Annotated in this window: 103 protein-coding genes, 2 tRNA genes, 1 other RNA gene, 8 pseudogenes and 1 other annotated feature (2 of these 115 only partly in view); of the genes and pseudogenes, 54 read left to right on the top strand and 60 right to left on the bottom strand. The window is 51.7% G+C overall.

Annotated features, from left to right (window positions below; translation table 11 throughout):
- The 3 genes in view from sapC to sapF are tightly spaced (at most 1 nt apart) and all read left to right on the top strand, a layout consistent with a single transcriptional unit that may run on beyond the window.
- Window positions 1–875 carry the 3' portion of a peptide ABC transporter permease SapC gene (gene sapC / locus HV302_RS11715; protein ID WP_016156640.1) on the top strand. Its footprint begins 16 nt before the window's first position, so the window shows 875 of its 891 coding nt (coding positions 17–891); the start codon falls outside the window, past its left edge; it ends in the stop codon at window positions 873–875.
- The gene (gene sapD / locus HV302_RS11710; RefSeq protein ID WP_016153234.1) at window positions 875–1,867 is read left to right on the top strand and encodes a peptide ABC transporter ATP-binding protein SapD; all 993 of its coding nucleotides are present in this window, start codon (window positions 875–877) and stop codon (window positions 1,865–1,867) included. Before sapC ends, sapD begins: the two co-directional genes overlap by 1 nt.
- 1 nt (window position 1,868) lies before the next feature.
- On the top strand, window positions 1,869–2,675 hold the full coding sequence (sapF, locus tag HV302_RS11705; RefSeq protein WP_016153235.1) for a peptide ABC transporter ATP-binding protein SapF: 807 nt from the start codon (window positions 1,869–1,871) through the stop codon (window positions 2,673–2,675).
- Window positions 2,676–2,713: 38 nt separating this feature from the next.
- Here sapF and HV302_RS11700 read toward each other — a convergent pair whose 3' ends face one another.
- Window positions 2,714–3,403: an EAL domain-containing protein gene (locus HV302_RS11700; RefSeq protein WP_016156641.1), complete on the bottom strand. Its 690-nt coding sequence runs from the start codon at window positions 3,401–3,403 to the stop codon at window positions 2,714–2,716.
- 437 nt (window positions 3,404–3,840) lie between these two features.
- Between HV302_RS11700 and fabI the strand changes: the two genes are divergently transcribed.
- The 7 genes from fabI to osmB all read left to right on the top strand — a co-directional run bounded on the left by fabI (window position 3,841) and on the right by osmB (window position 11,955).
- The gene (fabI, locus tag HV302_RS11695; RefSeq protein ID WP_016156642.1) at window positions 3,841–4,629 is read left to right on the top strand and encodes an enoyl-ACP reductase FabI; all 789 of its coding nucleotides are present in this window, start codon (window positions 3,841–3,843) and stop codon (window positions 4,627–4,629) included.
- A 199-nt stretch (window positions 4,630–4,828) separates the two neighbouring features.
- Complete coding sequence (locus HV302_RS11690; protein WP_181627364.1) at window positions 4,829–5,974, top strand: carboxymuconolactone decarboxylase family protein; 1,146 nt, start codon at window positions 4,829–4,831, stop codon at window positions 5,972–5,974.
- An 89-nt stretch (window positions 5,975–6,063) separates the two neighbouring features.
- Window positions 6,064–7,998: an exoribonuclease II gene (locus tag HV302_RS11685; RefSeq protein WP_181627363.1), complete on the top strand. Its 1,935-nt coding sequence runs from the start codon at window positions 6,064–6,066 to the stop codon at window positions 7,996–7,998.
- A gap of 265 nt (window positions 7,999–8,263) precedes the next feature.
- Window positions 8,264–10,255 (top strand): cyclic di-GMP phosphodiesterase, encoded by a 1,992-nt coding sequence (gene pdeR / locus HV302_RS11680; protein ID WP_181627456.1) that lies wholly within the window; start codon window positions 8,264–8,266, stop codon window positions 10,253–10,255.
- 182 nt (window positions 10,256–10,437) lie between these two features.
- Window positions 10,438–10,620, top strand: coding sequence for a YciZ family protein (locus HV302_RS11675; RefSeq protein WP_181627362.1), 183 nt, complete (start codon window positions 10,438–10,440; stop codon window positions 10,618–10,620).
- A 95-nt stretch (window positions 10,621–10,715) separates the two neighbouring features.
- Window positions 10,716–11,468, top strand: coding sequence for a DNA-binding transcriptional regulator YciT (gene yciT, locus HV302_RS11670; protein WP_016153242.1), 753 nt, complete (start codon window positions 10,716–10,718; stop codon window positions 11,466–11,468).
- 268 nt (window positions 11,469–11,736) lie between these two features.
- Complete coding sequence (gene osmB / locus HV302_RS11665; protein WP_003020583.1) at window positions 11,737–11,955, top strand: osmotically-inducible lipoprotein OsmB; 219 nt, start codon at window positions 11,737–11,739, stop codon at window positions 11,953–11,955.
- 90 nt (window positions 11,956–12,045) lie between these two features.
- Here osmB and yciH read toward each other — a convergent pair whose 3' ends face one another.
- From yciH to pgpB, 5 genes are all read right to left on the bottom strand, one after another.
- On the bottom strand, window positions 12,046–12,372 hold the full coding sequence (gene yciH, locus HV302_RS11660) for a stress response translation initiation inhibitor YciH (protein ID WP_181627361.1): 327 nt from the start codon (window positions 12,370–12,372) through the stop codon (window positions 12,046–12,048).
- On the bottom strand, window positions 12,373–13,110 hold the full coding sequence (pyrF, locus tag HV302_RS11655; RefSeq protein ID WP_181627455.1) for an orotidine-5'-phosphate decarboxylase: 738 nt from the start codon (window positions 13,108–13,110) through the stop codon (window positions 12,373–12,375). It lies immediately after the preceding gene.
- 189 nt (window positions 13,111–13,299) lie between these two features.
- Window positions 13,300–14,469, bottom strand: coding sequence for a lipopolysaccharide assembly protein LapB (gene lapB / locus HV302_RS11650; protein WP_047417273.1), 1,170 nt, complete (start codon window positions 14,467–14,469; stop codon window positions 13,300–13,302).
- Between the two features lie 6 nt (window positions 14,470–14,475).
- Entirely contained in the window at window positions 14,476–14,784 is a 309-nt protein-coding gene (locus HV302_RS11645; protein ID WP_006684318.1) for a LapA family protein, read from the bottom strand.
- A gap of 149 nt (window positions 14,785–14,933) precedes the next feature.
- Window positions 14,934–15,698, bottom strand: a complete 765-nt coding sequence (gene pgpB, locus HV302_RS11640) for a phosphatidylglycerophosphatase B (protein ID WP_019076872.1) — start codon at window positions 15,696–15,698, stop codon at window positions 14,934–14,936.
- A 201-nt stretch (window positions 15,699–15,899) separates the two neighbouring features.
- On the opposite strand from pgpB, the gene ribA reads away from it, so the two are divergent.
- Entirely contained in the window at window positions 15,900–16,490 is a 591-nt protein-coding gene (gene ribA / locus HV302_RS11635; protein WP_016153247.1) for a GTP cyclohydrolase II, read from the top strand.
- Between the two features lie 50 nt (window positions 16,491–16,540).
- Here the strand turns inward: ribA and acnA are convergent, their stop codons facing one another.
- From acnA to topA, 5 genes are all read right to left on the bottom strand, one after another.
- Window positions 16,541–19,216 carry an aconitate hydratase AcnA gene (acnA, locus tag HV302_RS11630; RefSeq protein WP_181627360.1) on the bottom strand — a complete coding sequence of 892 codons (2,676 nt, stop codon included), beginning with the start codon at window positions 19,214–19,216 and terminating at the stop codon, window positions 16,541–16,543.
- Window positions 19,217–19,482: 266 nt separating this feature from the next.
- Window positions 19,483–19,653, bottom strand: a complete 171-nt coding sequence (locus HV302_RS11625) for a hypothetical protein (protein WP_181627359.1) — start codon at window positions 19,651–19,653, stop codon at window positions 19,483–19,485.
- 3 nt (window positions 19,654–19,656) lie between these two features.
- Window positions 19,657–19,797: a YmiA family putative membrane protein gene (locus HV302_RS11620; RefSeq protein WP_213238933.1), complete on the bottom strand. Its 141-nt coding sequence runs from the start codon at window positions 19,795–19,797 to the stop codon at window positions 19,657–19,659.
- Window positions 19,798–20,111: 314 nt separating this feature from the next.
- On the bottom strand, window positions 20,112–21,086 hold the full coding sequence (gene cysB / locus HV302_RS11615) for an HTH-type transcriptional regulator CysB (RefSeq protein WP_016153251.1): 975 nt from the start codon (window positions 21,084–21,086) through the stop codon (window positions 20,112–20,114).
- Window positions 21,087–21,294: 208 nt separating this feature from the next.
- Entirely contained in the window at window positions 21,295–23,892 is a 2,598-nt protein-coding gene (gene topA / locus HV302_RS11610; protein ID WP_016153252.1) for a type I DNA topoisomerase, read from the bottom strand.
- Window positions 23,893–24,289: 397 nt separating this feature from the next.
- Between topA and HV302_RS11605 the strand changes: the two genes are divergently transcribed.
- Window positions 24,290–24,541 (top strand): YciN family protein, encoded by a 252-nt coding sequence (locus HV302_RS11605; RefSeq protein ID WP_003020616.1) that lies wholly within the window; start codon window positions 24,290–24,292, stop codon window positions 24,539–24,541.
- Window positions 24,542–24,594: 53 nt separating this feature from the next.
- Here HV302_RS11605 and sohB read toward each other — a convergent pair whose 3' ends face one another.
- On the bottom strand, window positions 24,595–25,641 hold the full coding sequence (gene sohB, locus HV302_RS11600; RefSeq protein ID WP_181627358.1) for a protease SohB: 1,047 nt from the start codon (window positions 25,639–25,641) through the stop codon (window positions 24,595–24,597).
- Window positions 25,642–25,851: 210 nt separating this feature from the next.
- Between sohB and HV302_RS11595 the strand changes: the two genes are divergently transcribed.
- Together HV302_RS11595 and cobO are read left to right on the top strand one after the other, a co-directional pair.
- Window positions 25,852–26,613, top strand: a complete 762-nt coding sequence (locus HV302_RS11595; protein WP_016156651.1) for a YciK family oxidoreductase — start codon at window positions 25,852–25,854, stop codon at window positions 26,611–26,613.
- Window positions 26,610–27,200 carry a cob(I)yrinic acid a,c-diamide adenosyltransferase gene (cobO, locus tag HV302_RS11590; RefSeq protein WP_016156652.1) on the top strand — a complete coding sequence of 197 codons (591 nt, stop codon included), beginning with the start codon at window positions 26,610–26,612 and terminating at the stop codon, window positions 27,198–27,200. The genes HV302_RS11595 and cobO overlap by 4 nt, the downstream gene beginning before the upstream one ends.
- An 83-nt stretch (window positions 27,201–27,283) precedes the next feature.
- On the opposite strand, the gene rluB is transcribed toward cobO, so the two are convergent.
- The 3 genes from rluB to rnm all read right to left on the bottom strand — a co-directional run bounded on the left by rluB (window position 27,284) and on the right by rnm (window position 29,755).
- A complete protein-coding gene (gene rluB / locus HV302_RS11585) occupies window positions 27,284–28,159 on the bottom strand; it encodes a 23S rRNA pseudouridine(2605) synthase RluB (RefSeq protein ID WP_006684306.1) in 876 nt (291 codons plus the stop codon).
- A 100-nt stretch (window positions 28,160–28,259) separates the two neighbouring features.
- The gene (locus tag HV302_RS11580; protein ID WP_016153256.1) at window positions 28,260–28,880 is read right to left on the bottom strand and encodes an L-threonylcarbamoyladenylate synthase; all 621 of its coding nucleotides are present in this window, start codon (window positions 28,878–28,880) and stop codon (window positions 28,260–28,262) included.
- Window positions 28,877–29,755 carry an RNase RNM gene (rnm, locus tag HV302_RS11575; RefSeq protein WP_029139558.1) on the bottom strand — a complete coding sequence of 293 codons (879 nt, stop codon included), beginning with the start codon at window positions 29,753–29,755 and terminating at the stop codon, window positions 28,877–28,879. Before rnm ends, HV302_RS11580 begins: the two co-directional genes overlap by 4 nt.
- 135 nt (window positions 29,756–29,890) lie before the next feature.
- Between rnm and trpL the strand changes: the two genes are divergently transcribed.
- The 6 genes from trpL (at window position 29,891) to trpA (ending at window position 36,559) form a co-directional block, all read left to right on the top strand.
- Entirely contained in the window at window positions 29,891–29,935 is a 45-nt protein-coding gene (gene trpL / locus HV302_RS11570; protein ID WP_012905981.1) for a trp operon leader peptide, read from the top strand.
- Window positions 29,912–30,006 (top strand) — a sequence feature (Trp leader region). It overlaps the preceding gene by 24 nt.
- Before the next feature lie 23 nt (window positions 30,007–30,029).
- The gene (locus HV302_RS11565) at window positions 30,030–31,592 is read left to right on the top strand and encodes an anthranilate synthase component 1 (RefSeq protein WP_181627357.1); all 1,563 of its coding nucleotides are present in this window, start codon (window positions 30,030–30,032) and stop codon (window positions 31,590–31,592) included.
- The gene (gene trpD, locus HV302_RS11560; protein WP_131379407.1) at window positions 31,592–33,187 is read left to right on the top strand and encodes a bifunctional anthranilate synthase glutamate amidotransferase component TrpG/anthranilate phosphoribosyltransferase TrpD; all 1,596 of its coding nucleotides are present in this window, start codon (window positions 31,592–31,594) and stop codon (window positions 33,185–33,187) included. The genes HV302_RS11565 and trpD overlap by 1 nt, the downstream gene beginning before the upstream one ends.
- Before the next feature lie 3 nt (window positions 33,188–33,190).
- The gene (gene trpCF, locus HV302_RS11555) at window positions 33,191–34,549 is read left to right on the top strand and encodes a bifunctional indole-3-glycerol-phosphate synthase TrpC/phosphoribosylanthranilate isomerase TrpF (RefSeq protein ID WP_181627454.1); all 1,359 of its coding nucleotides are present in this window, start codon (window positions 33,191–33,193) and stop codon (window positions 34,547–34,549) included.
- A gap of 10 nt (window positions 34,550–34,559) precedes the next feature.
- Window positions 34,560–35,753, top strand: a complete 1,194-nt coding sequence (gene trpB, locus HV302_RS11550; protein WP_003020645.1) for a tryptophan synthase subunit beta — start codon at window positions 34,560–34,562, stop codon at window positions 35,751–35,753.
- Complete coding sequence (gene trpA / locus HV302_RS11545; protein WP_016156657.1) at window positions 35,753–36,559, top strand: tryptophan synthase subunit alpha; 807 nt, start codon at window positions 35,753–35,755, stop codon at window positions 36,557–36,559. The genes trpB and trpA overlap by 1 nt, the downstream gene beginning before the upstream one ends.
- A 32-nt stretch (window positions 36,560–36,591) precedes the next feature.
- On the opposite strand, the gene HV302_RS11540 is transcribed toward trpA, so the two are convergent.
- The 3 genes from HV302_RS11540 to ompW form a co-directional block, all read right to left on the bottom strand.
- Window positions 36,592–38,064, bottom strand: coding sequence for a GGDEF domain-containing protein (locus tag HV302_RS11540; protein ID WP_181627356.1), 1,473 nt, complete (start codon window positions 38,062–38,064; stop codon window positions 36,592–36,594).
- Between the two features lie 185 nt (window positions 38,065–38,249).
- Complete coding sequence (locus tag HV302_RS11535) at window positions 38,250–38,525, bottom strand: hypothetical protein (RefSeq protein WP_181627355.1); 276 nt, start codon at window positions 38,523–38,525, stop codon at window positions 38,250–38,252.
- 132 nt (window positions 38,526–38,657) lie between these two features.
- The gene (ompW, locus tag HV302_RS11530) at window positions 38,658–39,296 is read right to left on the bottom strand and encodes an outer membrane protein OmpW (RefSeq protein WP_016153263.1); all 639 of its coding nucleotides are present in this window, start codon (window positions 39,294–39,296) and stop codon (window positions 38,658–38,660) included.
- A gap of 283 nt (window positions 39,297–39,579) precedes the next feature.
- Between ompW and HV302_RS28300 the strand changes: the two are divergent.
- The 4 genes and pseudogenes from HV302_RS28300 to yciA all read left to right on the top strand — a co-directional run.
- Window positions 39,580–39,666: pseudogene (locus HV302_RS28300) on the top strand (YkgJ family cysteine cluster protein); the annotation flags it as partial.
- A gap of 28 nt (window positions 39,667–39,694) precedes the next feature.
- Entirely contained in the window at window positions 39,695–40,438 is a 744-nt protein-coding gene (locus HV302_RS11525) for a YciC family protein (protein WP_181627354.1), read from the top strand.
- Window positions 40,439–40,492: 54 nt separating this feature from the next.
- Window positions 40,493–41,032, top strand: a complete 540-nt coding sequence (locus HV302_RS11520) for a septation protein A (protein ID WP_016153265.1) — start codon at window positions 40,493–40,495, stop codon at window positions 41,030–41,032.
- A gap of 166 nt (window positions 41,033–41,198) precedes the next feature.
- Window positions 41,199–41,600 carry an acyl-CoA thioester hydrolase YciA gene (yciA, locus tag HV302_RS11515; RefSeq protein WP_016153266.1) on the top strand — a complete coding sequence of 134 codons (402 nt, stop codon included), beginning with the start codon at window positions 41,199–41,201 and terminating at the stop codon, window positions 41,598–41,600.
- Between the two features lie 75 nt (window positions 41,601–41,675).
- On the opposite strand, the gene tonB is transcribed toward yciA, so the two are convergent.
- Window positions 41,676–42,392, bottom strand: coding sequence for a TonB system transport protein TonB (tonB, locus tag HV302_RS11510; protein ID WP_094762092.1), 717 nt, complete (start codon window positions 42,390–42,392; stop codon window positions 41,676–41,678).
- A gap of 224 nt (window positions 42,393–42,616) precedes the next feature.
- Between tonB and HV302_RS11505 the strand changes: the two genes are divergently transcribed.
- On the top strand, window positions 42,617–42,913 hold the full coding sequence (locus tag HV302_RS11505; protein WP_181627353.1) for a YciI family protein: 297 nt from the start codon (window positions 42,617–42,619) through the stop codon (window positions 42,911–42,913).
- A gap of 51 nt (window positions 42,914–42,964) precedes the next feature.
- Here the strand turns inward: HV302_RS11505 and HV302_RS11500 are convergent, their stop codons facing one another.
- Complete coding sequence (locus HV302_RS11500; protein WP_016153268.1) at window positions 42,965–43,138, bottom strand: YciY family protein; 174 nt, start codon at window positions 43,136–43,138, stop codon at window positions 42,965–42,967.
- Between the two features lie 142 nt (window positions 43,139–43,280).
- Here HV302_RS11500 and cls point away from each other — a divergent pair, with 142 nt between their 5' ends.
- Window positions 43,281–44,741 (top strand): cardiolipin synthase, encoded by a 1,461-nt coding sequence (cls, locus tag HV302_RS11495; RefSeq protein ID WP_016156727.1) that lies wholly within the window; start codon window positions 43,281–43,283, stop codon window positions 44,739–44,741.
- A gap of 34 nt (window positions 44,742–44,775) precedes the next feature.
- Window positions 44,776–45,105, top strand: a complete 330-nt coding sequence (locus tag HV302_RS11490; protein ID WP_003020691.1) for an HI1450 family dsDNA-mimic protein — start codon at window positions 44,776–44,778, stop codon at window positions 45,103–45,105.
- Between the two features lie 36 nt (window positions 45,106–45,141).
- Here HV302_RS11490 and HV302_RS11485 read toward each other — a convergent pair whose 3' ends face one another.
- The 7 genes from HV302_RS11485 to ychE all read right to left on the bottom strand — a co-directional run bounded on the left by HV302_RS11485 (window position 45,142) and on the right by ychE (window position 53,067).
- Window positions 45,142–45,978, bottom strand: a complete 837-nt coding sequence (locus HV302_RS11485; protein ID WP_016156728.1) for an ion transporter — start codon at window positions 45,976–45,978, stop codon at window positions 45,142–45,144.
- A gap of 46 nt (window positions 45,979–46,024) precedes the next feature.
- The gene (oppF, locus tag HV302_RS11480) at window positions 46,025–47,029 is read right to left on the bottom strand and encodes a murein tripeptide/oligopeptide ABC transporter ATP-binding protein OppF (protein ID WP_016156729.1); all 1,005 of its coding nucleotides are present in this window, start codon (window positions 47,027–47,029) and stop codon (window positions 46,025–46,027) included.
- Window positions 47,026–48,039, bottom strand: coding sequence for a murein tripeptide/oligopeptide ABC transporter ATP-binding protein OppD (oppD, locus tag HV302_RS11475; RefSeq protein WP_003833364.1), 1,014 nt, complete (start codon window positions 48,037–48,039; stop codon window positions 47,026–47,028). Before oppD ends, oppF begins: the two co-directional genes overlap by 4 nt.
- A gap of 11 nt (window positions 48,040–48,050) precedes the next feature.
- Complete coding sequence (oppC, locus tag HV302_RS11470; RefSeq protein WP_003020701.1) at window positions 48,051–48,959, bottom strand: oligopeptide ABC transporter permease OppC; 909 nt, start codon at window positions 48,957–48,959, stop codon at window positions 48,051–48,053.
- 14 nt (window positions 48,960–48,973) lie between these two features.
- Complete coding sequence (gene oppB, locus HV302_RS11465) at window positions 48,974–49,894, bottom strand: oligopeptide ABC transporter permease OppB (RefSeq protein ID WP_003020708.1); 921 nt, start codon at window positions 49,892–49,894, stop codon at window positions 48,974–48,976.
- Between the two features lie 121 nt (window positions 49,895–50,015).
- On the bottom strand, window positions 50,016–51,647 hold the full coding sequence (oppA, locus tag HV302_RS11460) for an oligopeptide ABC transporter substrate-binding protein OppA (RefSeq protein WP_016153271.1): 1,632 nt from the start codon (window positions 51,645–51,647) through the stop codon (window positions 50,016–50,018).
- A gap of 772 nt (window positions 51,648–52,419) precedes the next feature.
- Complete coding sequence (ychE, locus tag HV302_RS11455) at window positions 52,420–53,067, bottom strand: NAAT family transporter YchE (protein WP_003020714.1); 648 nt, start codon at window positions 53,065–53,067, stop codon at window positions 52,420–52,422.
- Window positions 53,068–53,554: 487 nt separating this feature from the next.
- Between ychE and adhE the strand changes: the two genes are divergently transcribed.
- Window positions 53,555–56,233 carry a bifunctional acetaldehyde-CoA/alcohol dehydrogenase gene (adhE, locus tag HV302_RS11450; protein WP_016153272.1) on the top strand — a complete coding sequence of 893 codons (2,679 nt, stop codon included), beginning with the start codon at window positions 53,555–53,557 and terminating at the stop codon, window positions 56,231–56,233.
- A gap of 238 nt (window positions 56,234–56,471) precedes the next feature.
- On the opposite strand, the gene tdk is transcribed toward adhE, so the two are convergent.
- On the bottom strand, window positions 56,472–57,089 hold the full coding sequence (tdk, locus tag HV302_RS11445; RefSeq protein ID WP_019076935.1) for a thymidine kinase: 618 nt from the start codon (window positions 57,087–57,089) through the stop codon (window positions 56,472–56,474).
- 623 nt (window positions 57,090–57,712) lie between these two features.
- Here tdk and hns point away from each other — a divergent pair.
- On the top strand, window positions 57,713–58,126 hold the full coding sequence (gene hns, locus HV302_RS11440; protein ID WP_003020723.1) for a histone-like nucleoid-structuring protein H-NS: 414 nt from the start codon (window positions 57,713–57,715) through the stop codon (window positions 58,124–58,126).
- Window positions 58,127–58,262: 136 nt separating this feature from the next.
- Here the strand turns inward: hns and galU are convergent, their stop codons facing one another.
- From galU to rssA, 3 genes are all read right to left on the bottom strand, one after another.
- Window positions 58,263–59,171 (bottom strand): UTP--glucose-1-phosphate uridylyltransferase GalU, encoded by a 909-nt coding sequence (galU, locus tag HV302_RS11435; protein WP_016153274.1) that lies wholly within the window; start codon window positions 59,169–59,171, stop codon window positions 58,263–58,265.
- 204 nt (window positions 59,172–59,375) lie between these two features.
- The gene (gene rssB, locus HV302_RS11430) at window positions 59,376–60,389 is read right to left on the bottom strand and encodes a two-component system response regulator RssB (protein WP_016153275.1); all 1,014 of its coding nucleotides are present in this window, start codon (window positions 60,387–60,389) and stop codon (window positions 59,376–59,378) included.
- Between the two features lie 90 nt (window positions 60,390–60,479).
- The gene (gene rssA / locus HV302_RS11425; RefSeq protein ID WP_016156731.1) at window positions 60,480–61,391 is read right to left on the bottom strand and encodes a patatin-like phospholipase RssA; all 912 of its coding nucleotides are present in this window, start codon (window positions 61,389–61,391) and stop codon (window positions 60,480–60,482) included.
- Between the two features lie 111 nt (window positions 61,392–61,502).
- Between rssA and HV302_RS11420 the strand changes: the two genes are divergently transcribed.
- From HV302_RS11420 to HV302_RS11400, 5 genes and pseudogenes are all read left to right on the top strand, one after another.
- Window positions 61,503–61,958 carry a YchJ family protein gene (locus HV302_RS11420; RefSeq protein ID WP_131346108.1) on the top strand — a complete coding sequence of 152 codons (456 nt, stop codon included), beginning with the start codon at window positions 61,503–61,505 and terminating at the stop codon, window positions 61,956–61,958.
- A gap of 55 nt (window positions 61,959–62,013) precedes the next feature.
- Window positions 62,014–62,856, top strand: a complete 843-nt coding sequence (purU, locus tag HV302_RS11415) for a formyltetrahydrofolate deformylase (RefSeq protein WP_016153278.1) — start codon at window positions 62,014–62,016, stop codon at window positions 62,854–62,856.
- Between the two features lie 156 nt (window positions 62,857–63,012).
- Window positions 63,013–63,097, top strand: a tRNA-Tyr gene (locus HV302_RS11410).
- A 36-nt stretch (window positions 63,098–63,133) separates the two neighbouring features.
- Window positions 63,134–63,218: transfer RNA gene (locus HV302_RS11405), tRNA-Tyr, on the top strand.
- Between the two features lie 174 nt (window positions 63,219–63,392).
- A pseudogene (locus HV302_RS11400) lies at window positions 63,393–63,650 on the top strand (IS3 family transposase); the annotation flags it as partial.
- A 12-nt stretch (window positions 63,651–63,662) separates the two neighbouring features.
- Here the strand turns inward: HV302_RS11400 and HV302_RS11395 are convergent.
- Both HV302_RS11395 and HV302_RS28295 read right to left on the bottom strand, forming a co-directional pair.
- Window positions 63,663–64,814 (bottom strand): IS30-like element IS30 family transposase, encoded by a 1,152-nt coding sequence (locus HV302_RS11395; protein WP_001254932.1) that lies wholly within the window; start codon window positions 64,812–64,814, stop codon window positions 63,663–63,665.
- Window positions 64,811–64,891 (bottom strand): annotated as a pseudogene (locus HV302_RS28295) (hypothetical protein); the annotation flags it as partial. The pseudogene HV302_RS28295 and the gene HV302_RS11395, both read right to left, overlap by 4 nt.
- 53 nt (window positions 64,892–64,944) lie before the next feature.
- Here HV302_RS28295 and HV302_RS28585 point away from each other — a divergent pair.
- Together HV302_RS28585 and HV302_RS11385 are read left to right on the top strand one after the other, a co-directional pair.
- Window positions 64,945–65,715 (top strand): annotated as a pseudogene (locus HV302_RS28585) (IS3-like element IS911 family transposase); the annotation flags it as partial.
- 20 nt (window positions 65,716–65,735) lie between these two features.
- Window positions 65,736–65,869, top strand: a non-coding RNA gene (locus HV302_RS11385) — RtT sRNA.
- A 166-nt stretch (window positions 65,870–66,035) separates the two neighbouring features.
- Here HV302_RS11385 and narI read toward each other — a convergent pair.
- The 5 genes from narI to HV302_RS11360 all read right to left on the bottom strand — a co-directional run bounded on the left by narI (window position 66,036) and on the right by HV302_RS11360 (window position 74,485).
- Window positions 66,036–66,713 (bottom strand): respiratory nitrate reductase subunit gamma, encoded by a 678-nt coding sequence (gene narI / locus HV302_RS11380; RefSeq protein ID WP_016153281.1) that lies wholly within the window; start codon window positions 66,711–66,713, stop codon window positions 66,036–66,038.
- Window positions 66,713–67,423: a nitrate reductase molybdenum cofactor assembly chaperone gene (narJ, locus tag HV302_RS11375; protein WP_016153282.1), complete on the bottom strand. Its 711-nt coding sequence runs from the start codon at window positions 67,421–67,423 to the stop codon at window positions 66,713–66,715. Before narJ ends, narI begins: the two co-directional genes overlap by 1 nt.
- Window positions 67,420–68,958, bottom strand: a complete 1,539-nt coding sequence (gene narH / locus HV302_RS11370; protein ID WP_181627352.1) for a nitrate reductase subunit beta — start codon at window positions 68,956–68,958, stop codon at window positions 67,420–67,422. Before narH ends, narJ begins: the two co-directional genes overlap by 4 nt.
- Window positions 68,955–72,698, bottom strand: coding sequence for a nitrate reductase subunit alpha (locus HV302_RS11365; RefSeq protein ID WP_047358964.1), 3,744 nt, complete (start codon window positions 72,696–72,698; stop codon window positions 68,955–68,957). Before HV302_RS11365 ends, narH begins: the two co-directional genes overlap by 4 nt.
- 395 nt (window positions 72,699–73,093) lie before the next feature.
- On the bottom strand, window positions 73,094–74,485 hold the full coding sequence (locus HV302_RS11360; RefSeq protein ID WP_181627351.1) for a NarK family nitrate/nitrite MFS transporter: 1,392 nt from the start codon (window positions 74,483–74,485) through the stop codon (window positions 73,094–73,096).
- Window positions 74,486–74,825: 340 nt separating this feature from the next.
- Here HV302_RS11360 and narX point away from each other — a divergent pair, with 340 nt between their 5' ends.
- On the top strand, window positions 74,826–76,622 hold the full coding sequence (gene narX / locus HV302_RS11355) for a nitrate/nitrite two-component system sensor histidine kinase NarX (RefSeq protein WP_181627350.1): 1,797 nt from the start codon (window positions 74,826–74,828) through the stop codon (window positions 76,620–76,622).
- Window positions 76,615–77,265: a two-component system response regulator NarL gene (gene narL / locus HV302_RS11350; protein ID WP_003020756.1), complete on the top strand. Its 651-nt coding sequence runs from the start codon at window positions 76,615–76,617 to the stop codon at window positions 77,263–77,265. Before narX ends, narL begins: the two co-directional genes overlap by 8 nt.
- Before the next feature lie 21 nt (window positions 77,266–77,286).
- Here the strand turns inward: narL and HV302_RS11345 are convergent, their stop codons facing one another.
- On the bottom strand, window positions 77,287–78,672 hold the full coding sequence (locus tag HV302_RS11345; RefSeq protein WP_181627349.1) for a YchO/YchP family invasin: 1,386 nt from the start codon (window positions 78,670–78,672) through the stop codon (window positions 77,287–77,289).
- Between the two features lie 175 nt (window positions 78,673–78,847).
- Between HV302_RS11345 and HV302_RS11340 the strand changes: the two genes are divergently transcribed.
- Both HV302_RS11340 and HV302_RS11335 read left to right on the top strand, forming a co-directional pair.
- Window positions 78,848–79,201, top strand: a complete 354-nt coding sequence (locus HV302_RS11340) for a DsrE/DsrF/TusD sulfur relay family protein (protein WP_016156736.1) — start codon at window positions 78,848–78,850, stop codon at window positions 79,199–79,201.
- A 262-nt stretch (window positions 79,202–79,463) separates the two neighbouring features.
- Window positions 79,464–79,709 (top strand): DUF1883 domain-containing protein, encoded by a 246-nt coding sequence (locus tag HV302_RS11335; protein ID WP_003833405.1) that lies wholly within the window; start codon window positions 79,464–79,466, stop codon window positions 79,707–79,709.
- Window positions 79,710–79,763: 54 nt separating this feature from the next.
- Here HV302_RS11335 and HV302_RS11330 read toward each other — a convergent pair whose 3' ends face one another.
- The gene (locus HV302_RS11330; RefSeq protein WP_016156738.1) at window positions 79,764–80,459 is read right to left on the bottom strand and encodes a gamma-glutamylcyclotransferase; all 696 of its coding nucleotides are present in this window, start codon (window positions 80,457–80,459) and stop codon (window positions 79,764–79,766) included.
- 196 nt (window positions 80,460–80,655) lie between these two features.
- Window positions 80,656–80,886, bottom strand: a complete 231-nt coding sequence (gene chaB / locus HV302_RS11325) for a putative cation transport regulator ChaB (RefSeq protein ID WP_016153288.1) — start codon at window positions 80,884–80,886, stop codon at window positions 80,656–80,658.
- A gap of 275 nt (window positions 80,887–81,161) precedes the next feature.
- On the opposite strand from chaB, the gene chaA reads away from it, so the two are divergent.
- The gene (chaA, locus tag HV302_RS11320) at window positions 81,162–82,262 is read left to right on the top strand and encodes a sodium-potassium/proton antiporter ChaA (protein WP_016153289.1); all 1,101 of its coding nucleotides are present in this window, start codon (window positions 81,162–81,164) and stop codon (window positions 82,260–82,262) included.
- A gap of 152 nt (window positions 82,263–82,414) precedes the next feature.
- Here chaA and kdsA read toward each other — a convergent pair whose 3' ends face one another.
- The 6 genes from kdsA to hemA are packed head-to-tail and all read right to left on the bottom strand — an operon-like array spanning window position 82,415 to window position 87,720.
- Entirely contained in the window at window positions 82,415–83,269 is an 855-nt protein-coding gene (kdsA, locus tag HV302_RS11315; RefSeq protein ID WP_016156739.1) for a 3-deoxy-8-phosphooctulonate synthase, read from the bottom strand.
- Window positions 83,270–83,304: 35 nt separating this feature from the next.
- Window positions 83,305–84,114, bottom strand: a complete 810-nt coding sequence (gene sirB1 / locus HV302_RS11310; protein WP_181627348.1) for an invasion regulator SirB1 — start codon at window positions 84,112–84,114, stop codon at window positions 83,305–83,307.
- 2 nt (window positions 84,115–84,116) lie between these two features.
- Complete coding sequence (gene sirB2, locus HV302_RS11305) at window positions 84,117–84,509, bottom strand: invasion regulator SirB2 (protein ID WP_016153291.1); 393 nt, start codon at window positions 84,507–84,509, stop codon at window positions 84,117–84,119.
- The gene (gene prmC / locus HV302_RS11300) at window positions 84,506–85,339 is read right to left on the bottom strand and encodes a peptide chain release factor N(5)-glutamine methyltransferase (protein ID WP_075848720.1); all 834 of its coding nucleotides are present in this window, start codon (window positions 85,337–85,339) and stop codon (window positions 84,506–84,508) included. The genes sirB2 and prmC overlap by 4 nt, the downstream gene beginning before the upstream one ends.
- Window positions 85,339–86,421 carry a peptide chain release factor 1 gene (gene prfA / locus HV302_RS11295; protein WP_016153293.1) on the bottom strand — a complete coding sequence of 361 codons (1,083 nt, stop codon included), beginning with the start codon at window positions 86,419–86,421 and terminating at the stop codon, window positions 85,339–85,341. Before prfA ends, prmC begins: the two co-directional genes overlap by 1 nt.
- Before the next feature lie 42 nt (window positions 86,422–86,463).
- Window positions 86,464–87,720, bottom strand: a complete 1,257-nt coding sequence (gene hemA, locus HV302_RS11290) for a glutamyl-tRNA reductase (RefSeq protein WP_181627347.1) — start codon at window positions 87,718–87,720, stop codon at window positions 86,464–86,466.
- Window positions 87,721–87,931: 211 nt separating this feature from the next.
- Here hemA and lolB point away from each other — a divergent pair, with 211 nt between their 5' ends.
- The 4 genes from lolB to dauA all read left to right on the top strand — a co-directional run bounded on the left by lolB (window position 87,932) and on the right by dauA (window position 92,375).
- A complete protein-coding gene (lolB, locus tag HV302_RS11285; RefSeq protein WP_053389608.1) occupies window positions 87,932–88,555 on the top strand; it encodes a lipoprotein insertase outer membrane protein LolB in 624 nt (207 codons plus the stop codon).
- The gene (gene ispE, locus HV302_RS11280; RefSeq protein WP_047498056.1) at window positions 88,552–89,403 is read left to right on the top strand and encodes a 4-(cytidine 5'-diphospho)-2-C-methyl-D-erythritol kinase; all 852 of its coding nucleotides are present in this window, start codon (window positions 88,552–88,554) and stop codon (window positions 89,401–89,403) included. Before lolB ends, ispE begins: the two co-directional genes overlap by 4 nt.
- A 217-nt stretch (window positions 89,404–89,620) precedes the next feature.
- A complete protein-coding gene (prs, locus tag HV302_RS11275; RefSeq protein ID WP_001518537.1) occupies window positions 89,621–90,568 on the top strand; it encodes a ribose-phosphate diphosphokinase in 948 nt (315 codons plus the stop codon).
- Between the two features lie 151 nt (window positions 90,569–90,719).
- Window positions 90,720–92,375, top strand: a complete 1,656-nt coding sequence (gene dauA / locus HV302_RS11270) for a C4-dicarboxylic acid transporter DauA (protein ID WP_016153297.1) — start codon at window positions 90,720–90,722, stop codon at window positions 92,373–92,375.
- 97 nt (window positions 92,376–92,472) lie between these two features.
- On the opposite strand, the gene HV302_RS11265 is transcribed toward dauA, so the two are convergent.
- Both HV302_RS11265 and HV302_RS11260 read right to left on the bottom strand, forming a co-directional pair.
- A complete protein-coding gene (locus HV302_RS11265; RefSeq protein WP_181627346.1) occupies window positions 92,473–93,936 on the bottom strand; it encodes a pyridoxal phosphate-dependent decarboxylase family protein in 1,464 nt (487 codons plus the stop codon).
- A gap of 15 nt (window positions 93,937–93,951) precedes the next feature.
- Window positions 93,952–95,115, bottom strand: a pseudogene (locus HV302_RS11260) (diaminobutyrate--2-oxoglutarate transaminase); the annotation flags it as partial.
- 54 nt (window positions 95,116–95,169) lie between these two features.
- Between HV302_RS11260 and HV302_RS11255 the strand changes: the two are divergent.
- Window positions 95,170–95,867 (top strand): IS1 family transposase gene (locus HV302_RS11255; protein ID WP_223429336.1). Its coding sequence is split into 2 segments (ribosomal slippage): window positions 95,170–95,419 and window positions 95,419–95,867, totalling 699 coding nucleotides; the frame shifts between segments, so codons are not numbered across the junction.
- Here HV302_RS11255 and HV302_RS11250 read toward each other — a convergent pair.
- From HV302_RS11250 to HV302_RS11220, 7 genes are all read right to left on the bottom strand, one after another.
- On the bottom strand, window positions 95,802–96,905 hold the full coding sequence (locus tag HV302_RS11250; RefSeq protein ID WP_326928708.1) for an alpha/beta hydrolase: 1,104 nt from the start codon (window positions 96,903–96,905) through the stop codon (window positions 95,802–95,804). The two genes, HV302_RS11255 and HV302_RS11250, sit on opposite strands and share 66 nt — an antisense overlap.
- 135 nt (window positions 96,906–97,040) lie before the next feature.
- Window positions 97,041–97,802, bottom strand: coding sequence for a carboxymuconolactone decarboxylase family protein (locus HV302_RS11245; protein WP_181627345.1), 762 nt, complete (start codon window positions 97,800–97,802; stop codon window positions 97,041–97,043).
- Complete coding sequence (locus tag HV302_RS11240; RefSeq protein ID WP_016153327.1) at window positions 97,780–98,259, bottom strand: (R)-mandelonitrile lyase; 480 nt, start codon at window positions 98,257–98,259, stop codon at window positions 97,780–97,782. The genes HV302_RS11245 and HV302_RS11240 overlap by 23 nt, the downstream gene beginning before the upstream one ends.
- A gap of 107 nt (window positions 98,260–98,366) precedes the next feature.
- Window positions 98,367–99,014, bottom strand: a complete 648-nt coding sequence (locus HV302_RS11235) for a DUF4405 domain-containing protein (RefSeq protein ID WP_131405043.1) — start codon at window positions 99,012–99,014, stop codon at window positions 98,367–98,369.
- Between the two features lie 51 nt (window positions 99,015–99,065).
- Window positions 99,066–99,716 carry a flavodoxin gene (locus tag HV302_RS11230; RefSeq protein WP_419095935.1) on the bottom strand — a complete coding sequence of 217 codons (651 nt, stop codon included), beginning with the start codon at window positions 99,714–99,716 and terminating at the stop codon, window positions 99,066–99,068.
- A gap of 70 nt (window positions 99,717–99,786) precedes the next feature.
- Window positions 99,787–101,256 carry a heavy metal sensor histidine kinase gene (locus HV302_RS11225; protein WP_181627343.1) on the bottom strand — a complete coding sequence of 490 codons (1,470 nt, stop codon included), beginning with the start codon at window positions 101,254–101,256 and terminating at the stop codon, window positions 99,787–99,789.
- Between the two features lie 15 nt (window positions 101,257–101,271).
- Window positions 101,272–101,952 (bottom strand): heavy metal response regulator transcription factor, encoded by a 681-nt coding sequence (locus HV302_RS11220; protein WP_016153323.1) that lies wholly within the window; start codon window positions 101,950–101,952, stop codon window positions 101,272–101,274.
- A 219-nt stretch (window positions 101,953–102,171) separates the two neighbouring features.
- Between HV302_RS11220 and HV302_RS11215 the strand changes: the two genes are divergently transcribed.
- Complete coding sequence (locus HV302_RS11215) at window positions 102,172–103,221, top strand: alpha/beta hydrolase (RefSeq protein WP_016153322.1); 1,050 nt, start codon at window positions 102,172–102,174, stop codon at window positions 103,219–103,221.
- 390 nt (window positions 103,222–103,611) lie between these two features.
- On the opposite strand, the gene ychF is transcribed toward HV302_RS11215, so the two are convergent.
- Both ychF and pth read right to left on the bottom strand, forming a co-directional pair.
- The gene (ychF, locus tag HV302_RS11210; protein WP_016153303.1) at window positions 103,612–104,706 is read right to left on the bottom strand and encodes a redox-regulated ATPase YchF; all 1,095 of its coding nucleotides are present in this window, start codon (window positions 104,704–104,706) and stop codon (window positions 103,612–103,614) included.
- A 115-nt stretch (window positions 104,707–104,821) separates the two neighbouring features.
- Window positions 104,822–105,406, bottom strand: coding sequence for an aminoacyl-tRNA hydrolase (gene pth / locus HV302_RS11205; protein WP_016153302.1), 585 nt, complete (start codon window positions 105,404–105,406; stop codon window positions 104,822–104,824).
- A gap of 274 nt (window positions 105,407–105,680) precedes the next feature.
- On the opposite strand from pth, the gene ychH reads away from it, so the two are divergent.
- Window positions 105,681–105,962 (top strand): stress-induced protein YchH, encoded by a 282-nt coding sequence (gene ychH, locus HV302_RS11200; RefSeq protein ID WP_016153301.1) that lies wholly within the window; start codon window positions 105,681–105,683, stop codon window positions 105,960–105,962.
- Between the two features lie 124 nt (window positions 105,963–106,086).
- On the opposite strand, the gene lysC is transcribed toward ychH, so the two are convergent.
- Window positions 106,087–107,448 carry a lysine-sensitive aspartokinase 3 gene (gene lysC / locus HV302_RS11195; protein WP_137380041.1) on the bottom strand — a complete coding sequence of 454 codons (1,362 nt, stop codon included), beginning with the start codon at window positions 107,446–107,448 and terminating at the stop codon, window positions 106,087–106,089.
- A 614-nt stretch (window positions 107,449–108,062) separates the two neighbouring features.
- On the opposite strand from lysC, the pseudogene HV302_RS11190 reads away from it, so the two are divergent.
- Window positions 108,063–108,290, top strand: a pseudogene (locus HV302_RS11190) (diaminobutyrate--2-oxoglutarate transaminase); the annotation flags it as partial.
- A 16-nt stretch (window positions 108,291–108,306) separates the two neighbouring features.
- On the opposite strand, the gene HV302_RS11185 reads toward HV302_RS11190, so the two are convergent.
- Window positions 108,307–109,004, bottom strand: a protein-coding gene (locus tag HV302_RS11185) for an IS1 family transposase (protein ID WP_223429336.1) whose coding sequence is annotated in 2 segments (ribosomal slippage) — window positions 108,307–108,755 and window positions 108,755–109,004 — 699 coding nt in all. Because the reading frame shifts where the segments join, the coding sequence is not laid out codon by codon here.
- Window positions 109,005–109,047: 43 nt separating this feature from the next.
- On the opposite strand from HV302_RS11185, the pseudogene HV302_RS11180 reads away from it, so the two are divergent.
- From HV302_RS11180 to dhaL, 5 genes and pseudogenes are all read left to right on the top strand, one after another.
- A pseudogene (locus HV302_RS11180) lies at window positions 109,048–111,201 on the top strand (fimbria/pilus outer membrane usher protein); the annotation flags it as partial.
- A gap of 13 nt (window positions 111,202–111,214) precedes the next feature.
- Window positions 111,215–112,183, top strand: a pseudogene (locus tag HV302_RS11175) (Csu type fimbrial protein).
- 321 nt (window positions 112,184–112,504) lie between these two features.
- Window positions 112,505–113,779, top strand: coding sequence for a Glu/Leu/Phe/Val family dehydrogenase (locus HV302_RS11170; protein WP_016153352.1), 1,275 nt, complete (start codon window positions 112,505–112,507; stop codon window positions 113,777–113,779).
- 325 nt (window positions 113,780–114,104) lie between these two features.
- Window positions 114,105–115,175 carry a dihydroxyacetone kinase subunit DhaK gene (gene dhaK / locus HV302_RS11165; protein ID WP_103766401.1) on the top strand — a complete coding sequence of 357 codons (1,071 nt, stop codon included), beginning with the start codon at window positions 114,105–114,107 and terminating at the stop codon, window positions 115,173–115,175.
- Window positions 115,176–115,186: 11 nt separating this feature from the next.
- Window positions 115,187–115,343 carry the 5' portion of a dihydroxyacetone kinase subunit DhaL gene (gene dhaL, locus HV302_RS11160; protein ID WP_016153354.1) on the top strand. Its footprint extends 476 nt past the window's final position, so only the first 157 of its 633 coding nucleotides appear in the window; it begins with the start codon at window positions 115,187–115,189; its stop codon lies off the right edge, out of view.

Genomic DNA, 115,343 nt, shown 5'->3' with positions numbered 1-115,343 from the left:
TCTACAGCGAAAAGCGCCCGCCGGGTACGTTGCGCACCGCATGGCGCAATTTTTACGGCGATGCGACTGCGATGATCGGCCTGTATGGCTGCGCAGGATTGGCGATTCTGTGTATTTTTGGTGGTTGGTTTGCCCCTTATGGCATCGACCAGCAATTTCTCGGCTATCAGCTTTTACCGCCGTCATGGTCGCGCTATGGCGAAGTCTCATTTTTCCTCGGAACTGACGATCTCGGGCGTGACGTGTTAAGTCGCCTGCTCAGCGGCGCGGCCCCGACCGTTGGCGGCGCGTTTGTCGTCACCCTCGCCGCCACACTATGTGGACTGTTGCTGGGCGTGGTTGCCGGCGCAACACATGGTTTGCGCTCCGCGGTGCTGAACCACATTCTGGACACCCTGCTCTCGATCCCTTCGCTGCTGTTGGCGATTATTGTGGTGGCCTTTGCCGGACCGCATCTGACACACGCGATGTTTGCCGTCTGGCTGGCGCTGCTGCCGCGCATGGTACGCTCTGTCTACAGCATGGTGCATGACGAGCTGGAAAAAGAGTACGTTATCGCCGCTCGCCTGGACGGCGCAACCACGCTCAATATCCTGTGGTTTGCCGTTCTGCCCAATATTACCGCCGGACTTATCACTGAAATCACCCGTGCGCTGTCAATGGCGATTCTGGACATCGCCGCGCTGGGTTTTCTCGACCTTGGCGCACAGTTGCCGTCACCAGAATGGGGAGCCATGCTTGGCGACGCGCTGGAGCTGATTTATGTCGCACCGTGGACGGTTATGCTGCCAGGTGCGGCGATTATGATAAGCGTGCTGCTGGTTAACCTGCTGGGTGATGGCGTGCGCCGGGCAATTATTGCGGGGGTGGAATAATGCCATTACTGGATATCCGCAACCTGACCATTGAATTCAGAACCGGCGACGACTGGGTGAAGGCGGTTGACCGCGTCAGTATGACCCTCAATGAAGGTGAAATCCGCGGACTGGTTGGCGAGTCTGGATCGGGCAAGAGCCTGATCGCCAAGGCCATTTGCGGCGTCGCTAAAGATAACTGGCGCGTAACCGCAGACCGCATGCGCTTTGATGATATCGATCTGTTGCGCCTTTCCGCGCGTGAACGACGCAAGCTGGTCGGCCATAACGTTTCCATGATCTTTCAGGAACCGCAATCGTGTCTCGATCCGTCTGAGCGCATTGGACGACAACTGATGCAAAATATTCCGGCATGGACTTATAAAGGCCGCTGGTGGCAGCGCATCGGCTGGCGTAAACGCCGCGCGATTGAACTCCTGCACCGCGTCGGGATAAAAGATCATAAAGATGCGATGCGCAGCTTCCCGTATGAACTGACCGACGGCGAATGCCAGAAGGTGATGATCGCAATCGCCCTGGCTAATCAGCCGCGTTTACTGATTGCCGACGAACCAACGAACGCGATGGAGCCAACCACTCAGGCGCAAATTTTCCGCCTGCTGACCCGGCTGAACCAAAACAGCAATACCACCATTTTGTTGATCAGCCATGACCTGCAAATGCTCAGCCAGTGGGCTGACAAAATTAACGTGATGTACTGTGGGCAAACGGTGGAAACTGCGCCCAGTAAAGAGCTGGTGACTATTCCGCATCATCCTTATACCCAAGCGTTGATTCGCGCCATTCCTGATTTTGGTAGCGCAATGCCGCACAAAAGCCGCCTGAATACCATGCCAGGAGCCATTCCATTGCTGGAACAATTACCTATCGGCTGTCGTCTGGGGCCGCGCTGCCCTTATGCTCAGCGCGAATGTATCGAAACCCCAAGACTGACCGGAGCAAAGAATCATCTCTACGCCTGTCATTTCCCGTTGAACATGGAGAGAGAGTGAGATGGTAGAAACCCTGCTCGAAGTTCGTAATCTGAGCAAAACCTTTCGCTACCGGACGGGCTTATTCCGCCGTCAGACCGTTGAGGCCGTTAAGCCCCTGAGCTTTACCCTGCGCGAGCGTCAGACGCTCGCCGTCATAGGTGAAAATGGTTCCGGTAAATCTACGCTGGCGAAGATGCTGGCCGGTATGATTGAGCCCACCAGCGGTGAGCTGCTGATTGACGATCACCCGTTAAAATATGGTGATTATTCATTCCGTAGTCAGCGTATCCGTATGATTTTCCAGGATCCGTCAACGTCGCTTAACCCACGGCAACGTATTTCGCAGATCCTCGATTTTCCGCTACGTCTGAACACCGACCTCGAGCCTGAACAGCGTCGCAAACAGATCATCGAGACCATGCGCATGGTCGGTCTGTTGCCTGACCATGTGAGTTATTACCCGCATATGCTGGCTCCGGGACAAAAACAGCGTCTGGGCCTTGCCCGAGCGCTCATTTTGCGACCCAAAGTCATTATCGCCGACGAAGCCCTGGCCTCTCTGGACATGTCGATGCGTTCGCAGCTCATCAATCTGATGCTGGAATTACAGGAAAAACAGGGGATTTCATATATCTATGTGACTCAGCACATCGGCATGATGAAGCACATCAGCGATCAGGTATTAGTCATGCACCAGGGTGAAGTGGTTGAACGCGGCAGTACAGCAGATGTTCTGGCCTCGCCGTTGCATGAGCTGACCCGTCGCCTGATCGCCGGTCATTTCGGCGAAGCGCTTACCGCTGACGCGTGGCGTAAAGATCGCTAGCAGATGCAGCCCTCCTTAACCGGAGGGCAATTTTGCAATCAGTGACAAACATTTGGTAAGAGGAGTGTATCAACCTCGCTAAACGCGACCGAAGGGAAAAGAGATCCCTGCATCACCCAAACACCAGCCGCGCCTACTTCGTCGATAAGCTGTTTGGTTTCCACACCCTCCACCGCAATGCGGTCGCAATATTCGCGGATGTTTTTAATTAGCACCGGGAACATCGGTTTTTCAGCCTGATCCAGGAAAAAACCACGATCCAACTTCACAACATCAAAACGACCGCAAACCAGCGGACTGGCCCCAATGCTGCCGGAGCCCAGATCGCCCAGCCATAATGCGTTTGGACCGTCGCAAAGTGAATTAATCAGCAGATTATTCAGACATACGGTATTCGTCAGAAAACGCTCTGAAAGTTCTAGTGCGACAAAAGGCATGGCATGTAGCGCCGATTTAACGCTCGGGTCGCCAATTGCCAGCAGCGCCATTTCATCAATGAGGTTCAGAGTACAGAAAAGGTTGTGGCTCTCAAACCAATTACGCTTTTCGGCAATTAATCGAATTTGCTCGAGCATGAAATTACGTTTTTGTTCGCTATTCCACGCTGAAATGATGAACTCTGGATGTATCGGCGAAACCGTATCTGAAACAAACCGGACGCTCATCTCAACACCCAGTAACGTATCAGTTGTGTCTCTCATCGGTTCCGCGATGAAATGATAGTGCATAAGACCACTCCAATTGATCATAACTTCCTGATAATGCACTTTTAATCACAATCAATAATAACGATCAATGTATCAATATCGATCGATAAAAACAATATATCATAACGAACTGAATACGGTCATATTTTTTGTTTTAAGAAAGTTCCTACATTGCTATGTTTTAAAACATAAGCTAGCAGTTAATAATACCATTGAGATGCCTTTAAAGCCTTGTATTTTCTCCATCCCCCCGCGCTTCGCAGAATGAATGAGACTTAACCAGGGAAAGTGTTATAACCCTCATGTGTAATGAAAAGTGATTATCAGTAAGGGATGATAACTATTCTACAAGGCACAAAGAGTGGGATATAATTGCTGCCCCATTTCGAAACACCTTCAAATTGTGATCATAACTCATTGATTGCTAAAAATAAGCAATGACCATAAGGATTAAAGCTATGGGTTTTCTTTCCGGTAAGCGCATTCTGGTAACGGGTCTTGCCAGCAAACTGTCCATCGCCTGGGGTATCGCTCAGGCCATGCATCGCGAAGGGGCTGAACTGGCGTTCACCTACCAGAATGACAAACTAAAAGGCCGCGTCGAAGAATTTGCAGCTCAACTGGGTTCCAGCATCGTACTGCAGTGTGATGTGGCGGAAGACGCCAGCATTGATGCACTGTTTACCGAACTGGGCAAAGCCTGGCCGAAATTCGACGGTTTCGTGCACTCCATTGGTTTCGCGCCCGCAGACCAACTGGATGGCGACTATGTGAATGCAGTCACCCGCGAAGGCTTCAAAATTGCTCATGACATCAGTGCTTACAGCTTTGTGGCGATGGCAAAAGCCTGCCGTTCCATGCTGAACCCAGGCTCGGCGCTGCTGACGCTATCCTATCTGGGCGCAGAGCGCGCCATCCCTAACTACAACGTGATGGGCCTGGCAAAAGCCTCACTGGAAGCGAACGTCCGCTATATGGCTAATGCGATGGGTCCTGAAGGCGTGCGTGTGAACGCTATTTCTGCCGGTCCAATCCGTACACTCGCCGCTTCCGGCATTAAAGATTTCCGTAAAATGCTGGCGCATTGTGAAGCGGTTACGCCGATTCGCCGCACTGTAACCATTGAAGATGTGGGCAACTCCGCAGCATTTTTGTGCTCCGATCTTGCTGCCGGCATCTCGGGTGAAGTCGTTCACGTCGATGGTGGCTTCAGTATCGCGGCAATGAACGAGCTGGAACTGAAATAATCGTAAGTCTTCTATGGGCGGTCTTGCCCCGCCCATGACTCTCCTCTGCCTGCCGCCATATATGCTTTTCTGATATTTATTATCACGGAACAATCTTTCATCCCCTCTTCTGCTTACGTCAGGATATTGCAGCGCAAACGATCCGGCGTAGTAGTAGACGACGTGTCCGGGTCGCCACTTTTTAGACCAAGGACCGCCCATGGAACAACGCCGAATTGAAGGCAAAAGCCACTGGTATCATGAGACGCAATCCAGCAAGCATCCGCAAGATATTCTGCCGCTGGTGCCGGAAGCCGCTCATGTCGACGACAGCTTTTTACTGGATCTGGCGATACCTGATGACGCCCTTTTGCCTTTTCAATCCTGGTTAACCCCTGCCCGTAACCTTGCCCAGGTTCTCTTCCCGGTTCACGTAAACCTGAATCAGATGCACACATTCAGCGCCTATGAACGGATGAGTACGGCGCTTACCGTCGCTCAGGTGTATGGCGTCCAGCGATTGTGCAATCACTATGCCGCGCGGTTAACACCGCTTCCTGGTCCTGACTCGTCACGGGAAAGTAACCATCGGCTGGCGCAAATCACCCAATATGCTCGCCAACTTGCCAGCTCTCCTGACGTGATAGGCGCACGCGATCGCCAGCATCTGGATGCGGTCGGGCTGACCACCAGCGATAGTATTTTGATGAATCAAATCATCGGCTTCGTCGGTTTTCAGGCCCGGACCGTGGCCCTGTTTCAGGCCTGGTTTGGACATCCGGTACGCCGAATACCGGGGCTGGATATACAGCAATTCGCTCACGCTTCGCCATTTAGTGCAACAAACGCTACCTGGCACGCTGCGCCATTCCCAATCGAAAAATATCCTGCTCAGGACGAGACGACGGCCAGACATTTTCCCGATGAGCTGCAAGCGTTGGTGCCATTACTGATTCATTCACCGGTCATTTTAGATTTATTCACGACACTGATTTCCAGTACCCGGTGCAGCGCTGTACCGGTGCGGGCATTTTCACTGGCGGCGCTAATGACGTCACGGATTAACGGCAGCGTGGCCTGCTTTAATGAACAGGCACATACAGCCAATGAATTAGCCAACGTTATCGCCCTGCTTCGCCAGGAGGAACGTGAATTACAGCGTTGGGAACAGCGACATCCGGTTGAGCGCGTCACCCTGCAGGCGGTACAATGGCTAACCCGAGCGCCCGACCGTTTTAGCGCCGCGCTGTTAACCCCTTTGTTCGATCAGGGCATCTCTTCTGAACAAGCGATTAACCTGCTGGCCTGGAGCGGATTGTGCGGATGGTTGAATCGCTTGAAAATCGCGCTGGGCGAGACTTATTAACCGATCCACTTACTGAAAGAGCGCTTGCCGCAACTGAGAGAATCGCGTAAAACTGTCAGCCGCTCTTTTAGCCACGAAAATAGACAATTATGCTTCAGGACAACCCGCTGCTAGCGCAGCTTAAACAGCAACTGCATTCCCAGACGCCACGTGCTGAAGGGGTGGTAAAAGCCACGGAAAAAGGCTTTGGCTTCCTGGAAGTCGATGCACAAAAAAGCTATTTCATTCCACCGCCGCAGATGAAAAAAGTGATGCATGGCGACCGCATTGTTGCGGTTATCCATACAGAAAAAGATCGTGAATCTGCCGAGCCGGAAGAACTGATCGAACCCTTCCTGACGCGCTTCGTGGGTAAAGTTCAGGGCAAAAATGATCGTCTGTCCATTGTGCCGGATCATCCGTTACTGAAAGAAGCGATCCCTTGTCGTGCCGCCCGCGGCATTGAGCACGATTTTAAAGAAGGTGACTGGGCCGTCGCTGAAATGCGCCGCCACCCGCTGAAAGGCGATCGCACCTTCTATGCCGAGTTAACCCAATTTATCACTTTTGCTGATGACCACTTTGTCCCGTGGTGGGTCACGCTGGCACGCCATAATCTCGAAAAAGAAGCGCCGGACGGTGTGGCAACTGAGATGCTTGATGAAGGTCTGGTTCGTCAGGACTTAACCGCCCTCAACTTTGTCACCATCGACAGCGCCAGCACCGAAGATATGGACGATGCGCTGTACGCTGAAGAGCTGGCCGACGGCAAACTGCAATTAACTGTCGCCATTGCCGACCCTACGGCCTGGATTGCAGAAGGCAGCAAGCTGGATAAAACAGCAAAAATTCGCGCGTTTACTAACTATCTGCCGGGGTTCAATATCCCGATGCTACCACGCGAACTGTCTGACGATCTGTGCTCTTTACGCGCGAACGAAGTGCGTCCGGTTCTGGCTTGTCGTATGACCATCACCGCAGATGGCGCGATTGAAGACAACATCACCTTCTTCGCAGCGACGATTGAGTCGAAAGCGAAGCTGGTCTACGACAACGTCTCCGACTGGCTGGAAGATGCCGGTGACTGGCAGCCTGCAAACGACGCGATTGCTGAACAAATCCGTCTGCTACACCGTATTTGCCTGAGCCGCGGTGAATGGCGTCATAACCATGCTCTGGTATTTAAAGATCGCCCGGATTACCGTTTTGTTCTTGGTGAAAAAGGTGAAGTCCTGGACATCGTCGCTGAGCCGCGCCGCATCGCAAACCGTATCGTGGAAGAATCCATGATTGCGGCAAACATTTGCGCCGCCCGCGTGCTTCGCGACAAGCTCGGCTTCGGTATTTATAACGTCCATATGGGATTCGACCCGGCCAACGCCGACGCTCTGGCCGCGCTGCTAAAAACCCATGGTATGCACGTTGATGCCGAGGAAGTCCTGACGCTGGAAGGTTTCTGCAAACTGCGCCGCGAGCTGGATGCGCAGCCTTCTGGTTTCCTCGACAGCCGAATTCGCCGCTTCCAGTCTTACGCTGAAATCAGTATCGAGCCAGGACCGCACTTTGGGCTGGGTCTGGAGGCTTATGCCACCTGGACCTCTCCTATTCGAAAATATGGCGATATGATTAACCACCGCCTGCTTAAGGCCGTCATCAAAGGTGAAACCATCGCCCGCCCTGGGGATGATACCACGGTGCAAATGGCGGAACGTCGTCGCCTGAACCGGATGGCTGAGCGCGATGTGGGCGACTGGTTATATGCCCGTTTCCTGAGTGACAAAGCCGGGACCGATACCCGCTTTGCGGCCGAGATAATTGACGTTAGCCGCGGCGGTATGCGCGTACGTTTAGTTGATAATGGCGCAGTCGCATTTATTCCTGCCCCATTCCTGCACGCCGTTCGGGACGAGCTGGTATGCAGCCAGGAAAGCGGCACGGTGCAAATTAAAGGTGAAGTGGTTTACAAAGTCACGGATGTGATTGACGTAACCATCGCCGAAGTTCGCATGGAAACCCGCAGCGTTATCGCGCGTCCAGCCGCGTAACTCGTATCAATCCAGCGACCTTTCTCATTTTGTGAAAGGTCGTTTCTTTTTCCCGCCCAAATTCCCACCACCGCACTACACTTCTTTCATTCGGTCAATTTTATTTTTTTACTTTTTTCAGTTCCGTTGGCTTTGCTTTTTACGGATTCTGGATTAAACATAAATATATAAAAAAAACAATACGTTCAGCCATAATCACCCCGAATGAATCATGGCTACCCATACTTTTGAGGCTCTATGCGCTTTAAACGGGATAGTACACATGATGAAAGACGTCCGGGAGCTGGTTACGTTGTATAGCTATGTGGGCACTCATAACCCCTACTGGCGTTTGTCAGAGGATTGCAACATCCTGCATTTCTCTATCGACGAAGCGTCAGAAGCTGATCAGACCATCGAATTATTACCTGAACAAGCCGATCGCATTCGCGAGATGACGGTGATCACGTCAAGTCTGCTAATGACGTTGCCCATTGAAGATGACGACATTCCCGTGCATCTGGTCGGTCGAAAAATCAATAAGCGCGAATGGGCCGGTAGCGCATCCGCCTGGGAAGACCCCCCCTCCGTCGCCCGCGATCTGGCCCACGGTCTCTCTTTTGCCGAACAAGTCGTTTCCGAAGCCAATTCCGTTATTGTCATTCTTGACCGCATGGGCAACATTCAGCGGTTTAATCGCCTGTGCGAAGAGTACACCGGCCTCAAAGAACGTGAAGTCATTGGTCAAAGTGTATTCACATTATTTATGAGCCGTCGTGAAGCAGCGGCTTCACGGCGCAATATTGAGGTCTTTTTTCGCGAAGGTAACTCGTATGAGGTTGAACGCTGGGTCAAGACCTGCAAAGGCCAGCGTCTGTTTCTGTTTCGCAATAAATTTGTGCATAACGGTAGCGGAAAGAACGAAATTTTTCTGATCTGTTCCGGGACCGATATCACTGAAGAACGCCGCGCGCAGGAACGACTGCGGGTGTTGGCGAATACCGACTCCATCACTGGATTACCAAACCGCAACGCAATTCATGAACTGATCAGCAATGCGATTGAGAACGCGGGCGATACGCAGGTCGGTATTGCGTACCTCGATCTGGATAACTTCAAAAAGGTAAACGATGCCTACGGGCATATGTTTGGCGATCAGCTACTACAAAGCGTGTCGCTGGCAATCCTCAGTTGCCTCGAAGACAACCAGATCCTGGCGCGATTTGGCGGCGATGAATTCATTGTTCTTGCCACCGAAACATCCCAGGGCACACTGGAAGCCACCGCATCACGCATTCTGACGCGCCTGCGCCAGCCCTTCCGCATCGGTCTGATTGAAGTCTATACCGGATGCTCTATTGGTATATCCCTCGCGCCTCAGCATGGTCAGGATTGCGAGAGCGTCATTCGTAACGCGGATACAGCCATGTACACCGCGAAAGAAGGCGGCCGTGGGCAGTTTTGTGTTTTTTCTCCGGAAATGAATCAGCGGGTATTTGAATATCTGTGGCTGGATACTAATCTGCGTAAGGCACTGGATAACGATCAACTGGTTATCCATTATCAGCCAAAGATAACCTGGCGCGGTGAAGTGCGCAGCCTGGAGGCGCTGGTTCGCTGGCAATCTCCGGAACGCGGCCTCATTCCACCGCTGGAGTTTATATCCTACGCCGAAGAATCGGGGCTCATCGTCCCGCTGGGGCGTTGGGTTATTCTCGACGTTGTGCGCCAGGTCGCGAAATGGCGTGACAAGGGAATAAACCTGCGCGTGGCGGTAAACGTTTCTGCCCGCCAGCTCGCCGACCAGACGCTTTTTACCGCACTTAAGCAGGTGCTTCACGAGCTCAACTTTGAGTATTGCCCCATCGATGTTGAATTAACGGAAAGCAGTTTGATAGAAAATGAGCAACTGGCGTTGTCAGTCATTCAGCAGTTTAGCCAGTTAGGAGCGCAAATCCATTTGGATGATTTTGGTACCGGTTATTCGTCGCTGTCTCAACTGGCCCGCTTCCCGCTAGATGCCATTAAACTGGATCAGACCTTTGTCAGAGAGATCCACAAACAACCTATTTCACAATCGCTGGTACGGGCCATAGTTGCGGTAGCACAGGCGCTCAACCTGCAGGTCATCGCCGAAGGCGTGGAAAGCGCGAAAGAGGATGCGTTTCTGACCAAAAATGGCGTCAATGAGCGTCAGGGGTTTTTATTCGCCAAACCAATGCCAGCCGCCGCATTTGAACGTTGGTATCGCCGCCACCTGAGTAAAAAACTGCGCTAATGCAGAGAGAATGAAGGCGATAAATAGCCATAAATGGACATTACATGACGACGCTATCCGCATGTAATCACAGAATATATAATATTCTTCAATCGTTCAGGTTAATACTATTTTTCCCTTCTCTTTTGCCATGAAATTCTGCATCATGAAATTCAAACTCTATTGCCATTAGGATGACGACCATGTCTGATATCGACGCTCAGCGTCTGGCCGAACGTATTGATACCGTGCTGGATATCCTCGTTGCAGGTGATTACCACTCAGCCATCCACAATCTTGAAATTTTGAAAGCTGAACTGTTAAACACGGTCAAAGAAGATGTCGAATCTTTGGCGAAAAAGCAGAAGGCGCCATGGGAGATCTGATGACAGTGATCTTTTGATGTCGCTGCTATCAGCAAACTGCAGATAATGCAGTTTCCGTTTAATTTCCGATACGATATCGCAATAAAATTAATACTATGAATTCCCGACAACAATCTATTTTGCAGATGGTGACCGATAAAGGTCAGATGAGCGTCGCCGATCTGGCAAAAGTCACCGGTGTCTCCGAAGTGACGATTCGACAGGATCTGAACACGCTGGAAAAACAGAGTTACTTACGCCGAGCCCACGGTTTTGCTGTTTCATTGAACAGCGATGATGTTGAAACGCGCATGATGACCAATTTCACTCTGAAACGTGAACTGGCTGAATTCGCTGCATCTCTGGTCAGTCCAGGCGAATCCGTATTCATTGAGAATGGCAGCAGCAATGCACTTCTGGCCAGAACGCTGGCAGAGCAAAAAGATGTCACCATCATCACCGTGAGCAGCTACATTGCTCATCTGCTCAAAGAAACGCCCTGTGAAGTGATACTTCTCGGTGGAATTTACCAGAAAAAAAGTGAGAGCATGGTCGGCCCCTTAACTCGCCAGTTTATCCAGCAGGTACACTTCAGTAAGGCCTTTATCGGCATTGACGGCTGGCAGGCTGATACCGGTTTTACCGGACGCGATATGATGCGTTCTGACGTGGTTAACGCGGTGCTGGAAAAAGGCGCAGAAGTTATTGTGTTGACCGACAGCTCAAAATTCGACGCCATTCACCCTTACACGCTGGGTCCATTAGAGCGATTCAGCCGCGTAGTAACGGACTCCAGACTCAGCGCCAGCGTACAAATGCAGCTCGAACATTCAGGATTAATCGTCAATATCATTGATGCCCACGCATAAAATCTTCAGTAGATGGTTTGTCAGCAGACAAATCATCTGCTCTCTGAGAGTTATCTGACAATCCAATTAAGACTTTTTACCTGTCGTTAACAGGATAAAGTCGTAAAATTAATGTTAGCGATATAACAGGAACGAACCTCCAACTTCAGGATAGTGTTTGTAATGCCTTCGCTAAACGGTTTCACGGAAATATCTTCGATAGTCTTAATTTGACGCTATCCTTAAAGAACACTGGATTCCGTGAATCAATAATTCAGGAGAAAGTATTATGTTAGTAACGAGCAAAAAAATGACCGCTGCCATTCTGGCGATTACTCTGGCAATGTCGCTGAGTGCCTGCTCTAACTGGTCCAAACGAGATCGTAACACCGCAATCGGTGCTGGTGCAGGTGCAATAGGTGGTGCAGTCCTGACTGACGGTAGCACGCTGGGTACGCTGGGTGGTGCTGCAGTAGGTGGTATTATTGGCCACCAGGTGGGTAAATAATCTACGGTTAAACGGCTCGATATAATAATACGTTTACTTTTTCAGGTCTGTATTATTAAAAAGCCACGGAAATTTTCCGTGGCTTTTTTATTAACCGCCAGCCAGTTTAACTTTCATTCCTTTAGCTTCCAGCAGCGATTTAATCAGGTCGCGTTTATCCCCCTGAATTTCAATCACGCCATCTTTCACTGCTCCACCGCAACCACACTTTTTCTTCAGTTCTGCGGCTAATTTGGTCAGTTCGGCATCGTCTTGATCAATACCGGTAATCAGGCACTCGCCCTTCCCTTTGCGACCACTGGTCTGGCGCTGGATACGAACAATGCCATCGCCTTTTGGACGCTCAGGCGCTGTTTTCGGTTCATCAATACGCCCGGAGTCGGTAGAGTAGACCAGACGAGAGTTTGAGTCGTTCATTTACGCACCTCGTTTCAGGGAAGCATTGATCATCTTCAGCGTCTGCGCGGGATCGGCCGACTGGGTGACCGGACGACCAATCACCATGTAATCCACACCTGCTAACTGCGCCTGTTCCGGTGTCATAATACGACGCTGATCGCCCGCCTCGCTGCCTTCTGGACGAATACCCGGTGTCACCAGCTTAAATGCCTGGCCCAACGCCTGCTTGAATCGCACCGCTTCCTGAGCTGAGCATACGACACCGTCCAGACCACAATTCTGGGTTAAGCGCGCCAGTCTTTCAGCATAATCCGCAGGTGACAACGTCACGCCGAGATCGGCGAGGTCGCTGGCTTCCATACTGGTCAGAACCGTCACGGCAATCAGCAGCGGCGCGTCCTGGCCAAAAGGCACTAAGGTTTCACGGGCTGCAGTCATCATACGCGCCCCGCCAGAAGCGTGAACGTTAACCATCCAGACGCCAAGTTCGGCAGCAGCGGCAACTGCATGTGCGGTGGTATTGGGAATATCATGAAATTTCAAATCAAGAAAGACGTCAAAACCACGCTGTTGTAGATCGCGAACCAACTGAGGTCCAAAAAGCGTGAACATCTCTTTGCCCACTTTCAAACGGCAATCACGAGGATCAATTCTGTCGACAAAAGCTAATGCTTTATCACGATTAGAATAATCGAGAGCGACAACGACAGGAGAATCGGTAACAGCACGAGAAGAAGATGAAGCAGTAAACGTCATGACCAGACCTTCTTGAGGATGGGCGCCCACGGCGGCGCGAAATGGGTAAACGGCGTGCATTCTACCTGCGGTAATAGAAAATTAACAGGCGCGATTACATTTCTGCCACGCGAACCGGCAGCGGAGGTTGAGGATGGATCGATGACACACCAAAAGTATGTTGTAACTAAAATGAGGTTTTTTTAAAAATTACAGCCCATCAAGTCCGCGAATGGGCTTAATGGTTGACCATGAACGGCAGGATGGACAGTGCCAGTACAGCGTATACGCCGTAAAACCGCACTTCTGGCAGCTGTAACGCGGTTTACTGCGTACCTGCTCTCCGACCATATCGCGCAGAACCATCAGGCTCTCTTTGGCACGCCCTTCTTCGGCTTCGTGGAGATGATAATCCATCAGCTTGTGGAACACGCGCATCGTAGGATGACGTTGCAGCTGACGAGTGATATAGACCTGAGCGGTATCAGCCCCCTCACGCGCCTCAAGAATATCCGCCAGCATCAGTTCGGCGGCGGCACCAGTATTTTCCTCAACGGCCCGACGTAAAAACTCCGCCCACTCATCGTTTTTCCCCAGATGCTGGTAGCAGCTTTGCAGCATTTCCAGCGTTTCGCTGACCAGTTCTTTGTCCTGGGAAATGACCCGTTGCAGGCTTTCAACCGCCTTCGCGTAATCACCTTTTTCCATGTACACGCGACCCATCATGATGGATACCCGTGCACTGTTTTTGTCTGCCGCGGCGCCTTTTTTCAACAGCGTCATGGCGCGATCCATATCGTCGCTACCCATTTGCTGTAAGGCCAGTTCGCAGTAGAAGTGGGCTATCTCATTACGCTGTTTGTCTTTGCCGAGTTTTACCAGACGCTCTGCTACATCAATGGCTTTTTGCCATTCGCTGGTGGCCTGATAAATTTGCAACAGTTGCTGTAATGCGCCAACCCGAAAATCAGTTTCATCGGTAAGCTGATTGAACATGTCTTCCGCGCGGTCGTACAGTCCCGCGGCCATGTAGTCGCGCCCCAGCTGTTGCACGGCCAGCAAACGCTGCTCGTAGGTCAGCGAGGCACTTTCCATTAACGTTTGATGGATGCGGATTGCGCGATCGACTTCACCGCGAGAGCGGAACAGGTTTCCGAGGGTGAGATGAGCCTCAACGGTGCCTGTGTCCTCTTTTAGCATATCAAGGAACAGATCCACCGCTTTATCTTGTTGATTGCTCAGGAGGAAGTTAACCCCGGCGACATAGTCACGAGAAAGACGGTTAGCTTCATCCTGCTTGGTTTGTTGCGCACTTCTGCGACCCATATACCACCCATAGGCAGCGGCTACAGGTAAAAGCAGAAACAACAACTCCAACATAAATAATTATTCCTTCACAACCGACGAATCGGCAGATACCGCAACGTCGGTCGCAGGCGCAAGCTGGTTTTCCAGTCGTTTGATTTTACGTTCGGCGCGCGCAAGAGACACACGAACCTTCAGCCAGAAAAGGCCGCAAATTAGCCAACCAATCGCAAACCCTGCGGCAAACAATACAGCAAGCAGCGTAGAGATACGATACTCACCCTGAGCCAGCAGGTAATTAAACGTAACCTGTTGATCGTTTTGCGCACCCAATGTCACCGAAATAACAAAAATCGCCAACACCAGTAAGAAAATGAGTAAATATTTCACATTACTTCCCGTTATGTGGTTTGAGCGAATAAATCGTGTCCAACTTACCGCGTTGAGCCCTTTAAATTACCATTTTCACAACGAGTGCGAAACGGAAAAGCGCTTTCCACTTTCTGATTTAAGGGCAAAATTTGAAAAATCAATCATCGCTAGCTTTCTTGTTCTCGCTGCGCGATTTCTTTTTTCTCCTGCACTGGTGGGGTTAATGGTCCGCATACCCGCTGTGCAAGCCAGGTTGCCAGCGTCACCAGCAGCCACGAAATCAGCGTTGCCACCACCAAATCACGGGGCCAGTGCATGCCTAACAGCAAGCGGCTGCCCATCACGCCGGTCGCCCAGATCAGCAAAAACACAATCGTCAGCGTACGTCTGCGCGGCCATAACAGCCCTACGCCCAATAAAGCCCAACTGGCGGCAAACATCGTATGTCCGGACGGAAAGGCAAACCCCGTTTCTTTTTGCCAGTGCTTGCGTAAAAACGTTGGAATATCCTGCTGTTCAGCCAATTGTTCTTTGACTAAATGCCCACGATCTTTACGTTTTAAAGTGTAGAACTCATCAACCGGAATATGGTGCGTTTTTTCCAGCCACACGACAAAAGGTCGCGGTTCTTGCACCCTGTCTTTTACCCAGGACTTCACGCCCTGTCCCACTAAAATCGCTGCGGCCAGAATAGCAAACAACATTACCGCGGCTTTAAGACGAAAACGCAGGCACCACAGAAACCATGCACAAAGCGCAACGTGAGTGATAATTCCCCACGGCTGCGTCACCGTTTCCGTTACCCAGTACAAGGACTTTAACCACCAGACATTGTGCCCCGGCTGCCAGCTCCAGCCTGATACCCATACGGCAACCGGCATGATAAGTAGCAGTCCGGTCCCCACTGCGGTGCGCTTTGCAATAGACAGCATTGCCTCTCCTTTCGTCGATAAGTATCACAATCATAACTGAAAAATTCACACGTCGGGAAATTGACAATTTTGTGCCATTCCAAAAGCGAATCCGTGGTCGCGATTAGGTGAACGTCGTTGCCTTATGGCAAAATAGTGTAATACAGAACAGAAGCCGACAGGCGAAGGCACGACGAGTGCCAGCATAATCTGGAGAATTACATGCAGCTTAAACGTGTGGCAGAAGCCAAACTGCCAACCCCCTGGGGTGATTTCCTGATGGTGGGATTTGAAGAACTGGCAACCGGACACGATCATGTCGCACTGGTTTTTGGTGATATAACAGGCCAAACACCTGTCCTGGCGCGCGTCCACTCCGAATGTTTGACTGGTGATGCGCTGTTTAGCCTGCGTTGCGATTGCGGTTTCCAGCTTGAAGCGGCCCTCACCCACATTGCTGAAGAAGGGCGTGGCATTCTGCTTTATCACCGTCAGGAAGGACGCAACATTGGCCTGCTCAACAAAATCCGCGCTTACGCGTTGCAGGACCAGGGTTATGATACCGTTGAAGCGAATCATCAGTTGGGATTTGCGGCAGACGAGCGCGATTTCACGCTGTGTGCCGATATGTTCAAGCTGCTGGGCGTGGATGCGGTACGTTTGCTGACCAATAACCCGAAGAAAGTAGAAATCCTGACCGAAGCGGGAATCAATATTGTTGAACGCGTGCCGCTGATCGTGGGCCGTAATCCAAAAAATGAACATTATCTGGACACCAAAGCCGCCAAGATGGGACATTTGCTGGGCAAATAATCGTTGTCACCGCCTATCAAAAAGCCTGCTCTCGCAGGCTTTTTTGCATTTTAATTCAACATATTACGAATCACGTAGTGCAGAATGCCGTCGTTTTGGTAATACGTTAGCTCCGTCGCGGTATCAATGCGACAGCGGCATAGAATCACCTCTTTACGCCCATCTGCGCGTACCATACTCACCGGAACTGTCGCCCCCGGTTTAATGTTTTGTAGGTCCGTAATATCGATCGCCTCCTCACCGGTTAATCCCAGCGTTTTACGCGTGACGCCCTGCGGGAATTCCAGCGGTAAAATGCCCATGCCAATCAGGTTAGAACGGTGAATTCGCTCAAAAGACTCTGCGATAACCACGCGAACTCCCAGCAAACGTGGGCCTTTCGCCGCCCAGTCACGGCTGGAGCCGGATCCATATTCTTTCCCGGCAATCACCGCCAGAGGCACGTTCTCCTGCTGGTATTGCATGGCCGCATCATAAATAGCCACCACTTCGGTTCCCGGCAAATGACGCGTCATGCCACCTTCCACGCCAGGTACCATCTCATTGCGAATACGAATATTGGCAAAGGTACCACGCATCATCACTTCATGATTCCCGCGTCGTGAACCGTAGGAGTTAAAATCTTTACGCTCAACGCCATGGCTTTGCAGATAACGCCCCGCTGGGCTGTCTGGCTTAATACTGCCGGCAGGAGAAATATGGTCGGTGGTAACAGAATCTCCGAGCATCGCCAGAATACGCGCACCGTGAATGTCCTGAACCGGATCCGGCGTAGCCTGCATACCATCGAAGAACGGTGACAAACGGATATAGGTCGAGTCAGACTGCCAGCCATAGGTATCAGCGCGATCAACCTGGATTGCTTTCCATTCTGGCGTACCTTCAAAGACTTCAGCATACTCTTTATGGAACATGGCGGTAGAGACCTGCTCAACGGCGCGGGCAATTTCCTTGGCTGTCGGCCAAATATCTTTCAGATAAACAGGATCGCCTTTTCTGTCATGGCCTAACGGATCTTTCGTCAGGTTGATATTCATATTCCCCGCCAGCGCATAGGCCACCACCAGCGGCGGAGACGCCAGCCAGTTGGTCTTCACGAGCGGATGGATACGACCTTCAAAGTTACGGTTTCCAGAAAGCACTGCCCCAACTGTAAGATCGCCTTTTTTGATGGCTGTTTCGATAGGATCGGGTAAGGGTCCAGTGTTGCCAATACAGGTGGTACAGCCATAACCCACAAGATTAAATCCCAGCTCATCAAGGTACGGAGTGAACCCAGCCTTTGCCAGATAATCGGAAACCACCTTCGATCCTGGCGCCAACGAGGCTTTCACCCATGGCTGACGTTTCAAACCAAGCGTTACGGCTTTTTTCGCCAGCAGCCCCGCCGCCATCAATACGCTTGGGTTTGAGGTGTTGGTACAAGAGGTGATAGCGGCTATCACCACCGCGCCGTCCGGCAGCTTATACTGCTGACCGCTCATGGTATAGTCCACTGGCTGACGGTCTTTCAGCGAGCTATTCACCTCAAGTTCATTACTCGCCGAAAAGGCTTTCGGCACATCAGCCAGCGCCACCCGATCCTGCGGACGCTTCGGTCCAGCAAGGCTTGCCTCTACGCTGCCCATATCCAGCTCCAACGAACTGGTAAACACAGGTTCATCCCCTGGGTTACGCCACATTCCCTGCGCTTTGGCATAGGCATTGACCAACTCAACCTGTTCCTCACTGCGCCCGCTCAGACGCATATACTCAAGGGTAATGTCATCGATCGGGAAGAAACCGCAGGTTGCGCCGTATTCCGGTGCCATGTTCGCAATGGTTGCTCGATCGGCCAGAGGTAAGGTGTCCAGCCCATCACCGTAGAATTCAACGAATTTACCGACTACACCGTGCTTACGCAGCATCTGGGTGACGGTCAGAACCAGGTCGGTGGCAGTGATACCTTCCCGCAGTTTACCCACCAGTTTAAAGCCCACAACATCCGGGATCAGCATTGAGACCGGTTGACCCAGCATTGCCGCTTCAGCTTCAATGCCTCCAACGCCCCAGCCCAGCACACCGAGACCATTAATCATCGTGGTATGGGAATCGGTACCGACCAGTGTATCGGGATAAGCCACCCACTCACCGTCCTGTAACTCGCTCCAGACAGCTTTGCCCAGATATTCAAGGTTAACCTGGTGGCAAATCCCCGTACCCGGCGGTACAACGCTGAAGCGACTAAATGCCTGCTGTCCCCATTTCAGGAACACATAACGTTCATGGTTACGTTCCATTTCCAGGCGCACGTTTTCTTCGAAAGCATCATCATCACCGAAACGATCCACCGTTACCGAGTGGTCAATGACAAGATCCACTGGCGAAAGCGGATTCACTTTTGCCGTATCCCCACCCAGACGTTTCACCGCTTCGCGCATGGCGGCGAGATCGACCACCGCCGGCACGCCGGTAAAATCCTGCATCAGAACACGAGCAGGTCGATAGGCAATTTCTCGATCGGCATGAGCGGTCTTCAGCCAATGCGCAAGCGCATGAATATCATCTTCGGTAATGGAATTACCGTCCTGCCAGCGAAGCAGGTTTTCCAGCAAAACTTTTAGCGATTTCGGTAAACGGGTGATATCACCCAGTGATTTAGCGGCCAGCGGCAGACTGTAGTAACGGTAGGTTTTATCTTTAACCTGCAATGTGTCCTTACTGGCTTCTCGTAGGGTCGACGACATAGCTCCTCCTTAATGACAGGGTTGGATCCCCTGATTTTCCTCAGGGTTAGTATTAAAGATAACACAAACAAAATGTAACGCTTTGATAACAACTCAAATTGATAAAAGTGGAGGGCTACAAAAGGGGAACTGAAGTATCTGGCGAGGAGAAAGGTTTAAGCGGTCAAGGTTAATACGGTGATAAGCATGGCTCATCACGATTGCCCGGAATAAAATATTTGCAGTACAAGACAACGGACTAATAATAATTATAAAATTCGTATCAATTATTGTTTCTGTTCATCATCATCCGCAAACAGATCGATAAACGCCCGTTGTTCAGGAGAGAGTTTCCAGGTCGCTGGAATATTCGGCTTATTCTCTGCGCTGCGTTGACTCTCTTGTTCATGGTCATCCGGAGATGACATCACGGTGGAGCGTTGTTCCAGTGTGGACATGACCTACCCCCACACATTCCAGGCCACGAGCGCGACAATAATCCAGAACACGGCAGAGCCAAGAAACACAGCGAACCAGGCTTTACGTTTCATGACGGGATCCCGGCGTGCTGGCTGGTTTCCTGAAGGCATCGCTAACCTCATACTATCGAAATCACTTATCATTTAAGCACCAAACAATCGGTACAATTAATCATCAGATAGGAGGAATCCTAATAAAAAAGGTCAAAAAAAGCCAGTTAATTTTCATACTCGACCTGATAAATAAATTAATTATTTGATCGGTTATAAATATTTAAGAGGGATTTTTGGCGACCGTACTAATTTGAAACTACTTTAGCAAGTGTTTACCATAAACAATATATGGTTAATATATAGAGGAAAAATATTGAATAGATTCAGACTCTGCCGTCGGTATCGCTTTATGTTTGAGGATACCGACGAGGTAACAGCCGTTATTATTTCTCAGGCAATTTAATATCTTTAAACATGGCTTCAATATCGTCGTTGGAACGTAGCGCCACCGCCGTATCCACCACATCACGCGTCAGATGCGGCGCGAAACGTTGAATAAAATCATACATGTAACTGCGTAAAAAAGTGCTGCGACGAAAACCAATCTTGGTGGTGCTATGGCTGAAGATATCATGGGCATCAACGCGCACCAGGTCAGGGTCGGAGACAGGATCAACCGCCATACTGGCAATTACCCCCACGCCGAGGCCCAGGCGTACATAGGTCTTAATGACATCGGCATCGGTCGCGGTAAAAACTATACGCGGCTCAAGCCCCGCACGGTTGAACGCGGTGTCCAGTTCCGAACGTCCGGTAAATCCAAACGTGTAGGTCACCAGCGGATACTGCGCCAGTTCTTCAATGGACACGGCGGATTTGCCCGCCAACGGATGGTCCGGCGTAACGACAATCGAACGGTTCCAGTGGTAGCAAGGCAACATCACCAGATCGTCATACAGGTGCAGGGCTTCGGTCGCGATAGCAAAATCTGCATTCCCTTTCGAGACGGCTTCGGCGATTTGCGTCGGCGATCCCTGGTGCATATGCAATGAGACGCGTGGATAACGCTCAATAAAGCCTTTAATGACGTTCGGCAAAGCGTAACGCGCCTGAGTGTGCGTGGTGGCGATATACAGTGAGCCTTTGTCCGGCCAGGTATGTTCGCCAGCAACGGACTTAATGGCGTCCACCTTCGACAAAACTTCTCGCGCGATTCGAATGACTTCCTGCCCCGCTGGCGTAACCTGGGTCAGGTGCTTACCGCTACGGGCAAAAATCTGGATGCCAAGTTCATCTTCCAGCATACGAACTTGCTTACTGATACCTGGCTGCGAGGTATAAAGCCCTTCCGCCGTTGAGGAGACATTAAGGTTGTGGTTCACCACCTCAACAATGTAGCGAAGCTGCTGTAATTTCATGTTAAGCCATCCCGATTTGCGCCATCAAATCATCGTTTCAGAGCAGGCTCGTTGGCGCTGCTAATACGATTTAATAATAAAAAGTGTGTTAACTATAACCACTATATCATTTCTATGTGAGCTGTATAGGGATGACAAAAAATAATACGCCAGAAACAAAAAGGGCCGCTTACGCGACCCTTTGAGGAGAAATTCAGCCGGAATGCTGTTATTTCTTCCCTTCTACCCATTTACCGTCAACGAAGAACGCGGACCAGCCGGTCGCCTTACCGTCTTTCTCCGCAGCAACGTATTGCTGCTTGGTTTTACGGCTGAAACGAACCATCGACTTGTTGCCGTCCGGGTCAGTCTGCGGCGCATCTGCCAGATAGCGCAGTTTTTCCGGCAGACGATCGCGGAAGCGGTACAACTCTTCAACCAGCGGCGCACGTGTCTCACGTGATTTCGGGAACGTATTTGCCGCCAGGAAGATACCTGCAGCACCATCACGTAACACGAAATACGCATCAGATTTTTCACACGGCAGTTCTGGCAACGGAACCGGATCCTCTTTCGGTGGAGCCACTTCACCGTTACGCAGGATCTTACGGGTATTTTTGCACTCGTCGTTGGTACACGCCATGTACTTGCCGAAACGTCCCATTTTCAGGTGCATTTCAGAGCCACATTTCTCGCACTCAACGATAGGACCGTCATAACCCTTGATGCGGAATTCGCCTTCTTCGATCTCATAGCCATCACAGGTAGGGTTATTACCGCATACATGCAGCTTGCGCTTAGGATCGATAAGGTAGCTGTCCATCGCCGTGCCGCACTTCTGGCAGCGACGTTTGGCGCGCAAAGCGTTGGTTTCCGCATCGTCGCCTTCCAGCACGTTCAGCACTTCGTTTTCCGGCACCAGATTAATGGTGGTTTTGCAACGCTCTTTCGGGGAAAGCGCATAGCCAGAACAACCCAGGAAAACGCCAGTGCTGGCGGTACGAATACCCATCTTACGTCCGCAGGTTGGGCAATCAATGCTGGTCAGCACCATCTGGTTCGGACGCATACCGCCCTCTTCAGGATCTTTCTCGGCTTTATCCAGTTGCTGAGTAAAATCAGTGAAGAAATTGTCGAGTACGCCCTTCCATTCGGCTTCGTGATTTGCCACCTGGTCGAGGCTGTCTTCCATCTGCGCGGTAAAGTCGTAGTTCATCAGTTCGCGGAAGTTTTCTTCCAGACGATCGGTGACGATTTCACCCATTTTTTCAGCGTAGAAGCGACGGTTCTCAACGCGAACATAACCGCGATCCTGAATCGTAGAAATGATCGACGCATACGTGGATGGGCGACCAATACCACGTTTTTCAAGCTCTTTCACCAGCGAAGCTTCACTGAAGCGCGCAGGCGGTTTGGTAAAGTGTTGCGCAGGTGTCAGTTCGATGAGCGTCAACGTATCGCCTTTATCCACCGCTGGTAAAATGCGGTCTTCATCGCCCTTACGCAGCGCAGGCATCACTTTCGTCCAGCCATCGAAGCGCAGAATACGACCACGCGCCTTCAGACGGAAATCACCCGCGCCCACCGTAAGCGTGGTGGAATCATATTTAGCAGGCGTCATCTGACAGGCAACAAACTGGCGCCAGATCAGCTGATACAGTTTTTGCGCATCGGCTTCCATATCTTTCAGCGATTCCGCCTGAACGGCGACATCGGAAGGACGGATAGCTTCGTGCGCTTCCTGCGAGTTCTCTTTGCTGGCGTATTGGTTCGCGCTCTCCGGCAGATACTTTTTGCCGAAATTATCGCTGATGTAATCGCGAACCATGTTCACCGCATCCTGGCTCAGGTTGGTTGAGTCAGTACGCATATAAGTGATGTAGCCCGCTTCATACAAGCGCTGCGCCATCATCATGGTTTTCTTCACACCGAAGCCCAGACGCGTGCTGGCGGCCTGCTGTAGCGTGGAAGTGATGAACGGCGCACCCGGCTTGCTGCTGGTCGGCTTATCTTCACGTTCCAGAACGCTGTAGCGCGCTTTTTCCAACAGGCTAACGGCGGCAAGCGTTTGTTCCCGGTTGACCGGACGGAACGGTTTATCATTCTGATGCGTCACCTCAAGCGGTAACGCGTCACCACCTGGCGTGGTCGTGTTAGCATCAATTTCCCAGAACTCTTCAGGAACGAATGCTTTGATTTCGCGTTCACGCTCAACCACCAGACGCACGGCAACCGACTGTACGCGGCCTGCTGACAGGCCTCGCGCAATTTTTTTCCACAGCAGCGGCGACACCATATAGCCCACAACACGGTCCATAAAGCGGCGCGCCTGTTGCGCATTAACACGGTCGATGTTCAGTTCGCCTGGTTTTTCAAACGCCTGACGAATAGCGTTTTTGGTAATTTCGTTAAACACCACGCGACTGTAGCGGGTGTCGTCGCCACCGATCACTTCCCGCAGGTGCCACGCAATGGCTTCCCCTTCGCGGTCAAGGTCGGTTGCGAGATAGATGTGGTCGGCTTTTTCAGCCAGTTGCTTCAGTTCAGAAACAACTTTTTCTTTCCCGGGCAGCACTTCATAGCGCGCATCCCAGTTGTGCCACGGGTCAACACCCATACGATTGACGAGAGCGCCACGTTCATCCTTTTTGGGCTTTTTAGCCGTTTTGGTGGAGGTTGAGTCGGCGCTCTTTTTAGTTGCTGAGCCACTGGTCGGCAAATCACGGATATGACCGACGCTGGATTTCACCACGTAGTCATTACCCAGATACTTGTTGATCGTTTTGGCTTTTGCCGGGGACTCAACGATGACAAGAGCTTTACCCATATTCACCTTTACCTAATTTGATTCTTCCAGAATGCGTCGCACGTTGATTCACCTTCCACTGGCGACGAGACATCGATATGGTCTCTGCGTCGGCGGATATCAACCCTTAAACTGATTCGCGCTTGTAATGTAACTCTCATGTAACTGAGTTAACAGGCTTTTTCGCTCACAAACGCTATAGCACGACGGAGTATTGGTCGAATGTCAAGCAAATCTGTTGCCAGATTGACGAAAGCGTCACACTGTACCTGATAAAATGCGTTACGCAACTTTATTAGCATGCAAAAACAAATCTCGCCACTTGCAACACTGTCGTAAGACCTTCATTTAAGTCAGGGAATATTTGCCCATAAGCCGGGCTCGGCGTAGACTAATGTCCTTGTTTAAGGAGTAAATAATGCATAAAGACACTCAACCCATCGATCGCGAAACACTGCTGATTGAAGCCAACAAAATCATTCGTGAGCATGAGGACACGCTGGCGGGGATTGTCGCCACCGGCGTAACGCAGCGAAATGGCGTGCTGGTTTTCAGCGGAGATTACTTTTTAGACGAACAAGGGCTACCGACGCCCAAAAGTACGGCGGTGTTTAATATGTTTAAACATCTGGCGCACGTACTTTCTGAAAAGTATCACTTGATCGATTAACACGAGAAATGATTTGCCGGATGACGGCTGCGCCTCATCCGGCAATTACAATTTTACATCAACGGTTTTTGCCCCCGCTGCCACCAGCGCATCAGTAAACGATCGGCGCTCTCGGCGGCACTGCCGGTTAAACGGTCCATCAGTTTTTTACGCTGCAGATAACGTACGTTTAATACGTCACGACCGTTCATCAGCCCGAGGATCACCTCATCGCTGGTATTGATCTCATCCACCAGCCCGTTGGCCAGCGCCTGTTGACCAAACCAGTGTTCACCCGTGGCAACCTGTTCAATGTCCAGAGCCGGACGCATGCGCTGTACAAAATCTTTAAACAGATGATGGGTTTCGTTCAGGTCTTCGCGGAATTTCTGCCGCCCTTCTTCCGTGTTTTCACCAAGTAAGGTCAGCGTACGCTTGTACTGTCCGGCGGTGTGCAGTTCGATATCAATATCTTTCCCTTTCAGGAAGCGGTGAAAGTTCGGGATCTGTGCCACAACGCCAATAGAGCCGACAATAGCAAACGGCGCCGAGACAATTTTATCCGCCACGCAAGCCATCATATATCCGCCGCTCGCAGCGACTTTATCTACCGTAACGGTCAGCAGGATCTGCTTATCGCGCAGACGTTGTAACTGGGACGCGGCCAGGCCATAGCCGTGTACTACGCCGCCCGGACTTTCCAGACGAACCACGACCTGATCCTGGGGTTTAACGACCGCCAGCACTGCCGTCACCTCTTCGCGTAATGCGCTGACCTCATGGGCATCCATACTGCCTTTAAAATCAAGTACCCATACCCGTGGTTTATCAGATGACGTACTGTCTCCCAGTTTCGCTTTTGCCTTAGCGGCCTTCGCCTCAAGCTTGTGTTTCTTTTTCTGCGCCTTATGCCAGAATTTTTGCTGATGCCCATCCAATAAGGCCAGCGACAGGTCTTCTTTCATCTCTTTATATTGATCGCTGAGATTAATAACCCGCAATTCTCCACGCTGACGTTTGCGTTGTGTCGCGTTTACGATCAGCATAACTACCACCGCAATAGCCACCACGACAGTGACAATTTTTGCCAAAAACAACCCATATTCAGACAACAATTCCACGTGACCCACCTTGGTTAAACAACGCTACTTTCGCTCAGTGTACAACAGCCTTGTTAACCCGTCTTGCTTCATCCATTCAGTAAAAAGCATGACAACGCGTTCATTTTGCGGTGTTATTGCCTTTGGCTGATTGAAAAAGAACAGGCTTTAAGGCATAAAGCCCAAAAGTTATCGCGAACGAGATGGCCAGGACGTCGCCGAGGAGTAGCCGTGCATTATCAACCGAAACAAGATCTTCTACAGGACCGCATTATTCTGGTCACCGGTGCCAGCGATGGTATCGGGCGTGAAGCCGCACAGACCTACGCGCGTTACGGCGCGACCGTGATTCTGTTAGGGCGTAACGAAGAAAAACTGCGTCAGGTTGCCCGCTCCATCGCCGAAGAAAAAGGTACGCAACCACACTGGTTCACGCTGGATCTGCTCACCTGTACGTCTGACGAATGCCACCAGCTCGCACAGCGCATTGCCGCGCATTTCCCGCGTCTGGATGGCGTATTGCATAATGCCGGATTGCTCGGTGACATTTGCCCGATGAGCGAGCAAAACCCGCAGGTATGGCAGGACGTGATGCAGGTAAACGTGAACGCCACCTTTATGCTGACTCAGGCATTGCTGCCGTTGTTGCTCAAATCCGATGCCGGATCGCTGGTCTTTACCTCCTCCAGCGTCGGTCGCCAGGGGCGCGCCAACTGGGGGGCATACGCCACCTCCAAATTTGCTACCGAAGGAATGATGCAGGTTCTGGCTGATGAATATCAGAACCGCCACCTGCGCGTAAACTGTATCAATCCAGGTGGAACGCGTACCGGCATGCGAGCCAGCGCGTTCCCGACGGAAGATCCGCAAAAATTGAAAACCCCCGCCGATATTATGCCGCTCTACCTGTGGCTGATGGGCGATGACAGCCGCCGTAAAACCGGTATGACTTTCGATGCCCAGCCGGGCCGTAAACCAGGAATCGCCCAATGAGTGAAGAACGCTATCAGCAGCGCCAGCAGCGCGTAAAAGACCGGGTTGACGCCCGTGTTGCCGCCGCCATAGACGAGCGCGGGATTATTATTGTGTTCACCGGAAATGGTAAGGGTAAAACCACCGCCGCGTTCGGTACCGCCACGCGCGCAGTAGGCCACGGTAAAAAAGTCGGCGTAGTGCAATTTATTAAGGGGACGTGGCCAAACGGTGAACGAAACTTACTCGAACCCCACGGCGTTGAGTTTCAGGTCATGGCGACAGGATTTACCTGGGAAACGCAGAACCGCGAGTCCGACACCGCAGCCTGCATGGCCGTATGGGAACACGGCAAGCGGATGCTGGCCGACGCTGAGCTGGATATGGTGATACTGGACGAGCTGACCTACATGGTTGCATACGACTATCTGCCGCTCGACGAGGTCATCAATGCCCTAAACGCGCGCCCTGCCCATCAAACGGTTATTATCACCGGTCGTGGATGTCATCGCGATATTCTGGAGTTAGCGGATACGGTCAGCGAACTGCGGCCAGTTAAGCACGCCTTTGAAGCGGGTGTGAAAGCCCAGATGGGGATCGATTACTGACAGTAGGCCGGATAAGGCGCTTACGCCGCATCCGGCTCCACGCTAACGCCTGATGGCGCGTTGCTTATCAGGCCTACTCATGATTAACCGTTGTTGCTGCGACCGCCCGGACGACGGCTGCCGCCAACCTGAGAGTGGCGCTTCACCGCACGGCGGATCTGGTTTGCCTTCATACGGCGACGATCTTTCTCGACGGCAACTTTAGAGGTGGTTTCCGGCTTCAGTTCCACCAGTTCACGCAAATAGTTGGTCTGCGCGAGGTCAAGTTCCGTCCAGCCGCCACGCGGCAGGCCCTTCGGCAGTGGGATATCACCGTAACGTACACGGATAAGACGACTTACCTGCACGCCCACGGCTTCCCACAGGCGACGGACTTCACGGTTACGCCCTTCGGTCAACGTGACGTTATACCACTGGTTGATCCCTTCACCGCCGCTGAACTTGATCGTTTTAAATGCGGCCGGACCATCTTCCAGCTGCACGCCACGACTCAGATCGCGCAGTTTTGCGTCATCAACCTGACCAAACACACGCACCGCATATTCACGTTCAACTTCGCGGCTTGGGTGCATCAGACGGTTCGCCAGTTCGCCATCGGTGGTAAACAGCAGTAAACCACAGGTATTCACGTCCAGACGTCCCACGGCAATCCAGCGCGCATCGCGCAGTTTTGGCAGACGATCAAACACGGTCGGACGACCTTCCGGGTCGTTACGGGTACACAGTTCACCTTCTGGCTTGTAATAAGCCAGAACACGGCAGATTTGCTCCGCAGATTCTTTCACCGAAATCAGATGACCGTCGATACGGATTTTCAGACCCGGCGTAACTTCAACGCGATCGCCGAGCGTGGCAATTTTGCCATCAACGCTCACGCGACCCGCGGCAATTATGGATTCAATTTCACGGCGAGAACCGTGGCCAGCGCGCGCCAGCACTTTTTGTAACTTTTCGCTCATAGAGCTTCCTTTAGATGTCGCCTTCACAGGCGTCGAACAGGAGAATCAACGGCGCCAGTCAGCGCCATTTTAAGGCCGCGTAGTATAGCGGTTCGCGCCCTTATAAGAAAGGTTTAACGTCGCCGACGCCTTCGCGCAATACCACCGGGGAATCATCGGTTAAATCGATAACCGTGGTTGGCTGCTGGCCGAGATATCCACCGTGGATAATCAAATCCACCACTTTCTCCAGACGATCTTTGATTTCTTCCGGATCTGACTCGGTAAATTCGCTGCCCGGCAGCATCAGTGATGTAGAGAGCATAGGCTCGCCCAGCGCTTCCAGCAGCGCCAGCGCAATCGGATTCGAGGGTACACGCAAGCCGATGGTCTTACGTTTTTCCTGCAACAGTCGACGTGGTACTTCTTTCGTCCCCTTCAGGATGAACGTGTAGTTGCCCGGCGTGTTGTTTTTAATTAAACGGAAGGCCACGTTGTCGACAAACGAATAGGTCGACAGTTCGGACAGGTCACGACACATCAGCGTAAAGTTGTGCCCGTCCGGCAGGTGACGGATGCGACAAATGCGCTCCATTGCGCCTTTATCTTCAATTTTGCAACCCAACGCATAGCCGGAATCAGTTGGATAGACGATCACCCCTCCTTTACGAACGATTTCAACGGCCTGATTGATCAGGCGCTGCTGTGGGTTTTCGGGATGAATATAAAAAAACTGGCTCATACTTTCCTCTCTGTGGTCTCGGGCTGTTCCCAAAGTTGCCAGACGCCTTCTACGCCTGCGGGCAACCAGAGTTTACGACCCAGCTCAATCCATGGGCAGGGTAGATGAAAATCAGACCCTTGCGATGCCCACAGTTGATGCTGACGCGCAAGCGTCGCCAGATGGGTGCGTTCATTGGGAGACTGCTGGCACTGTGCCACTTCCATCGCGTCGCCGTGATGTTCAGCAAAATGCGCAACCAGTCTTTTCAGCCACTTAGCGCTAAGATCGTACCGCCCAGGATGAGCCAGAACTGCCTTACCGCCAGAATGATGAATGACATCAATAGCTTGTTCTATTGTACACCACTGTGGCGGAACGTAACCGGTTTTCCCACGAGCAAGATATTTTTTAAAGACATCCGCCATGGTTGTGGCTTTTCCGCATTCCACCAGGAAACGCGCGAAATGCCCCCGAGTGATCGCCCCGCCATCAGCCAGGCGTAATGCCCCTTCCCACGCGCCGGGAATATGCGCTTTGTCGAGTCGTTCAGCAATCAGGCGCGCGCGCTGCTGACGACGTTCCGTTTGCTGCGCCAGAAATTCGCACATCATTGGATGGGCGATATCAATGTTCAGACCCACGATATGGATCTCATGGTTTTCCCAGACTGTTGATATCTCGACACCAGGGATCAAATTTAACGCTAAACCCGCACGTGAAATTTCTTCTCTTGCTGCCGCAATACCCGCCGTGGTGTCATGATCGGTGATCGCCAGTGTACCGACTCGCATCTCTACCGCACGGTGTACTAAGGCTTCTGGCGTTAATCGCCCATCGGAGGCTGTAGTATGACTGTGCAGGTCATAAATCACTGCGTAATTCGTGTCGCTCAATGCGGCTCCCGTTTCACTAAATGTCTTAACCCGCCCATCATAGCGGTTTAGACAAATATACTGAAATCAGGTGTTGACTTTATTCCATCGAACTAGTTAACTAGTACGCAAGTTCACATGAAGAAGGTATCTGAGATGAAAGCAACATTTGTTCTGCACGGTTGGTGGCGCACTTCCTGATTTCGGGCAGTGTCTTACGTCTGCAATATGCAACCAGATACCCGGCCCGCCAAATGAGCGGGCTTTTTTTTGAACAAAATTAATGAGAATAACGATGCAAACACAAAAACCGACACTCGAACTGCTTGCCTGCGATGCCGCCTACCGTGAAAATCCGACGGCGCTGTTTCATCAGGTGTGTGGCGCACGTCCGGCAACGCTGCTGCTGGAATCTGCCGATATCGACAGCAAAGACGATCTGAAGAGCTTGCTGCTGGTCGACAGTGCATTACGCATTACCGCCATCGGTGACACTGTCACCATTCAGGCATTATCCGCTAACGGCGCATCGCTGCTGCCGCTGCTGGATGCTGCCCTGCCAGCGGGTGTTGAGAACAAACAACAGCCGAATGGTCGCCATCTGCGATTCCCTGCCGTTAGCCCGCTGCTGGATGAAGACGCCCGCTTATGTTCCCTTTCCGTATTTGATGCCTTCCGTTTATTGCAGGAGCTGGTTAATGTTCCTGCGCAAGAACGTGAAGCGATGTTCTTCGGCGGTCTGTTTTCCTACGACCTGGTTGCCGGTTTTGAAGATTTACCTCAGCTTGAAGCGGGCAACCGTTGCCCTGACTACTGCTTCTATCTGGCAGAAACGCTCATGGTCATCGACCATCAGAAGAAAAGCACCCGCATTCAGGCCAGCATATTTACCCCCAGCGATGCAGAAAAACAGCGTCTTAATGCCCGTCTGGCGCAACTGAGCCAGCAGCTTACCGAACCTGCGCCGCCGCTGCCCGTTACTGAAGTTCCGCACATGCGCTGCGAATGCAATCAGAGCGATGAAGAGTTTGCCGCCGTAGTTCGTGGTATGCAAAAGGCCATTCGCGCTGGCGAAATTTTCCAGGTGGTTCCATCCCGTCGTTTCTCGCTGCCCTGCCCGTCACCGCTGGCGGCCTACTATGTGCTGAAGAAAAGTAACCCCAGCCCGTACATGTTTTTTATGCAGGACAACTATTTCACCCTGTTCGGCGCCTCTCCGGAAAGCTCGCTGAAATACGATGCCACCAGCCGGCAGATTGAAATCTATCCGATTGCCGGGACCCGCCCACGCGGTCGTCGTGCGGACGGTTCGCTGGACCGCGATCTCGACAGCCGTATTGAGCTGGAGATGCGTACCGATCATAAAGAGCTTTCCGAGCACCTGATGCTGGTAGACCTGGCGCGTAACGACCTGGCGCGCATCTGCACGCCCGGCAGCCGCTACGTTGCTGACCTCACCAAAGTGGATCGTTATTCCTTCGTTATGCACCTGGTTTCCCGCGTAGTCGGCGAGCTGCGTAGCGATCTGGATGTGCTGCATGCTTACCGCGCCTGTATGAACATGGGCACGCTAAGCGGCGCGCCGAAAGTTCGCGCCATGCAGCTTATCGCCGAGGCCGAAGGCCGTCGTCGCGGCAGCTATGGCGGTGCAGTAGGTTACTTCACGGCCCATGGCGATCTGGATACCTGTATTGTGATTCGTTCCGCCCTCGTGGAAGACGGTATTGCCACCGTACAGGCTGGCGCCGGAATTGTTCTGGATTCCGTTGGGCAGTCAGAAGCCGATGAAACCCGTAATAAAGCGCGTGCGGTTCTGCGTGCTATCGCCACCGCACACCACGCACAGGAGACCTTCTAATGGCTGATATTCTGCTGCTCGATAATATCGACTCTTTTACCTATAACCTGGCAGATCAGCTGCGTACTAACGGTCATAACGTGGTGATTTACCGCAACCATATTCCGGCCCAGACATTAATAGACCGCTTAGCGACCATGAAAAATCCGGTGCTGATGCTCTCTCCAGGTCCAGGTGCGCCAAGCGAAGCGGGCTGCATGCCGGAGCTGTTAACCCGCCTGCGCGGCAAGCTGCCAATCATCGGCATTTGTCTGGGGCATCAGGCCATTGTCGAGGCTTATGGTGGATACGTGGGACAGGCTGGGGAAATCCTGCACGGCAAAGCGTCCAGCATTGAACACGACGGTCAGGCAATGTTCGCCGGTCTGGCAAATCCGCTGCCGGTGGCGCGCTATCACTCGCTGGTTGGCAGCAACGTTCCGGCCGGATTGACCATCAACGCCCACTTTAACGGCATGGTGATGGCGGTACGTCACGATACCGATCGCGTATGTGGCTTCCAGTTCCATCCAGAATCCATTCTGACCACCCAGGGCGCACGTCTGCTGGAGCAAACGCTGGCCTGGGCGCAACAGAAACTCGAACAGACTAATACGCTGCAACCTATTCTGGAGAAACTGTATCAGGCCCAGACGCTGTCTCAGCAGGAAAGCCACCAGCTGTTCTCCGCCGTGGTACGCGGTGAACTGAAGCCGGAACAACTAGCTGCGGCGCTGGTGAGCATGAAAATTCGTGGCGAGCACCCGAATGAAATTGCCGGTGCGGCAACCGCGTTGCTGGAAAACGCCGCCCCGTTCCCGCGACCTGATTATCTGTTTGCCGATATTGTCGGTACCGGCGGTGATGGCAGCAACAGTATCAATATTTCCACCGCCAGCGCCTTTGTGGCGGCCGCTTGCGGACTGAAAGTCGCCAAACACGGCAACCGCAGCGTCTCCAGCAAGTCGGGTTCTTCGGATCTGTTAGCGGCTTTTGGCATCAATCTGGATATGAACGCCGATAAATCCCGTCAGGCACTTGACGACCTCGGTGTGTGTTTCTTGTTTGCGCCGAAATACCACACCGGTTTTCGCCATGCTATGCCGGTACGCCAACAGTTGAAAACCCGTACGCTGTTTAACGTCCTCGGCCCGTTGATCAACCCGGCACATCCGCCGCTGGCGCTGATCGGCGTTTACAGTCCGGAACTGGTGCTGCCAATTGCCGAAACGCTGCGCGTGTTGGGGTATCAGCGGGCAGCCGTGGTGCACAGCGGCGGCATGGATGAAGTTTCGCTGCATGCACCGACCATTGTGGCAGAGTTGCATGATGGCGAAATCAAGAGCTATCAACTGACGGCGGAAGACTTTGGCCTGACACCTTACCACCAGGAACAGCTGGCTGGCGGCACGCCGGAAGAAAACCGTGACATTCTTAGTCGCTTGTTACAAGGTAAAGGTGAAGCCGCTCATGAAGCTGCTGTTGCCGCGAATGTCGCCATGTTAATGCGCCTGCACGGTGAAGAAGATTTAAAAGCCAATGCGCAAACCGTGATTAATGTACTGCGCAGCGGTACGGCCTATGACCGTGTCACTGCACTGGCAGCAAGAGGGTAAATGATGCAAACCGTTTTAGCGAAAATTGTCGCAGACAAGGCGATTTGGGTAGAAGCCCGCAAACAGCAACAACCGCTGGCCAGCTTTCAGAATGATGTTCAACCCAGCTCTCGTGATTTCTACGATGCGCTGCAAGGTGCACGCACCACCTTTATTCTGGAGTGCAAAAAAGCGTCTCCGTCAAAAGGCGTGATCCGTGATGACTTCGACCCGGCACAGATTGCGGGCGTATATAAACAATATGCTTCCGCGATTTCCGTACTGACCGATGAGAAATATTTCCAGGGGAGCTTTGATTTCCTGCCCATCGTCAGCCGCATCGCACCGCAACCGATTCTGTGTAAGGACTTTATTATCGATCCTTACCAGATTTACCTGGCGCGCTTCTATCAGGCGGACGCCTGTCTGCTGATGCTGTCGGTGCTTGATGATGAGCAATATCGTCAACTCGCCGCCGTCGCCCACAGTTTGAAAATGGGCGTACTGACCGAAGTCAGTAACGATGAAGAGCTGGAGCGTGCTATCGCACTGGGTGCCAAAGTGGTCGGTATCAACAACCGTGATTTACGCGACCTGTCGATCGATCTGAATCGCACCCGCCAACTGGCGCCGCGACTGGGTCATGGCGTAACCGTCATCAGCGAGTCGGGTATCAATACCTATGGTCAAGTGCGAGAACTCAGCCACTTCGCCAACGGTTTTCTGATTGGCTCTGCGTTGATGTCGCATGATGATCTGCATGCTGCCGTGCGTCGCGTTCTGCTCGGCGAAAATAAAGTCTGCGGTTTAACCCGGCCTCAGGATGCAAACGCGGCATACGAAGCGGGTGCCATATATGGCGGGTTGATTTTTGTGTCCACATCGCCACGCGCGGTCAGCGTTGAACACGCGCGCGAGGTCATGACCGGCGCACAGCTGCAATATGTCGGGGTGTTTCGCAACGCAGAGATCACCGACGTGCGCGAAACAGCGGCGGCTCTGGGGCTAACAGCCGTGCAATTGCATGGTAGCGAAGACCAGGCCTATGTTGACGCCCTGCGCGACGCGCTCCCCGAACAGGTGCAAATCTGGAAGGCGTTAAGCGTCAGCGAAACGTTGCCAGCTCGTGATTATCAGCACGTCGATAAATACGTATTCGACAATGGTCAGGGCGGCAGCGGTCAACGCTTCGACTGGTCACTTTTAGGCGGACAATCGCTGGATAACGTTTTACTGGCTGGCGGACTCGGCGCTGATAACTGCGTTGACGCGGCAAAAACCGGCTGTGCCGGTCTCGATTTCAATTCTGGCGTAGAGTCACAGCCGGGCATCAAGGATGCACGTCTTTTGGCTTCGGTCTTTCAGACGCTGCGCGCATATTAAGGAAAAGGACATGACAACATTACTCAATCCGTATTTTGGTGAATTTGGCGGTATGTATGTGCCACAGATTCTGATGCCTGCCCTGCGCCAGCTGGAAGAAGCTTTTGTCAGCGCGCAAAAGGATCCTGAATTTCAGGCGCAGTTTACAGACCTGCTGAAAAACTATGCTGGTCGTCCAACTGCACTGACCAAATGCCAGAACATTACTCAAGGCACCAACACTACGCTGTATCTCAAACGTGAAGATTTGCTGCACGGCGGCGCGCACAAAACCAACCAGGTGCTGGGCCAGGCATTGCTGGCGAAACGTATGGGGAAAACGGAGATCATCGCCGAAACCGGCGCGGGCCAGCACGGTGTTGCATCAGCTCTCGCCAGCGCACTGCTGGGGCTGAAATGCCGTATTTATATGGGTGCAAAAGACGTTGAACGCCAGTCGCCAAACGTTTTCCGTATGCGTCTGATGGGGGCTGAAGTTATCCCGGTTCACAGCGGTTCTGCAACGCTGAAAGATGCCTGTAACGAAGCGCTGCGCGACTGGTCTGGCAGCTACGATACCGCGCACTATATGCTCGGTACGGCGGCAGGTCCACATCCCTTCCCGACCATTGTTCGTGAATTTCAGCGCATGATCGGCGAGGAAACTAAAGCGCAGATCCTTGAAAAAGAAGGTCGCCTGCCGGACGCGGTTATCGCCTGCGTGGGCGGCGGTTCTAACGCCATCGGTATGTTCGCGGACTTTATTAATGAAACCAGCGTCGGTCTGATTGGCGTCGAGCCTGGCGGCCATGGGATTGAATCAGGGGAACATGGCGCACCGTTGAAGCATGGTCGTGTCGGGATTTACTTCGGCATGAAGTCCCCGATGATGCAGACCGAAGAAGGACAGATTGAAGAGTCTTACTCTATTTCCGCGGGGCTGGATTTCCCGTCTGTCGGGCCGCAGCATGCGTATCTGAACAGCATTGGTCGCGCCGATTATGTTTCGATCACCGACGACGAAGCGCTCGAGGCCTTCAAAACGCTGTGTCTGCACGAGGGGATTATTCCGGCGCTGGAGTCCTCCCATGCCCTGGCACACGCATTGAAAATGATGCGTGAAAACCCGGAAAAAGAGCAGTTACTGGTGGTTAATCTCTCCGGTCGCGGCGACAAAGACATTTTCACCGTACACGATATTCTGAAAGCGCGAGGGGAAATCTGATGGAACGTTACGAAAACCTGTTTGCACAGCTGAAGGACCGCAAAGAAGGTGCTTTTGTCCCCTTCGTAACCCTGGGCGATCCGTCTGTTGAGCAGTCACTGAAAATCATTGATACGCTGATTGAAGCCGGTGCTGATGCCCTTGAGCTCGGTATTCCGTTCTCCGATCCGCTGGCTGACGGTCCAACCATTCAGGAAGCTACCCTGCGTGCATTTGCCGCCGGCGTCACGCCGTCGCAATGCTTTGAAATGCTAGCGTTGATTCGCCAGAAGCACCCTACGATTCCCATTGGCTTGCTGATGTATGCCAACCTGGTGTTTAGCAAGGGCATTGACGAGTTTTACGCCCAGTGTGAAAAAGTGGGCGTGGATTCCGTGTTAGTAGCCGATGTTCCCGTTGAGGAGTCCGCGCCATTCAGAGCTGCGGCGCTCCGCCACAACATTGCGCCAATTTTTATCTGCCCACCGAACGCTGATGAAGAACTGCTGCGCCAGATAGCCTCTCATGGCCGCGGCTATACCTATTTGCTTTCGCGTGCGGGCGTGACCGGTGCAGAAAATCGAGCGGCATTACCGCTGCATCACCTGGTCGAAAAGTTGAAAGCATATGATGCTCCACCTTCTTTACAGGGGTTTGGTATCTCTGCGCCTGAACAGGTAACCGGCGCGATTGACGCTGGCGCTGCTGGCGCTATTTCCGGCTCGGCAATAGTGAAAATCATTGAGAAAAATGTTGCGGCACCGGAACAGATGCTGGCTGAGCTGAAAGCTTTTGTCAGCGCGATGAAAGCCGCCACCCGGCAGTAAGCTAAATCAACCGCCAGAGACTTCTGGCGGTTTTACGCTTCTTTCGTGTGCTTCATTTTATACATGGCGCTATCTGCATTCTGAATAGCCACATCCAGTTCACCGTTCACCTCTGCAATCCCCCACGATACTGACAATGGCACGGTATGACCGTCCACTACAAACACATGGCTGGTCACCTGCCCGCTGATACGTTGAGCAATTGCGATGGCATCAGTTGCCTGCGAGCGAAACAGCAGGATCATAAATTCATCCCCGCCGGTACGAATCACAATATCGTGGCTGGTGCGGGTGTTTGATAACATCCTGTTGGCGATAATTTGCAGCGCACGATCGCCTGCCGCGTGACCCCAGGTATCATTGACGGTCTTGAACTTATTGCAGTCCAGTAGCACCACCGAACAGTGGGATAAATCACGGCGCTTGATGATGTCGAGTATTCGGCGATTAAAGCAACCGGTCAGGGTGTCTATATAAACCTTCAGGTCGCTTTCGTTTAGCCATGATTTTAGCGAGAAACTAATCATGATGAAAAAGAACGGCGCCAGCAGGATCACGATCCCGGCATGGGTATCGCGCGTCATAAAACGGCCTAATGAAAGCGAATAGTGCAGCGCATATTTCTCCGAAAAATTGCGCACTAAAAAACGGGATTGACCTGTACATTTACCGGATAAACAAAGACTTTCATTGTTGGTCAAATTTACCAATTCCACATTCAGCTCTGGTGGGAGCTGGTAGTCAAATGCTTGAGCCAACGCTTCCTGCAATTCGGGCTTTGAATGGTCATAAACCAGATAGGCCACGATTTGGTCTGATATCTCTTTGCCAGACAGATCGTAGATATAGCTCACCACGCTGTAAGCTTTTTCACCGGTAATTTTATCGGTATAGAAGTTCGTTGAACTAAGGGCTTTGTTTTTGACGTTTTTTTGCAACAGTCGGGTATAGAAATCGACCGGCGGATAGAAAAAGTTGGTGAGATCCCGCGCCATTTCAGAATTTGAGAAACTGAAGTTGCGCGAATCGGAAGCCATAAACCAGTAAAAATAATCTGAATTTTTGGCGATAATATAACGATGTGCATCGAAGCTGCCCGGATTTAGCTCATTAACCATACCGCGAATAAACTCCGCCGCCGTATACATACACAGCGCGTTGTGGCTGGCTTGCTGGGCAATAATTGTCCCCGTTACCGAATGCAGACGCTTTGGGTCGGCGTTAATTCCCCATTCCATTTCATTGCGGGGAGCAAATTGTGAAATATCGCCACATTGCTCACCCGATTTAATATGGTGATAGCGCTCACCAATCGCATCGGCGATCAGCTCATTATCGTTAAAAATGTCCATCATGCGCGCTTGCATGCGGTTAACACCGTCACTGACTGCAGCCATCCGCTGCTCATAAATTATAAACAGAAACAACGACGTAAATATCAACGTAATGAGCCCTGATACCAGCAGTGCTTGCCTGTTTCTGAGCTTGTCCTGCACAATCTTCACGAGTTCACCCTGATAGTTAACATATTGCCAAACCGGTTACCCGTTTCTGTCGTTGCATAGCTGCGCTGTATGTTGATTGAGAATGTTAACCGTCCCTAAGCTGATGCCTTAGAAGCCCGCCGTTGTGTGCGCTAAAGTTACAGACTTATACAATAAAAGCACATTTTTGTTAACATAAATGCAAACTAATCATCACCCTCAATCGGATACCCCGCCCGACGAATGGCCTCACGACAATCGCTCACGCCTGCGGCATAGCCCGCTTCGATCTCACAAACAGGACTGGCGCTGCAATAAGGTAGTTTAACCGGAGTCGCAATGCGTTTCTCCAGCGATTCAATTTTATCCATAAAATTCAATAAGTCACGCGTGGCACTCACGGCGAACTCTGCCGTTTCATCTCCGGTGAATGGTTCCAAAAGTGTGATTTTTTGTTGTAGCAGGAGTCGAGTCAACATCATCGTCAATACCCTCAAAGCCAGTTTGCTTAAAGAGTAGCATTACATCGACGGGGAGAAAGGCAGGAAGAAATAAACTGGTAATAAAAAAGCTGACCGTGGAACGATCAGCTTTTCCGTATTTTAATCACGGACTTAGAAGCGATAACCCGCGGAGAACATAAACACCCACGGATCGAGGCGTACGCTGTCATGCTGCTGCGCGCCAGCCAGTTTGTAGCTCGCGGTGGTGTCGATATCCATGTACCAGACCGACATGTTAATCAGCCAGTCGCGGTTAATCAGATAGTCCATACCCACTTGCCCTGCTGCGCCCCAGGAGTCTTTCAGGCTCAGGTCAGATAAACCGGTTTCTTTGCCGTTATTGTTAAAGCCTTCGTCAAAGAAGGTGGTGTAGTTCACACCGACACCAACGTACGGACGCAGTTTGCTGCTGGAATCGCCGAAATACCACTGTGCCATTAAGGTTGGTGGTAAATGGTGAACGGTCGCAATATCACCTGTTGTGGCAGTGCCAATTTTATGGCGGAACGGCGTGGCTGCCAGTAATTCAACACCGATATTGTCGGTTGCCATGTAGGTAAATGTCAGACCCAACTGCGTGTTATTGCTGACATCAAAGCCACCCAGGCTCCCCAGCGTACCACCCGCGCCTTCCGTCGGTCTGACGGTGGCAGAACCTGCACGAATAAAGAATTCTCCGGCTTCATGCGCAAATACGTTACCAGAGAGAAGAGTTGTTAAAGCCACTGCTGCAACTGTTAATTTTTTCATGTCCGCTCCATCGTTATGGTTATAAAAGCGGAACGAATATACCCACATTGGAGTAATAAGTGATCTAACCTGGATCACATTGACTTTGATAATTTAACATTTATTGATCCAGATTAAGTTAGAACTTGCATTCAAAACCCTGGTTAACCTAATTCAGATCAATTTTGATATATTTTCGCCACGCAAGTACCTGACCTCCGTTGCAGAATAGCGATGGTTATTTGTTCGTGATGCGCAGAGAACAACCAACGTTCTTGCATGACGCTGAAGTCATAGTCAAAAATTACCAGGGCTTTACAAAGATATGCTTTTCCATACACCGCGCGATGCTGCCACTGTAGAGTTATCCAGGGTACAATTGCCCACAAATGAACACCTGCAAAACTCAAGGAGAGTGCATGTCTATCACGGCGAAATCCGTTTACCGTGACACGGGAAACTTTTTCCGTAATCAATTCATTACCATCTTGCTGGTATCGTTGTTGTGCGCGTTTATCACAGTGGTGTTAGGGCATGCCTTTTCTCCCACCGACGCACAAATTGCGCAACTCAGTGAAGGCGATCAGTTAACCAGCAGCGTGGGATTGTTCGATCTGGTGCAAAACATGACCCCGGAGCAACAGCAAATTTTGCTACGCGCTTCCGCGGCGTCGACGTTTTCCGGTCTGATTGGTAATGCCATCCTCGCCGGAGGCATTATCCTGATGATTCAGCTGATTTCAGCCGGTCATCGGGTCAGCGTGTTACGCGCCATCGGTGCCAGCGCGCCGGTTTTGCCGAAGCTGTTTATTCTGATTTTTCTGACTACTCTGCTGGTGCAAATCGGTATTATGCTGGTGGTAGTACCCGGTATTCTGCTGGCTATCCTGCTGGCACTTGCACCGGTGATGTTAGTACAGGACAAAATGGGTGTATTTGCCGCGATGCGCAACAGTATGCGTCTGGCGTGGTCGAATATGCGCCTGGTTGCACCAGCAGTGATCGGTTGGCTGTTGGCAAAAACGTTGTTGTTGCTTTTTGCGCCAAGTTTTGCGGTACTTACGCCAAATGTAGGCGCGGTATTGGCGAATACGCTGAGCAATATGATCTCCGCCGTGTTGCTGATCTATTTGTTCCGCCTGTACATGCTAATTCGCCAATAAACCCTGAACGCATTCCGGGCTTGTACCCGGTGCTTTTGATGACGGAATCGAAGAATGAAGCAGTTTCTTGATTTTTTACCGCTGGTTGTCTTTTTTGCTTTTTATAAGCTCTATGACATCTACGCGGCGACCTCGGCGCTGATTGTTGCGACGGCTGTGGTTTTGATTTACAGCTGGGTCCGCTATCGCAAGGTCGAGAAGATGGCATTGATCACTTTTGTTCTGGTAGCCGTGTTCGGTGGCCTGACCATCTTCTTCCACAATGATGAATTCATTAAATGGAAAGTAACGGTGATTTACGGGCTGTTTGCCGGTGCGCTGCTGGTTAGCCAATGGGTAATGAAAAAGCCGCTGATTCAGCGCATGTTAGGTAAAGAGCTGAGCTTGCCACAGCCGGTTTGGACAAAACTTAACTTCGCCTGGGCCGTCTTCTTTATCCTGTGCGGTCTGGCGAATATCTATATCGCGTTTTGGCTACCGCAGAATATTTGGGTCAACTTTAAAGTGTTCGGCCTGACCGCCTTGACTTTACTATTTACGTTACTGAGCGGAGTCTATATTTACCGCCACCTTCCGCAGGAAGATAAATCGTAATAAATGCTCGCCAGATCTCCGGATCTGGCGAATTTTTATCCCTTCGCGTTCCTTGTTGCCATCAAACCTGGCTTACTTCCGCCCCGCAGGCCGCATCCCCTCTGTTCTCAGCGCGTAAATTCTAGTAGCATCGCGCCTGTAATCTTTCTCTATAGTCGGTTCTACAATGACAACAACGAATAACACTCCCCAGGGCGAACTGGTTTTACGCACTCTGGCTATGCCTGCCGATACCAACGCAAACGGTGATATTTTTGGCGGCTGGCTGATGTCACAAATGGATATAGGTGGCGCTATTCAGGCCAAAGAGATCGCACATGGTCGCGTGGTAACGGTGCGGGTTGAAGGAATGAGCTTTTTGCGCCCGGTTGCCGTGGGCGATGTGGTTTGTTGCTATGCACGCTGCGTGAAACGCGGGACGACCTCGATCAGCATTAATATTGAAGTCTGGGTGAAGAAAGTCGCTTCAGAACCTATCGGCCAGCGCTATAAAGCTACCGAAGCCCTGTTTATCTACGTTGCCGTTGATAAAGACGGTAAACCGCGGCCGATTCCCTCCCTGGCCTGATAGCACGCGCAAGCATCGCCATCCGGCAATCATTCTGCCGGATTTGGCGGCGTAACGCCAAATCCGGCCTGATGCTTACTCGATCTGTGTTGTGCCGTTCAGGCGGAAAACAATATTCACCACCAGCCCGGAACCAGGCTTACCGGCTTCATAACGCCATCTGCGCATCGCATTTTTCACTTCACGCTCAAACATATTCGCAGGCTGTGCGGACAGAACTTCCACATTTTCAACCCGGCCATCCGAGGTCACGTCAAATTTGACCTTCACACGGCCTTCAATGCGCAATGCCTGTGCACGTGCCGGATATTGAGGCTGATTACGACTTAAGGCTCGCGGACCCGATGGTACGCTCACCGCCGGTTTAGTGGTTGCCGGAGCGGTACTGGTTGTTGGACGAGCAGGCGCCGTATTTTCAAACGGGGATGCCGGACGAGGCTCTGCTGGTTTAACATCACGCTTCGGCTGCTCTTCCACCTTTTTCACCGGTTTTGGCTTCGGTTTAGGCTTGGGCTTCGGTTTCTCAATCACTACCGGTGCTTCTTTTGGCGGTTCGGGGATCGGTTCTGGCTCCGGTTCAGGCTCGACAACGGGTTCCGGCGGCGGCTGAACGGCCTGAGGCGGTTCAAGATCGGCAGGCGCAACCATCGTAACGGAGATCGGCTGCGCTGGCGCAGGCAGTTCAATAACCTGATGTACCGAGGTATACAGCAAACCTGCCACTACAGCACCATGAATGCCGACAGAAAGTAACGTAGGCCAGGGAAAGCGACGAGGTAAATCAAGGGTCATTGAAGTCATAATCGTTTCAGTAAAAAAACCAGGCCCTGATTTTAAATGCAAATAGCAATCATATTCAATAAGACCGTGAAGCTAACTGGCATTTAAAACGCGATTTTATGATAAAAAACCATTTTCAAAGTATGGCCTTAACATATTAGTTATCTTTCCGTTGCAGTTACCAAGCCTTTCCAATAACGTAAATATGACCTTTTACCGTTCAAGGAGCTCTACCCGTGCTGTACGTTATTTACGCTCAAGATATCGCAGACTCTCTCGAAAAACGTCTTTCCGTACGCCCTGCTCATCTGGCTCGTCTGCAACTCCTTCATGACGAAGGCCGTTTGCTCACGGCGGGTCCTATGCCAGCGGTTGACAGTAACGATCCGTGCGCCGCAGGCTTTACCGGCTCAACGGTGATTGCAGAATTTGAATCTTTAGAAGCCGCGCAGGCGTGGGCGGAAGCCGATCCCTACGTGGCGGCAGGTGTTTATGCGCAGGTTTCAGTAAAACCGTACAAAAAAGTATTTTAAAAACAAAACGAAAAGCAGACATTGGGCACCGACAGCGGTGCCCTTTTGAGATCAGATGTTGTGGATCGCAAACAGCAACGAGTTACGTTGATGGTTGAGAATACACTTTCTGATGGTATGGATACGCATATTACGGCGCGATTGTCCTTCAAGCCAACGTGCTTTACGGCGGCTAGCCTGACGCAGCATCCGCCAGCGTCCCACTTCCGTTCTACTACGCTTCATGTTTACTACTCTTTCAGTCACTGAGCGGCCATTATAACGCCACACCGAATGCAGACCAGTGGTTTTCCCGTGTTTTTATTTGCCAGATTAATCCTGATGCGTAAACTCTTAACAATACGCTTTCAAAAGGATTTTTAAATTTATGACAACCTTCTACACCGTGGTGAGTTGGCTGGTCATTCTGGGTTACTGGGTACTCATTGCTGGCGTAACATTACGCATTCTAATGAAACGACGCGCAGTGCCCTCCGCAATGGCCTGGCTTTTGATCATCTATATTCTGCCATTGGTAGGGATCATTGCTTATCTGTCCTTCGGTGAGCTCCACCTTGGTAAACGTCGCGCCGAACGCGCCCGAGCAATGTGGCCGTCAACGGCCAAGTGGCTGAACGATCTAAAAGCCTGTAAGCATATTTTTGCGCAGGAAAACAGCAGCGTCGCGTCATCCTTATTTAAGCTGTGCGAGCGTCGTCAGGGAATCGCTGGCGTTAAAGGGAATCAACTGCAGTTGCTCACCAGTTCAGAGGACGTGATGCAGGCATTGATTCGTGATATTCAACTGGCGCGTCACAACATCGAGATGGTGTTCTACATCTGGCAACCGGGCGGTATGGCCGATCAGGTCGCCGAGTCATTAATGGCTGCCGCAAGGCGTGGAATTCACTGCCGCCTGATGCTGGACTCCGCGGGTAGCGTGGCGTTCTTTCGCAGCCCATGGGCGGCGATGATGCGTAACGCGGGTATCGAGGTTGTTGAAGCGCTGAAAGTAAACCTGATGCGTGTATTTTTACGCCGTATGGACCTGCGTCAGCACCGCAAAATGATCATGATCGATAACTATATTGCTTATACCGGCAGCATGAACATGGTCGATCCCCGTTTCTTCAAACAAGATGCAGGCGTCGGGCAATGGGTGGATTTGATGGCGAGAATGGAAGGCCCGGTAGCCACCGCTATGGGCATTGTCTATTCCTGCGACTGGGAAATTGAGACCGGCAAGCGCATTCTGCCCCCGCCGCCAGACGTCAATATCATGCCGTTTGAGCAGGCCAGCGGCCACACCATTCACACTATCGCTTCGGGACCTGGTTTCCCTGAAGATTTGATTCATCAGGCGCTGTTAACCGCGGCTTATTCGGCGCGTGAATATTTAATTATGACCACGCCCTACTTCGTTCCCAGTGACGATCTGCTGCACGCGATCTGTACGGCGGCGCAGCGCGGGGTTGACGTCAGTATTATTCTTCCACGCAAGAATGATTCCCTGCTGGTTGGCTGGGCAAGCCGGGCCTTTTTCACTGAGCTGCTGGCCGCTGGCGTTAAAATCTATCAGTTCGAAGGTGGCTTACTGCACACCAAGAGCGTACTGGTCGATGGCGAGCTGAGCCTGGTCGGTACCGTTAACCTGGATATGCGCAGTCTGTGGCTCAATTTTGAAATCACGCTGGTCATTGATGATGCCGGATTCGGTGGCGATCTCGCGGCAGTACAGGATGATTATATTTCGCGTTCTCGTCTGCTTGATGCCCGTTTGTGGGTAAAACGACCACTCTGGCAGCGGATCGCTGAGCGACTGTTTTACTTCTTTAGTCCGTTGCTGTAAAACGTGCCCATCAGACAGTAAACAGGTAGTCATTATGGATATGGATTTGAACAATCGCCTGACTGAAGACGAAACGCTTGAGCAGGCTTACGATATTTTTCTCGAACTGGCTGCGGACAACCTGGATCCAGCCGACATCATTCTGTTCAATTTACAGTTTGAAGAGCGCGGTGGTGCCGAGTTATTCGACCCGGCAGAAGACTGGCAGGAGCATGTTGATTTTGACCTGAACCCTGACTTCTTTGCTGAAGTGGTGATTGGTCTGGCAGATACAGAAGACGGCGAGATTAACGATATTTTTGCGCGCGTTTTATTATGTCGCGAAAAAGATCACAAACTCTGCCATATTCTCTGGCGCGAATAACAAACAAAAAAGCTGCTCTCGCAGCTTTTTTCATTTTTAGCCCGGCAGTTTACTTCCGCAGCGGTTACAAAACTGCGCACTATGTTCATGCTGCGCCTGCTGACACTGTGGGCATCTACGCTGATATCCGCGCTGTTGGAACGCACTGCTCATGTGTGTGGTTATCAATCCGGTCGGTATCGCAATCACAGAGTATCCAATTAGGATAAGCACTGACGCCACCATGCGTCCCAACGGCGTGTGCGGTGTAATGTCACCGTAGCCGACGGTGGTGACCGTAACAATAGCCCAATACACAGACGCATTCAGCGTAGTAAAGCCATATTTGGGCCCTTCTATCAGATACATCATCGCGCCGAAAACAACCATCAGAATGGCAATAAAGGAATAGAACAACATCAGTTGATGACGGGCGCTTTTTAACGCATTCCAGAACACTCGCAGAGAAGGCATAAAACGCAGCAGCTTGAGAATACGCAAGACGCGCAGGACACGCATCGCTCGCCAGGCGAAGACATAGCTCAGACTGATTTCAGGCCATAGCCACATCACATACAGCGGTAGAATGGTGGCCAGATCGATAATCCCCCAGAAGCTAAACACATATTTAGCGGGATTGGCCCAACTGCATAAGCGAAGAAAATATTCGAGGGTAAAGACCAGAGTAATAAAGACCTCCAGCCAGACAAAAATGCGCCATTCCTCGAAGGTTAAATGGTATTGCGTCCCGACGCCGGACTCAATGAAGATAACAATAACGCTGAGCAAGGCGAACAGCGCGCACATACCTTCAAAGCGACGCCCTGAACGGGTGTTTAAATCGAATAATTTGCGATAGAGCGCGCGGCGGACAGAAGAGACTAAACCTGACACATATACCTCACCAAAAAGAAGGGCTGACCTTTGTCAGCCCTCTGGATTATAGCGGGTCTACTTTCAGGCAGGAAACTGCGTGACGGAAACTTCCTTCGAGAACCGGGCGGGTTTTTGCGCATTCCGGTCCGGCAATCGGGCAGCGCGTACGGAACACGCAGCCGGAAGGAGGGTTAATCGGCGACGGCAATTCGCCTTCGAGCAACTGGATAACCTTGTTCCTTTCCTGATCCGGATCGGGAATTGGCACTGCAGACATCAACGCTTTGGTATAAGGGTGCAGCGGATTATGGTACACCTCATCATAAGTCCCTAATTCCACCGCGTGTCCGAGATACATGACCAGCACGCGATCGGAGATATGTTTCACCACCGCCAGGTCGTGAGCAATGAAGATTAACGATAATCCCATTTCACGCTGGAGCTGTTGTAACAGGTTCACCACCTGGGCCTGAATGGATACGTCCAGCGCCGAAACCGGTTCATCGCAAATAATCAGCTTCGGCTCGAGGATCAGCGCCCGGGCAATACCAATACGCTGACACTGACCGCCGGAAAACTCATGCGGGTAGCGGTTAATCAGATTTGGCAGCAACCCCACCTTCATCATCATCGCCTTCACACGGTCGCGGACTTCCTGACCAGACAGGTTCGGATGATAAGTCCGCAGCGGTTCGGCAATGATTTCACCGATGGTCATGCGCGGATTCAATGATGCCAGCGGATCCTGGAAAATCATCTGAATATCGCTACGCACTTCCCGCCACTCATCGGGTTTCATGCCCAGCAAATCTTTACCCAGCCAGGCGACTTTTCCATCAGTGGCTTTCACCAGGCCAATAATCGCACGGGCAAAAGTCGATTTTCCACAGCCTGATTCGCCGACCACGCCCAGGGTTTCACCTTCATACAGTCGCAGAGTCACGCCATCAACCGCTTTCAGGGTTTTAGACGGCTGCCAGAACCACTGCTTGCCGTCTTTAATGTCGAAATGGACTTTAAGATCGGCAATTTCAAGGAGCACTTTTCGTTGTTCGGTGACCGCATTCATACCAGTTCCTCCACCGGTTTAAAGCAGGCGCGCAGGCGGCCCGGACTAAACTCTTCCAGTGGCGGAGCACTGCTACAGATTTCCATCGCATGCGGGCAACGCGGCTGGAATGGGCAACCTTTTGGTAAACGCAACAGGTTCGGCGGGTTGCCCGGGATAGTCAGCATCTCTTCCCCTTCGGCATCCAGACGAGGTACGGCATTCAGCAAACCAATCGAATACGGATGAACGGGCTTATAAAAGACATCCCGCGCACTGCCATATTCCATGGTACGTCCGGCGTACATCACCAAAACTTTATCGCAAATACCGGCAACTACTCCCAGATCGTGGGTGATCATGATAATCGCAGTGTTGAATTCGCTTTTCAGTTCATTCAGCAGGGTCATGATTTGCGCCTGTACCGTAACATCGAGCGCGGTAGTCGGCTCATCGGCTATCAGTAATTTAGGCCTGCACAACAGCGCCATGGCGATCATTACGCGCTGACGCATCCCGCCGGAGAATTCATGCGGATACATTTTCATACGCTTACGCGCTTCCGGCATTTTCACCGCATCCAGCATTCTTACCGATTCTTCAAAGGCTTCCGCTTTGCTCATGCCTTTATGCAGCATGAGAACTTCCATCAACTGCTCGCCGACTCGCATGTACGGATTGAGAGAGGTCATCGGGTCCTGGAAAATCATCGAGATTTGCTCGGCGCGCAGTTTGTTCAACTCTCGTTCCGGTAAATTCAGAATTTCACGTCCGTTGAAGGTTGCGGAACCTCCGATACGGCCATTTGCCGCCAGAAGGCCCATCAGGGCAAAGGCCGTTTGCGATTTCCCTGAACCGGATTCCCCAACAATACCCAGCGTTTCTCCAGCTCGCAGAGAAAAGTTTAAATCGTTTACCGCAGTCACATCGCCGTCGGGGGTGGCAAACGTCACGCGCAGATCTTTAACGTTCAGCAGTGCGTTAGCCTGTTGTTGCGCGAGCGGCGCGGTTGAGGTTTCAATTACGCTCATGGCTGCACTCCTTAACGGTCTTTCGGGTCGAGGGCATCACGCAGGCCATCGCCAATAAAGTTAAAACAGAACAAAGTGACCACCAGGAATCCTGCCGGGAACAGCAGCAGCCATGGTGAGACTTCCATCGAGTTGGCACCATCACTCAGCAACGCCCCCCAGCTACTTAATGGCTCCTGCGTCCCTAATCCCAAAAAGCTCAGGAAGGATTCAAACAGGATCATGCTGGGCACCAGCAACGAAGCGTACACCACCACCACGCCCAGCACGTTCGGCACAATATGACGGATAACGATGCGCACGGTAGATACCCCACCCACTTGCGCTGCTTCAATAAACTCTTTGCGCTTGAGACTCAGCGTTTGTCCACGCACGATACGCGCCATATCCAGCCAGGATACCATCCCGATAGCGACAAAAATCAGCAGGATATTTTGCCCAAAGAAAGTGACCAGCAGAATCACGAAGAACATGAACGGGAAGGAGTTGAGGATTTCCAGCAGACGCATCATCACGGAGTCGATTTTACCGCCGAGGTAGCCCGACAGAGAACCGTATAGCGTGCCGACAACTACCGCGACCAACGCCGCGGCAATGCCGACCATCAACGAGATGCGACCGCCAATCGCCACACGAACCAGCAGGTCTCGACCTGACGAGTCGGTGCCGAAATAGTGTCCGGATTCCGTATCCGGCGCGCTGGACATCATGCCCCAGTCGGTATCGAAGTAGGTAAACTGCGACAGCATCGGCGCCAGCGTCACAAACAGCGCAATAATCACCAGCACGACCAGGCTTGCTACCGCCGCGCGGTTATGCATAAAGCGTCGACGCGCGTCCTGCCACAGACTGCGGCCCTCGACCTCCAGCTTTTCACTGAAATTCTCCAGCGCTTCGCTGTTTTTCTTACTTAACATCATAGCGAGCTCCAGTATCAGTAACGAATTTTCGGGTCGATAACGGCATACAGCACGTCAACAATCGCGTTAAACACGATGGTCAGCGTCCCTACCAGTATGGTGAGGCTCAGGACCAGCGAATAGTCGCGGTTTAACGCGCCATTGACGAACAACTGGCCAATGCCCGGCAAACCATAGATGGTTTCAATAACCATCGAACCGGTAATAATGCCAACAAATGCTGGTCCCATATAGGACAGCACAGGCAACAGCGCAGGTTTTAACGCATGGCGGAAAATAATCCGCCGCATCGGCAACCCTTTAGCGCGCGCGGTACGAATAAAGTTAGAGTGCAGCACTTCAATCATCGAACCGCGGGTAATACGGGCGATACTGGCGATATAAGCCAGTGACAAGGCCACCATCGGCAGGATCATAAATTTCAACGCCCCGCCGTTCCAGCCGCCTCCGGGCAGCCATTTCAAGGTTATGGCAAATATCATGACCAATAAGGGAGCGACCACGAAACTGGGGATAACCACCCCGGTCATTGCCACCCCCATCACCGTGTAGTCCCAGCGCGTATTTTGTTTCAGCGCGGCTATCACCCCAGCGCTAACGCCAACGAGGACCGCCAGAATAAAGGCCGCAGCTCCCAGCTTCGCAGAAACCGGAAAGCTCGAGGCCACAAGGTCGTTTACCGTATAGTCTTTATATTTAAAAGATGGCCCAAAATCGCCATGCGCCAGCTGCTTGAGGTAGCTGAAGTACTGCGTCGAGATAGGATCGTTAAGATGATATTTCGCTTCGATATTAGCCAGTACCTCTGGCGGTAACGCGCGTTCCCCGGTGAATGGACTTCCCGGCGCAAGGCGCATCATAAAGAATGAAATCGTAATAAGTATAAACAGCGTCGGAATCGCTTCCAGACAGCGACGTAATATAAATTTTAACATTGCCCGTACCTTCTGGCGTGTGCCTTTACACCTCTTCTACCCCGACTTTCAGGTAAAGCGGTGTTAATAGTTCGAAGAAAAAAGACACTGTGGGGCAAAATGATTGCCCCACGTCTTGCCATTAATGCTTGATAATATACAAGTCTTTAACGTGGATATTATCCATCGGGTCTTTACCGGAGTATCCGCCAACCCATGGTTTTACCAGGCGGGCGTTAACATAGTAATAAACCGGTACAATCGCAGAATCTTTATCCAGCTGCTGTTCTGCTTTCGAATACAGTTCGCTGCGCTGCGCTTCATCAGTCACTTTCAGCGTATCCGCAATCAGCTTATCAAACGCCGGGCTCTTATAGTGGACGGTGTTGTTGGAGCTGTCAGACAGCACCATATTCAGGAAGGATGTTGGTTCGTTGTAATCCGCACACCAGCCCGCACGCGAAACATCATAGTTACCCTGATGGCGTGTATCGAGGAATGTTTTCCATTCCTGGTTTTCCAGCTTCACGTTGGCGCCCAGATTTTTCTTCCAGATAGATGCCGCAGCGATGGCCAGCTTTTTATGTAGATCTGAGGTGTTATACAGCAGGTCAAAGGTCAACGGTTTTTCAGCGGTATACCCGGCTTCAGCCAGCAGTTTTTTCGCTTCTTCATTACGTTTTTCCTGAGACCATTTGAACCACTCTGGTTCAACCAGTTTCGCGCCATCGGTGTAAGGAGGAGTAAAGCTATACGCCGGCAGGTCCCCCTGGTTTTTAACTTTGTTGACGATAATGTCACGATCCAACGCCAGTTTCAGGGCGGTACGAACACGAACATCGTTGAACGGTGCTTTCTGGTTGTTGATTTCGTAATAATAGGTGCACAGATACGGGTCAACGTGAACTTCGTTCGGGATCTCTTTTTTCAGTTTCTGGAATAACTCGATCGGCATGTTGTTATAAGTCATGTCGATTTCGCCGCTACGATAGCGGTTAACGTCAGTCACTTCAGAAGAAATTGGCAGGTAGGTAACCTGGTTAATAACCGTTTTGGCGTTGTCCCAGTAGTTGGTGTTACGCTCAAGTACAATGCGCTCGTTGACCACCCAGTCTTTCAGCTTATAGGCGCCGTTAGTGACGATGTTAGCGGGCTGGGTCCATTTCTCACCGTATTTTTCAACCGCTGCTTTAGGAACCGGAGAAACGGATGAGTGCACAAGCAATTTGTAGAAATAAGGAACCGGCTCGCTCAGGGTGACTTCAAATGTATGATCGTCGAGAGCTTTGACACCGAGATCGGTGATCGGCTTTTTGCCGGCGATAATATCGTCAATATTGACAATGTGACCGTACTGTAAATAACTGGCGTACGGTGACGCGGTATTTGGATTAGCCAGGCGTTGCCAGCTATACACGAAATCTTGCGCGGTAACAGGCGTGCCGTCAGACCACTTAGCGTCCTTACGCAGATGGAATGTCCACACCTTAAAGTCTTTATTTTCCCACTTTTCAGCCACGCCAGGCGATGGTTTACCATCGACATCGCTGATTAATAAACCTTCAAACAGGTCACGGTTGATATTGGATTCAGGTACACCTTCGATTTTATGTGGATCGAGTGACTGAACTTCCGAACCGTTATTACGCACCAGAGTCTGCTTTTCAGCAAGCTGCACACCTGCTGGTACAACTGCCGCCGTAGCAACATTCCCAGCGATTAGCGCAGTTAGGATCCCCGCAGCTACTAAACTTTTTTTAGTGATGTTAGTCATTGTGTTTGTACTCCCTCATTATTATGGCTGGTTTTTTAACCAGACTGTTAATCCTGTCAGGATCCCTGTACGGCACCGGAGATTTTCTGCCGTCAGGTAGTTTCTTGTTTTACTGCTTGCTATCACCGACTTTATTTATTTCTGGCAGTTCGTATGACCGCCTTGCGTCGATTATCTACGTGCCTCCCCTGCCGGAAACACGCTATTACCCTGTTGAGAGAAACTAATTGAAAATGATTCTCATCAACGTGAATTCTTCTGCATAATACCTGGCCGGAAAGTATCAAATGCGTTTCTTAACCGCCAATACATTTTACAAATTTGTTAACCAATTCTCTTTTATTGGAAATAAATCTCACTAAAAAAGTCATTACGAATGAAAGATTGTGACAATAAAACGATAAAAATCATTATGTTGCATCCAGCGCAGTGTTAAACCCCCGGACCTTTGTCAACACCACGCCAAAATGCACATAAATTTAACAATTGGTTATTAATTAGCACATTCATCTAAATAAAACGCTGAAATAACTAATAACATTTCGATAATCCTTCAGCAAGCCCCAGAGTATGATGTTAATAAAATAACAGTGACATCGGGATCCCTCTGGTGGACCATTGAGTGTTATATCCATAAAATCAATGAATAAATTAATGAATCACCATCAGATATTTTTATATTTCTATGCTGATTTTCAACTTTAGTGAGAAGTTTTACTAATAATGAAAGGAAACGGAGCCGAAAGAGGCTCCGTTGATACTAGGAGGAATATCAGGCAAGTAAACCGGGGAAAATGGACTTGATTCCAGTCACAATGAATTCGATCCCTAAGGCCATTAACAACAACCCCATAATACGCGTAATGACGTTGATACCGGTTTGGCCCAGCAGCCGTACCAGCCACGGTGCCATGCGAAAAAGTCCCCAACAGCACAGGGCAAACAACGCAATCGCCACAAAAAAACCAAACAGGTTAATCGCACTGTGATAGCGCGTACCCCAAACAATAGTTGAGCTTATCGCCCCTGGCCCCGCCATCAGCGGCAATGCCAGCGGCACTACGCCGATACTTTCGCGGATTGCTGTTTCTGATTTTTCCTGTTTGTTTTGCTTATCTTCGCCCAGTTTTCCGCTAATCATGGACATTGCGATAGTCACCACCAGAATGCCGCCGGCAATCCTGAACGAATCTATCGAGATTCCGAAGAGCTGCAGAATACCGTCACCAAGGAACAGCGAAGTCCACAGGATGATGGCAACCGACAGGTTTGCCGTAAGGTTGGTTTTATTTCGCGCAGCAGCCGTTTGATAGCTGGTCATACTGATAAAGACAGGGATGATCCCGACCGGGTTAACCAATGCGAATAACCCAATGAAAAATTTAAAATAGACAGGAAAATCAAATAGCGTTTGGATCACGGTTAGCTCCGAAGCGTTAGCCGGATAAAATGAGTCATAAAAATTGATAAAATCCGCGCTGAAGATACGCCTTTTGTCAGCATACTTCACCTTCTATCTGTGTATATCTACGTAAATACACTTCCAATACTTAGTGTTATTAATATGTATTAAATATGCTAATGTTAATAGCATTCACCCCATCAATTCATTAACACTTACCGATAAACGCTAAAAGGGCCTGCTGAAAGGTGTCAGCTTTGCGAAATTTTGATCCAGATCACGCAATTACTACTCAGAAGTGAGTAATCTTGCTTACGCCACCTGGAGGTAGCGCGTTAGAATTAAGTGGCGCTAGCGTATAAGCTCTTTTAGTAAATCAAGGTAAAGTGGACGTTAATTAACCGTTTGATTTTCAAAACGTTACACAAATTTTCGTCGATCTGTCTATACTCTCGTATCGAGCAGATGATTTACTAAAAAAGTTTAACATTATCAGGAGAGCATTATGGCTGTTACTAATGTCGCTGAACTTAACGCACTTGTAGAGCGCGTAAAAAAAGCCCAGCGTGAATATGCCAGTTTCACTCAAGAACAGGTTGACAAAATCTTCCGTGCCGCCGCTCTGGCTGCCGCAGACGCTCGAATCCCTCTCGCGAAAATGGCCGTTGCCGAATCTGGCATGGGCATCGTCGAAGATAAAGTGATTAAAAACCACTTTGCTTCCGAATACATTTATAACGCATATAAAGACGAAAAAACCTGTGGTGTGCTGGCTGAAGACCACACTTTCGGTACCATTACCATCGCTGAACCGATTGGTATCATCTGCGGTATCGTTCCAACCACTAACCCGACTTCTACTGCAATCTTCAAATCACTGATCAGCCTGAAGACGCGTAACGCCATCATCTTCTCTCCGCATCCGCGTGCTAAAGATGCCACTAACAAAGCGGCTGATATCGTTCTGCAGGCAGCAATTGCTGCTGGCGCACCGAAAGATCTGATCGGCTGGATCGATCAACCTTCCGTAGAACTGTCAAACGCGCTGATGCACCACCCGGACATCAACCTGATCCTTGCGACCGGTGGTCCAGGCATGGTTAAAGCAGCATACAGCTCCGGTAAACCGGCAATCGGTGTAGGCGCAGGTAACACCCCTGTGGTTATCGATGAAACCGCTGATATCAAGCGTGCTGTTGCATCTGTTCTGATGTCTAAAACCTTCGATAACGGCGTAATTTGTGCTTCTGAACAGTCCGTTGTCGTTGTTGACTCTGTATACGACGCAGTACGTGAGCGTTTCGCGACTCACGGCGGCTACATGCTGCAAGGCAAAGAGCTGAAAGCCGTTCAGGACGTTATCCTGAAAAATGGCGCGCTGAACGCGGCTATCGTTGGTCAGCCGGCATACAAAATTGCTGAACTGGCAGGCTTCTCCGTACCAGAAACTACTAAGATTCTGATCGGTGAAGTGACAGTTGTTGACGAAAGCGAACCGTTCGCTCACGAAAAATTGTCTCCGACGCTGGCAATGTACCGTGCGAAAGACTTCGAAGACGCCGTTATTAAAGCTGAAAAACTGGTTGCGATGGGCGGTATCGGTCATACCTCTTGCCTGTACACCGACCAGGACAACCAGCCTGAACGTGTTGCATACTTCGGTCAGATGATGAAAACCGCACGTATCCTGATTAACACCCCAGCTTCTCAGGGTGGTATCGGTGACCTGTACAACTTTAAACTCGCGCCTTCCCTGACTCTGGGTTGTGGTTCCTGGGGTGGTAACTCCATCTCTGAAAACGTTGGTCCTAAGCACCTGATCAACAAGAAAACCGTTGCTAAGCGAGCTGAAAACATGTTGTGGCACAAACTTCCGAAATCTATCTACTTCCGTCGTGGCTCTCTGCCAATCGCACTGGATGAAGTGATTACCGATGGTCACAAACGTGCGCTGATCGTGACCGACCGCTTCCTGTTTAACAATGGCTATGCTGACCAGATCACCTCCGTGCTGAAAGCTGCTGGCGTTGAAACCGAAGTGTTCTTTGAAGTGGAAGCTGACCCAACTCTGACCGTTGTACGCAAAGGTGCTGAGCTGGCTAACTCCTTTAAACCAGACGTGATCATCGCGCTGGGTGGCGGTTCCCCGATGGACGCCGCGAAAATCATGTGGGTTATGTACGAACACCCAGAAACCCACTTCGAAGAACTGGCACTGCGCTTTATGGACATCCGTAAACGTATCTACAAGTTCCCGAAAATGGGCGTAAAAGCGAAGATGGTTGCCGTCACCACCACTTCCGGTACTGGCTCTGAAGTTACTCCGTTTGCGGTTGTTACTGACGATGCAACTGGTCAGAAATACCCGCTGGCAGACTATGCGCTGACTCCGGATATGGCGATTGTTGACGCCAACCTGGTGATGGATATGCCTAAGTCCCTGTGTGCGTTCGGTGGTCTGGATGCCGTCACTCACGCCCTGGAAGCTTACGTATCCGTGCTGGCTTCTGAGTTCTCCGACGGTCAGGCTCTGCAAGCGCTGAAACTGCTGAAAGAAAACCTGCCAGCGTCCTACCATGAAGGTTCTAAGAACCCGGTAGCGCGTGAGCGTGTACACAGTGCAGCAACCATCGCCGGTATTGCGTTTGCTAACGCCTTCCTGGGTGTATGTCACTCAATGGCGCATAAGCTGGGTTCTCAGTTCCACATTCCTCACGGTCTGGCGAACGCCCTGCTGATCAGCAACGTTATTCGTTATAACGCGAACGACAACCCGACTAAACAGACTGCATTCAGCCAGTACGACCGTCCGCAGGCTCGTCGTCGCTACGCTGAAATCGCAGACCATCTGGGTCTGAGCGCACCGGGCGACCGTACTGCTGCAAAAATCCAGAAACTGCTGGGCTGGCTGGACGAAATCAAAGCTGAACTGGGTATTCCTAAGTCTATCCGTGAAGCCGGCGTTCAGGAAGCTGACTTCCTGGCACACGTGGACAAACTGTCTGAAGATGCGTTTGATGACCAGTGTACTGGTGCTAACCCGCGTTACCCGCTGATTTCTGAACTGAAACAGATCCTGATGGATACCTACTACGGTCGTGAATACAGCGAAGATCAAACCGCCGTTAAGACTGAAGCAGTAGCTGCTCCGAAAGCTGAGAAGAAAGCGAAGAAATCCGCTTAATTCAACCAGATAAGTTTTAGTCTCACCATAAACGGTCCCGAATTGGGGCCGTTTTTTTTTACATCTTACGTTATCAGAATCGATACATGACCAATTCAGCGACGTATAAAGGATGGCCCTGCAAAAGGATGCTTAGGAGGATGCGAGAATAGCGTCAGGAGAGTGTCTGACAGGATAGCGAACATTAGCGAATGTCGCAGCCTACCCTGTGCTAATAAGCGCCCAGAAGCGCGTAGAGTTAATCGTGGTTGTGTCGTTCTTGTATCGCCGTCAGAGAGCCCTCAGACTGTGCTTGCTTATAATGTTTACGGCATACCGATACATAGCGTTCGTTCCCGCCAATCACCACCTGTTCGCCCTCGTTATAAGGTCGTCCTGCCTGATCAAGACGCAACACCATGCTGGCCTTACGCCCACAGAAACAAATGGTTTTTAATTCAACCAGTTTATCTGACCATGCCAACAGGTATTCGCTGCCGCCAAATAACTCACCACGAAAATCGGTACGCAAGCCGTAGCACAACACGGGAATATCCAGCTGATCGACAACTTCAGATAATTCATAAACCTGCTGTCGAGTCAGAAACTGCGACTCATCAACCAGTACACAGTGAATTCTTTGCTGCTCATTCTCAGCCCGAATCTCTTCGAACAATGATGAATTTTGGTTAAACAATTTTGCAGGTGACGACAGACCTATACGCGAACTTACTTTTCCAGCACCAAAGCGGTCATCAATTTCCGCTGTATATACCACGGCACGCATCCCACGTTCCTGATAATTGTACGAAGATTGCAGCAATGCAGTCGACTTACCGGCATTCATTGCAGAATAGTAAAAATATAGCTGTGCCATTGACCGTAGGCCCTCACCCGGGGAAATAAATATGGGCAGGATTGTACCATATTTCACGAACGTGTCGGTGTAGCGTTGCCTGCATAGGCGTATAAATAGGCGTTCAGACTCGCTCAGTGTCGCCTAAATAACCGATCCTTTAAGTGACACGGGAGCGTGAGTACACTCCAGCCATGGCCCAGGTAGCCTGAAACTCGATGGGTATATACACACTCTTTCACAAATAGTGCTCATGAAATTTATCCATACCTCTTATCTTCTTACGGCAATAAAGAAACCCTTCCCTTATTGTTATTGAATCTACCCACTGTCGCCATGTATTAGCGAATTCATGTAAGCAAAACTAATACAAAAGGTTGAAATCACTGCAAAGAGATACTATTTGTACACCATAAAATGTGACCTGAATCTTGAATTTTTACTCTCAGCCGCTGAGAAGCCCCCTCACCAATAAGCCTTTTTTATGCCCAACGTCGCGGAGAATTTAAGACAGATGAATTAATTCTGATACTAAATAAAGCGCAATTTTGAATTCCTTACATTCCTGGCTATTGCACAACTGAATTTATCGCTCTATTATTAGCTCAACAAACCACCCCCAATATAAGTTTGAGATTACTACAATGAGCGAAGCACTTAAAATTCTGAACAACATCCGTACTCTTCGTGCGCAGGCAAGAGAATGTACTCTGGAAACGCTTGAAGAAATGCTGGAAAAATTAGAAGTTGTTGTTAGCGAGCGCCGTGAAGAAGAAAGCGCTGCAGCTGCTGAAGTTGAAGAACGTACTCGTAAACTGCAACAATATCGTGAAATGCTGATCGCTGACGGCATTGACCCGAACGAACTGCTGAATAGCATGGCTGCTGTTAAATCTGGCACCAAAGCTAAACGCGCTGCACGTCCGGCTAAATATAGCTATGTTGACGAAAACGGTGAAACTAAAACCTGGACTGGTCAGGGTCGTACACCGGCAGTGATCAAAAAAGCGATGGAAGAACAAGGTAAACAACTGGACGATTTCTTAATCAAGGAATAATTCAGAAATAGTTTGCTTAAAATCCCGCCAGTGGCGGGATTTTTTTACCTGTACTTCGCACAGTCCCTACCCAGTTCAGGTATAAAAAAACGGTGCTGGATTAACAGCACCGTTCAGACCTGATAATACCAGGAGGTTACTTCTTAATACCCATCTCATCTTCCAGCCAGGCTTTAAATTCAGCGCCGAGAGTATTATGGCGAATACCATATTCAACGAACGCCTGCATATAGCCAAGCTTATTACCACAGTCATGGCTTTTGCCCTTCATGTGATAAGCTTCAACCGTTTCTTTTTCAATCAGCATATCGATAGCATCAGTCAGCTGAATTTCGTCACCGGCTCCCGGAGGCGTTTTTGCCAGCAGAGGCCAGATATCCGCGCTAAGGACGTAACGCCCCACGACGGCCAGATTAGATGGTGCCACATTCGCTTTCGGCTTTTCAACAACGCCAACCATCGGTACGCTTTCGCCCGGCGCTAATTCAACGCCTTTACAATCAACAACACCATAAGCGGTAACATCTTCTACCGGCTCAACCATAATCTGGCTGCTGCCTGTTTCATCGAAACGATGAATCATTTCGGCAAGGTTGTCGCGTGATAAATCAGATTCGTATTCGTCAAGAATGACGTCCGGCAAGATAACCGCAACGGGCTCATCGCCAACCACCGGGTGCGCGCACAATACCGCGTGGCCCAGACCTTTGGCCAGTCCCTGACGCACCTGCATAATAGTGACATGTGGCGGACAAATAGATTGCACTTCTTCCAGAAGCTGGCGTTTTACACGTTTTTCCAGCATAGCTTCAAGTTCAAAGCTGGTATCGAAGTGGTTTTCAATCGAATTTTTAGACGAGTGAGTTACAAGTACAATTTCAGTGATGCCCGCAGCAATACATTCGTTTACGACGTACTGAATTAATGGCTTATCAACCAACGGTAGCATCTCTTTCGGGATTGCTTTCGTAGCCGGTAACATCCTGGTTCCTAATCCCGCAACCGGGATAACGGCCTTTTTGACTTTTGAATTAAGGGCAGCCATTTAAAACTCTCCTGGACTGTTCATGTATTGAACGTGTTCATCAATCTGTATCGCATCCAAGTATATCAGTACCGCGACAAGCTTCTGGTCTGAAAAGGACGCGCGTCGGTATAATTAAGATAAATACGAATAAATCTGGCGCTGATAGTAGCACTCACAGCATGAGGGGGGTGAGCCAATTTCATTCTCACGCCACTCGGTTGTTCATTCTGCAGACAACATCAGGCGCAGCCGACCACCTGCCCCCCAAATTTGGCATTGCCAGGATTCGCAACGTTGGCTCAGTTGATTAAGATACGCATTCCCTAAGGTTCCCAACGGAACGCCATTGCTGATTTGTACATTGTGGGAACCTGTATTTAATGTCGCATTCAGCCCTGCTGATACCAGAATCAGGTTTTTTAATCCGCTGTGGTAATAACCCACCAGCAAAGGGAATTGTCCGGGCAAATTAGCCTGACGCAATAAATGGTTAACCTGTTTCAATAACGCACCGAGCTCCGGCAATCGTTGATTTTGATGCGCGAGCTGTTCCTGCAGCAAACCGTTAAATAGCGCCCGCAGTAACAATGCTGCCAGAACGCCATTATCCCCTGCCCGCGTCACATCCAGACAATAAAACGCAAGGTCATGGTCCGATAGCGGTGCAATATCCAGTACCAGCCCCGGCTGATCGGCAGCCACCAATTGACGATAGTTGATCCGACATCGTGAAATAACTTGCGACACAGGAGGCTGTAATTCTTGCAACAGCTTTGCTGCAGCGGCGGGATCACCAACCATCGCATCCCAGTCACGAAACAGCCGCTCTTCTTCTTCCACGCGTGAATTAAACATATTCGGATACAGACACGCAAAGACGGTTTCGCGCAGGCGGTTCAGGTCCTTTACCGGCTTTAGCAGCACATCATCCACACCCAATCGCAGTGCTTTGGCTATATCAGACATGTTTTCCGTCGCTGATATCACCAGGATGGGGGTCTGATCGCCACGATTACGCAGATACTCTACTAGCTTAAGGCCGTTCATTCGTGGCATAGCCAGGTCGCAGATAATCAGGTCGGGGTTAAAGTGCCCGAGTAATTCAAGTGCTTCAAGTCCATCGCCAGCTACCGCCGTTGTCGCTCCCAAAGAGGAAAACCATGAGTCCATGAGTGAGCGAAATACCGGCTCATCCTCAACGATAAGAATCTGTTTTCCGACCAATGGCTGCGTCATATTCTCCCCCCTGACTGGCTTTAGTAAATAGTGGCATGCTATTGCTACTCACGCCTGTCAGAATTTGCTTAAGTGTTGATAAAAAATGCGTTAGATGTTGGTTTTCACCAGGGGTAGAAGCTCATCCATTTTCTTCTCGACCGCCAGTTGTCCAGCAGCAATTGCTGCGCTGGCGCGGTGAAAATCCAGCGTGGATATTTGCGGACAAAACGGCTGAATCAGGATATCTGGCGGGTCACCGGCCATGCGGTTACGTTTCAGACGGTTTTCCAGAACCTGAATAGAAGTCGTCATGATCTCCATCGCCGTCGGCGCGGTTACCGCACGCCTGGCCGTTATGTTGCTCAAGCGCTCTTTCAGTCGGGCACGCCATGAAAGCGCGTCGACATCATCACCCGTTTCGGCATCACTGCTGACGTTGAAGGAGAGTAAATCTTGCTGCATAAGATGCGCATCGTGTTGCAGATCGACGGCAATAACGATGTCAGCGCCCAGCGCGCGAGTTAAGGATACAGGAACGGGATTCACCACCGCGCCATCGACCAGCCAGTAACCATTATGCGCTACAGGGGACATCAGACCAGGAATACTGCAGGAGGCCCGAACAGCCAGGTGCAAATCACCTTCCGTGAACCAGAGCTCCCGACCCGTACTCAGATTAGTAGCCACAGTTGCGAAACGGCGAGTGCATTGCTCAATTGCTTCTACCGGCATGACATTACGGTACTGATTGAATACCCGTTCACCACGCAATAAACCGCCCCTGCGCCACGAGAGATCCATCAGACGTAAGACATCCCAATAGCTGAAAGAACAAACCCATTGTTCGAGAGCAGGTAACTTATTGCATGCGTAGGCTGCACCAACCAGCGAACCAATGGAGCACCCTGCCACAATATCAACATCAATGCCCATATGCTTTAGGGCCTTAATAACGCCAATATGCGACCAACCTCGCGCCGCGCCGGAACCTAGCGCCAGCCCAATTTTTATTTTTCTCATTGTACGTACAAACTTCCCCTGGCTTGCAGACGTAGCAACATCGCTACCGCTCAGTTAACATAGTGCTACCCTGGCGTTTTTACGCCGTTTTTTTATTCCAGGGAGTACTTTGTGTCTCAGCTTTGTCCCTGTGGTAGCGCTGTCGAGTATAGCCTATGTTGCTACCGTTATGTGTCCGGCGCGCAAGTAGCACCTACGCCGTCACACCTCATGCGTTCTCGTTACTGTGCTTTTGTGATGAAAGACGCAGATTACCTTATCAAGACCTGGCATCCGGACTGTCATGCAGCCGAGTTTCGCGACGACATTATCGCAGGATTTAGCCACACCGAATGGCTCGGGCTGACCGTTTTTGAACAACAAACGGCAGACACAGAAAATATCGGCTATGTCAGCTTTGTTGCGCGATTTACTGAACAAGGTAAAACAGGTGCAATTATCGAGCGCTCTCGTTTTTTAAAAGAAAACGGTCAGTGGTACTATATAGACGGTACACGCCCTCAAATTGGACGAAACGATACCTGCCCTTGTGGCTCCGGTAAAAAATTTAAAAAGTGCTGCGGCTAATCAACGCCCGACAGTATCAATTTTGCAAACATTCTCAACAGGATCACCGCTGCAAATGCATTCATTACAACGAAAAGTGCTGCGTACTATTTGCCCGGACCAAAAAGGTCTGATCGCGCGCATTACGAATATCTGTTACAAGCATGAACTGAACATCGTGCAGAACAATGAGTTCGTGGACCACCGGACCGGGCGCTTTTTTATGCGTACCGAACTGGAGGGTATTTTTAACGACGTCACGCTGCTTGCCGATCTGGATAGTGCCCTTCCAGATGGCTCCATTCGTGAATTAACACCAGCAGGACGCCGCCGTATCGTCATTTTGGTCACCAAGGAGGCACATTGTCTGGGTGACCTGTTAATGAAGGCCAATTATGGCGGGCTGGATGTTGAAATCGCCGCTGTGATCGGCAACCACGAGACGCTGCGACCTTTGGTTGAACGGTTTGATATCCCATTTGAGCTGGTCAGCCACGAAGGTTTAACGCGTGACGAACATGACCTGAAAATGGCCGACGCTATCGACGCGCACCAACCTGACTATGTCGTGCTGGCAAAATACATGCGCGTTCTAACACCAACGTTTGTTTCACGCTTCCCGAATAAGATTATCAATATTCACCATTCATTCCTGCCAGCGTTTATTGGCGCTCGCCCTTACCATCAGGCTTATGAGCGCGGCGTGAAGATCATCGGTGCGACAGCCCACTACGTGAATGATAACCTCGATGAAGGCCCAATCATTATGCAGGACGTAATTCATGTGGATCACACCTACACCGCGGAAGACATGATGCGTGCGGGTCGCGACGTTGAGAAAAATGTATTAAGCCGCGCGCTGTATCAGGTTCTGGCTCAACGCGTCTTTGTTTACGGTAACCGAACGATTATTCTGTAATCGATTGATAATTGAATTGGTTACCTTTATATCTTTACGCGTAAAAATCAGGCAACCAGTTCTTTTTTATCAACGGAATACTTTACAGGGGCGCATCATTTGATATGATGCGCCCCGCTTCCAACGGAAGCAGGCCAGTAACTAGCATTACCCCGTGGTGGGGTTCCCGAGCGGCCAAAGGGAGCAGACTGTAAATCTGCCGTCATCGACTTCGAAGGTTCGAATCCTTCCCCCACCACCATTCATTCCGATAGATTCATAAAATTAGTATACCCCTGGTGGGGTTCCCGAGCGGCCAAAGGGAGCAGACTGTAAATCTGCCGTCATCGACTTCGAAGGTTCGAATCCTTCCCCCACCACCATCACCTCATAAAGCACCAGCATCCAATCCATCTGTAATGTCTCATATTCTGCCCAAGCGGGAAGGATGAGAAGCTTCGACTAAGGTTCGATTCGAGCGTTAGTGAAGTGGCACACTGAATTTGGCCACCTGAACAGAGGTGATATGCTCACCTCAGAACAACACAGGTGCTCCAATGAAAAAAAGAAATTTCAGCGCAGAGTTTAAACGCGAATCCGCTCAACTGGTTGTTGACCAGAACTACACGGTGGCAGATGCCGCCAAAGCTATGGATGTTGGCCTTTCCACAATGACAAGATGGGTCAAACAACTGCGTGATGAGCGTCAGGGCAAAACACCAAAAGCCTCTCCGATAACACCAGAACAAATCGAAATACGTGAGCTGAGGAAAAAGCTACAACGCATTGAAATGGAGAATGAAATATTAAAAAAGGCTACTGTAGATTCAATCTGTCAATGCAACACCCCTTTCAATTATCTCTTTCGGTGTTTTGAACTTCAGTGTCTTTCTCGGTCTGTTGTTTAGCTGAGCAGCAACCAGATCTAGTTCATGTTGAGTATATTGGGCAAGACATGTCTTTTTAGGAAAGTACTGCCGAATTAGCCCATTTGTGTTCTCATTTGTTCCCCGCTGCCAAGGACTCTGAGGATCGCAGAAGTAAACTTTAACGCCGGTGCTGACAGTAAATTCTAGATGTCTGGCCAGTTCCATTCCTCTGTCCCATGTCAGTGATTTTCTGAGTTCTGACGGTAAACTCAGGAATTTGTCGGTAAGAGCCTGATTTACTGAGACAGAATCTTTGCCCCTGAGTCTAAGGATGATCGTATAACGTGATTTTCGGTCTACAAGTGTGGCTATATGAGAGTTTTTTGTACCTGAGACTAAATCGCCCTCCCAATGCCCCAGAGAGCGTCTGTTATCGATATTTCGGGAACGTTCGTGAATTGGTGTTCCGTTCACTATGTTAATCGTACCTCTTTCGCCTTTGCGGGTATGACGCCTGCCATGGCGAAGGCTATGCGACCGTCGCAGATGCTGTATATTCAGGTGGTGTAGCGCTTCACGGCTACGAAAGTACAGCGTTTTATAAATTGTCTCAGGTGATATTCGCAGCGTTTTTTGACGTGGTTTTGTTCGCCTTAACCATCCTGATATTTGCTCTGGAGACCATTTCATCTCCAGCTTTTCCAGAACAAGCTTTCGCAATGGTAAATTTTGATCCAGTAAGCACGGTTTTGGCCTTTTCGCCATTCTGTTGGCTCGGTTATTAGCATCAACAGCTTTGTAATAGCGTCTGCCCCGATTACGCTGAACTTCACGTGAGATCGTCGAAGGACTGCGATTCAGCGCAGTAGCTATCGCACGAATGCTCATTTTGGCTGACAAACCAGCTCGTATCTCCTCGCGCTCAGACAGTGTCAGGTGAGCTACAGCCCGCTTACGCTCATGGGGTTTTATGCCGCCAGTATCCCTTAACATAGTGAAGATCGTTCCGGGTTTTGAACCCAGGATATTCGCTATTTCACTGAAGCCTGTTCCGTTCTTCCATAGTTCAAAAACAGAGGCTTTTTCCTCTGCTGTAAATGTTCGTCTCATTCAAAAAACCTCCGCAACCCCATGTTTTCACATAACTGTTGCGTTGACCAATTGAATCTACAACCGCGCTCTTGATGTCAGACTCCCTGAACAGTTCTCGATAATCGGGAAACTCAGAGCGCATTATCCTGTGGTCACACTCTGCCATGTGTTCGGGGTTCATCGCAGCAGCTACAGATACTGGAAAAACCGTCCTGAAAAACCAGACGGCAGACGGGCTGTATTACGCAGTCAGGTACTTGAGCTACATGGCATCAGCCACGGTTCGGCCGGAGCAAGAAGCATCGCCACAATGGCAACCCGGAGAGGCTACCAGATGGGACGCTGGCTTGCTGGCAGGCTCATGAAAGAGCTGGGGCTGGTCAGCTGTCAGCAGCCGACTCACCGGTATAAACGTGGTGGTCATGAACATGTTGCTATCCCTAACTACCTTGAACGGCAGTTCGCCGTGACCGAGCCAAATCAGGTGTGGTGCGGTGATGTGACCTATATCTGGACGGGTAAGCGCTGGGCGTACCTCGCCGTTGTTCTCGACCTGTTCGCAAGAAAACCAGTGGGCTGGGCCATGTCGTTCTCGCCGGACAGCAGGCTCACCATGAAAGCGCTGGAAATGGCATGGGAAACCCGTGGTAAGCCCGGCGGGGTGATGTTCCACAGCGATCAGGGCAGTCATTATACGAGCAGGCAGTTCCGGCAGTTATTGTGGCGATACCAGATCAGGCAGAGTATGAGCCGGCGCGGAAATTGCTGGGATAACAGCCCAATGGAACGCTTCTTCAGAAGTCTGAAGAACGAATGGATACCGGTGGTGGGTTACGTAAGCTTCAGCGAGGCAGCTCACGCCATAACGGATTATATCGTTGGATATTACAGCGCACTAAGACCGCACGAATATAACGGTGGGTTACCCCCAAACGAATCGGAAAATCGATACTGGAAAAACTCTAACTCGGTGGCCAGTTTTTGTTGACCACTTCATAGCGAGAAAGCGTTGCCGCAGGCAACGACCCGAAGGGCGAGGCGCACCGCGCTGAGTAATCCTTCCCCCACCACCATCACTTCATAACGCACCAGCATCCAATCCATCTGTAATGCCTCATATTCTGCCCTCGATCAAGCCTCAATTCGGGTCGGCAATTTACCTGATGCACTATGCTTATCCGGCAATTAGTCGTAAAAAAACCCCGCCGGAGCAGGGTTTTGTCTTACACAGATAACCGATTAATGACGCGCACGAACAATCTGGTATTTGCGCGTCAGATATTCGACCGGAACGCTCCAGATGTGCACCAGACGCGAGAACGGGAACAACAGGAACAGCGTCATACCCAGCACCAGGTGCATACGGAAAATGAACGCGACGCCATCCAGATATTGAGACGCCCCCCCCTGGAAGGTCACCACTGTCTGCGCCCAGTTCACCAGCTTCATCATCTCGCTGCCGTCCATATGCTGGGCGGAGAACGGAATGGTCAGCAGGCCCAGCGCACATTGGATCACCAGCAGGGAGAGGATCAGAATGTCCGCTCCGGTAGTGGTCGCCCGCACACGAGGGCTGAACAGGCGGCGTTTCAGCAGCAGGACGCCACCAATCAAACACATCACACCACTGGCACCACCCGCGAACATCGCCATCTTTTGTTTCACTTCAAGCGGCAGCCACGCTTCATACATCCAGTGTGGTGTCAGCATGCCAAGGAAGTGCCCGGCAAAAATCCCCAGGATCCCGATGTGGAACAGGTTTGACGCCAGGTTCATCCCTTTGCGATCCAGCATCTGACTGGAAGCCGCGCGCCAGGTATATTGCCCATAGTCATAACGCAGCCAACTGCCAATCAGAAAGACAGAACCCGCGATGTACGGATAGATGTCAAAGAAGAACGTATTCAGGAAGTGCATTATTGCTGTCCTCCGGTGGTGATATTCAGATACTGCGGCGCAACAGCCCCGGCAAAACGACGCTGGTGAGCGGAAATTTCCGACTCACCACACCCCTGATCGGCGAAGAATTTCACCTGCTCTTCTTCCCAGACCGCATCCAGCGCTTGTGGGGTATCGTCACGCGCTTCATCTGCAATTTTTTCAGCCACTTTATCGCTGTCGATAACGGTATTCGCCAGTTTTAACAGCAGATCGAACAGCACCGCATAACGACTTTCACGCTGTTGCAAGCGAGCGCTGAGCAGCGCCAGAATCGGCGCGATATCCTGTAACCCCCCTAATGCTTCGCTTTTCGGCAACTGCGCAAGGTATTCCAGATACAGCGGCAGATGATCGGGAAGTTCGCGGCTGTCGAGCTGCAGACCGTGCTGTTCATACTGCGCCATCAGGTCAACCATAGCCTGACCACGATCGCGGGACTCGCCGTGTACATGTTCAAACAGCAACAACGAGGTGGCGCGGCCACGGTCAAACAGTTCGCTATAGCTTGCCTGCACATCCAGCATGTCCTGCGCGGTGAGATCGCGCAGGAAAATGCCCAGAGTCTGGGCATCCTCTTTATCCAGGTTCTCAGATGACGCGAGTGCATCGAAAAGTTCCTGCTGATGCTGCCACAAGGCAGCATCCGGGTACTCGAGCAGACGCGAAACAATGACAAGTTCAATCATTGGTGCGGCTCCGTTTTGCTGGTCACATCGACAGCGTCGATGCGGCGGCTGTTGAACAGATTGAATTTAGTATCAGAACCGTGGCAACCGTCACCGAAGGTAAAGCCACAACCGCTTTTCTCCGGGAACGCGTCACGCGCCAGTTCACGATGGCTGCTCGGTACCACGAAACGATCTTCGTAGTTAGCAATCGCCAGATAACGATACATTTCCTGTGCCTGCGCTTCGCTTAAGCCCACCTCTTCCAGCGCACGGGTATCAACTTTACCGTCAACGGTTTCCGCACGTTTGTAGTGACGCATCGCCAGCATACGTTTCAGCGCCAACAGTACCGGCTGAGTGTCGCCTGCGGTCAGCAGGTTCGCCAGGTACTGAACCGGGATACGCAGACTGTCAACGTCCGGCAGAATACCGTTGCTGCCCAGCTCGCCCGCATCGGCGGCAGACTGGATCGGTGACAAAGGCGGCACGTACCAGACCATCGGTAGCGTGCGGTATTCCGGATGCAGCGGCAGCGCCAGCTTCCAGTCCATCGCCATTTTGTAAACCGGCGACTGCTGTGCGGCATCAATGACGCTCAGCGGAATACCATCTTTCAGCGCTTGTTCAATAACAGCCGGATCGTTCGGATCGAGGAACACGTCCAGTTGACGCTGATACAGATCTTTCTCGTGCTCCGTGCTTGCCGCACTTTCGATCGCATCTGCGTCATACAGCAGTACGCCGAGGTAACGAATACGGCCTACGCAGGTTTCGGAACAAACGGTCGGCTGACCGGCTTCGATACGCGGGTAGCAGAAAATGCACTTCTCAGATTTCCCGCTCTTCCAGTTGAAGTAGATCTTCTTATACGGGCAGCCAGTGATACACATACGCCAGCCGCGGCATTTGTCCTGGTCGATCAGCACGATGCCATCTTCTTCACGCTTGTAGATAGCGCCGCTTGGGCAGGTCGCCACGCACGCCGGGTTAAGGCAATGCTCACACAAACGCGGCAGATACATCATGAAGGTATTTTCGAACTGACCGTACATCACCTTCTGCATGTTTTCGAAGTTCTGGTCTTTAGCGCGTTTTTCGAACTCGCCCCCCAGAATTTCTTCCCAGTTCGGACCGCTGGTGATTTTATCCATCCGCTGACCGGTGATCAGCGAACGCGGACGCGCAATCGGCTGCGCCTTACTGTCTGCTGGGGCGTTGTGCAACGTTTGGTAGTCAAAATCAAACGGCTCATAGTAATCATCCATGCCCGGCAGATGCGGGTTAGCAAAGATTTTACCCAGCAGCAGTGCTTTGTTACCCATGCGCGGCTGCAGTTTGCCGTTGATTTTACGGATCCAACCGCCCTTCCATTTTCCCTGGTTTTCCCAGTCGTTCGGGAAGCCAACGCCAGGCTTACTTTCGACGTTGTTGAACCAGGCGTACTCCATACCCTCACGGCTGGTCCAGACGTTTTTACAGGTCACTGAACAGGTGTGGCAGCCGATGCACTTATCGAGATTCAGCACCATGCCGACTTGTGAACGAATTTTCATTTTACGCTCTCCTGTACCTGGTCATTGCCTTCGCCATCCAACCAGTTAATGTTCTTCATCTTACGTACAACTACGAACTCATCGCGGTTTGAACCGACGGTACCGTAGTAGTTAAAGCCGTATGCCAGCTGCGCATAACCACCGATCATGTGAGTTGGTTTCGGCGTAATACGGGTTACCGAGTTGTGGATCCCGCCGCGCTGCTGGGTGATTTCAGAACCCGGCAGGTTAACGATACGTTCCTGCGCGTGGTACATCATGGTCATCCCGGCCGGCACACGCTGGCTGACAACTGCACGCGCCGTCAGCGCACCGTTGCTGTTGAAGACTTCGATCCAGTCGTTATCTTCGATACCCAGATCCTTCGCATCAACTTCGCTCATCCACACAATCGGACCACCGCGAGACAGCGTCAGCATCAGCAGGTTGTCGCTGTAGGTGGAGTGGATACCCCATTTCTGGTGCGGCGTCAGGAAGTTGAGCGCTTTTTCAGGGTTACCGTTAGACTTCTCGCCGATCACCGCTTTCACCGAACGGGTGTCGATTGGCGGACGATACACCAGCAGGCTCTCACCGAAGTCACGCATCCACTGGTGATCCTGATACAACTGCTGGCGACCAGACAGCGTACGCCATGGGATCAGCTCATGAACGTTGGTATAACCGGCGTTATAAGACACATGTTCATCTTCCAGACCTGACCAGGTCGGACTGGAGATAATTTTGCGCGGCTGCGCCTGGATGTCGCGGAAACGAATTTTTTCGTCTTCTTTATTCAGCGCCAGATGCGTATGGTCACGACCGGTAAATTCACTCAGCGCCGCCCAGGCTTTAACGGCAACCTGACCGTTAGTTTCCGGAGCCAGCGTCAGGATCATCTCAGCAGCATCAATTGCGGTATCCAGCATCGGTTGGCCTTTCGCCGGACCGTCAGCCTTGGTGTAGTTGAGCTTACGCAGCAGATCCATTTCGCTCTGGGTGTTCCAGGCAATCCCTTTACCGCCGTTACCAATTTTTTCCATCAGCGGACCAATGGAGGTGAAACGCTCGTAGGTTGCCGGATAATCACGCTCAACGGTCATGATGTGCGGTGCCGTAACACCTGGAATCAGGTCGCATTCCCCTTTTTTCCAGTCCTTCACGTCCAGCGGCTGCGCCAGTTCAGCGGCGGAGTCGTGCTGAATCGGCAGCGTAACGACGTCGGTTTCTTTACCGAGGTGGCCCACACAAACTTCAGAGAATTTCTTGGCGATGGCTTTATAGATTTCCCAGTCGCTCTTCGATTCCCAGGCCGGGTCAACGGCCGCAGACAGAGGATGAATAAACGGATGCATATCCGAGGTATTCATGTCGTCTTTTTCATACCAGGTAGCGGTCGGCAGCACGATATCGGAATACAGACAGGTACTCGACAGGCGGAAGTCCAGCGTAACGACCAGATCCAGTTTGCCGTCCAGTCCGTTATCCTGCCATTCCACTTCTTCTGGCTTCACGCCGCTCTGCTGGCCGAGATCTTTGCCCTGAATACCATGTTCAGTACCCAGCAGATACTTGAGCATGTACTCGTGGCCTTTACCGGAAGAACCGAGCAGGTTTGAACGCCAGATAAACAGGTTACGCGGATGGTTTTTACCGTTTTCCGGCTGCTCTGCCGCAAAGCGAATAGAACCTTCTTTCAGGGATTTAACGGTGTAGTCCACCGGCGTCATACCTGCTTTCTGCGCTTCTTTCGCGATATACAGCGGGTTAGTCCCTAACTGCGGCGCCGACGGTAACCAGCCCATACGTTCAGCGCGAACGTTAAAGTCAATCAAATGACCGCTATAGCGGGATTTGTCTGCCATTGGGGACAGCAGTTCCTGCGCAGTCACCGTCTCATAGCGCCATTGGCTGGAGTGGTTATAGAAGTAGGAGGTACTGTTCATATGACGAGGCGGACGCTGCCAGTCAAGAGCAAACGCCAGCGGCTGCCAGCCGGTTTGAGGACGCAGTTTTTCCTGCCCTACGTAGTGGGCCCAGCCGCCGCCGCTCTGGCCGATACAGCCACAGAACACCAGCATATTGATCAGGCCACGATAGTTCATATCGAGGTGGTACCAGTGGTTCAAACCGGCGCCGACGATAATCATCGAACGACCGTGCGTTTTATCTGCGTTATCCGCAAATTCACGGGCGATGCGTACAATCTGAGAACGTGATACGCCTGTAATTTTTTCTGCCCACGCTGGCGTGTACGCTTTCACGTCATCGTAGCTGGTCGCGCAGTTTTCATCGTTCAGACCACGTTCCAGGCCGTAGTTGGCCATAGTCAGATCGTAAACGGTGGTCACCAGCGCCGTAGATCCATCGGCCAGTTGCAGGCGTTTAACGGGCAATTTATGCAGCAGAATGTTTTCCAGTTCGACTTTGCTGAAGTGCTCGGTGCCTTCGCCACCAAAGTACGGGAAGCCCACTTCAGCGATATCATCCTGGCTACCCAGCAGGCTGAGCTGCAGTTCGGTTTCATCACCGGACGTGCCGTCGCGCTGCTCAAGGTTCCATTTGCCTTTTTCGCCCCAACGGAAACCAATTGAACCGTTTGGCGCAACCATTTCGCCGTTGCTGTTGATAGCGACAGTTTTCCATTCCGGGTTATTTTCCTGCCCCAGAGAGTCAACCAGATCCGCAGCACGCAGCATACGACCAGCAGCATAGTAGCCGTCGCGCTCTTCGAGCATCACCAGCATTGGCATGTCGGTATAACGACGAACGTAGTCGGTGAAATATTGGCTCGGGTTATCGAGGTGGAACTCGCGCAGCATGACATGACCCATCGCCATTGCCATCGCCGCATCGGTTCCCTGCTTCGGAGCCAGCCACAGGTCGCACAGTTTGGCGATTTCTGCGTAGTCCGGGGTAATTGCTACTGTTTTGGTGCCTTTATAACGAACTTCAGTAAAGAAGTGCGCATCCGGGGTACGGGTCTGCGGTACGTTAGAGCCCCATGCCAGAATGTAGCTGGAGTTATACCAGTCGGCAGATTCCGGTACGTCGGTCTGCTCGCCCCAGGTCTGCGGGGAGGCTGGCGGCAGGTCACAGTACCAGTCATAGAAGCTCAGGCAGGTCCCGCCAATCAGCGACATATAACGTGCGCCGGACGCATAAGAAACCATCGACATCGCCGGGATCGGCGAGAAGCCTGCGACGCGGTCAGGACCATAGGTTTTGATGGTGTAAACGTTAGATGCGGCAATCAGCTCATTCACTTCCTGCCAGGAAGAACGAACGAATCCACCACGACCACGCGCTTGTTTGAAGCTTTTTGCTTTATCGGCGTCTTCGATAATGGATGCCCATGCATCTACCGGATCGCTGTGCAGTCTTTTTGCTTCACGCCACATCTTCATCAGACGTTTGCGCATCAGCGGGTATTTCAGACGGTTAGCGCTGTAGAGATACCATGAATAGCTTGCACCACGCGGGCAGCCGCGAGGCTCGTGGTTGGGCATATCTGGACGAGTGCGTGGGTAGTCAGTTTGCTGGGTTTCCCAAGTCACCAGACCATTTTTCACATAGATTTTCCAGCTGCATGAGCCAGTGCAGTTTACACCGTGGGTTGAACGCACGATTTTGTCATGCTGCCAACGCTGGCGGTATCCATCCTCCCAGTCCCTGTTGGTATTGAGAAGCTGGCCGTGCCCATCGGCAAAGGTTTCGCCCTTCTGCTTGAAGTAGCGAAACCGGTCCAGGAATTTACTCATCGGTTTTCTCCTGTAGGAGCCTGACGGCTCTCTGATAAATCGACATTGCTTGATTGAGAGCGAAGGTAACGCTCTGAAAGGGCGTGAGAATTGATAACGATCAAGGCAGGCAGGGATGAAAATTGAGGGCCGATTTTGACATACCCCCTTAGTGGGATATCGATAAATCAATCAACATATTGAATTTTATTGATTTTTTTAAACTCACTTATCATACAAATGTTAAATTCTTTATAAGTGGGTATTAAGGGGTATCCCCCCTGTTTAGCATATTACGAGCACCGTTCTAACAGGCTGTTGTCGTGCCACAACATGAAAGTATGTTGTAACTAATTGCAGGCAAAAAAAAGCGCGGTCTAACACCGCGCAATGGATAATCAACAGTTACTACTTTTTTACTTTTTAGAATGACGTCCGTACACCGCCCAGGTGATAACCACACAGGCGACATAGAAGATCAGGAATACTTTCATCGCATCGACCGGAGAGCCAGTTAATGCCAGGGACGTACCGAATGCTTTCGGGATAAAGAAGCCGCCGATCGCACCAATAGCTGAGATAAAGCCCAGCGCTGCCGCGGTGTCGGTCGCCGCCTCGCGCATCGCTTTCTCTTCTGAACCGCCTTCAGCTTTCACTCTGTCCATCGTCAGCTTGCGAAAGATAACGGAGATCATCTGGAAGGTTGAACCACTCCCCAGACCAGCTGTCAGGAACAGCGCCAGGAACACCGCAAAGAAGGAGATAAAGTTACCACCGACACCGTTTGATGGCAGCGTCAGGAACAGTAAGGCACTGAAAATAGCCATCAGCACGAAGTTCACCAGCGTTACGCGGGTCCCCCCCAGTCGGTCAGAGATTGCGCCGCCTGCTGAACGAGCCAGAGCGCCAATCAACGGTCCAAAGAAGGCGTAATGCAGGATCTGTACCTCAGGAAACTGCGTTTTTGACAGCATCGCGAAACCGGCAGAGAAACCGATAAATGAACCGAAGGTTGCCAGATACAGCAGGCTCATAATCCACAGATGCCCGCGTTTCAGCACCGGCAATTGCTCTTTCAGTGAAGCTTTTGAGGTTGCCAGTTCATTCATACCAAACCATGCGGCCAAGGTTAATACAGCCAGGAACGGGACCCAAATCCATGCGGCGTTTGCCAGATACAGCTGCGTACCATCCGGTTGTTCAACACCCTGGCTGCCAAATGCGGCAAAGATTGACAGTGAAACCACCAGCGGAGCGACCAACTGCATCACGCTGACGCCCATGTTACCCAAACCACCGTTCAGACCCAGCGCACCGCCCTGTTTCTGTTTTGGAAAGAAGAAGCTGATGTTTGCCATGCTGGAGGCAAAGTTCGCACCGGCAAAACCGCACAACAGCGAGATAATGATAAAGGTACTAAATGGCGTGGAGGTATCCTGCACCGCAAAACCTAACCATACGCAAGGAATGATCAGGATACCGGTGCTGAACGCCGTCCAGCGACGTCCACCAAACAGGGGGACCATAAAGGAGTACGGTACACGCAGCAGCGCGCCGGACACCGAAGGTAATGCCGTCAGCATGAACAGTTGTTCAGTGGTGAAATCAAATCCGACTTTCGGTAAGTTCACCGCCACGGCGCTAAATAACATCCACACGCAAAACGCCAGCAGCAAGCAAGGGACGGAAATCCACAGGTTACGGCTGGCGATTCGATGACCACGCTGCTGCCAGAAGGCGGGATCTTCCGGCCGCCATTCAGTAATTACAGCTCCAGATGCCCTTTCCGGGGCAGATGAGTGACTCATAGACACCTCTGATACTTGTTTCGATGCCTGCCACATTAGGGTTTACAGCTGGAGGTAAGTTGATATAAATCAAAGGAAAAGGTGTCATTATTGATGCCTGAAATTTATCATTATCCTAAATGAGTACATAACTTCGGTAAAAAAGATGTGGTTTTTCACGCTTCTGTCGTCCCCTACTCCCCCTCGTTTAGGATCTCTCCCTCTGGCGGCAATTAAGGGGTAGCCCGTTTGAGGTATGGGTATACTCCAGTGTATCGCCGAGAATAACGCCACTGCCTGCAGCAGAATCGTCATTCAATAAGGTTTTCGGTTTTACGAAAACCCGAAGGAACAAGTCACCATGTTTAAACGTTGTCTTTCCCCGCTTACGCTGGTCAACCAGGTGGCGCTGATTGTTTTATTGTCTACTGCCATCGGCGTGGCGGGTATGGCAGTCTCTGGCTGGCTGGTTCAGGGCGTTCAGAGTAGCGCGCATGCAATCAACAAAGCGGGATCGCTACGCATGCAAAGCTATCGCCTGCTGGCGGCCATACCGCTGGACGCCAACGATCAACCACTGCTGGATGAAATGGAGCAAACGGCGTTTAGCCCGGAATTGACGCGTGCCGCGCAGCGTGACGGACAACAGGCGCAGTTAAAAGCCTTACAGGATTACTGGCACACCAAACTGGCACCGGGGCTTGCGCATGCGCAAACGCCTGATGCGGTAGCGCAGGATGTCAGGCGCTTTGTGGGCGGACTGGATAAGCTGGTCACCGCCTTTGACCATACCACCGAGTTACGCATTGAACGCGTCGTTCTGCTGCATCGCCTGATGGCCGTATTTATGGCATTGCTGCTGGTCTTCACCATTATCTGGCTACGCGTGCGCCTGTTACAGCCGTGGAAACAACTGCTGGCGATGGCGCGAGCCGTCAGTCAACGTGATTTTACCCAACGCGCACATATCAGTGGGCGTAATGAGATGGCAGCGCTGGGCTCGGCGCTGAATAATATGTCGGAAGAACTGGCCGAAAGTTACGCGGTGCTGGAACAGCGGGTACAGGAGAAAACGGCGGGTCTGGAGCACAAAAATCAGATCCTCTCTTTCCTGTGGCAAGCCAACCGCCGCCTGCACTCTCAGGTGCCGTTGTGCGAACGCCTCTCTCCGGTACTGAACGGTCTGCAAAATTTGACCCTGCTGCATGATATTGAACTGCGGGTCTATGACCTGGAAGATGAAGATAATCATCAGGAATTTACCTGCCAGTCCAATGTCAGCTGTGATGAGAAAGGCTGCCATTTGTGTCCGCGCGGTACGCTACCCGCCATTGACGGCGGTATCACACTGAAATGGCGGCTAACCGATGCCCATACCCAGTATGGTATCCTGCTCGCGACTTTGCCGTACGGACGCCATCTCAGCCACGATCAGCAGCAACTGGTTGATACCCTGGTTGAGCAACTGACCGCAACGCTTGCACTCGACAGGCATCAGGAGCGTCAGCAGCAGTTGATCGTGATGGAAGAGCGTGCCACCATTGCGCGCGAACTTCATGATTCTATTGCACAATCGCTCTCCTGTATGAAGATGCAGGTGAGCTGTTTGCAGATGCAGGGCGATGCGCTTTCAGATAACTGCCGCGAGCTGCTCAGTCAGATTCGTAACGAGCTAAACGCCTCCTGGGCGCAACTGCGCGAGCTGTTAACGACCTTCCGTTTACAGCTGACGGAACCTGGATTGAGACCGGCGCTGGAAGCCAGCTGTCAGGAATACAGCGCACGTTTTGGCTTTACGGTTAAGCTGGATTATCAGTTGCCACCGCGTCTGGTCCCTTCGCATCAGGCGATTCACCTGCTACAAATTGCGCGCGAAGCCCTGAGCAACGCCCTCAAACACTCTCAGGCCGATGAAGTGGTCGTGACGGTGGTGCAAAATGGTAAGCAGGTCAAACTTACAGTGCAAGATAACGGCTGCGGCGTACCGGAAAACGCCGAACGCAGTAACCACTACGGCATGATAATCATGCGCGACCGTGCGCAGAGCTTGCGCGGCGATTGCCGTGTACGCCGTCGCGAGACAGGCGGTACTGAAGTTGCTGTCACTTTTATTCCCGAAACAAACTTCACAGAAGTCCAAGGAGATACCCATGAGTAATCTGGAACCGGCAACCATCCTGTTGATCGACGATCATCCGATGCTGCGAACCGGTGTAAAACAGCTTGTCAGCATGGCGCCCGATATCACCGTTGTCGGCGAAGCCAGCAATGGTGAGCAGGGTATCGAGCTGGCAGAATCCCTTGATCCCGATCTGATCCTTCTTGATCTCAACATGCCCGGCATGAACGGTCTGGAAACACTCGACAAGCTGCGTGAGAAATCACTGTCAGGCCGTATCGTCGTGTTTAGCGTATCCAACCATGAAGAAGACGTGGTTACTGCACTGAAGCGCGGTGCCGACGGTTATCTACTGAAAGATATGGAGCCGGAAGATTTGCTGAAAGCATTGCAGCAAGCGGCTGCCGGTGAAATGGTGCTGAGCGAAGCCTTAACGCCGGTTCTGGCCGCCAGCCTACGCGCCAATCGTGCAACGTCCGACCGTGATGTTACCCAACTGACGCCGCGCGAACGCGATATTCTTAAGCTCATCGCCCAGGGCCTGCCTAACAAGATGATCGCTCGCCGCCTTGACATCACCGAAAGCACGGTAAAAGTTCACGTGAAGCATATGCTGAAGAAAATGAAGCTCAAATCACGTGTTGAAGCCGCGGTATGGGTGCACCAGGAACGTATTTTCTGATAACGCGCGTATGCGTCATTGTTAACGAGGATCATTTTCCGAAACGGTAGTAAACGGTTCGGTCAGTGATAGCGTGATCTCATTGGAAGAGACACGCTGGCCCTGCTCATCTTCTACCACCACAGACAACCGCCAGCGGTTCGTCGCACCTTCTCTGCTGTCCCACTTCGGCATAATAATCGTCCAGCCCTGCGCGCTTCGGTTATTGCTGCCAGCCGTTAAGCTCAACGCCTGAGTATCGCCCTGCCACGTCAGGTGGCGGATCCCATGCAAACTACGCACCTGCAGCTTCAACGCCACCGTCTCTCCCGGTTTGAGATCCCAGGGCGGCGTGGCCAAAAATACCGACAGCGTTTTACGCTGGCGATACTCCAGCGTCGGCAAATTGTTACGCTGCGGATCGTCATAACGACTGCCGCGCAGTGAACGGCTGTTCGCCACCTCACTGACCATCAACTGTTTTTTTAACGGCACGCCAAAACGGTAACTAAGCGTTAAGCCGAGGTTATTCTGGCTGATGCCGCTTTCACCCTGCTTATGCTGCGCTGTCACCGTGATTAGCGGCACCGGTGTATAGCTCAGCCCGAGGTTCACTGCCACCGGATTGTGATACCCGGTTCCCGAATGAAATAGATCCACCCGGTCGCCAAAATACTGTTCCACGCTGACGCTAGTATTGAGGTGTTGATAGAACGGCATCCGCATTTGCGCGGTCAGATCGTAGCCGCGGGCCATCCGTTGTTGCTGGGTTGAAAAACGATCCTGCCAGGAAGACAACGGTTGATAATAGTTAGCGGATAAGCGCAAATATTCGCCCCATGCCTCCGCGCCGAGGCCTCCCCGGGGCAGATTTTCATCCAGTAAGTTGTCATAAAAGGTGTTGTAACCCAGTAACCAACCGTCGCGTACCCAACGTTGCCCAATCCCCGCATTACTGACTAAGCCGTCGTCCTGTTGCGTCACTCCTAGCTGGCTCCAGGTAAGATAACGTTGGTTGTCCTGCCACGGCACAAACCAGCTTCCCCGACTCCCGGTAAAACTGCCTTCGTTATCAACCTGCAACCCGATACTGGCATTTCCCCAGGGAGAGAGCCAGGATTCCAGTTGCTGATTCACCTGTTCGCTGACCGTATCACGCACCTGGCCAAACGCGAACTGCTTCGCCTGTTCACCGGTATCAAGCCCGTTATCAGTCATGCTGGCTTCACCAAACGCTTTGACCATTTCGGCAAAATGCTTTTCGCCTGCCCGCGACTCCGGGGCCATGCCAAGATCGGGCAAGCCATCACTATTGTTATCGAAAGGGTTTTCAGCCTGGCGCACAAAGGACGACTGCGCGTTAGCAGTACCGCCTGCCAGCGGCAAGAGTGCGAATACAGCAAGAGAAGAACAGATAATACGGCTCAAATCGTTAGTGGTTTCTTACATCAATTAGCCACAGTGGCATACTTATCTTAAACCATAACGTTTTCAGCGTTGATTTTCAGCCCCTCCCCCTTTTTTCGGCATTATCCTGGCATTGAGAAATAGGTGTAACATACGTGTCGGTTATTAACGCTCACATGCAGTAACAGGAGTAAAAATGCAAAAGATAGTGATCGTCGCGAACGGAGCGGCTTATGGAAGCGAATCGTTATTTAACAGCCTGCGTCTGGCTATCGCCCTGCGCGAACAGGAAGCCGGTCTCGACCTGCGTCTGTTTTTAATGTCTGACGCCGTAACCGCAGGATTACGTGGTCAGAAACCCGCGGAGGGCTACAATATTCAGCAAATGCTGGAGATCCTGACAGCGCAAAATGTTCCGGTAAAACTATGCAAAACCTGCACCGATGGTCGTGGGATCACGGCGCTGCCGTTAATTGACGGAGTGGCCGTCGGCACGCTGGTAGAACTGGCTCAATGGACGCTGGCTGCAGATAAAGTGTTGACCTTCTGATACACCGTTTTCAGGCAAGCGCACTGAAAGTGTCGATAATTTCCGGATTTAATATTTGATGGGCGCGGTTTCGTTGAACGTTAGCACGCCCGTTCAACCCTTTTGAGGTGTTTTGTCACTTTTGTTTAATCGTTATGCCATTTTTTGATCAAAATCAGCATCCTGTTGCTCCCCCTTTGGTGTTATGCAATGAGTGAAATGTGAACAACATCACGCAGCACTTTCGACAGAAAGTACGTTGTTTTCAAGAACGGGGTGAAAAATGGCATTAGTGAAGGCAAGTTTAAAGTTATTTGGTGGCGATACGGTGGTTGTGCGCTGTTCCGAGCGCTGTCACATCCATCTGATGAGCGAAAAAAATCACGTCAAAGACACGCAGTCCGACATCTTAAGCGTGCAGGATCGTGATAACGCATGGTTGACCGTGCCCTATACCGGCGTCTGGAACGTGCTGATCGACAGCCACAGTCAGTCGCTTGAGCATTCGATAAGTTATATTGCAGCCTAAGCGTGACATGCCCGAAAAGCGCCTGGCTTTCGGGCATACAATTCCACGCCGGGTTCAGGCAAACCCTGGCCGCATAACGCCTTCCGGCAGGTTCTCTCCCAACAATCGTTTGACCGTGATCACCAGATCATTAAGACAATCATCCTGCATCCCCAGCTTGACCAGCTCTTGTTCCAGCGAGAACAGATACTGGGCATTAGTGCCTAAAGGTCCGCTGGCCGCGGCAATAAGCGGCGCGATCACCTGCGCGCGCGTGTCTGACTCAAACAACGGATGGCGCGGATCCATAATAAACACCAGCGCGTTCACCGTACGGCCGTCATCAAGCGCCAGCTGGCACCAGGTCGGCAGATAGCATCCGGTGATCATTTCTCGCTTCCACAACAGAGAAAGCTCTTGTTCCAGCGACGCGTCCGGCAAGCGGTAGGCCACACCGGTGGTACGTCCGCCCTCTTTCAGGGCCAGCATGCGGCCTGGCTGACACGCCGTTCCTCGCCCCGCCGTCAGGCGCAGACAAAATGCACGGTGCCAGCCGACTAATGTGCCGGTACAGGACTCTTCAAACTCTAAGGCCGGGTTCCACATCAACGATCCATAACCGAAGATCCACACCGGTCCATCATCTGGTCGACAAGCGAGCGTGGCGGCCAGTGAGGCTGCACGTTGTTCCGCTGACCAGAGTAGTGATTCTTCAATAGCACCAAATGCCGTCTTACAGTCGGCATTCAATAAAAAATCACGCGTTAACACCTTACACCTCCGCCACTGCTGCTTCCCTGCGACAACTTTTTTGACGCCTTCCGGGCTTTTTTACTGCTCATTTTGAAACCAATAGCTGGACAATAGGCAATTCACCGCTCGCTTGCAAGCCAGTAACCGCGCGGCGTAGCACGATTCGCTAACGCCTGATGCAAGCGAGTTTATAAAGGCATTATAATTGATACTGTTACGTCTTTTTATGCCATTTACCATCATCACCTTTTTGGTAATCATTTTTAACCGCGGCCCACGCCACCTTATGTGCCGTCTCTTCTCGGGTGGCATCGTCACGGCGGTCAGATTTGTCTTTATACTGTTCCCAGGCGCTGTTGAAAGCTTCTTTATAAATGTCCTGAGCATGGGCTGGCAGAACGTGCTGCACGCTGTCAGGCAGATCGCTTTTAGATTTATAGGGCATTGTGAACTCCTCTTTTTAGGCTAAACCTTAAGTGTGGTTAACAATGCGGCGAGACGCCAATAATGGACATTTTTAGAAATTTTCTTTACCTAACCTTCTGTTAATTAAACAGTCTATAAACAAGAAATTGGTTTTTGGCCGCTTTAAGAGGGAAAACAGGTGATGTAGTAAAATTTCGTAAAATGTCACCTACAAAACCACGTTTTCTGTTATTTTTTACATTCTTTAATACTTTTTATAATTATAAATACCTGCAGAGATGGAGAATTAATGCAATGACACAAGCACATGAGGCGGTAAAAACCCGCCACAAGGAGACCTCTCTCGTCTTCCCGATTTTGGCGCTGGTAGTCCTGTTCTTCTGGGGGAGCAGTCAGTCACTACCAGTGGTCATCGGTATTAATGCGCTGGCCCTTATTGGTATATTAAGCAGCGCATTCAGCGTTGTCCGTCATGCGGACGTATTAGCGCATCGACTTGGCGAACCCTACGGGTCGCTGATCCTCAGTTTGTCCGTTGTTATTCTTGAAGTCAGCTTAATCTCCGCATTAATGGCAACCGGCGATGCCGCACCTACGCTGATGCGCGATACGCTGTATTCAATCATTATGATCGTAACCGGGGGTCTGGTCGGTTTTTCATTACTGTTAGGTGGCCGTAAATTTGCCACTCAGTATATGAACCTATTTGGTATTAAGCAGTATTTAATCGCCCTGTTCCCACTGGCCATTATTGTACTGGTATTCCCGATGGCGTTGCCGGGGGCAAATTTCACTACCGCGCAGGCGCTGTTGGTGGCGTTAATTTCTGCGGCGATGTACGGCGTATTTTTGCTGATTCAAACTAAAACGCACCAAAGTCTGTTCATTTACGAGCATGAAGACGAGGGTGACGACGACGACCCGCATCACGGTAAACCGTCTGCGCACAGCAATCTGTGGCACGCCGCCTGGCTTATCATTCATCTGATCGCTGTTATCGCTGTGACCAAGATGAACGCCAGTCCGCTTGAGACCTTGCTGACTGAACTGAATGCGCCAGTCGCATTTACGGGTTTCCTGGTCGCGTTACTGATCCTCTCGCCTGAAGGACTGGGCGCACTGAAAGCGGTTCTGAGCAATCAGGTACAGCGGGCAATGAATTTATTCTTCGGTTCGGTATTAGCCACAATTTCGCTGACCGTACCGGTGGTGACGCTGATTGCATGGGCAACCGGGAATGATTTGATGTTTGCACTGGGTGCGCCAGAGATGATTGTGATGGTTTCATCACTGGTTCTGTGTCAGATCTCTTTCTCCACCGGACGCACCAATGTGCTTAACGGTGCAGCGCATCTGGCACTGTTTATCGCCTATCTGATGACAATATTTGCCTGAGTATTATTTTAGACGTACCCCACGGTCCTCTTCAGGGCCGTTTTCTTTTCTGCCGATATAACACAATTGATGGCGCGTCTGGTGCCTGACGGCGACCTTTACACCCTTTTCAAACAGCAGGCCGGAGGGAAACTCCGGCCTGTCACACTCACTTAATTCTCGGTATCCAGCTCGTCGAAGCTTTTCACCAGGTCATCAATCGCTTTAATCTGCGTCAGGAACTGTTCCAGCTTCGCCAGCGGCAGCGCGGATGGGCCATCGCATTTCGCATTGGCTGGATCCGGATGCGCTTCAATAAACAGACCTGCCAGACCAACCGCCATACCGGCACGCGCCAGTTCGGTAACCTGCGCACGACGACCGCCGCTTGCTGCGCCAAATGGATCGCGGCACTGCAGCGCATGGGTAACGTCAAAAATCACCGGTGAGTTGCCGGAGACTTTCTTCATCACGCTGAAGCCCAGCATGTCCACAACCAGATTGTCATAACCAAAGTTCGCACCACGGTCGCACAGAATAACCTTATCGTTGCCGCCTTCATGGAATTTATCCACGATGTTGCCCATCTGAGCCGGGCTGATGAACTGCGGTTTCTTCACGTTGATAACGGCACCGGTTTTCGCCATTGCTTCCACCAGATCGGTCTGACGAGCAAGGAATGCCGGAAGCTGAATCACATCCACCACATCAGCAACAGGCTGTGCCTGGCTGGCTTCGTGAACGTCGGTGATCACTTTTACGCCAAAAGTCTGTTTCAGTTCCTGGAAGATTTTCATCCCTTCTTCAAGGCCCGGTCCACGGTAAGAGTGGATGGAAGAACGGTTGGCTTTATCAAAGGAGGCTTTAAACACGTAAGGGATACCCAGCTTTTGAGTAACGGTTACGTAGTGCTCACAAATGCGCATCGCCAGATCGCGGGATTCCAGCACGTTCATTCCGCCAAACAGCACGAACGGCAGGTCATTTGCCACGTTGATGTCGCCAATGCTAACCACTTTTTGTTTCATAGGATCGCCTTAAACGGTAGGTAAAGTGTGATTAATCAATGCAATACAATTTGTTTGTGCGAAATAGTATTAATTTGCGCACGAATCATTTCGCTGATCGGGTCTTCCGGACACTGTTCAACGAAATAACTTAAATCTGTCAGCGCAACATGTTCGCACTCGAGCTGCGCGTATATTAAACCACGATCGCGAATTTCATACGGATCTTCAGGATTAAACTGCAATAGTGCTTCACTGGCACGCAGCGCCAGCTCCATTTGCCGCTCTTCCATCAGTGATGATTTCAGCGTGTCGAGCAGTTTGCGGATCACTTCCGCGTTATCCGCCTCATCCAGGTCTTCGTTAAACAGCTCCGCGACCGGGCTGATGTTCCCCTTCAACCACACTTCCAGCGTGTGCTCATTTAACGTTTCGCCATTGAATGGATTGATTAGCCACATTTCACCATCGAGCGACTCAATACGAAGGATCAGTTGCGTCGGGAAAATCACCGGTACCAGCGGCAGCTCCAGTCTGTTGGCAATCCACAATAAGATCGCCCCCAGAGACACGGCGCTGCCCTGCCGATTTTTCAGTACCTGGTCAAGCCAGAGTGCATCAGAAAGACGATAGACGCCGTGGGTATCCGTAAATCCCCATTCGCCGTAAAAAAGTGCCAGCAGTTTTTCCAGTTGCTCATCCTGAGACAGGAGCTGGCTAATTTCTTCTTGCGCCAGACTGACCAGACGTTCCAGTTCGTCGTAGACAGATTGTGTTGGAAAATCCAGACGGATAGACTCCGACGCCAGGATCATCCCATCACACAATGGCGCTTTATTAAATTCGAAATCAGCTAACGACCTCATGCTTACCCCAGTAACGGTATTTTTGTGGTGGCGAGTTTAATGATGATGTACAGCACCACCAGCGCCAGCGGAAATGCGACTAATCGCGCCTGCTGACTGCGCGCCCGACGATAATCGAGCGCAATAAAACCCAAAACGATGTAAATGATAACCCCAAACAGCTTTTCAGTCAGCCATGTCCCGTGCTCAGTGAATGGCAGGATGTGCGCTTTAACCATTAGCGCCACGCCGCTGAGTAATAAAACGGTATCCACAACCGGTGGCACAATTCGCGTCCAGCGTGCGCAGGCAAGACGCGAGTCGGTGTAACGCCACCAAAAACGCAGCGTCAGCAAGCCAACGGAAAGCGCAATACTGATGAGATGAATGTTGAGTAACACACTGAAGGTACTCATGATGGGATGCGTCCAAGCGTAATTCGCTCGTTGCCGCCATAATCACGGCAGGTTTCAACCGTCTGGTAACCCGCACGAGTAAAGACGTCCCGGACGGCCTGCCCCTGCTGCCAGCCATGTTCCAGCAACAGGTAGCCGCCGGGCGTTAACACGCGCTGAGACTGGTCAATGATATGCACAATATCCGCCAGTCCCCGATCGCCCGCCACCAGTGCCGACAGAGGTTCAAAGCGTACATCGCCTTGCGCCAGGTGCGGATCCTGTTCGTCGATATACGGCGGATTGCTGACAATCATGTCAAACTGCTGTCCCTGCAAAGCGCTGAACCAGTTGCTTTGCAGCACGCAAACATTGTCGATGCCCAGATGCTGTTTGTTGCGAGTGGCCAGCGCAACGGCATCCGGCATGCGGTCAACCGCCGTTACTGCGCAATCCGGACGTTCGGTTGCCAGCGCCAGCGCAATGGCGCCCGTGCCAGTTCCCAAATCGAGAATGCGGCATGCTGAGGCCGGCAGGCGAGCCAGCGCCTGTTCCACCAGACACTCAGTATCCGGACGAGGGATAAGCGTAGCCGGAGACACAAACAGCGGCAGCGACCAGAACTCCCGCACGCCGGTTAAATGCGCCACCGGCTCACCCCGCTGACGGCGCTCCAGTAATGTGTCGAGCTGTTGACGCTGCGCCTCGGTTAATACCGTTTCACCGAAAGCCAAAATAAAGGTGCGTCCCTTACCGGTAACAAACTCGAGCAAAATCTCGGCATCACGGCGCGGGCTTTCACTTGCCTGTAATTGGCTTATCGCTTCACGCAGCCAGTGCTGATAATCCATTAATCCTGCTCGGACAACGCCGCCAGTTGGTCGGCCTGGTATTCCTGGACAATTGGCTCAATGAGCATATCCAGTTTGCCTTCCATCGCTTCATCCAGACGGTAGAGCGTCAGGTTAATGCGGTGATCGGTCACGCGACCCTGCGGGAAGTTATAGGTACGGTTGCGATCGCTGCGATCGCCACTGCCCAACAGATTGCGACGCTCAGAGGCTTCTGCCTGTTGACGTCTTGCCACTTCGGCGGCTCGAATTCGCGCCCCCAGCACCGACATCGCTTTCGCTTTGTTTTTATGCTGCGAACGTTCGTCCTGGCATTCCACTACGATACCGGTCGGCAAGTGGGTAATACGGATTGCGGAGTCGGTGGTGTTAACGTGCTGACCCCCTGCGCCTGATGAGCGGAAGGTATCAATACGCAGATCGGCCGGGTTGATGTCCGGCAGTTCGGCATCCGGCAGTTCCGGCATGACCGCGACCGTACAGGCCGAGGTGTGAATACGGCCCTGTGACTCCGTCGCAGGTACGCGCTGCACACGATGCCCACCGGACTCAAATTTCAGTCGACCGTACACGCCTTCGCCGCTAATTTTGGCAATGACTTCTTTAAACCCACCATGTTCGCCTTCGCTGGCGCTCATGATCTCTACCCGCCAGCGACGCGATTCAGCGTAACGGCTGTACATGCGGAACAGATCGCCGGCAAACAGCGCGGCCTCATCACCACCGGTTCCCGCACGCACTTCGAGGAAGGCGTTACGTTCGTCATCAGGATCTTTAGGCAACAGCAGAACCTGCAGATGTTGCTCCAGCTGCTCGCATTTATCTTTTGCTTCACGCAGTTCATCCTGCGCCATTTCACGCATTTCAGGATCGTCGAGCATCATCTGAGCCGTCTCGATATCTTCCTGAACCTGTTGCCAGTCCGTAAAACAGCGAGATACATCGCTTAATTGTGCATATTCGCGCGACAGTGCACGAAAGCGTTCCTGGTCTGCGATAGTACCCGCATCCCCGAGCAGCGCCTGAACTTCTTCATGGCGTTCATGCAGGGCTTCCAGTTTGGCAACGATAGAAGGTTTCATAGGCGTAAATGCACCCTGTAAAAAAATAAGATTGGTGTGCTGCTACTCCAGCCCGAGGCTGTCGCGCAGAATATTCAGGCGTTCACTATCCCCGTCACGGGCGGCCTGTTGAAGTGATTTGGTTGGTGCATGGATCAAGCGGTTGGTCAGTTTCCAGGCCAAATCCTGCATAATGGCTTGCGCATCACCACCCTGTTGAAGAGCAGCCAACGCTTTGGCAGTCAGTTCATCACGGATCTGTTCTGACTGACTGCGATACTCGCGGATAGTTTCACTTGCGCCCTGAGCGCGTAGCCAGGCCATAAATTCGCTGGTTTCCTGCGCCACAATGGTTTCGGCTTCCACGGCCGCCGCTTTGCGCTGGGCCAGGTTATGCGAAATGATGCTTTGCAGGTCGTCAACGCTGTACAGATAGGCGTTGGACAACTTACCCACTTCCGGCTCGACATCGCGCGGTACGGCGATATCCACCAGCAGCATAGGTTGATTACGGCGATTTTTAAGCGCACGCTCCACCATTCCTTTGCCGATAATCGGCAGCGGGCTGGCGGTAGAACTGATAATAATATCGGCATCCTGTAAACGCGCGTCGATATCACTCAGCGAAATCACTTCGGCGCCGACTTCATCCGCCAGCACCTGCGCCCGCTCGCGGGTACGGTTGGCGATGATCATCTTCTTCACTTGATGCTCACGCAGGTGTCGCGCCACCAGCTCAATGGTTTCGCCTGCGCCCACTAACAGCACGGTCACCATGGAGAGCGATTCAAATATCTGCCGCGCCAGCGTACAGGCGGCAAAAGCCACGGACACGGCGCTGGCACCGATATCTGTTTCTGTACGTACACGTTTAGCGACAGAGAATGATTTCTGGAACATGCGCTCCAGCGCACTGGCGTTCAGGTGACCTTTTTGCGAATCCGCAAAAGCTTTTTTCACCTGCCCCAGAATCTGCGGTTCACCAAGCACCAGCGAATCCAGACCGCTGGCAACACGCATCAAATGACTGACGGCGTCGTTGTCCTGGTGCCAGTACAGGCTATTGCGCAAGTCTTCTTCATTAAGATTATGGTAATCGCACAGCCAGCGAACCAGCGCTTCTTGCAGGTTATCCTGCTCTTCAACGCTGAGATACAGTTCCGTACGGTTACACGTCGACAGCACCACCCCGCCCTGCACCATTGGCTGCGCAAGCAGGCTGTCCAGCGCCTGATCGAGCGTATCCGGCGAAAACGTTACGCGTTCTCGCAGCGATACAGGTGCCGTTTTATGGTTAATACCAAGCGCTAAAAGGGTCATGTGTGCGGGAATAGTACCAGCGTTGATAAGGTTAGACTGGGTGCATCATACAGGATGCGTGCGGTCAATAAAAGAGACTGCCCCCTTTTGGAGTAATAGCTTAGTGCACAAATTTGAGCGATTTAAGATAACTTGAACGTAGACGATGTATGATGGCGGCGCTAGCATTAAGAGTTATAACTGCAACGTATCTCAAGGATTTGTCATCATTATGACCCTGCCTGATTTTCGCCTGATTCGCCTGCTGCCGTTGGCGGCCCTGGCTCTTACCGCCTGTACGCTCAACGCGCCGAAAGGTCCCGGCAAAAGCCCTGACTCTCCACAGTGGCGCCAGCACCAGCAGGAAGTACGCGCCCTGAACCAATATCAGACGCGCGGTGCGTTTGCGTATATTTCCGATCAACAGAAAGTCTATGCCCGCTTTTTCTGGCAACAAACCGGACAGGATCGCTACCGTCTCCTGCTGACCAATCCCCTGGGCAGCACTGAACTGGAACTCAATGCCCAGCCGGGCAACGTCGAACTTGTCGATAACAAAGGCAAGCACTACACCGCTGACGACGCCGAAGAGATGATTGGTAAGCTGACCGGCATGCCTATTCCATTGAACAGCCTGCGCCAGTGGATCCTTGGCCTGCCGGGAGACGCCAGCGATTACAAACTCGACGATCAGTATCGTCTGAGTGAAGTGAACTACAGCAAAGACGGTAAAAATTGGAAAGTGGTCTATAGCGCCTACGACAGCAAAATTCAGCCTGCGATGCCGGCAAACATGGAACTGTCTGACGGCGATCAGCGTATTAAGCTGAAAATGGATAACTGGATTGTGAAATGATGACCCACTGGCCCTCTCCGGCAAAACTGAATCTGTTTTTATACATCACCGGGCAGCGTGCGGACGGTTATCACACTTTGCAAACGCTATTCCAGTTTCTTGATTATGGCGACACGTTAGGTATTGCGCTGCGTGGCGACGGCGAAATCCGCCTGTTAACGCCGGTGGAAGGCGTTGCACATGAAGACAATCTCATTGTCCGTGCGGCGCGCTTGCTGATGAAGGCGGCGTCTGAAAGCGATCGCCTTCCCAAAGGGAGCGGCGCCGATATCAGTATCGAAAAACGCCTGCCGATGGGCGGCGGTCTTGGCGGAGGTTCGTCGAATGCAGCTACCGTCCTGGTGGCGCTGAATCACCTTTGGCAGTGCGGACTTTCGGTTGATGAACTGGCAGGACTCGGCTTAACGCTGGGGGCGGACGTTCCCGTATTCGTGCGCGGCCATGCGGCCTTTGCTGAAGGCGTAGGTGAAATTCTGACCCCGGTCGAGCCAGAGGAAAAATGGTATCTGGTCGCCCACCCGGGAGTCAGTATTCCGACGCCGGTGATTTTTAAAGATCCCGACCTCCCGCGCAACACGCCAAAAAGGTCAATAAAAACGTTACTAAAATGTGAATTCAGCAATGATTGCGAGGTTATCGCAAGAAAACGTTTTCGCGAGGTTGATGCGGCGCTTTCCTGGCTGTTAGAATACGCGCCGTCGCGCCTGACTGGTACAGGGGCTTGTGTCTTTGCTGAATTTGACACTGAGTCTCGTGCTCGCCAGGTGCTTGAGCAAGCCCCGGAATGGCTCAAAGGCTTTGTGGCGAAAGGTGTCAACCTCTCCCCATTGCACAGAGCGTTACTCTAAATCATTCGGGTTTCAGGAAGATGGCGAAATATGCCAGCATACATGAAACGTGAAAGATGACGAGTAAGCCGGGCAAGCTGAGTTGCGGTGACAACGTCACCCTGTTCCAGACGTTGCATCGCGCTCTTTAATACACCGCATGGAGAGGATACTGCCTGGCCCGCACAGTTTTCGGCAGATTCTTTCCACCAATGGACGCATGCCTGAGGTTCTTCTCGTGCCTGATATGAAGCTTTTTGCTGGTAACGCCACCCCGGAACTAGCACAACGTATTGCCAACCGCCTGTACACTTCACTCGGCGACGCCGCTGTAGGTCGCTTTAGCGACGGCGAAGTCAGCGTACAAATTAATGAAAATGTACGCGGTGGTGATATTTTCATCATCCAGTCCACTTGTGCCCCTACTAACGACAACCTGATGGAATTGGTCGTTATGGTTGATGCGCTGCGCCGTGCTTCCGCAGGCCGTATCACCGCCGTTATTCCTTACTTCGGCTATGCACGTCAGGATCGTCGCGTACGTTCCGCTCGTGTACCGATTACTGCTAAAGTCGTCGCTGATTTCCTGTCCAGCGTTGGCGTTGACCGCGTCCTCACCGTTGACCTGCATGCTGAACAGATCCAGGGCTTCTTTGACGTACCGGTTGATAACGTATTCGGTAGCCCGATCCTGTTAGAAGACATGCTGCAACTGAATCTGGACAACCCGATTGTGGTTTCTCCGGACATCGGTGGCGTCGTGCGTGCCCGCGCTATCGCTAAACTGCTGAACGATACCGACATGGCTATCATCGACAAACGACGCCCGCGCGCGAACGTTTCTCAGGTGATGCACATTATTGGTGACGTTGCAGGTCGTGACTGCGTGCTGGTTGATGATATGATCGATACCGGCGGTACGCTGTGTAAAGCAGCAGAAGCACTGAAAGAACGTGGTGCAAAACGCGTATTTGCTTACGCTACCCACCCGATCTTCTCAGGTAATGCGGCAAACAACCTGCGCAATTCAGTGATTGATGAAGTCGTTGTCTGTGACACTATTCCACTGACTGACGAAATCAAAGCACTGCCAAACGTGCGTACATTGACCCTGTCGGGTATGCTGGCCGAAGCGATTCGTCGTATCAGCAACGAAGAATCCATCTCTGCTATGTTCGAGCATTAATCGAGCCCGGCTCAAAAACCCGCTGCGGCGGGTTTTTTTATCTGCAACATCTATTTGTATGACTTATGCCTCCTTCACCTGCCATTTAGTTGACAGATGATGCGCTCATGGATGAAACATTATTGTGAACAGATTATTTTCCTCACATGTGATGCCTTTCCGCGCCCTCATCGACGCTTGTTGGAAAGAAAAATATACCGCTTCTCGCTTCACCCGCGACCTGATCGCCGGGATAACCGTTGGGATCATTGCCATTCCGCTGGCGATGGCCCTAGCAATAGGCAGTGGCGTGGCGCCGCAGTACGGCTTGTATACCTCAGCCGTGGCTGGGATTGTTATCGCCCTTACCGGGGGGTCACGTTTTAGCGTATCTGGACCAACTGCCGCCTTCGTGGTGATTCTGTATCCGGTGTCGCAACAGTTTGGGTTGGCAGGCCTGCTGGTCGCAACGCTAATGTCCGGGATATTCCTGATCCTTTTCGGCCTCGCCCGTTTTGGTCGCCTGATCGAATATATCCCGGTATCCGTTACGTTAGGTTTTACATCGGGTATTGGTATCACCATCGGTACCATGCAGATTAAAGATTTTCTCGGTCTGCAAATGGCCCATGTCCCGGAGCACTACCTGCAAAAGGTCGGCGCGCTGTTTATGGCCCTGCCAACCCTCAACGTTGGCGATGCCGCAATTGGCGTGGTGACGCTGGGGATCCTGATTTTCTGGCCGCGTCTGGGGATCCGACTGCCGGGCCACCTTCCTGCGCTGCTGGCAGGCTGTGCGGTAATGGGGATTGTGAACCTGACCGGTGGCCATGTCGCCACCATCGGTTCTCAGTTCCACTACATTCTGGCTGATGGCTCGCAGGGTAACGGTATCCCGCAGTTGCTGCCGCAACTGGTATTACCGTGGGACATGCCGGAGTCAAACTTTACTCTGAGCTGGAGTTCATTACAGGCGCTGTTACCGGCCGCCTTCTCAATGGCGATGCTCGGGGCGATTGAATCTCTACTGTGCGCCGTCGTGCTCGATGGGATGACCGGCACCAAGCATAAAGCCAACAGTGAGCTGATTGGCCAGGGCCTGGGTAACATCGTGGCACCGTTCTTCGGTGGTATCACCGCCACGGCGGCAATTGCCCGTTCTGCGGCAAACGTCCGCGCCGGGGCGACCTCACCAATTTCAGCGGTCATCCACGCGATTCTGGTGATCCTCGCCCTGCTGGTGCTTGCGCCGCTGCTTTCCTGGTTACCGCTTTCCGCCATGGCCGCCCTGCTGCTGATGGTGGCATGGAACATGAGTGAAGCGCATAAAGTGGTGGATCTGCTGCGTCATGCGCCAAAAGACGACATCATCGTCATGCTTATGTGTATGTCGCTGACGGTGCTATTCGACATGGTGATCGCCATCAGCGTCGGTATCGTTCTCGCCTCCCTGCTGTTTATGCGTCGTATCGCGCGCATGACGCGTCTGGCGCCGGTCAACGTAGATGTACCTGACGATGTGCTGGTGCTGCGCGTTATTGGCCCACTTTTCTTTGCCGCTGCGGAGGGATTATTTACCGATCTAGAATCGCGTATTGCAGGTAAACGTATTGTGGTCTTAAAGTGGGACGCGGTCCCGGTACTGGATGCCGGTGGTCTGGACGCTTTCCAGCGTTTTGTAAAACGCCTCCCGGAAGGGTGTGAACTGCGGATCAGTAATCTGGAATTCCAGCCGTTACGTACCATGGCGCGCGCGGGCATTCAGCCGATTGCCGGACGCCTGACGTTCTTCCCGAATAAAGACGCCGCGCTGGCAGATATCAGCTGACGTGTAGCCCAGCCAGGCGAAGCGCCGCCAGACTACAAATGACAGGCAAAAAAATGGCTCCCGTGTGTGGGAGCCATTTTTATAATCAGCTTATTGCTTACGCGTTCAGCAGTCGCTCAGCTGTCGCTTTCACGCTTGCCAGCAGGACTTTGACATCCTCCAGACACACCGTTGGGTTCAGCAGCGTCAGCTTCAGGCAGGTTACGCCATCTGCTTCGGTCACGCCAACGTTGGCGCTACCAGAAGCCAGCAGAACGTCGCCAATACGCTGGTTCAACAGCGCAACGAACGCCATGTCGTCACTGTGCGGACGGAAACGGAACAGCACGCTTGCCAGTTGCGGCTCCATCACCAGTTCCAGGTGTGGCTGAGTTTTCACAAACGCAGCCACATCACGCGCCAGCGTTACGCCGTTATCAATGATTTCGGCATACTGCTTTTTGCCCAGTGCTTCGAGCCCCATCCACAGCTTCAGCGCGTCAAAACGGCGCGTGGTCTGCAGCGATTTCGACACCAGATTCGGTACGCCCGCCTCTTCATCGAAATCAGAGTTCAGATACGCCGCCTGGTAACGCATCAGCTCGTAGTGGCGCGCGTCTTTCAGCAGGAACGCGCCGCAGCTGATGGTCTGGAAGAACTGTTTGTGGAAGTCCAGCGTCACGGAATCCGCCAGTTCAAGGCCGTTCAGGAAGTGACGATACTGCTCAGAAAGCAGTAACGCCCCGCCCCATGCTGCATCCACATGCATCCAGATCTGGTGTTCTGCCGCCAGCGCCGCAATGTCCGCTAACGGATCGATTGCGCCCGCATCGGTAGTACCAGCAGTGGCGACAATCGCCATCACCTGTTCGCCGTTGGCTTTCGCCTGGGCCAGCTTGTCTTTCAGGTCAGCCAGATCCATGCGTGAGAACGCATCGGTCTTCACCTGGGTGACGGAACGGTAACCCAGCCCCATCAGCGCCATGTTCTTCTGCACAGAGAAGTGCGCGCTTTCAGAGCAAAATACTTTGATTTTGCTCAGGTCGCCGGTCAGACCATTCTGCTGAATGGAATGCCCCTGGCGGGCAAAAAAGGCGTCGCGCGCCAGCATCAGGCCCATCAGGTTGCTCTGGGTGCCACCGCTGGTGAACACGCCCGCGTCGCCTGCCGCATAGCCCACCTGCTCACGCAACCATTCGATCAGTTTGATCTCAATGATGGTCGCCGACGGGCTCTGATCCCAGGAGTCCATACTCTGGTTGGTGGCGTTGATCAGCACTTCTGCCGCCTGGCTAATCACCAGGCTCGGGCAGTGCAGGTGCGCCACGCACTGCGCATGGTGAACCAACAAGCTGTCTTTCAGAAAGTATTCAACCGCACGCTCAATAGCGGCCTGGTTGCCCAGGCCCTGAGACGTAAAATTCAGGTTGATACGTTCGCGCAGTTGCTCAACGGTTTTGCCCTGATACATCTCAGGTTGCTTCAACCATTCAACGACCGCTTGCGTACTCTGCTCGATAGCGTCCTGGTAGGCAGCAATGCTTTGTGCCGAGCCGAACAGAATCGGATTTACGTCTGACATTCGATCCAACTCCGTTTAAACCGGCTTCACGCCAGCGCCCAGCAGGGCATTTTCGAATTTATCGAGGAAAATCTCCAGCTCTGCGTTGGTGATCAACAGAGACGGCAGCAGACGCAGTACGCAACCGTTACGGCCGCCACGCTCCAGAATCAGGCCGTTTTCGAAACATTTTTTCTGCAGCAGCGCGGAAAGCTCGCCATCGGCCGGGTAGCAGCCCATGTGATCCTGCGCTTCGTTCGGCTTAACGATTTCCAGACCAATCATCAGGCCCAGACCACGTACCTGGCCGATAACCGGGTAACGTTTCTGCAGGTCAGTCAGTTTGCCTTTCAGCCACTCGCCCTGGGCAGCAACTTTATCGGCAATCTTGTCGTCTTTGAGGATTTTCAGCGTTGTCAGACCGGTCGCCATCGCCAGTTGGTTGCCGCGGAAGGTGCCAGTGTGATGGCCCGGAGCCCACGCATCGAACTGCTTTTTAATGCCCAGTACCGCCAGTGGCAGACCGCCGCCAACCGCTTTGGACATCACGATGATATCCGGCTCAATACCGGCGTGTTCGAAGGCGAACAGTTTACCCGTGCGCGCGAAGCCTGCCTGAACTTCATCGATAATCAGCAGAATGCCGTGTTCCTGGGTCACTTTACGAATACGCTGCAGCCACTCGATCGGAGCCGGGTTTACCCCGCCCTCGCCCTGCACCGCTTCGAGGATCACGGCAGCCGGTTTACGCACGCCGCTCTCGACGTCGTTGATCAGGGTTTCGAAGTAGTAGGTCAATGCTTTGACGCCAGCGTCGCCGCCGATACCCAGCGGGCAACGGTACTGATGCGGATACGGCATAAACTGCACTTCCGCCATCATGTTGCTGACGGCTTCTTTCGGCGACAGGTTGCCGGTCACGGACAGCGCGCCGTGGGTCATCCCGTGGTAGCCACCGGAGAAGCTGATGATGCTGGAACGGCCGGTAACTTTCTTCGCCAGCTTCAGCGCCGCTTCAACGGCATCGGCACCGGACGGCCCGGTGAACTGCAGGCAATACTCTTTGCCCTGGCCCGGTAATAAAGAAAGTAAATACGATGAGAATTCATCTTTTAACGGTGTGGTAAGGTCAAGCGTATGTAACGGTAAGCCGCTTGTGATGACACTTTGAATGCTCTGCAGCACTTCAGGATGATTATGGTGATGCTGCCAACTTACTGATTTAGTGTATGATGGTGTTTTTGAGGTGCTCCAGTGGCTTCTGTTTCTATCAGCTGTCCCTCCTGTTCAGCTACTGACGGGGTGGTGCGTAACGGCAAAAGCACTGCCGGACATCAGCGCTATCTCTGCTCTCACTGCCGTAAAACATGGCAACTGCAGTTCACTTACACCGCTTCTCAACCCGGTACGCACCAGAAAATCATTGATATGGCCATGAATGGCGTTGGATGCCGGGCAACCGCCCGCATTATGGGCGTTGGCCTCAACACGATTTTACGTCACTTAAAAAACTCAGGCCGCAGTCGGTAACCTCGCGCATACAGCCGGGCAGTGACGTCATCGTCTGCGCGGAAATGGACGAACAGTGGGGCTACGTCGGTGCTAAATCACGTCAGCGCTGGCTGTTTTACGCGTATGACAGGATACGGAGGACGGTTGTGGCGCACGTCTTCGGTGAACGCACTCTGGCCACACTGGAGCGTCTTCTGAGCCTGCTGTCGGCCTTTGAGGTCGTGGTATGGATGACGGATGGCTGGCCGCTGTATGAATCCCGCCTGAAGGGAAAGCTGCACGTAATCAGCAAGCGTTACACTCAGCGCATTGAGCGACATAACCTGAATCTGAGACAACATCTGGCAAGGCTGGGACGGAAGTCACTGTCGTTCTCAAAATCGGTGGAGCTGCATGACAAGGTCATCGGGCATTATCTGAACATAAAACACTATCAGTAAGTTGGAGTCATTACCAGCAATCTGCACGTTATTCAGATCCGAGAACGGGAAGTGGGTATTCCCTTTGATTCCTTCCTCAGGCAGATGCGTCACAGTGACATCCCCGCCATGCTTGTTCACCACGTCACGCCACTCGCGAGCCATTGCCAGACGTACGCGCCAGCTGTCCTGCGCGGGCATGGCGACAGGTTTATCAGGGATGTTATCGCCGTAAATAATCAGAATCGGAATTTTAGTCAGTGCCATAAACTGCTCCATCGGCACCGGTTCACCCTTCAGCGTGTCGAACGCGCTTGGCATTGGGGCAGGGAGCTCTTTCTCCGGGAAGACAAAGCTGCTACCAGGCTCGAAGGCGACGATGGCTTTGACCTTGTCATTTTTCATCGCCGTGTACCAGCCTGGTCCGCCACCCTGGGAGTGGGTGAAAAGGATAGCCGGGCCAGATTTATCCACGACGGCGGACATCGCATCAGAGATAACATTGATATCAAACGGCCCGGTATTCGGGGTCATCTGACGGAAATACTGATTCAGGGCTTCTTTGTCGTGAGAAAACTGAACGCCCTTAAAATACTCCGGCCACACGCCAACGCGGAACTGGTTAAACCACATCTGTTCATCCGGTTTAGGCGTAACAGTACCTTCTACCGTCGTGCGCCCGGCGCTGCCCCGGCGGGGCTGATCGACAAGATAAGTTGAGAATCCACGACGCAGGAATATGTTCTGGAACCCTTCGCGACCATCCGGCGTGGTTTCCCAGGTGCGGGAGAACTGACCTGCGCCGTGCAGCATGACGATAGGGTATTTATGCGGATTTTCCGGAATTTGGTAGAACACAGACGCATGATCGCCATGCCAGGTTTGACCCGCAGAGTCCAGCGGCGTTTTCGCGTCAAATTTCCCTGGTGCGGTGATGATTGTGCCACCAGCAGAAAAGCTTCCCTGTTCCTGAATGACCAGCGGCTCGGCGTATACCGACTGAGCCACCATGCCACCCGCCATCGCGCAGATGGCCAGCGTTTTTAAGACAGTTTTCAAGATTACATCCTCTGTTATGTTTGCCGTTCAATCATATCTGAGTTGTCAGCGTGAATTATTTAGCACCTTTGATTGCCCTTATTTGGCAGACTCATGAATGCGGAGGATTAGCACCGTATCGTCTCAAACCAACGCCTAACTGTTTGCTAACGCCCGTTGCAGCGCCTGTTCCGCCCGCGTAGCCGCATCTTCTTCGCCATTTTCACGAAGAACTTGTGCCAGTTGGTGCAGTTGCGCTGCCGTCAGGCCGACTCGCATGCTGGCTCGCGTATGCGATAACAGCTGAGCTTCAACGCCCGGCGTGGCGGCTAATGCGCCAACCGTTGCCAGCTCGCGGCTTTGCCAGTCGAGGTTATCGCGGGCGAAAATGTCGCCGAACAGATGCGTTTGTAGGAATTGATTAATGACCGGGGCAAAATCAAACAGAGGTCCCTGGACGGGGGCGCCGGAGATTTTAGTCTGGTTTGCGGTACCGACGCGGCGAAGCTCATCTCCGACAGGGATGGCTGCGACCGGCTCTTTACCTTCAACGTCTTCAACGCCACGTTGTTTACGTGCTTCGACGACTTTCATCAGTTCATTCAGCGCGTTCAGGCTACGGGGAAATCCCGTATAGGCATAGAGCTGGACGAGAATCTCTTTGGTCTCGTTTATCTTGAGTCCTGCATCAAGCCCCTGATTCAGTGCCGCATTCAGCTTATCCATCTGACTGCTGGCCATTGATGCCGCAATCAACGGGATGGCTTGCTGGCGAGCTGACAGCGTATCTGAAACCGTTTGTTCGTGGTTCATTTCTGAGGCTCCTTTATTGACGGGCGCAGCATGTGCCGTGAGACCCAAACCAAAGGTCAGCAGTACCGCTGCCGTTAATGCCTTAATGGGCGTGGTATTGTTCATCTGTCACTTTCTCCATCCAGTTAACGCTTTTGCCATCCACAATCCCGGTTATCGCCAGGTGTGTCATTGCGCTGCCGGGTGCCGCCCCGTGCCAGTGTTTGACGCCCGCCGGGCAAGAGACAACGTCGCCAGCGCGGATGACCTGCACCGGCTGGCCTTCTTGTTGGGTAAGCCCAACTCCCGAGGTCACAATCAGCCGCTGGCCTGCCGGATGCGTATGCCAGGCGGAACGAGCACCTGGCTCAAAGGTGACATAAGCCCCGGAAACGCTAATTTCGTTATCTGGTTTGAAGAGAGGATCAACCCGGACGCGACCGGTAAAGTTCTCTGCTGCCCCGTACACCGCATTCTGGCTTCCGGCGGTGGCGATATGGACAGCGGGATTTTGCTCCGCCGCCCAGGATGAAAACGTAAAGAGGGGCAGTAACAGCCCGAGGTAACGTAAATGTCTGATCATGCAAAGCGTCCTTATCTACAATGATGGAGAGGGTCTGCAATGATTCTAATCAGGGGGAGATGTCGTCAGACTGACGCCAGCCTGACAATTCTGTCAGTTAACCCTTATTATGGTGACGCTGCTTTGTCTTTTCTAAAAATAAGGCCCCAAAGCGAAAACCGTGTCATTAATGAAAATAAAACAATAATGGCCAGGTAGCGTAGATAAAAAAGTAGGGCAGATTCATCGTAATCGAAAAAGGAGAAATCGACCTTTATCAACAAATAATCGAGATAGTCCTGGTTCAGTAATTCGTACAATCCCAGTAGTGCGATTAGCGAAAAAACTCCCGGCATCATGACATTTGCAAAGAATGAATTGCTGGAGATGTTCAGGACCCGGCAGAAAAAGGTTGCCAGCATTTTCCAGTGCAACCCGATATGCAGCGCCAGAATGAGCATTCCCCAGTGGACCGACGTCATGTGTACTTTCCTGACCCAGCTCGCCGGGTTGTGGAACGCCTGGTCCAGAAGGATATGTCGGGACAGCATCATGCCAGAGACAATCGCGGTCAGAATGACAACGAATGTCACTGCATTAATGATTCTGTTAACTACCAGCATGGTTAACGGAATATTGGGCGACAGTGACCACAAGCGATGCCGGTTAAGATATAAATGCAGCATGATGAGCAGCGTAAAAATAATACCCGCCCATTCATGCACGATTTCACCGTGAAGGTGAAATCCCATCAATACCAACAGAAGTAACGTCATCAGCGCATCCTGCATGACCTGGAAAATATAAATTTTCTTCATGTCGAGGGATTAACGCTGTGGCTGGACTTGTTTTACCCATTGCTCAACCTGCGCGGGTACGTCAGGAGCTGAAATATCGTTGCGCGAGATCGCGAGCGCACGAGTGACTAATTTGGCCTGTGGCTGCATGCGAGCAATTTCTCGCAGGGAGTCGGCTAACCTGCTGCCACCATGGGTGGTAAAGGGAACGACCTTTTTGCCTGCAAAGTCATTTTGCTCAAAGAGGCTGTATATCACCATTGGCATGGTATACCACCAGATGGGGTAGCCGACGTAAATGGTGTCGTAATTGCTCAGGTCAGGGAGCGGCGTTTTTAGCGAGGGTCTGGCTTTCGTTTGCTGTTCCTTTTCGGCAACGCGCAAAAGTGCATCATGCTGGCGAGGGTAGGGAGTGGCGGTTTCAATGCGAAACAGGTCGCCGTGAGTCTGCTTCTGAATCAGTTGCGCAATAAACTGCGTGCTGCCGGTCTCCGGCGTATTTTTTTGTAATACGCTGGCCCCGGAAAAACCATCCACGGCACCAGGTTTCATCTCCTCTGGCTGTGAAAAGTAGATAATCAGCGTGCGGGCGTGTGCGGATGAATCCTCTGATGCGAACGCGGGCTGCCCCAGAAGCCCCATGACCATCATCGCCAGAAACCCGCTAAATACCTTTTTCATTCTCACTGTTTCATTCCTTCAATCAGCCGTGGTGAGTATCAGCAGTGATTCTGGCGCAGATAGCCTGACATCAGACTGACGACTCTCTGACAATTTTGTCAGAAGTCTTTGCGCGCGGAGATCCCGATTTTGTCTCTGAAATCAGTCTCCCGATTCGGATAGCGTCAGGCTGTTTAGCAAACGTCAGGCCAAAGGTATTGATACCGTTCTCGCTACGGGCAAAGACATCTCCCCGGTGCATAATGGCGACGGCACGGACAATCGACAGGCCCAGCCCATGATGGGTATCACTCCTGGCTCGGGAGGTGTCAACACGATAGAACCGTTCGAAAAGCCGGTGTAAGTGCTCTGGCGCTATCGGATCGCCAGGGTTAGAAACGTCTACACAAACTTGATTGCCTTTTTCGCTTAAGCGCACCGTAACCGTGCTATTGGAGGGGGAATGCCTGGCGCTATTTTCCAGCAAATTAGCCAGTGAACGGTGAAACAGCCGCCTTTCGATATGCGCCGTGACGTCGCCCTCAACCTCCAGCGAAAGCTGTTTTTCAGCAAAAGAGGGTTCAACATATTCCGCTGTTTTCAGGGTTTCTTCTCGCAGGGACACCTGCGTAAGCTGGGAAGCATGTTCACCCGCGTGCGCATGAGACAGGAACAGCATGTCGTTAACTATCGACGTCATGCGTTCAAGCTCTTCCAGATTGGAACCCAATAACTCTTCCAGTTCATCTTGTGAACGTCGGCGTGATAGCCCGAGTTGCGTCTGACCGATCAGGTTAGTCAGCGGGGTACGAAGTTCATGCGCAACATCGGCATTAAAGCTCTCGAGCTGTCGCCAGGCGATTTCCTGACGCTCTAACACACCGTTAAATGATGATGCCAGTTGCTGCAGTTCTTCGGGCAACGCGCAGGTATTCAGGCGCTGGCCATGGTCACCTGGTGCAAGGTGTTGTGCCTGCTGACTGAGCATGCCCACCGGACGCAGGCCAATCCGTGAAACAACGTATCCCAGTAAGGCGACAATCAGTACGCCCAGCGCGGCAATAATCAGCAGCGTTCGTGTGAACGCATCAAGTGTGCCCATATACGGCGTAGAGTCGATGGCAACCACATAGCGCAGCTCAGGCCTTTCACCGTTGGCAGGGATGGTTTTCACTAACAGGAACAGTGAGCATGCACCTTCCGATGCGCCGGGCACTTTATTAAATCCCTCCTGCAAAGAAGACCACTGAACGCCCACCGGTGGTATTCCCCCCATGCTAAAGCGCGGGTTATCGCTCACTATCCAGTAGCGAACGCGCTCACCTTCAGAATTGGTTAGCAGAGTAAATTTATTAGCCAACGTCGACCAGCCGTCAGCCGAGGTTCGTGCGGTGATCCACGGACTCATTAATGATTCCCGGAACAACAGTTCGTTGTGCATCTGCTTTTGCAAAGAGTCATGTAAGGAGCTTCTGAGCAGGATACCGATAATGGACACAATCAGCAGCGCGGATAAGGCAAACATCAGCGCCAGGTGAACGGAGATGGAACGTTTAGGCATGCTGAGCCTCTTCATTTATTCCGACCGGACTTCGAGGACATACCCCATGCCACGAACGGTATGTAACAGTTTGACGTCGAATGGGGCATCAACTTTGGCTCGCAGACGTTTAATGGCGACTTCAACCACATTGGCATCGCTGTCAAAATTCATGTCCCATATCTGCTCAGCAATCATCATTTTTGACAGGATCTCCCCCTGATGCCGGGCCAGAAGACTTAACAGGGAAAACTCTTTTGCGGTCAATTCCAGTCGCGTTCCGGCGCGAAATACGCGGCGGGCCAGCAGGTCGAGATGCAGATCGTGAATTTGCAGTTGGGTGATGTCTGCGCCATCCGTAGCGCGGCGACGCACCAGTGCCTGAATGCGCGCCACCAGTTCAATCAGCGAAAAGGGCTTAGGGAGATAATCATCAGCGCCAAGTCGAAGCCCTTTAACGCGCTCGTCGACCGAACCGCGGGCCGAGAGCATCAGTACCGGCGTTTGTTTGACGGCTCGCAGCCCCTCGAGTACCCGGTAGCCATCCATCCCCGGCAGCATCACATCAAGGATTATCGCGTCGTAGTCAAGCTCCAGCGCGTAATGAAGACCTTCAGCGCCATCTGCAGAGACATCTACCGTAAATCCCGATTCACTCAACGCACGGTTGAGATAGGTTGACGTTTTTTCTTCATCTTCGACTAGCAACAGGCGCATAACGGGATTTCCTCTTAACTGTTCAATCGGGCTTATTCTGCCTCTTGATTGCCAACATAAAGCTGACGCTTACCTGACAGCATTGTCAGAAACATGAAGCCATCTCAGCCTGCTTGCTGACAAAAATGTTATTTACCTGTCACGATGCTGACAGGCCTCTCTCTCTAACCTGAGTCTGCACATTTAAATCCGCAAGCCTGAAACTCATCGGGAGAGACCATGAAATTCAATCTGTTAACTGCAATACTGCTCACGGCAATAACCGGGGCCACCTCAGTCAATGCGGCTGATTACAAAAAAAATCCATTCACCCTGGCCTATGACGGTGCCATCACTGAGAACGTCAAAGGCAAGGTCAACATTCATCCGGTGAAGTACGATCTGCATGGCATTCAGATAGCTGCGAATGTCTATACCCCTGCTAACTACGATCCCGCCAAAAAATATCCTGCCGTGGTGGTTGCACATCCGAATGGCGGCGTAAAAGAGCAGGTCGCAGGCTTGTATGCCCAGCGTCTCGCCGAACAGGGCTACATCACGATTACTGCCGACGCGGCTTATCAGGGCGCGAGCGGTGGGATGCCTCGCAGCGTGGATAAACCCGCTAATCGCATCGAGGATATCCACGGCATGGCTGACTACATCAGCCAGTATCCGGGAGTGGATACTTCCCGCCTCGGTCTGCTGGGTATTTGCGGAGGCGGCGGTTATTCACTTGTTGCGGCCGAAACGGATCAACGGTTTAAATCGATTGCAACCATCAGCATGTTTAATTCAGGCCTGGTGCGCCGCAACGGTTTTCAGGACTCACAGCTGGATACTATTCAGCAGCGTCTTCAGCAAGCTTCTGACGCACGTGCTCAGGAAGCTTCCGGAGGCGAAGTCCTGTACTCCGGTGATGCCAATCTGACTGATGAACAGATCGCTAAGTTACCTTTTGCCTTATATCGACAGGGCTATGAGTACTACTGGAAAACTCACGCGCACCCGAACTCTACGTTTAAATACACGACAAGTAGCCTGTTAGATTTGATGAGTTTTGACGTTACGGACCATATCAATCTCATCAATAAACCGCTGCTGATGATTGCTGGTACAAAAGCCGATACGCTCTATATGACGGAAGATGCGTTTGCGAAAGCCACCGGTACAAAAGACAAAGAACTCTTCCTGATCGATGGCGCTACCCATATCGAGACGTATTGGGTTCCTGAGTACGTCGACAAGGCTTTGCAAAAGCTGGACGTCTTCTTCGATAAGAGTATTTAACCCCTATCAGACGATACCTTTGGCCAGCCACTCAGGCTGGTCATATCAGGACATAATGAGTGTGTCCGCATGTGACCAAGACTAACGAAGTCGGGAGGAAAGATAATTACGCACATTAAATAGCCGCTATGAATGAAATTCATAAAACAGCAGCGACATCTGAGGATTATTTTTTGCCTGTAAGGTTTTACTTCGTGGTACAGGCCAACTTTAGGTTTAGCATTACCGCATTGAATTCCGGTGAGCATAACGAGCTCTTGTTTGTACTGTCTCGTTACGAGATGGATTTACACTCTATGAAATGAAAAAATCCACGCAATTGCGTGGATTTTGTAGACTTTTTCAATATTCATGAGATTTGATGAAACCTCATGAGACAACAAATTTTATTTAGACGTTGAAGAGGAAGTTCATCACATCGCCATCTTTAACGATATAATCTTTACCTTCTGCACGCATCTTACCGGCTTCTTTCGCGCCTTGTTCACCTTTATAGGTGATGAAATCTTCAAACGCGATGGTTTGTGCGCGGATAAAGCCTTTCTCGAAGTCAGTATGAATTTTACCCGCCGCCTGCGGAGCCGTTGCGCCAACAGGAATGGTCCATGCACGAACTTCTTTCACGCCAGCGGTGAAGTAGGTCTGCAGGTTCAGCAGTTCGTAACCAGCGCGGATTACGCGGTTCAGACCCGGTTCTTCCAGACCCATTTCAGCCATGAATTCTTCACGGTCAGCATCATCGAGTTCTGCGATGTCAGCTTCAACGGCAGCGCAAACTGCAACAACCACGGAGCCTTCAGCTGCGGCGATTTCACGCACTTTATCGAGGTATGGGTTGTTTTCAAAACCGTCTTCGTTGACGTTGGCGATATACATCGTTGGCTTCAACGTCAGGAAGCTCAGGTATTTGATAGCCGCTTTGTCTTCATCGGTCAGCGTTTTCAACGCACGCAGCATGCCAGCGTTTTCCAGCTGTGGCAGGCATTTTTCCAGTGCAGCCAGTTCCGCTTTAGCGTCTTTATCGCCGCCTTTGGCCTTCTTCTGTACGCGATGGATAGCGCGCTCACAGGTATCCAGGTCAGACAGCGCCAGTTCGGTATTGATAACCTCAATGTCGTCAGCCGGATCTACTTTGTTATTAACGTGGATGATGTTGTCGTTTTCAAAGCAGCGAACCACGTGGCCGATAGCTTCGGTTTCACGGATGTTCGTCAGGAACTGGTTACCCAGACCTTCGCCTTTGGACGCGCCTTTTACCAGACCGGCAATGTCGACGAATTCCATCGTTGTTGGCAGGATACGCTGCGGTTTGACGATTTCGGCCAACTGATCCAGACGCGGATCGGGCATCGGGACAACACCTGTGTTCGGCTCGATAGTACAGAACGGGAAGTTTGCCGCTTCAATACCCGCTTTTGTGAGCGCGTTGAACAGGGTGGATTTGCCTACGTTTGGCAAACCGACGATACCGCATTTGAATCCCATGTTTAAATCACCTTAATCTTTTGATATTCAACCTGTTATGGAAAACAGATTGTAGAAAAGTAAATAACTCTGCCTATTATACACAGCACGCGAGAAAAATGCCGCACATCCCTGCTTATTGCGCTTTAAAGGTGTGTAACCGGCTCGTTGCCTTGGTCAGGCCATCTTTGAATAAAATCTCGGTACAACGTGCCGCTTCGTCAATTGCTTCATCAATTAACTTCTGCTCTGAAACAGGCGGTTTGCCTAAAACAAATCCGACAACTTTGTTTTTATCACCCGGATGACCAATTCCCACGCGTAAACGATGAAAGTTGGGGTTATTGCCCAACTTGCTGATGATGTCTTTCAGGCCATTATGTCCGCCATGACCGCCACCGAGCTTAAATTTTGCCACGCCAGGCGGCAGGTCTAATTCGTCGTGCGCGACCAAAATTTCATCGGGGTTGATACGATAAAAACTGGCCATCGCACCCACGGCCTTGCCGCTGAGATTCATAAATGTGGTCGGTACCAGCAAACGGACATCTTCCCCTTCGAGCGTTACTCTGGAGGTGTAGCCGAAGAATTTCGGCTCATCACGTAGGGGCGCGCGTAATCTCTCTGCCAGTAAATCGACATACCATGCGCCTGCGTTGTGTCGCGTTGCCGCATACTCTGCGCCGGGGTTCGCCAGGCCGACAATCAATTTAATCGTCACGTGTTTTGTCCTGAGTGTTTCCATAAACGACGTGTAGTTTACTGTCTGATGCTGCTCTTGACAAAAAACTGCGTTCTAATCGCCAAAAACTGAATAATTGCACAAATGGACTATTAGAAATTGAGTATGTTCAGTAGCTTATTTGTAAAGTTTTGTTGCGCGAGTGTTTGTAATTGTGATCGCTCCCGCACTTGCGAACGGCAGTGTTGTCTATACTTTACACATAAGGATTAGGGGTATTCCCTGTAGCAACCCAAAGTTCCGGAGGTGACACATGAAACGCAAAAACGCTTCGTTACTCGGTAACGTGCTCATGGCTTTAGGGTTGGTGGTGATGGTGGGGGGTGTTGGTTACTCTATTTTAAACCAATTGCCGCAATTTAATCTGCCACAGTTTTTCGCACATGGTGCCGTGCTCAGTATTTTTGTAGGTGGTGTTCTGTGGTTGGCGGGAGCCAGAGTGGGCGGGCACGAGCAAATCAGTGACCGTTACTGGTGGGTACGCCATTATGACAAACGCTGTCGTCGCGGTGATACCACTCATCGTCATAACTAAATCGTTTCCCGGCAGAAAGGGCTGCGGTTTGAATACAAAGTCCTGGTTGAAAAACCAGGACTCTGCTTGTTCATTATCCTTGCATAGAACGCACTTTTATATTCGCTATGGAATATAAGAAACGTTATTCGAATAACCGATAATGTAACGTTTTAACCGCGCTATCCGCGTCTTCAGCGGGCAACAGGAAACACAGGTTGTCATTTGACGCGCCGTGGCAAATCATTCGCACCGTTTGCCCTTCAAGCCAGGCAAAAACGTCTTTGCAAACTCCCGCCGCCTGAGTCAGCCGATTCCCCACCAAAGTCACTAATGCCAGTCCGGTTTCCACTTCCACACGACAGTGGGAGGACAATGCGGTAAACAATGCGCTGGTCAGTATATGATCTTCACCTGAGGTTGCGTGAGTCGCGTCCAGCGCCAGCGCAATACTGTTCTCTGAGGTTGTAACCAAATCCACCGTGACCGCGTGGCGAGCTAAAATGGCGAAGGACTGCGCCAGGAAAGAACCGGACGGTTGTGTCTCCAGACTATGTAATCGCAACAGCGTCTGTTTACGGCGCACGGCAAGCGCACGATAGCGAGGTGGGTTGTCGGTGGTGTTATGCACCAGCGTACCACCGGCAGCCGTATCCTTACTTGAGCCAACAAAAACCGGAATGCTTTTACGCATTGCCGGAAGCAGCGTAGCCGGGTGGAGGACCTTCGCACCGAAGGCGGCCATATCGCTGGCCTCGGAAAATGAGATGTGGTCAATCCGTTTGGCCCGCGGCGCAATGCGCGGATCGGTGGTGTAGATCCCTGCGACATCGGTCCAGATGTCCACGCGTGCGGCGTGAAGCGCCTCACCGAGAAGCGTCGCCGTGTAATCACTACCACCGCGTCCCAGCGTAGTGGTATGCCCTGCGGCATCCCGGCCGATAAACCCCTGGGTCACCATAATCGCTTGCTCAAGACGAGGGCGCAGGTGAGTCTCCACCAGGTGGTGCAAGGTACCGAGTTCGGGTTCGGCGCAGCCGAAACTCGAGTTGGTACGCATCACGCTGCGGGCGTCAAACCACCCGGCCTCGGCATGCCGTTCACGTAAGACCTCAGTAAACAGTAAAGAGGACATCAGCTCGCCGTGACTGACCAATTCATCGCTTAGCGCATCAGACGGTGAAACGGTCGCCGTTTGTGCAAGATGGCGGATGTTGTTGAGAAGATTATCGATTTCCGTGCTGATAACGGACGGCTGCTTCAGGCGGGAAATAATGTTGTATTGGATGGCGCGTAGGGTCTCAAGCTTATCTAATTGTTGATGCGTTTCCAGACCTTCAGAAAGCTCGACCAGTAAGTTTGTAACGCCTGCAGAAGCAGACAGTACGACTAAACGGACATCTTGATCAGCAAGGACAATGCTGGCGCTTCGGTTCATCGCATCAAAATCAGCGACGCTGGTGCCGCCAAATTTGGCAACGACGGATGGTGGATAAATGCGAGTCATAACAATCTCATATCAGGGCGCCATAAAAGTATGGCTAGAAAATTTTCATTCTCGGCATAAGGGGAAACGGTGTTCGCCTTACGAAATGTCCGCCCGCGAACATTTCTGCTGACAACCCAGGGAATTCCTGTTGTCGAAAACGCGTGTCGCCTGTACGCGTTACCGGGTGCTGCGCATTAATTTTATTTACATAGTCTGCAAATAAGCGCGCCATACTAAGTGATTTATATTTAGGGATCGACTTTTTTATTCGATTTATCGACAAATAAGTGAAAAATCATGTCGTAACAAGAAAACGCGTACATTATTAATGGTAAAAACGTGTAAAAAAATAATAAAAACATGAAAATTACATGGTTTTTATAACATCGTATGCGTTGCAATTGGCTACGGTAATTGTTAATTAAATAGATATATTTCTTTAGGATTTCGTAATGAAGGGTGGCTGTTACACTTTGAATTATAAAGAAAAAACACCCGCTAAATGTGTTGAAAAATAAATGATTGAGTCCAGGGCTAAAACAACATATATTAGCCGCGCTTTTTTACAGGTAACCCTTATAACCATTTATTCAATCAGGCGTTAATCTACACCTGGTTGTAGGAGTGATATGATGACGGATAAAGTCCGTATTGATACTTTAAGTGCTAATTCATTACCACAGAGCAATGATACCTTTTTAGCAAGACAGGCTGAGTTTGAATCTAATGTCCGCAGCTATCCACGTAAACTGCCATTAGCGATTGCTAAAGCGCAGGGCGTCTGGATTACTGACGTAGAAAATAATCAATATCTTGATTGCCTGGCAGGTGCCGGAACCCTGGCGCTTGGTCATAATCATCGGTAATGACTCCAACTTACTGATAGTGTTTTATGTTCAGATAATGCCCGATGACCTTGTCATGCAGCTCCACCGATTTTGAGAACGACAGTGACTTCCGTCCCAGCCTTGCCAGATGTTGTCTCAGATTCAGGTTATGTCGCTCAATGCGCTGAGTGTAACGCTTGCTGATTACGTGCAGCTTTCCCTTCAGGCGGGATTCATACAGCGGCCAGCCATCCGTCATCCATACCACGACCTCAAAGGCCGACAGCAGGCTCAGAAGACGCTCCAGTGTGGCCAGAGTGCGTTCACCGAAGACGTGCGCCACAACCGTCCTCCGTATCCTGTCATACGCGTAAAACAGCCAGCGCTGACGTGATTTAGCACCGACGTAGCCCCACTGTTCGTCCATTTCCGCGCAGACGATGACGTCACTGCCCGGCTGTATGCGCGAGGTTACCGACTGCGGCCTGAGTTTTTTAAGTGACGTAAAATCGTGTTGAGGCCAACGCCCATAATGCGGGCGGTTGCCCGGCATCCAACGCCATTCATGGCCATATCAATGATTTTCTGGTGCGTACCGGGTTGAGAAGCGGTGTAAGTGAACTGCAGTTGCCATGTTTTACGGCAGTGAGAGCAGAGATAGCGCTGATGTCCGGCAGTGCTTTTGCCGTTACGCACCACCCCGTCAGTAGCTGAACAGGAGGGACAGCTGATAGAAACAGAAGCCACTGGAGCACCTCAAAAACACCATCATACACTAAATCAGTAAGTTGGCAGCATCACCGGAAAACTCTATGCAGGGGCAGATACCCTGCGAAAAATGGGCTTTCGCTTTGCGCCTGACGCCACTCACGCCGTCTGCCTGAACGATATCCCCGAGCTAACCATTGACTACAACGTTCAGTTGCAAACGCTTTCGCTTACTGCGCCACTCAGTTCACTCGATCTTGCGACCACACAGCTTAACTCCCCCGTAGAGACCGCGCCGACGGCGACAACATCACGCGGAGCGCTGCTCAATTACGATATCTATACCCAACAGGGGGATGAAAGCGCAATAAATACCTTCAGCGAACTCCGCGCTTTCAATGCTGCAGGCGTGCTCAGCACCACCCAGTTGACGCAGTATTCCACCGAGGAAAATGCGGATAACAGCGTTGAGCGACTCGATACCAGCTGGCGTACGTCATTTCCCGAAACGATGCTGGCGGTAACCGTTGGCGATACCCTGACCAGTTCACTTATCTGGTCCCGGCCGACGCGTATCGGCGGCATTCAGATAGGAACCGATTTTGGTTTGCGGCCCTATATGCCAACCACCCCGCTCCCTGCATATCTTGGCTCCGCAACGTTGCCGTCAAACGTTGAGCTGTACGTCGACGGCGTCAGGTACTACAACGGAGAAGTCCCCGCGGGTAGCTTTCAGATCAACACAATGCCGAACATCAGCGGCGCGGGAACGGGTCAGGTAATGATGACGGATGCGCTGGGCAGAACGAGCGTACAAAATTTCTCGTTCTACAACGATCAGCAACTCCTGCGGGAAGGATTAACTGCCTGGTCTGCAGAATTGGGTACGGTACGCGAAAACTATGGTTACTCCTCTTTTGATTATGCCAGCGCACCGGTACTGAGCGGTACATGGCGTCGGGGGTTTAGCAATACGTTCACCGCCGGGACTCACGCTGAAACCAGCGATGGACTGATTAACGCGGGCTTCAGTAACGACTGGATCCCAGGCACCCGCAGCGGCACGTTTTCGACCTCAATTGCCGCAAGTACCGACGCAGGAAAGAACGGTTTTCTGTACAGTTTTGGTTACCGTTGGTCCGGCGAACGGTTTAATTTCAGTACCAGTACGACGGCCACTTCCGGCGATTATCGTGATGTCGCCACCCATTATGGCGAGCCGCCACCGACGCTTAACAGCAATACGGTCATTGGCTATTCGCTGGAAGCTGCCGGTAATGTCAGCCTGAGTTACCTGCAGTTTCGTTATCCGCACGAAAATGCGGTGCGCTACGCCAACGCCAGCTGGTTCAAATCGATTACCGACAACATTTCACTGAATGCCGGATTCAACCAAAACATCGACGATAACCGCGATCGCAGTCTCTATCTGATGGTGACAATGACCACTGATAACAATCTCAGTGCCAGCAGCACCCTACAACGTACCAATGATGAGACCGGCTACCAGCTCAACGCCAGCCTGACGCCTCCTGCCGACGGCGGTTGGGGCTGGAATCTGGCCGCAAGTCAGCAGGCTTCCCGGCAAAGCGGTCAGGGAGAAGTGGGATATCTGGGTCGTTATGGTAAAGCGTACGCGGGATTCAGCCGTTTACCGGATAACCATTACGGCTACGCAGGCGCCACCGGATCGCTTGTTACCATGGGAGGCGGCCTGTTTGCAGCACGAGAAATCAACAATGGCTTTGCCGTCGTATCAACTGACGGCGTTCCTGACGTCCCGATTAAATTACAAAATAACCTGATTGGTCGCAGCGACGACCAGGGGCTATTGCTGGTCACGCCGCTGAACAGTTATCAAAAAAACCTGATCAGTATTGACCCAATGGATCTCCCCGCCAATATGCGGATCGCACGCGTTGAGACGAATGCAACGCCTGCCGATCGTTCCGGTACATTGGTTAGCTTTGGCATCACCCCGGTACGCGCTGCGCAGGTCATCCTCGTCGACAATCAGGGTAAACCCATTCCCGAAGGCAGCATGGCATACGCCATCAGCGGAGCAGGACAATCGTCTGTCGTTGGTTTTGATGGGATGACCTGGTTCGACACGCTGGAACAGCACAACGCGCTGCGCGTTGAGACAGACACCGGCAGTTGTCGCGTGCAATTTGACTATCCCGCTTCCGCAAAGGGGATTGTGCAAATAGGTCCACTGGTTTGCCGGCCACACTAACAGGAGTGCGCTCATGAGGTTAAGGCATCTGTTACTCATCGCAGCCGTACTCTTTTGTTCGGCGATTAGCCATGCCGTAACCTGTTCGGTGAGCAATGTACAACCCATAAATTTGGGCTCAGTCAATCCGCTGTCTGCGACAGGCGCAACGTCATCAATGACGTTCAACTACACCTGCACCAAAGAGCTTGGCGACGCGCTGGCAGGGATCAACCTCTGTTTTAATATTGGCGCCTCAGCCGTCAGTGGCCAGGTGACACCCCGAAATATGTCATTAAACGGAACACCTGCCAGAACGCTGGCATACCAGCTTTACCAGGATGCCGGACACACCAAAGTCTGGGGGAGTCAGTATCAGTCGGGAACAACTTTTCCAATGGTACAGCTTAACCTGCTGAATCTGACGCCAGTGACGGGCTCACTCACGGTATCAGCGCAGATTGTCACGCCACAAACCTCAGCGGTCCCCGGAAGCTATCAGGATAGCTATACGGCGGCGACAGCCCTTGTCACCCTCAATCCTGGATTGCTTTTCCCGCCGACCACCTGTGGCGATACCGTTGCCGCCAGGCTGCCCTTCACCGTATCGGCGACGGTCAGCAAACAGTGCAATATCACCTCTGCAACCAATATTAGCTTTGCGCCCGCCGGGGCGACCGGGCGTAACCTAACGGCTTCAAATACCGTGGGCGTAGCATGTTCCAATAACACGCCTTACACCATCGGACTTCAGCCCTCTAACGGCAATACGGCAGGCAGCGGCGTGATGGCCGGCACGGGGTCAAATACGGACAAGGTCCCCTACCAGCTTAGCTCGACGCCAGGGCCGTCCGGAACGGTTTGGGGCAATTCATCGCTCAATACTGTCGCGGGCAACGGTACGGGAACCACCACCACCTACCCGGTTTAAGCCACCGTTCCCAGCGCGAACTACACGCCTGACAACTATGCTGATACCGTTACCATCGCCGTGACCTACTGACCCCAGCTTAATCGCAATAAAGCAAATACATTTTATTATCATATTATTTACTTTTAGAGGTGCGTCATAAATCTGACAAATTGCGATTTTTATAAAACATGCATATTAAATTACCCATCCAGCAAAATAACTGAAATATCAGCACGATCAGAGAATAACTATTCACTTCTCAGCTAAAACCCACACGCTTCATGCCGATAAACCGTGTTAGCCGGACAGGCCATTCTATGAAATAAATGTTAAATTTAGGTTCATATGGTGTGATTCACTGTATACCACGGCCAAATTAAGAACATATTACTTTTATAACTAAGGTTTATCATGGATAAGTTATCTTACGCTTCAGATAGCAGCACATCTGCCTGGAATACCTACCTGCAACAAATCGAGCGTGTGGCCCCTTACCTGGGCGAACTTTCCCATTGGGTGGATACCCTGCGCCACCCAAAACGCGCGCTGATTGTCGATATCCCGGTGCAGATGGATGACGGTACTATCCGTCATTTTGAAGGGTATCGCGTGCAACATAACCTCTCCCGCGGGCCGGGCAAAGGCGGTGTGCGTTATCATCCTGATGTTGATCTTAATGAAGTGATGGCCCTGTCCGCATGGATGACCATCAAATGCGCAGCGTTGAACCTGCCGTACGGCGGTGCGAAAGGTGGCGTGCGCGTCGATCCGTTCTCGCTTTCCGAAGGTGAACTGGAGCGTTTAACCCGCCGTTATACCAGCGAAATCGGCATTATCATCGGGCCGCAGAAAGACATTCCTGCGCCGGATGTGGGGACTAACGGAAAGGTAATGGCCTGGATGATGGATACCTACTCCATGAACCACGGCACCACCGTGACCAGCGTGGTCACCGGTAAACCTATTCACCTCGGCGGCTCGTTAGGTCGTGATAAAGCCACCGGTCGTGGTGTTTTCGTCAGCGGTCTGGAAGTGGCGCGTCGTGCCAACATCGACGTTGAAGGCGCTCGCGTAGCGGTGCAAGGTTTTGGTAACGTCGGCAGTGAAGCCGCCCGCCTGTTCGCGGCAGCAGGAGCACGCGTGGTCGCGATTCAGGATCACACCGCAACGCTGTTTAACTCAACGGGTATCGACATGGCCGCGTTGTCTGCCTGGCAGCTGGAGCACAAACAGATTGCCGGTTTCCCGGGCGCTGAAACCATTGCCAGCGAAGCCTTCTGGAGCCTGGAGATGGATATTCTGATCCCGGCCGCGCTCGAAGGCCAGATCACCCGTCACCGCGCGGAAACGCTGACCTGTAAACTGGTACTCGAAGGCGCTAACGGCCCAACCTATCCGGACGCCGACGACGTTCTGGCAAGCCGCGGTATCGTGGTTGTCCCAGACGTTGTTTGTAACGCCGGCGGCGTAACCGTCAGCTACTTCGAATGGGTTCAGGACATGGCAAGCTTCTTCTGGAGCGAAGAAGAGATTAACAATCGCATGGACAAAATAATGACCGATGCGATGGTACACGTGTGGGAAAAAGCGGCAGAGAAATCCTGCTCACTGCGTACGGCAGCCTACATTGTTGCCTGCGAACGCATTCTGCTGGCACGTAAAGATCGCGGAATTTATCCGGGCTAACGCCGAAATCGACCATGCCTACAAACCACCTGCTCTGCAGGTGGTTTGTTTTCCCTAAACACCCGTGAATCAGCTTCCCGGCCAAATACGGCCCAACCTCTCATTTTCGCTGTTTTATGCACCATGACGTTCCAATACGGAACATTATTATGTTGCTACGTTTCGTATTGAAACGCCCATTACAGCAATTTTCTTTTGCCAACCCGTGTGCAAAATTACCTTATCGGCAGCGAGCAGTCGCCGTGGCGTTGTATAACCCGATACCCTACATCAGATGCCTGCCCGAATCTGGCAGCCATCCAGGACTGTCTGCGGAGCATAAATAATGAAAAAATTGATTAACCGTGTTGAAGACGTACTGACTGAACAACTCGCCGGGCTGGCGAAAGCGTATCCTTCCCTGGCACTGCATCAGGATCCGGTATATGTCACCCGCGCAGATGCGCCGGTAATGGGCAAAGTGGCGCTGCTTTCCGGCGGCGGCAGCGGACACGAGCCTATGCACTGCGGCTATATTGGTCAGGGCATGCTCTCTGGTGCCTGCCCGGGTGAAATTTTTACCTCACCCACGCCGGATAAAATGTTCGAATGCGCCATGCAAATTGATGGCGGCGAAGGCGTACTGCTGATCATCAAAAATTACACCGGCGATATTCTTAATTTCGAAACCGCCACCGAGCTGTTGCATGAAAGCGGCGTCAAAGTCACCACCATGGTAGTGGATGACGACGTGGCGGTGAAAGACAGTCTGTATACCGCCGGTCGTCGTGGTGTGGCGAATACCGTATTGATCGAAAAACTGGTCGGCGCGGCCGCCGAACGCGGTGACTCACTGGAAGTCTGTGCGGCGCTGGGTCGTAAACTGAATAACCAGGGCCACTCCATTGGGATAGCCATTGGCGCCTGTACCGTTCCGGCCGCCGGACAACCGTCGTTCACGTTGCAGGATAACGAAATGGAGTTTGGCGTGGGTATCCACGGGGAACCGGGCATTGACCGCCGCACCTTCACTTCCCTCGATCAGACCGTTGATGAAATGTTCGATACCCTGCTGGAAAACGGCAACTACAGCCGTACGCTCCGCCACTGGGACAACGTTCAGGGCGCGTGGCAGGAAGGCAAAGAAAGCAAGCGCGCGTTGCAAAGCGGCGATCGCGTCATTGCGCTGGTCAATAATCTCGGTGCGACGCCGCTGTCAGAACTCTACGGCGTGTATAACCGCCTCGAAAGCCGTTGCCAGGACGCCGGCATCGTCATTGAGCGCAACCTGATCGGTTCTTACTGTACCTCTCTGGATATGACTGGCTTCTCAATCACCCTGTTACAGGTGGATGACGACACGCTGAGCTTATGGGATGCACCGGTTCACACCCCTGCTCTCAACTGGGGTAAATAAGGAGATACATGATGTCCCTCAACAGAACACAAATTGTTAACTGGCTCTATCGCTGCGGTGAGATCTTCACCACCGAAAGTGATTTTCTCACCGGTCTTGATCGGGAAATTGGTGATGCCGACCACGGTCTGAACATGCACCGCGGCTTTAGCAAAGTCGTCGAAAAGC

Origin of the sequence: Citrobacter sp. RHBSTW-00859 (assembly GCF_013729795.1) — a bacterium.
Taxonomy (GTDB): Bacteria; Pseudomonadota; Gammaproteobacteria; order Enterobacterales; family Enterobacteriaceae; genus Citrobacter; species Citrobacter braakii.
This window is presented reverse-complemented; position numbering and strand designations above follow the sequence as displayed.

What these genes read in the sequence shown, in the direction of transcription:
- sapD (WP_016153234.1), top strand. Translation starts at nt 875, where the DNA reads ATGCCATTACTGGATATCCGCAACCTGACCATTGAATTCAGAACCGGC.
- sapF (WP_016153235.1), top strand. Translation starts at nt 1,869, where the DNA reads ATGGTAGAAACCCTGCTCGAAGTTCGTAATCTGAGCAAAACCTTTCGC.
- HV302_RS11700 (WP_016156641.1), bottom strand. Translation starts at nt 3,403, where the DNA reads ATGCACTATCATTTCATCGCGGAACCGATGAGAGACACAACTGATACG.
- fabI (WP_016156642.1), top strand. Translation starts at nt 3,841, where the DNA reads ATGGGTTTTCTTTCCGGTAAGCGCATTCTGGTAACGGGTCTTGCCAGC.
- HV302_RS11690 (WP_181627364.1), top strand. Translation starts at nt 4,829, where the DNA reads ATGGAACAACGCCGAATTGAAGGCAAAAGCCACTGGTATCATGAGACG.
- HV302_RS11685 (WP_181627363.1), top strand. Translation starts at nt 6,064, where the DNA reads ATGCTTCAGGACAACCCGCTGCTAGCGCAGCTTAAACAGCAACTGCAT.
- pdeR (WP_181627456.1), top strand. Translation starts at nt 8,264, where the DNA reads ATGAAAGACGTCCGGGAGCTGGTTACGTTGTATAGCTATGTGGGCACT.
- HV302_RS11675 (WP_181627362.1), top strand. Translation starts at nt 10,438, where the DNA reads ATGTCTGATATCGACGCTCAGCGTCTGGCCGAACGTATTGATACCGTG.
- yciT (WP_016153242.1), top strand. Translation starts at nt 10,716, where the DNA reads ATGAATTCCCGACAACAATCTATTTTGCAGATGGTGACCGATAAAGGT.
- osmB (WP_003020583.1), top strand. Translation starts at nt 11,737, where the DNA reads ATGTTAGTAACGAGCAAAAAAATGACCGCTGCCATTCTGGCGATTACT.
- yciH (WP_181627361.1), bottom strand. Translation starts at nt 12,372, where the DNA reads ATGAACGACTCAAACTCTCGTCTGGTCTACTCTACCGACTCCGGGCGT.
- pyrF (WP_181627455.1), bottom strand. Translation starts at nt 13,110, where the DNA reads ATGACGTTTACTGCTTCATCTTCTTCTCGTGCTGTTACCGATTCTCCT.
- lapB (WP_047417273.1), bottom strand. Translation starts at nt 14,469, where the DNA reads ATGTTGGAGTTGTTGTTTCTGCTTTTACCTGTAGCCGCTGCCTATGGG.
- pgpB (WP_019076872.1), bottom strand. Translation starts at nt 15,698, where the DNA reads ATGCTGTCTATTGCAAAGCGCACCGCAGTGGGGACCGGACTGCTACTT.
- ribA (WP_016153247.1), top strand. Translation starts at nt 15,900, where the DNA reads ATGCAGCTTAAACGTGTGGCAGAAGCCAAACTGCCAACCCCCTGGGGT.
- acnA (WP_181627360.1), bottom strand. Translation starts at nt 19,216, where the DNA reads ATGTCGTCGACCCTACGAGAAGCCAGTAAGGACACATTGCAGGTTAAA.
- HV302_RS11625 (WP_181627359.1), bottom strand. Translation starts at nt 19,653, where the DNA reads ATGTCCACACTGGAACAACGCTCCACCGTGATGTCATCTCCGGATGAC.
- HV302_RS11620 (WP_213238933.1), bottom strand. Translation starts at nt 19,797, where the DNA reads ATGAGGTTAGCGATGCCTTCAGGAAACCAGCCAGCACGCCGGGATCCC.
- cysB (WP_016153251.1), bottom strand. Translation starts at nt 21,086, where the DNA reads ATGAAATTACAGCAGCTTCGCTACATTGTTGAGGTGGTGAACCACAAC.
- topA (WP_016153252.1), bottom strand. Translation starts at nt 23,892, where the DNA reads ATGGGTAAAGCTCTTGTCATCGTTGAGTCCCCGGCAAAAGCCAAAACG.
- HV302_RS11605 (WP_003020616.1), top strand. Translation starts at nt 24,290, where the DNA reads ATGCATAAAGACACTCAACCCATCGATCGCGAAACACTGCTGATTGAA.
- cobO (WP_016156652.1), top strand. Translation starts at nt 26,610, where the DNA reads ATGAGTGAAGAACGCTATCAGCAGCGCCAGCAGCGCGTAAAAGACCGG.
- rluB (WP_006684306.1), bottom strand. Translation starts at nt 28,159, where the DNA reads ATGAGCGAAAAGTTACAAAAAGTGCTGGCGCGCGCTGGCCACGGTTCT.
- HV302_RS11580 (WP_016153256.1), bottom strand. Translation starts at nt 28,880, where the DNA reads ATGAGCCAGTTTTTTTATATTCATCCCGAAAACCCACAGCAGCGCCTG.
- HV302_RS11565 (WP_181627357.1), top strand. Translation starts at nt 30,030, where the DNA reads ATGCAAACACAAAAACCGACACTCGAACTGCTTGCCTGCGATGCCGCC.
- trpD (WP_131379407.1), top strand. Translation starts at nt 31,592, where the DNA reads ATGGCTGATATTCTGCTGCTCGATAATATCGACTCTTTTACCTATAAC.
- trpCF (WP_181627454.1), top strand. Translation starts at nt 33,191, where the DNA reads ATGCAAACCGTTTTAGCGAAAATTGTCGCAGACAAGGCGATTTGGGTA.
- trpB (WP_003020645.1), top strand. Translation starts at nt 34,560, where the DNA reads ATGACAACATTACTCAATCCGTATTTTGGTGAATTTGGCGGTATGTAT.
- trpA (WP_016156657.1), top strand. Translation starts at nt 35,753, where the DNA reads ATGGAACGTTACGAAAACCTGTTTGCACAGCTGAAGGACCGCAAAGAA.
- HV302_RS11535 (WP_181627355.1), bottom strand. Translation starts at nt 38,525, where the DNA reads ATGATGTTGACTCGACTCCTGCTACAACAAAAAATCACACTTTTGGAA.
- ompW (WP_016153263.1), bottom strand. Translation starts at nt 39,296, where the DNA reads ATGAAAAAATTAACAGTTGCAGCAGTGGCTTTAACAACTCTTCTCTCT.
- HV302_RS11525 (WP_181627354.1), top strand. Translation starts at nt 39,695, where the DNA reads ATGTCTATCACGGCGAAATCCGTTTACCGTGACACGGGAAACTTTTTC.
- HV302_RS11520 (WP_016153265.1), top strand. Translation starts at nt 40,493, where the DNA reads ATGAAGCAGTTTCTTGATTTTTTACCGCTGGTTGTCTTTTTTGCTTTT.
- yciA (WP_016153266.1), top strand. Translation starts at nt 41,199, where the DNA reads ATGACAACAACGAATAACACTCCCCAGGGCGAACTGGTTTTACGCACT.
- tonB (WP_094762092.1), bottom strand. Translation starts at nt 42,392, where the DNA reads ATGACCCTTGATTTACCTCGTCGCTTTCCCTGGCCTACGTTACTTTCT.
- HV302_RS11500 (WP_016153268.1), bottom strand. Translation starts at nt 43,138, where the DNA reads ATGAAGCGTAGTAGAACGGAAGTGGGACGCTGGCGGATGCTGCGTCAG.
- cls (WP_016156727.1), top strand. Translation starts at nt 43,281, where the DNA reads ATGACAACCTTCTACACCGTGGTGAGTTGGCTGGTCATTCTGGGTTAC.
- HV302_RS11490 (WP_003020691.1), top strand. Translation starts at nt 44,776, where the DNA reads ATGGATATGGATTTGAACAATCGCCTGACTGAAGACGAAACGCTTGAG.
- oppF (WP_016156729.1), bottom strand. Translation starts at nt 47,029, where the DNA reads ATGAATGCGGTCACCGAACAACGAAAAGTGCTCCTTGAAATTGCCGAT.
- oppD (WP_003833364.1), bottom strand. Translation starts at nt 48,039, where the DNA reads ATGAGCGTAATTGAAACCTCAACCGCGCCGCTCGCGCAACAACAGGCT.
- oppC (WP_003020701.1), bottom strand. Translation starts at nt 48,959, where the DNA reads ATGATGTTAAGTAAGAAAAACAGCGAAGCGCTGGAGAATTTCAGTGAA.
- oppB (WP_003020708.1), bottom strand. Translation starts at nt 49,894, where the DNA reads ATGTTAAAATTTATATTACGTCGCTGTCTGGAAGCGATTCCGACGCTG.
- oppA (WP_016153271.1), bottom strand. Translation starts at nt 51,647, where the DNA reads ATGACTAACATCACTAAAAAAAGTTTAGTAGCTGCGGGGATCCTAACT.
- adhE (WP_016153272.1), top strand. Translation starts at nt 53,555, where the DNA reads ATGGCTGTTACTAATGTCGCTGAACTTAACGCACTTGTAGAGCGCGTA.
- tdk (WP_019076935.1), bottom strand. Translation starts at nt 57,089, where the DNA reads ATGGCACAGCTATATTTTTACTATTCTGCAATGAATGCCGGTAAGTCG.
- hns (WP_003020723.1), top strand. Translation starts at nt 57,713, where the DNA reads ATGAGCGAAGCACTTAAAATTCTGAACAACATCCGTACTCTTCGTGCG.
- galU (WP_016153274.1), bottom strand. Translation starts at nt 59,171, where the DNA reads ATGGCTGCCCTTAATTCAAAAGTCAAAAAGGCCGTTATCCCGGTTGCG.
- rssB (WP_016153275.1), bottom strand. Translation starts at nt 60,389, where the DNA reads ATGACGCAGCCATTGGTCGGAAAACAGATTCTTATCGTTGAGGATGAG.
- rssA (WP_016156731.1), bottom strand. Translation starts at nt 61,391, where the DNA reads ATGAGAAAAATAAAAATTGGGCTGGCGCTAGGTTCCGGCGCGGCGCGA.
- purU (WP_016153278.1), top strand. Translation starts at nt 62,014, where the DNA reads ATGCATTCATTACAACGAAAAGTGCTGCGTACTATTTGCCCGGACCAA.
- HV302_RS11395 (WP_001254932.1), bottom strand. Translation starts at nt 64,814, where the DNA reads ATGAGACGAACATTTACAGCAGAGGAAAAAGCCTCTGTTTTTGAACTA.
- narI (WP_016153281.1), bottom strand. Translation starts at nt 66,713, where the DNA reads ATGCACTTCCTGAATACGTTCTTCTTTGACATCTATCCGTACATCGCG.
- narJ (WP_016153282.1), bottom strand. Translation starts at nt 67,423, where the DNA reads ATGATTGAACTTGTCATTGTTTCGCGTCTGCTCGAGTACCCGGATGCT.
- narH (WP_181627352.1), bottom strand. Translation starts at nt 68,958, where the DNA reads ATGAAAATTCGTTCACAAGTCGGCATGGTGCTGAATCTCGATAAGTGC.
- HV302_RS11365 (WP_047358964.1), bottom strand. Translation starts at nt 72,698, where the DNA reads ATGAGTAAATTCCTGGACCGGTTTCGCTACTTCAAGCAGAAGGGCGAA.
- HV302_RS11360 (WP_181627351.1), bottom strand. Translation starts at nt 74,485, where the DNA reads ATGAGTCACTCATCTGCCCCGGAAAGGGCATCTGGAGCTGTAATTACT.
- narX (WP_181627350.1), top strand. Translation starts at nt 74,826, where the DNA reads ATGTTTAAACGTTGTCTTTCCCCGCTTACGCTGGTCAACCAGGTGGCG.
- narL (WP_003020756.1), top strand. Translation starts at nt 76,615, where the DNA reads ATGAGTAATCTGGAACCGGCAACCATCCTGTTGATCGACGATCATCCG.
- HV302_RS11340 (WP_016156736.1), top strand. Translation starts at nt 78,848, where the DNA reads ATGCAAAAGATAGTGATCGTCGCGAACGGAGCGGCTTATGGAAGCGAA.
- HV302_RS11335 (WP_003833405.1), top strand. Translation starts at nt 79,464, where the DNA reads ATGGCATTAGTGAAGGCAAGTTTAAAGTTATTTGGTGGCGATACGGTG.
- chaB (WP_016153288.1), bottom strand. Translation starts at nt 80,886, where the DNA reads ATGCCCTATAAATCTAAAAGCGATCTGCCTGACAGCGTGCAGCACGTT.
- chaA (WP_016153289.1), top strand. Translation starts at nt 81,162, where the DNA reads ATGACACAAGCACATGAGGCGGTAAAAACCCGCCACAAGGAGACCTCT.
- kdsA (WP_016156739.1), bottom strand. Translation starts at nt 83,269, where the DNA reads ATGAAACAAAAAGTGGTTAGCATTGGCGACATCAACGTGGCAAATGAC.
- sirB1 (WP_181627348.1), bottom strand. Translation starts at nt 84,114, where the DNA reads ATGAGGTCGTTAGCTGATTTCGAATTTAATAAAGCGCCATTGTGTGAT.
- sirB2 (WP_016153291.1), bottom strand. Translation starts at nt 84,509, where the DNA reads ATGAGTACCTTCAGTGTGTTACTCAACATTCATCTCATCAGTATTGCG.
- prmC (WP_075848720.1), bottom strand. Translation starts at nt 85,339, where the DNA reads ATGGATTATCAGCACTGGCTGCGTGAAGCGATAAGCCAATTACAGGCA.
- prfA (WP_016153293.1), bottom strand. Translation starts at nt 86,421, where the DNA reads ATGAAACCTTCTATCGTTGCCAAACTGGAAGCCCTGCATGAACGCCAT.
- hemA (WP_181627347.1), bottom strand. Translation starts at nt 87,720, where the DNA reads ATGACCCTTTTAGCGCTTGGTATTAACCATAAAACGGCACCTGTATCG.
- lolB (WP_053389608.1), top strand. Translation starts at nt 87,932, where the DNA reads ATGACCCTGCCTGATTTTCGCCTGATTCGCCTGCTGCCGTTGGCGGCC.
- ispE (WP_047498056.1), top strand. Translation starts at nt 88,552, where the DNA reads ATGATGACCCACTGGCCCTCTCCGGCAAAACTGAATCTGTTTTTATAC.
- dauA (WP_016153297.1), top strand. Translation starts at nt 90,720, where the DNA reads ATGCCTTTCCGCGCCCTCATCGACGCTTGTTGGAAAGAAAAATATACC.
- HV302_RS11265 (WP_181627346.1), bottom strand. Translation starts at nt 93,936, where the DNA reads ATGTCAGACGTAAATCCGATTCTGTTCGGCTCGGCACAAAGCATTGCT.
- HV302_RS11245 (WP_181627345.1), bottom strand. Translation starts at nt 97,802, where the DNA reads ATGAACAATACCACGCCCATTAAGGCATTAACGGCAGCGGTACTGCTG.
- HV302_RS11240 (WP_016153327.1), bottom strand. Translation starts at nt 98,259, where the DNA reads ATGATCAGACATTTACGTTACCTCGGGCTGTTACTGCCCCTCTTTACG.
- HV302_RS11235 (WP_131405043.1), bottom strand. Translation starts at nt 99,014, where the DNA reads ATGACGTTACTTCTGTTGGTATTGATGGGATTTCACCTTCACGGTGAA.
- HV302_RS11230 (WP_419095935.1), bottom strand. Translation starts at nt 99,716, where the DNA reads ATGAAAAAGGTATTTAGCGGGTTTCTGGCGATGATGGTCATGGGGCTT.
- HV302_RS11225 (WP_181627343.1), bottom strand. Translation starts at nt 101,256, where the DNA reads ATGCCTAAACGTTCCATCTCCGTTCACCTGGCGCTGATGTTTGCCTTA.
- HV302_RS11220 (WP_016153323.1), bottom strand. Translation starts at nt 101,952, where the DNA reads ATGCGCCTGTTGCTAGTCGAAGATGAAGAAAAAACGTCAACCTATCTC.
- HV302_RS11215 (WP_016153322.1), top strand. Translation starts at nt 102,172, where the DNA reads ATGAAATTCAATCTGTTAACTGCAATACTGCTCACGGCAATAACCGGG.
- ychF (WP_016153303.1), bottom strand. Translation starts at nt 104,706, where the DNA reads ATGGGATTCAAATGCGGTATCGTCGGTTTGCCAAACGTAGGCAAATCC.
- ychH (WP_016153301.1), top strand. Translation starts at nt 105,681, where the DNA reads ATGAAACGCAAAAACGCTTCGTTACTCGGTAACGTGCTCATGGCTTTA.
- lysC (WP_137380041.1), bottom strand. Translation starts at nt 107,448, where the DNA reads ATGACTCGCATTTATCCACCATCCGTCGTTGCCAAATTTGGCGGCACC.
- HV302_RS11170 (WP_016153352.1), top strand. Translation starts at nt 112,505, where the DNA reads ATGGATAAGTTATCTTACGCTTCAGATAGCAGCACATCTGCCTGGAAT.
- dhaK (WP_103766401.1), top strand. Translation starts at nt 114,105, where the DNA reads ATGAAAAAATTGATTAACCGTGTTGAAGACGTACTGACTGAACAACTC.